This is a genomic window from Aquimarina penaris (assembly GCF_040786285.1).
Lineage (GTDB): Bacteria > Bacteroidota > Bacteroidia > Flavobacteriales > Flavobacteriaceae > Aquimarina.
The window spans coordinates 553,274-668,616 of sequence record NZ_JBFMKQ010000002.1 but is presented as its reverse complement, the minus strand read 5'-3'; the positions used below and the strand labels follow the sequence as shown (position 1 = coordinate 668,616).

General features: G+C 33.8%; 104 protein-coding genes and 3 tRNA genes (2 of these 107 running past the window's edge). 39 read left to right on the top strand and 68 right to left on the bottom strand.

Annotated features, from left to right (window positions below):
* The 5 genes from ABW637_RS12515 to ABW637_RS12495 all read left to right on the top strand — a co-directional run.
* Positions 1-478: the final stretch of a cytochrome P450 gene (locus tag ABW637_RS12515; protein ID WP_367585038.1), read on the top strand. It extends 725 nt beyond the left edge of the window; 478 of the gene's 1,203 nt are visible here — the last part of the coding sequence; the start codon falls outside the window, past its left edge; the stop codon is at positions 476-478.
* 155 nt (positions 479-633) lie between these two features.
* The gene (locus ABW637_RS12510) at positions 634-2,019 is read left to right on the top strand and encodes an MBOAT family O-acyltransferase (RefSeq protein WP_367585037.1); all 1,386 of its coding nucleotides are present in this window, start codon (positions 634-636) and stop codon (positions 2,017-2,019) included.
* A 36-nt stretch (positions 2,020-2,055) separates the two neighbouring features.
* A complete protein-coding gene (locus ABW637_RS12505; protein ID WP_367585036.1) occupies positions 2,056-3,012 on the top strand; it encodes a hypothetical protein in 957 nt (318 codons plus the stop codon).
* A 97-nt stretch (positions 3,013-3,109) separates the two neighbouring features.
* Positions 3,110-3,418, top strand: a complete 309-nt coding sequence (locus ABW637_RS12500; protein ID WP_367585035.1) for a DUF6122 family protein — start codon at positions 3,110-3,112, stop codon at positions 3,416-3,418.
* A 91-nt stretch (positions 3,419-3,509) separates the two neighbouring features.
* Complete coding sequence (locus tag ABW637_RS12495) at positions 3,510-4,274, top strand: M949_RS01915 family surface polysaccharide biosynthesis protein (RefSeq protein ID WP_367585034.1); 765 nt, start codon at positions 3,510-3,512, stop codon at positions 4,272-4,274.
* Positions 4,275-4,551: 277 nt separating this feature from the next.
* Here ABW637_RS12495 and ABW637_RS12490 read toward each other — a convergent pair whose 3' ends face one another.
* The 9 genes from ABW637_RS12490 to ABW637_RS12450 form a co-directional block, all read right to left on the bottom strand.
* Positions 4,552-5,781, bottom strand: a complete 1,230-nt coding sequence (locus ABW637_RS12490) for a tetratricopeptide repeat protein (protein ID WP_367585033.1) — start codon at positions 5,779-5,781, stop codon at positions 4,552-4,554.
* The gene (locus ABW637_RS12485) at positions 5,782-7,095 is read right to left on the bottom strand and encodes an AAA family ATPase (protein ID WP_367585032.1); all 1,314 of its coding nucleotides are present in this window, start codon (positions 7,093-7,095) and stop codon (positions 5,782-5,784) included.
* A 69-nt stretch (positions 7,096-7,164) separates the two neighbouring features.
* Positions 7,165-8,181 carry an endonuclease/exonuclease/phosphatase family protein gene (locus ABW637_RS12480; RefSeq protein ID WP_367585031.1) on the bottom strand — a complete coding sequence of 339 codons (1,017 nt, stop codon included), beginning with the start codon at positions 8,179-8,181 and terminating at the stop codon, positions 7,165-7,167.
* A 14-nt stretch (positions 8,182-8,195) separates the two neighbouring features.
* Positions 8,196-9,077 (bottom strand): rhomboid family intramembrane serine protease, encoded by an 882-nt coding sequence (locus tag ABW637_RS12475; protein ID WP_367585030.1) that lies wholly within the window; start codon positions 9,075-9,077, stop codon positions 8,196-8,198.
* 1 nt (position 9,078) lies between these two features.
* Complete coding sequence (locus tag ABW637_RS12470) at positions 9,079-9,831, bottom strand: rhomboid family intramembrane serine protease (RefSeq protein ID WP_367585029.1); 753 nt, start codon at positions 9,829-9,831, stop codon at positions 9,079-9,081.
* Positions 9,832-9,837: 6 nt separating this feature from the next.
* Positions 9,838-11,712, bottom strand: a complete 1,875-nt coding sequence (mutL, locus tag ABW637_RS12465) for a DNA mismatch repair endonuclease MutL (RefSeq protein ID WP_367585028.1) — start codon at positions 11,710-11,712, stop codon at positions 9,838-9,840.
* On the bottom strand, positions 11,713-12,000 hold the full coding sequence (locus tag ABW637_RS12460; protein ID WP_367585027.1) for a riboflavin synthase subunit beta: 288 nt from the start codon (positions 11,998-12,000) through the stop codon (positions 11,713-11,715).
* 274 nt (positions 12,001-12,274) lie between these two features.
* A complete protein-coding gene (gene ribH, locus ABW637_RS12455) occupies positions 12,275-12,781 on the bottom strand; it encodes a 6,7-dimethyl-8-ribityllumazine synthase (RefSeq protein WP_367585026.1) in 507 nt (168 codons plus the stop codon).
* Positions 12,782-12,864: 83 nt separating this feature from the next.
* Entirely contained in the window at positions 12,865-13,638 is a 774-nt protein-coding gene (locus ABW637_RS12450; RefSeq protein WP_367585025.1) for a tetratricopeptide repeat protein, read from the bottom strand.
* A gap of 136 nt (positions 13,639-13,774) precedes the next feature.
* Here ABW637_RS12450 and recF point away from each other — a divergent pair, with 136 nt between their 5' ends.
* The 3 genes from recF to ABW637_RS12435 are packed head-to-tail and all read left to right on the top strand — an operon-like array spanning position 13,775 to position 15,597.
* Entirely contained in the window at positions 13,775-14,878 is a 1,104-nt protein-coding gene (gene recF / locus ABW637_RS12445; RefSeq protein ID WP_367585024.1) for a DNA replication/repair protein RecF, read from the top strand.
* 6 nt (positions 14,879-14,884) lie between these two features.
* Positions 14,885-15,301, top strand: a complete 417-nt coding sequence (locus ABW637_RS12440) for a lipocalin family protein (protein ID WP_367585023.1) — start codon at positions 14,885-14,887, stop codon at positions 15,299-15,301.
* A complete protein-coding gene (locus tag ABW637_RS12435) occupies positions 15,301-15,597 on the top strand; it encodes a DciA family protein (protein WP_367585022.1) in 297 nt (98 codons plus the stop codon). Before ABW637_RS12440 ends, ABW637_RS12435 begins: the two co-directional genes overlap by 1 nt.
* Here the strand turns inward: ABW637_RS12435 and ABW637_RS12430 are convergent.
* The 4 genes from ABW637_RS12430 to ABW637_RS12415 all read right to left on the bottom strand — a co-directional run bounded on the left by ABW637_RS12430 (position 15,583) and on the right by ABW637_RS12415 (position 19,859).
* Positions 15,583-15,975, bottom strand: a complete 393-nt coding sequence (locus ABW637_RS12430) for an acyl-CoA thioesterase (RefSeq protein ID WP_367585021.1) — start codon at positions 15,973-15,975, stop codon at positions 15,583-15,585. The genes ABW637_RS12435 and ABW637_RS12430 overlap by 15 nt on opposite strands.
* 169 nt (positions 15,976-16,144) lie before the next feature.
* A complete protein-coding gene (locus ABW637_RS12425) occupies positions 16,145-17,290 on the bottom strand; it encodes a hypothetical protein (protein ID WP_367585020.1) in 1,146 nt (381 codons plus the stop codon).
* Between the two features lie 518 nt (positions 17,291-17,808).
* The gene (locus ABW637_RS12420) at positions 17,809-18,519 is read right to left on the bottom strand and encodes a hypothetical protein (protein ID WP_367585019.1); all 711 of its coding nucleotides are present in this window, start codon (positions 18,517-18,519) and stop codon (positions 17,809-17,811) included.
* Positions 18,520-18,689: 170 nt separating this feature from the next.
* Positions 18,690-19,859 (bottom strand): hypothetical protein, encoded by a 1,170-nt coding sequence (locus ABW637_RS12415; RefSeq protein ID WP_367585018.1) that lies wholly within the window; start codon positions 19,857-19,859, stop codon positions 18,690-18,692.
* 170 nt (positions 19,860-20,029) lie between these two features.
* On the opposite strand from ABW637_RS12415, the gene ABW637_RS12410 reads away from it, so the two are divergent.
* The 4 genes from ABW637_RS12410 to ABW637_RS12395 all read left to right on the top strand — a co-directional run bounded on the left by ABW637_RS12410 (position 20,030) and on the right by ABW637_RS12395 (position 24,589).
* On the top strand, positions 20,030-20,551 hold the full coding sequence (locus ABW637_RS12410) for an RNA polymerase sigma factor (RefSeq protein WP_367585017.1): 522 nt from the start codon (positions 20,030-20,032) through the stop codon (positions 20,549-20,551).
* An 89-nt stretch (positions 20,552-20,640) separates the two neighbouring features.
* A complete protein-coding gene (locus ABW637_RS12405) occupies positions 20,641-21,021 on the top strand; it encodes a four helix bundle protein (RefSeq protein WP_367585016.1) in 381 nt (126 codons plus the stop codon).
* A gap of 96 nt (positions 21,022-21,117) precedes the next feature.
* The gene (locus ABW637_RS12400) at positions 21,118-22,032 is read left to right on the top strand and encodes a FecR family protein (RefSeq protein WP_367585015.1); all 915 of its coding nucleotides are present in this window, start codon (positions 21,118-21,120) and stop codon (positions 22,030-22,032) included.
* Between the two features lie 4 nt (positions 22,033-22,036).
* On the top strand, positions 22,037-24,589 hold the full coding sequence (locus ABW637_RS12395; RefSeq protein ID WP_367585014.1) for a TonB-dependent receptor: 2,553 nt from the start codon (positions 22,037-22,039) through the stop codon (positions 24,587-24,589).
* Between the two features lie 55 nt (positions 24,590-24,644).
* Here ABW637_RS12395 and ABW637_RS12390 read toward each other — a convergent pair whose 3' ends face one another.
* Positions 24,645-25,064: a nucleoside-diphosphate kinase gene (locus tag ABW637_RS12390; protein ID WP_367585013.1), complete on the bottom strand. Its 420-nt coding sequence runs from the start codon at positions 25,062-25,064 to the stop codon at positions 24,645-24,647.
* Positions 25,065-25,219: 155 nt separating this feature from the next.
* Positions 25,220-26,251 carry an alkaline phosphatase D family protein gene (locus ABW637_RS12385; protein ID WP_367585012.1) on the bottom strand — a complete coding sequence of 344 codons (1,032 nt, stop codon included), beginning with the start codon at positions 26,249-26,251 and terminating at the stop codon, positions 25,220-25,222.
* A 78-nt stretch (positions 26,252-26,329) separates the two neighbouring features.
* On the opposite strand from ABW637_RS12385, the gene ABW637_RS12380 reads away from it, so the two are divergent.
* The 3 genes from ABW637_RS12380 to ABW637_RS12370 are packed head-to-tail and all read left to right on the top strand — an operon-like array spanning position 26,330 to position 29,084.
* Complete coding sequence (locus ABW637_RS12380) at positions 26,330-27,346, top strand: DHH family phosphoesterase (RefSeq protein ID WP_367585011.1); 1,017 nt, start codon at positions 26,330-26,332, stop codon at positions 27,344-27,346.
* A complete protein-coding gene (gldI, locus tag ABW637_RS12375; protein WP_367585010.1) occupies positions 27,343-27,900 on the top strand; it encodes a gliding motility-associated peptidyl-prolyl isomerase GldI in 558 nt (185 codons plus the stop codon). The genes ABW637_RS12380 and gldI overlap by 4 nt, the downstream gene beginning before the upstream one ends.
* Before the next feature lie 14 nt (positions 27,901-27,914).
* On the top strand, positions 27,915-29,084 hold the full coding sequence (locus tag ABW637_RS12370) for a peptidylprolyl isomerase (protein WP_367585009.1): 1,170 nt from the start codon (positions 27,915-27,917) through the stop codon (positions 29,082-29,084).
* Between the two features lie 118 nt (positions 29,085-29,202).
* Here the strand turns inward: ABW637_RS12370 and ABW637_RS12365 are convergent, their stop codons facing one another.
* The 8 genes from ABW637_RS12365 to ABW637_RS12330 form a co-directional block, all read right to left on the bottom strand.
* On the bottom strand, positions 29,203-29,505 hold the full coding sequence (locus tag ABW637_RS12365) for an ankyrin repeat domain-containing protein (protein ID WP_367585008.1): 303 nt from the start codon (positions 29,503-29,505) through the stop codon (positions 29,203-29,205).
* Between the two features lie 171 nt (positions 29,506-29,676).
* The gene (locus ABW637_RS12360) at positions 29,677-30,117 is read right to left on the bottom strand and encodes a hypothetical protein (protein ID WP_367585007.1); all 441 of its coding nucleotides are present in this window, start codon (positions 30,115-30,117) and stop codon (positions 29,677-29,679) included.
* The gene (locus tag ABW637_RS12355; RefSeq protein ID WP_367585006.1) at positions 30,107-30,343 is read right to left on the bottom strand and encodes a hypothetical protein; all 237 of its coding nucleotides are present in this window, start codon (positions 30,341-30,343) and stop codon (positions 30,107-30,109) included. The genes ABW637_RS12360 and ABW637_RS12355 overlap by 11 nt, the downstream gene beginning before the upstream one ends.
* A 195-nt stretch (positions 30,344-30,538) precedes the next feature.
* Positions 30,539-30,928 (bottom strand): hypothetical protein, encoded by a 390-nt coding sequence (locus tag ABW637_RS12350; RefSeq protein ID WP_367585005.1) that lies wholly within the window; start codon positions 30,926-30,928, stop codon positions 30,539-30,541.
* Positions 30,921-31,172, bottom strand: a complete 252-nt coding sequence (locus tag ABW637_RS12345; protein ID WP_367585004.1) for a DUF7660 family protein — start codon at positions 31,170-31,172, stop codon at positions 30,921-30,923. Before ABW637_RS12345 ends, ABW637_RS12350 begins: the two co-directional genes overlap by 8 nt.
* Positions 31,173-31,260: 88 nt before the next feature.
* Positions 31,261-31,548: a DUF3144 domain-containing protein gene (locus ABW637_RS12340; protein WP_367585003.1), complete on the bottom strand. Its 288-nt coding sequence runs from the start codon at positions 31,546-31,548 to the stop codon at positions 31,261-31,263.
* A 7-nt stretch (positions 31,549-31,555) separates the two neighbouring features.
* Positions 31,556-32,002 carry a hypothetical protein gene (locus ABW637_RS12335; protein WP_367585002.1) on the bottom strand — a complete coding sequence of 149 codons (447 nt, stop codon included), beginning with the start codon at positions 32,000-32,002 and terminating at the stop codon, positions 31,556-31,558.
* Between the two features lie 192 nt (positions 32,003-32,194).
* Positions 32,195-33,655, bottom strand: a complete 1,461-nt coding sequence (locus tag ABW637_RS12330; RefSeq protein ID WP_367585001.1) for an aminoacyl-histidine dipeptidase — start codon at positions 33,653-33,655, stop codon at positions 32,195-32,197.
* 100 nt (positions 33,656-33,755) lie between these two features.
* Between ABW637_RS12330 and ABW637_RS12325 the strand changes: the two genes are divergently transcribed.
* The 3 genes from ABW637_RS12325 (at position 33,756) to ABW637_RS12315 (ending at position 39,245) form a co-directional block, all read left to right on the top strand.
* Positions 33,756-34,835 (top strand): DUF3810 domain-containing protein, encoded by a 1,080-nt coding sequence (locus ABW637_RS12325; protein ID WP_367585000.1) that lies wholly within the window; start codon positions 33,756-33,758, stop codon positions 34,833-34,835.
* A 109-nt stretch (positions 34,836-34,944) separates the two neighbouring features.
* On the top strand, positions 34,945-37,938 hold the full coding sequence (locus tag ABW637_RS12320; protein ID WP_367584999.1) for an amidohydrolase family protein: 2,994 nt from the start codon (positions 34,945-34,947) through the stop codon (positions 37,936-37,938).
* A gap of 11 nt (positions 37,939-37,949) precedes the next feature.
* A complete protein-coding gene (locus ABW637_RS12315; RefSeq protein ID WP_367584998.1) occupies positions 37,950-39,245 on the top strand; it encodes an amidohydrolase family protein in 1,296 nt (431 codons plus the stop codon).
* Between the two features lie 66 nt (positions 39,246-39,311).
* Here ABW637_RS12315 and ABW637_RS12310 read toward each other — a convergent pair whose 3' ends face one another.
* From ABW637_RS12310 to tgt, 8 genes are all read right to left on the bottom strand, one after another.
* Entirely contained in the window at positions 39,312-40,433 is a 1,122-nt protein-coding gene (locus ABW637_RS12310) for a pyridoxal-phosphate-dependent aminotransferase family protein (protein ID WP_367584997.1), read from the bottom strand.
* A 261-nt stretch (positions 40,434-40,694) separates the two neighbouring features.
* A complete protein-coding gene (locus ABW637_RS12305) occupies positions 40,695-41,501 on the bottom strand; it encodes a hypothetical protein (protein ID WP_367584996.1) in 807 nt (268 codons plus the stop codon).
* A gap of 77 nt (positions 41,502-41,578) precedes the next feature.
* A complete protein-coding gene (locus ABW637_RS12300) occupies positions 41,579-42,901 on the bottom strand; it encodes an asparagine synthetase B (RefSeq protein ID WP_367584995.1) in 1,323 nt (440 codons plus the stop codon).
* Complete coding sequence (gene dnaB / locus ABW637_RS12295; RefSeq protein WP_367584994.1) at positions 42,879-44,423, bottom strand: replicative DNA helicase; 1,545 nt, start codon at positions 44,421-44,423, stop codon at positions 42,879-42,881. Before dnaB ends, ABW637_RS12300 begins: the two co-directional genes overlap by 23 nt.
* A 168-nt stretch (positions 44,424-44,591) precedes the next feature.
* A complete protein-coding gene (locus ABW637_RS12290; protein ID WP_367584993.1) occupies positions 44,592-45,545 on the bottom strand; it encodes an acetyl-CoA carboxylase carboxyltransferase subunit alpha in 954 nt (317 codons plus the stop codon).
* 52 nt (positions 45,546-45,597) lie between these two features.
* Positions 45,598-46,530 (bottom strand): DMT family transporter, encoded by a 933-nt coding sequence (locus ABW637_RS12285; RefSeq protein ID WP_367584992.1) that lies wholly within the window; start codon positions 46,528-46,530, stop codon positions 45,598-45,600.
* On the bottom strand, positions 46,517-47,587 hold the full coding sequence (locus ABW637_RS12280) for an LptF/LptG family permease (protein WP_367584991.1): 1,071 nt from the start codon (positions 47,585-47,587) through the stop codon (positions 46,517-46,519). Before ABW637_RS12280 ends, ABW637_RS12285 begins: the two co-directional genes overlap by 14 nt.
* 1 nt (position 47,588) lies before the next feature.
* Positions 47,589-48,719 carry a tRNA guanosine(34) transglycosylase Tgt gene (tgt, locus tag ABW637_RS12275; protein ID WP_367584990.1) on the bottom strand — a complete coding sequence of 377 codons (1,131 nt, stop codon included), beginning with the start codon at positions 48,717-48,719 and terminating at the stop codon, positions 47,589-47,591.
* 456 nt (positions 48,720-49,175) lie between these two features.
* Between tgt and ABW637_RS12270 the strand changes: the two genes are divergently transcribed.
* From ABW637_RS12270 to ABW637_RS12260, 3 genes are all read left to right on the top strand, one after another.
* Complete coding sequence (locus ABW637_RS12270; protein WP_367584989.1) at positions 49,176-50,021, top strand: transketolase; 846 nt, start codon at positions 49,176-49,178, stop codon at positions 50,019-50,021.
* A 21-nt stretch (positions 50,022-50,042) separates the two neighbouring features.
* Positions 50,043-50,996 (top strand): transketolase family protein, encoded by a 954-nt coding sequence (locus tag ABW637_RS12265; RefSeq protein ID WP_367584988.1) that lies wholly within the window; start codon positions 50,043-50,045, stop codon positions 50,994-50,996.
* Positions 50,997-51,160: 164 nt separating this feature from the next.
* Entirely contained in the window at positions 51,161-51,742 is a 582-nt protein-coding gene (locus ABW637_RS12260; protein WP_367584987.1) for an outer membrane beta-barrel protein, read from the top strand.
* Positions 51,743-51,803: 61 nt separating this feature from the next.
* Here ABW637_RS12260 and ABW637_RS12255 read toward each other — a convergent pair whose 3' ends face one another.
* Positions 51,804-52,769, bottom strand: coding sequence for an FKBP-type peptidyl-prolyl cis-trans isomerase (locus ABW637_RS12255; RefSeq protein WP_367584986.1), 966 nt, complete (start codon positions 52,767-52,769; stop codon positions 51,804-51,806).
* A 91-nt stretch (positions 52,770-52,860) separates the two neighbouring features.
* On the opposite strand from ABW637_RS12255, the gene ABW637_RS12250 reads away from it, so the two are divergent.
* Together ABW637_RS12250 and ABW637_RS12245 are read left to right on the top strand one after the other, a co-directional pair.
* Complete coding sequence (locus tag ABW637_RS12250; protein WP_367584985.1) at positions 52,861-53,259, top strand: RNA-binding S4 domain-containing protein; 399 nt, start codon at positions 52,861-52,863, stop codon at positions 53,257-53,259.
* Between the two features lie 103 nt (positions 53,260-53,362).
* The gene (locus ABW637_RS12245; protein ID WP_367584984.1) at positions 53,363-53,863 is read left to right on the top strand and encodes a phosphoribosyltransferase family protein; all 501 of its coding nucleotides are present in this window, start codon (positions 53,363-53,365) and stop codon (positions 53,861-53,863) included.
* On the opposite strand, the gene ABW637_RS12240 is transcribed toward ABW637_RS12245, so the two are convergent.
* Complete coding sequence (locus ABW637_RS12240; RefSeq protein WP_367584983.1) at positions 53,855-54,376, bottom strand: shikimate kinase; 522 nt, start codon at positions 54,374-54,376, stop codon at positions 53,855-53,857. The genes ABW637_RS12245 and ABW637_RS12240 overlap by 9 nt on opposite strands.
* A gap of 132 nt (positions 54,377-54,508) precedes the next feature.
* Here ABW637_RS12240 and ABW637_RS12235 point away from each other — a divergent pair.
* The 3 genes from ABW637_RS12235 to ABW637_RS12225 all read left to right on the top strand — a co-directional run bounded on the left by ABW637_RS12235 (position 54,509) and on the right by ABW637_RS12225 (position 54,985).
* Positions 54,509-54,581, top strand: a tRNA-Lys gene (locus ABW637_RS12235).
* 180 nt (positions 54,582-54,761) lie between these two features.
* Positions 54,762-54,834 (top strand) — tRNA-Lys (locus ABW637_RS12230).
* A 67-nt stretch (positions 54,835-54,901) separates the two neighbouring features.
* Positions 54,902-54,985 (top strand) — tRNA-Leu (locus tag ABW637_RS12225).
* Positions 54,986-55,095: 110 nt separating this feature from the next.
* Here the strand turns inward: ABW637_RS12225 and ABW637_RS12220 are convergent.
* The 6 genes from ABW637_RS12220 to ABW637_RS12195 form a co-directional block, all read right to left on the bottom strand.
* The gene (locus ABW637_RS12220) at positions 55,096-55,527 is read right to left on the bottom strand and encodes a hypothetical protein (RefSeq protein ID WP_367584982.1); all 432 of its coding nucleotides are present in this window, start codon (positions 55,525-55,527) and stop codon (positions 55,096-55,098) included.
* Between the two features lie 179 nt (positions 55,528-55,706).
* The gene (locus ABW637_RS12215; protein ID WP_367584981.1) at positions 55,707-56,435 is read right to left on the bottom strand and encodes a LytR/AlgR family response regulator transcription factor; all 729 of its coding nucleotides are present in this window, start codon (positions 56,433-56,435) and stop codon (positions 55,707-55,709) included.
* A gap of 1 nt (position 56,436) precedes the next feature.
* The gene (locus tag ABW637_RS12210; RefSeq protein ID WP_367584980.1) at positions 56,437-57,465 is read right to left on the bottom strand and encodes a sensor histidine kinase; all 1,029 of its coding nucleotides are present in this window, start codon (positions 57,463-57,465) and stop codon (positions 56,437-56,439) included.
* A gap of 31 nt (positions 57,466-57,496) precedes the next feature.
* Entirely contained in the window at positions 57,497-57,847 is a 351-nt protein-coding gene (locus tag ABW637_RS12205) for a DUF4907 domain-containing protein (protein WP_367584979.1), read from the bottom strand.
* 60 nt (positions 57,848-57,907) lie between these two features.
* Entirely contained in the window at positions 57,908-58,924 is a 1,017-nt protein-coding gene (locus ABW637_RS12200) for a Kelch repeat-containing protein (protein WP_367584978.1), read from the bottom strand.
* Positions 58,925-58,927: 3 nt separating this feature from the next.
* Positions 58,928-59,815 carry a DUF6268 family outer membrane beta-barrel protein gene (locus tag ABW637_RS12195; RefSeq protein WP_367584977.1) on the bottom strand — a complete coding sequence of 296 codons (888 nt, stop codon included), beginning with the start codon at positions 59,813-59,815 and terminating at the stop codon, positions 58,928-58,930.
* Between the two features lie 221 nt (positions 59,816-60,036).
* Here ABW637_RS12195 and ABW637_RS12190 point away from each other — a divergent pair, with 221 nt between their 5' ends.
* The 6 genes from ABW637_RS12190 to ABW637_RS12165 all read left to right on the top strand — a co-directional run bounded on the left by ABW637_RS12190 (position 60,037) and on the right by ABW637_RS12165 (position 66,630).
* On the top strand, positions 60,037-61,359 hold the full coding sequence (locus tag ABW637_RS12190; RefSeq protein WP_367584976.1) for a DUF4270 family protein: 1,323 nt from the start codon (positions 60,037-60,039) through the stop codon (positions 61,357-61,359).
* On the top strand, positions 61,352-62,593 hold the full coding sequence (gene bamG / locus ABW637_RS12185) for a BamG family beta-barrel-assembly machinery protein (protein WP_367584975.1): 1,242 nt from the start codon (positions 61,352-61,354) through the stop codon (positions 62,591-62,593). Before ABW637_RS12190 ends, bamG begins: the two co-directional genes overlap by 8 nt.
* 272 nt (positions 62,594-62,865) lie before the next feature.
* A complete protein-coding gene (locus ABW637_RS12180; protein WP_367584974.1) occupies positions 62,866-63,765 on the top strand; it encodes a MerR family transcriptional regulator in 900 nt (299 codons plus the stop codon).
* A gap of 21 nt (positions 63,766-63,786) precedes the next feature.
* Positions 63,787-65,280: a bifunctional phytoene desaturase/3,4-desaturase gene (crtID, locus tag ABW637_RS12175; RefSeq protein WP_367584973.1), complete on the top strand. Its 1,494-nt coding sequence runs from the start codon at positions 63,787-63,789 to the stop codon at positions 65,278-65,280.
* 34 nt (positions 65,281-65,314) lie between these two features.
* Positions 65,315-66,154, top strand: coding sequence for a phytoene/squalene synthase family protein (locus ABW637_RS12170; RefSeq protein WP_367584972.1), 840 nt, complete (start codon positions 65,315-65,317; stop codon positions 66,152-66,154).
* A 26-nt stretch (positions 66,155-66,180) separates the two neighbouring features.
* Positions 66,181-66,630, top strand: a complete 450-nt coding sequence (locus ABW637_RS12165) for a sterol desaturase family protein (protein WP_367584970.1) — start codon at positions 66,181-66,183, stop codon at positions 66,628-66,630.
* Between the two features lie 9 nt (positions 66,631-66,639).
* On the opposite strand, the gene ABW637_RS12160 is transcribed toward ABW637_RS12165, so the two are convergent.
* The 10 genes from ABW637_RS12160 to ABW637_RS12115 all read right to left on the bottom strand — a co-directional run bounded on the left by ABW637_RS12160 (position 66,640) and on the right by ABW637_RS12115 (position 80,647).
* The gene (locus ABW637_RS12160) at positions 66,640-67,200 is read right to left on the bottom strand and encodes a TlpA family protein disulfide reductase (protein ID WP_367584969.1); all 561 of its coding nucleotides are present in this window, start codon (positions 67,198-67,200) and stop codon (positions 66,640-66,642) included.
* Positions 67,201-67,300: 100 nt separating this feature from the next.
* Positions 67,301-68,206, bottom strand: a complete 906-nt coding sequence (locus ABW637_RS12155; protein WP_367584968.1) for an anti-sigma factor — start codon at positions 68,204-68,206, stop codon at positions 67,301-67,303.
* A 73-nt stretch (positions 68,207-68,279) separates the two neighbouring features.
* Complete coding sequence (locus ABW637_RS12150) at positions 68,280-68,948, bottom strand: Crp/Fnr family transcriptional regulator (protein WP_367584967.1); 669 nt, start codon at positions 68,946-68,948, stop codon at positions 68,280-68,282.
* Between the two features lie 135 nt (positions 68,949-69,083).
* The gene (locus ABW637_RS12145) at positions 69,084-71,351 is read right to left on the bottom strand and encodes an aconitate hydratase (RefSeq protein WP_367584966.1); all 2,268 of its coding nucleotides are present in this window, start codon (positions 71,349-71,351) and stop codon (positions 69,084-69,086) included.
* 316 nt (positions 71,352-71,667) lie between these two features.
* Entirely contained in the window at positions 71,668-74,445 is a 2,778-nt protein-coding gene (locus ABW637_RS12140; protein ID WP_367584965.1) for a bifunctional aconitate hydratase 2/2-methylisocitrate dehydratase, read from the bottom strand.
* Positions 74,446-74,821: 376 nt separating this feature from the next.
* Positions 74,822-75,247: a hypothetical protein gene (locus ABW637_RS12135; RefSeq protein ID WP_367584964.1), complete on the bottom strand. Its 426-nt coding sequence runs from the start codon at positions 75,245-75,247 to the stop codon at positions 74,822-74,824.
* 184 nt (positions 75,248-75,431) lie between these two features.
* On the bottom strand, positions 75,432-76,388 hold the full coding sequence (locus tag ABW637_RS12130) for an AAA family ATPase (RefSeq protein WP_367584963.1): 957 nt from the start codon (positions 76,386-76,388) through the stop codon (positions 75,432-75,434).
* 1 nt (position 76,389) lies between these two features.
* The gene (locus ABW637_RS12125; RefSeq protein WP_367584962.1) at positions 76,390-77,877 is read right to left on the bottom strand and encodes a peptidylprolyl isomerase; all 1,488 of its coding nucleotides are present in this window, start codon (positions 77,875-77,877) and stop codon (positions 76,390-76,392) included.
* Positions 77,840-78,688, bottom strand: a complete 849-nt coding sequence (locus ABW637_RS12120) for a peptidyl-prolyl cis-trans isomerase (protein WP_367584961.1) — start codon at positions 78,686-78,688, stop codon at positions 77,840-77,842. The genes ABW637_RS12125 and ABW637_RS12120 overlap by 38 nt, the downstream gene beginning before the upstream one ends.
* A complete protein-coding gene (locus ABW637_RS12115; protein WP_367584960.1) occupies positions 78,689-80,647 on the bottom strand; it encodes a peptidylprolyl isomerase in 1,959 nt (652 codons plus the stop codon).
* Positions 80,648-80,815: 168 nt separating this feature from the next.
* On the opposite strand from ABW637_RS12115, the gene ABW637_RS12110 reads away from it, so the two are divergent.
* The 3 genes from ABW637_RS12110 (at position 80,816) to ABW637_RS12100 (ending at position 82,128) form a co-directional block, all read left to right on the top strand.
* Entirely contained in the window at positions 80,816-81,268 is a 453-nt protein-coding gene (locus tag ABW637_RS12110; protein WP_367584959.1) for an SRPBCC family protein, read from the top strand.
* Positions 81,269-81,284: 16 nt separating this feature from the next.
* The gene (locus ABW637_RS12105; protein ID WP_367584958.1) at positions 81,285-81,524 is read left to right on the top strand and encodes a hypothetical protein; all 240 of its coding nucleotides are present in this window, start codon (positions 81,285-81,287) and stop codon (positions 81,522-81,524) included.
* 88 nt (positions 81,525-81,612) lie between these two features.
* Positions 81,613-82,128 (top strand): OmpH/Skp family outer membrane protein, encoded by a 516-nt coding sequence (locus ABW637_RS12100; protein WP_367584957.1) that lies wholly within the window; start codon positions 81,613-81,615, stop codon positions 82,126-82,128.
* A gap of 86 nt (positions 82,129-82,214) precedes the next feature.
* On the opposite strand, the gene guaB is transcribed toward ABW637_RS12100, so the two are convergent.
* A complete protein-coding gene (gene guaB, locus ABW637_RS12095) occupies positions 82,215-83,690 on the bottom strand; it encodes an IMP dehydrogenase (protein WP_367584956.1) in 1,476 nt (491 codons plus the stop codon).
* A 313-nt stretch (positions 83,691-84,003) separates the two neighbouring features.
* Between guaB and ABW637_RS12090 the strand changes: the two genes are divergently transcribed.
* From ABW637_RS12090 to ABW637_RS12075, 4 genes are all read left to right on the top strand, one after another.
* Positions 84,004-84,774 carry a phosphatase PAP2 family protein gene (locus tag ABW637_RS12090; protein ID WP_367584955.1) on the top strand — a complete coding sequence of 257 codons (771 nt, stop codon included), beginning with the start codon at positions 84,004-84,006 and terminating at the stop codon, positions 84,772-84,774.
* 234 nt (positions 84,775-85,008) lie between these two features.
* Positions 85,009-85,344, top strand: a complete 336-nt coding sequence (locus ABW637_RS12085) for a hypothetical protein (protein WP_367584954.1) — start codon at positions 85,009-85,011, stop codon at positions 85,342-85,344.
* A 477-nt stretch (positions 85,345-85,821) separates the two neighbouring features.
* Entirely contained in the window at positions 85,822-86,574 is a 753-nt protein-coding gene (locus ABW637_RS12080; protein ID WP_367584953.1) for a slipin family protein, read from the top strand.
* A 76-nt stretch (positions 86,575-86,650) separates the two neighbouring features.
* Positions 86,651-87,721: an acyloxyacyl hydrolase gene (locus ABW637_RS12075; RefSeq protein WP_367584952.1), complete on the top strand. Its 1,071-nt coding sequence runs from the start codon at positions 86,651-86,653 to the stop codon at positions 87,719-87,721.
* Between the two features lie 140 nt (positions 87,722-87,861).
* On the opposite strand, the gene ABW637_RS12070 is transcribed toward ABW637_RS12075, so the two are convergent.
* From ABW637_RS12070 to ABW637_RS11985, 18 genes are all read right to left on the bottom strand, one after another.
* Positions 87,862-88,992: a type II secretion system F family protein gene (locus ABW637_RS12070; RefSeq protein ID WP_367584951.1), complete on the bottom strand. Its 1,131-nt coding sequence runs from the start codon at positions 88,990-88,992 to the stop codon at positions 87,862-87,864.
* Between the two features lie 3 nt (positions 88,993-88,995).
* Positions 88,996-89,460 (bottom strand): PulJ/GspJ family protein, encoded by a 465-nt coding sequence (locus ABW637_RS12065; protein WP_367584950.1) that lies wholly within the window; start codon positions 89,458-89,460, stop codon positions 88,996-88,998.
* Positions 89,453-89,770 (bottom strand): hypothetical protein, encoded by a 318-nt coding sequence (locus ABW637_RS12060; RefSeq protein WP_367584949.1) that lies wholly within the window; start codon positions 89,768-89,770, stop codon positions 89,453-89,455. Before ABW637_RS12060 ends, ABW637_RS12065 begins: the two co-directional genes overlap by 8 nt.
* Positions 89,758-91,029 carry a hypothetical protein gene (locus tag ABW637_RS12055; RefSeq protein WP_367584948.1) on the bottom strand — a complete coding sequence of 424 codons (1,272 nt, stop codon included), beginning with the start codon at positions 91,027-91,029 and terminating at the stop codon, positions 89,758-89,760. The genes ABW637_RS12060 and ABW637_RS12055 overlap by 13 nt, the downstream gene beginning before the upstream one ends.
* Positions 91,026-91,493, bottom strand: coding sequence for a hypothetical protein (locus tag ABW637_RS12050; protein WP_367584947.1), 468 nt, complete (start codon positions 91,491-91,493; stop codon positions 91,026-91,028). The genes ABW637_RS12055 and ABW637_RS12050 overlap by 4 nt, the downstream gene beginning before the upstream one ends.
* A gap of 6 nt (positions 91,494-91,499) precedes the next feature.
* Positions 91,500-92,438, bottom strand: a complete 939-nt coding sequence (locus ABW637_RS12045) for a hypothetical protein (RefSeq protein ID WP_367584946.1) — start codon at positions 92,436-92,438, stop codon at positions 91,500-91,502.
* Between the two features lie 2 nt (positions 92,439-92,440).
* Positions 92,441-93,175: a hypothetical protein gene (locus ABW637_RS12040; protein WP_367584945.1), complete on the bottom strand. Its 735-nt coding sequence runs from the start codon at positions 93,173-93,175 to the stop codon at positions 92,441-92,443.
* A gap of 22 nt (positions 93,176-93,197) precedes the next feature.
* Complete coding sequence (locus ABW637_RS12035) at positions 93,198-93,716, bottom strand: hypothetical protein (RefSeq protein WP_367584944.1); 519 nt, start codon at positions 93,714-93,716, stop codon at positions 93,198-93,200.
* On the bottom strand, positions 93,700-94,914 hold the full coding sequence (locus ABW637_RS12030) for a PilN family protein (RefSeq protein WP_367584943.1): 1,215 nt from the start codon (positions 94,912-94,914) through the stop codon (positions 93,700-93,702). The genes ABW637_RS12035 and ABW637_RS12030 overlap by 17 nt, the downstream gene beginning before the upstream one ends.
* Positions 94,914-97,145: a type II secretion system protein GspD gene (locus tag ABW637_RS12025; protein WP_367584942.1), complete on the bottom strand. Its 2,232-nt coding sequence runs from the start codon at positions 97,143-97,145 to the stop codon at positions 94,914-94,916. Before ABW637_RS12025 ends, ABW637_RS12030 begins: the two co-directional genes overlap by 1 nt.
* 10 nt (positions 97,146-97,155) lie before the next feature.
* Positions 97,156-98,574 (bottom strand): GspE/PulE family protein, encoded by a 1,419-nt coding sequence (locus ABW637_RS12020; protein WP_367584941.1) that lies wholly within the window; start codon positions 98,572-98,574, stop codon positions 97,156-97,158.
* Positions 98,571-99,056, bottom strand: coding sequence for a prepilin peptidase (locus tag ABW637_RS12015; RefSeq protein WP_367584940.1), 486 nt, complete (start codon positions 99,054-99,056; stop codon positions 98,571-98,573). The genes ABW637_RS12020 and ABW637_RS12015 overlap by 4 nt, the downstream gene beginning before the upstream one ends.
* Positions 99,053-99,463 carry a prepilin-type N-terminal cleavage/methylation domain-containing protein gene (locus ABW637_RS12010; protein ID WP_367584939.1) on the bottom strand — a complete coding sequence of 137 codons (411 nt, stop codon included), beginning with the start codon at positions 99,461-99,463 and terminating at the stop codon, positions 99,053-99,055. The genes ABW637_RS12015 and ABW637_RS12010 overlap by 4 nt, the downstream gene beginning before the upstream one ends.
* Positions 99,464-100,391: 928 nt before the next feature.
* Positions 100,392-101,066, bottom strand: a complete 675-nt coding sequence (locus ABW637_RS12005; RefSeq protein ID WP_367584938.1) for a hypothetical protein — start codon at positions 101,064-101,066, stop codon at positions 100,392-100,394.
* Between the two features lie 7 nt (positions 101,067-101,073).
* Positions 101,074-106,956: a DUF6443 domain-containing protein gene (locus tag ABW637_RS12000; protein WP_367584937.1), complete on the bottom strand. Its 5,883-nt coding sequence runs from the start codon at positions 106,954-106,956 to the stop codon at positions 101,074-101,076.
* 15 nt (positions 106,957-106,971) lie between these two features.
* Positions 106,972-110,499, bottom strand: a complete 3,528-nt coding sequence (locus tag ABW637_RS11995) for a hypothetical protein (RefSeq protein WP_367584936.1) — start codon at positions 110,497-110,499, stop codon at positions 106,972-106,974.
* A 566-nt stretch (positions 110,500-111,065) separates the two neighbouring features.
* Positions 111,066-111,926 carry a CPBP family intramembrane glutamic endopeptidase gene (locus ABW637_RS11990; protein WP_367584935.1) on the bottom strand — a complete coding sequence of 287 codons (861 nt, stop codon included), beginning with the start codon at positions 111,924-111,926 and terminating at the stop codon, positions 111,066-111,068.
* 71 nt (positions 111,927-111,997) lie between these two features.
* Positions 111,998-115,343 carry the 3' end of a DUF6443 domain-containing protein gene (locus ABW637_RS11985; RefSeq protein WP_367584934.1) on the bottom strand. The gene runs 3,734 nt beyond the window's last position, so 3,346 of the gene's 7,080 nt are visible here — the last part of the coding sequence; the start codon falls outside the window, past its right edge; it ends in the stop codon at positions 111,998-112,000.

Here is a 115,343-nt window from a genome sequence, read left to right as displayed (position 1 = left end):
CAATCTAACTATGGCATTATTTGAAATCCTTAGTAATTCTAAATTGATAGATTATGTATTGAATACTGATAGCAAAGAATTAAATCTTTTGATCGAGGAACTATTTAGATTCTCTTCTCCTTTGCAATATACTGTGAGAGTTAATAAAGAACCATTAGAGTATGGTGAGATCACCATTTCGTCTAATTCAAAATTATATCTGTGTTTGGCCAGCGCAAATCGAGATCCTAATGTTTTTGAAAATCCAGATCAGATAATCCCTGATAGAAATCCAAATGAGCATCTAGCATTTGGAGGAGGAAATCACTTTTGTTTAGGAGCCCAGATAGCCAGACAAGAGATGAGATATTGTCTGAAACCAATGGTGAATTTTCTAAAAGATTATGAAATAGATGATAGGCAACAAATAAAATGGGCAAGACAGATTTTTATGCGAACTGTAGATACTCTACATCTAAAAAGTAGTATTTCGAAATAAACTTTTCAAATTGCTTTTGTTTTTAGATAATAACCCTATTCAATTAATATAATATCCTTACCTAATTACCGATCCAAAAAAGAAACATAGAAGATGCCAAACCATTTACCAAAAAATTCATTCGACATTAGTTCGATAAAATTAAAAAAAGCTAAATGGTAGAATTTAATTTATTATTATTATTTCTGTATATACTTTTTTCTATACTTTTAGTCTCTCTTTTTTCTAAGGAAAATCGATGGAAGGCTCTTGTTGTAACAAGTTTACTTTTTTACTATCTATTAGTAGGTTATACATTGTTATTCTTAGTTCTTCTATCTTTTATCATATATAAATTAAGTTTTGTAATACGTCATAATTTTTCCAAAACAAGAGTGTTATTATTCTTTATTTTAGTACCACTAATCATTTCGAAGATAACAAACACTGGTACTCATTTCGAAGATTATAGTTCAAAAAGCATTCAATTATTGGAATGGCTTAAGTGGTCATCTCTGTTTCAAATAATTGGTCTTTCTTATTTTACTTTTAATGGGATAAGTTACTTGATTGATATTAAGAGAAAATATATTGAACCCCAAAAGAATTTTTTTTTATTACTACTATATTTAATCTATTTTCCAGCTATATTTTCTGGACCACTACATCGAGCAAAATATCTTATTTCGCAATTCAAGAACATCTCTATTTCTAACCAAAGTATTTCAAAAGGTATGCGGCTAATACTATGGGGATTATTTAAAAGCTCAGTTATTGCTCAGAGAATATTTAACTTACTTGATATATTATTAAGTTCAGAAATTAGCGGATTCTATTACTTAATTTTAGGACTGCTTTTCTTTTTCTATCTCTATTGTAACTTCAGTTCATTTATTGATCTTTTTCAAGGTATTTCTCAAATTTTTAATATACAATTAAAAAATAATTTTCTCAATAGAGTCTATTTTTCTTCCTCTAGACAAGAATTCTGGAAAGGATGGCATATTACATTAAATCATTGGTTTCGTGATTATTTTTTCTTTGTCATAGCCAAATATGATAAAAAGCGAAAATATACCGATCTACTATTATTAACCACTTTTATATTAATCGCATTATGGCACGAACTTACGACAACTCTGTTTCTTTGGGGTATCCTAAATGGTTTGTGGATTATACTTGAAAAAAAAGTAGATTTAAAAAAATTCCATTATCCAAAATTCAGGAAAGTTACAGGCTATTTATATCATCTTTTTTTCTCTTGTGTTCTAGCGCTCATTTTCATTTCGCCAGATTTGATGTCTCTATTTGAAAAAGTATTTTTGAATCCATCATATATTCCAAAAGAGATTTTACAAAGACAGTTAATAAATATTGTAATCATCATAATTTCGTTTGTAATAATGGACTATCATTATAGTAAGGCGGGAAGCAAGAGATTTGATGATTATTTGCAAAATAGGCCTATTTTAAATCGGTGGTTTATTTATATTAAATTGACAATGATGACCTTGATATTCGGATTAAGTACCGGAGTTGATAATTATTATATCTTATTTTGATAAAAATTATTATATCTTATTTTGATAAAAATTATTATGAAAATAAAAGAAACAATTGTAAAATTAATTGCATTTGGAACTATTATCCTTTTAATAGCATTACTTATTAAAAAGGTATCTCCTCCAAACGTTGACAATTATTACGCTGCTATATCAGATAAAATATCTAATAACAAAGAACCTTCATATTATTTCATTGGTTCTAGCAGAGTACAGAAAAGTGTCAATCCAAAAATACTAAGGGATCATTTTAACAATAGCAATATACACAACACTGCAATTAGTAGTTCAACTTTTTTAAGCAATTGTATTTTAGCTGATTACCTAATACGAACTCAGGGGTCAAATGTACTTTTTATTGAGTTATCTCCAATAATTCCAGAGCTCCCAAAAGGATTAATAAAGTTCTCTAATGAAGCTAATATAAATATAACGGAAACTATTAAAGCTTTGACAAAGAAAGAAAACTTACGTCAAAAGACAATCATAAATCTAAATGCATTGAATAGTTACTTTTTCTTAAAAACTCCTTTAAAAGAGAGTATGAAAAGAATATTGAACCATAATAATGATAGTGAAAAAAGTAGTACAAAATTGATGGGTTTTATTTCTTTAAAAGGAAATAATTTTTATTCTACCACTCCTTTTATAACATATAAGGAGATTAACTATTCTTCAAAAAAGAATAAAAATCTGAAATCTTATCACAACTACATTAATTATTTATTGGAATTAAGTGAATTATATGACTCCAAAATAGTGTTCTTTTTGCCTGTTACATATTTAAAAGAAAAAGAAAAGGATATAGTAATTCCGTTATATAATTCGTTACCAGATAGTGTAAAAATAAGATACTCCAAGGGTTTTATTGAGAGTATTACCAATGCCAACTATTTATTAGATGGTAACCATTTTAATAATAAAGGAGCAACAAAATACACCAATCTACTTTGCCCTCTCTTAGAGGGTTATTTTACAACAACAAACAAATAATTAGCATTAATATCAATCACTAAATTGAAGCACTTATATTGCATAATTTTTCAATACATAACTTGATTTTAAAAAAGTACCTCGCAATAAGATTAACATGACTCGATCTATCATACACTACGGGCTTCATTTTATCATCCCTTTAATAATCGCTTTACTTTTTTATCCAAAACAATGGAAAAAAGTATACCTCACCTTTTTAGGAGCCATGCTTATAGACCTTGATCATTTGCTGGCTAATCCTATTTTTGATCCTAATCGATGCAGTATTGGTTTTCATCTTTTACATAGTTATTATGCAATCATAGTGTATGGTTTTATGTTATTTTTCCCAAAGATCAGAATTTTCGGAATTGCCCTGCTATGGCATATTATTACTGATCAAATAGACTGTTGGATGATGTAAAGTACGGTTACAAGTGTTTCTTTTATAAAATATTTTTTACATTTAGTAAAAAAACAAGCATTATTAACATCTTTTTTAAATCAATTTGATTATGACAAGATTTTTACTTTTAATCTTACTTTTAGCAATATGCGCTTGCAAAGAACAAGCACAAGAATCCAAACAAGTAACCAAACAAGAGGCAATTGTGACGGCACCAATAGAAAAATATGATGCCATACCCATGGATTCGAAAATAGCGAGTAAGCTTTCTAAAAAAGAGATTGCATCTATTTTTACAAGAAGAAAACAAAATCTATTAGGCATTTCAAATGCCCTCTATCAAGCATATTCTTATAAGGATGAATCGGGCGAATACTATCTATTATTAACTGATCACAGGAAGGCAATACATGAAGAAAAAGATACTTTATATGATAATATATACGCTTTAAATATAACGAACAAAAACAATCAGCTTAAAAAGAGATCTACAGTTACAGGTGAAATAGATGATGATTGGGAAACTTCTATTGGTTTTTGGAATCAATACTCAGAAATATCCGACCTTGATGGTGACGGTCTTGTAGACCTCATCTTAGTCTATGGTACTACAGGTCAAAATATGTATAAAGACGGTAGGGTAAAAATATTAGTTTACCATAACAAAAAAAGAGTATCGATCAAACATCAGAATAGTGATATCGATGGTGGTAGACATACCAAAATTAACAAAAAACTTTATGCTTTACCACTTAAAATACAAGATGCAGTAAAAGAAAAAATGAAGCTTATGAGTAAAAATGGTCACGCCATTTTTTCTAAGGGTTGGGAAAAAGAGATGGCAAATAAAGCCACTCGTTTAGCAGAAAAATAATACAATAAAAACAACATACTAATCTTGTAAAAGGTATATTAGGTTACTAATATCTTATCTTAAGAATATTATTTATCATCAAATCCTTGAGAAAGGGTCAAGAATTTATAGTTTAATTTGAATAAAACATATTTGCCAGATATTCTCTTACCAATTTTGGAATACCTTAATTTCTATAGGAAGTATTACTGCATTCAATTACTTTTCTATTGTCTAAAATAATCAACTGATTTTCAAACAAAAATAAATCGTAGCGAAGTCCAATCAGAAAGATCAATTAATTTTTCAATAAATTACCTATCCAAGTATAAGCCACCATTCCAATAACCGATATCGTACCAAGGAAAACTAAATCCGAATTTAAAAAAGGACCTAATACTCCCGCTAAAAGAACTACACTTCCTATTCCAAAACTTATTAATCTAGACATCCTATTTTGATATAAAGAACCTTTAGTTAGTGGTATAATTGCACATATTGAAGAAATTGCAATTAACAAGTAAACATCTAAATCGAACCAAAAAAACAAAATAATACAACTTAAAGAAAGTACTAAACAGGAAAAGAATATAATTCCAGAAGTTTTATCATTTTTGTCCAATAAATATTTCCCATAAGTATTAAATAGTAAAATCATATTAGATAACGGTCCTATAATCCATCCTCCAAGTGCAAACAGTAAATAAGGCACAATAATGAAAAACACTAGATAAGGATATTCCGAAAGCTGTACTGTTTTTATCAAAAATCTATACACCAAATAAATCCCAATTAAAAACATCCATTGATTCTTAGTTTTCATATTGGATATCCAGAATGCATATTTTAGATAGGCTCTATAAATAAAATTTTTAGCTTTTATAGCTTCCAACATTCCATCTTGAGCATATCTTGATGTAGGATCATTTTTAAGAGACTCTTTAAAATGGTCCATTGCTTCTTTATGTTTTCCTTGTTCTAATAGAACCCAACCAACATTAGCATGAGAAAAACTTCCTTCAGGGTCTTGATTTAGTGTATTACTTATTGTTTCTTGCGCTTCCTTTTGTCTTTTTAATTTTGTTAAAGTCTGAGCTCTAACATTAAGGCAAAGTACACTATTGGGATCAAGTTTTAAACCATCATCTGCACACGAAAGACTTTCCCGATAGTCCTTAGACTCTAAGAGCATTAACCCTTTATAGCCAAAATAATCAGGGTTATATGGATCTAATGATATAGCTTCATTAATAGCCTCCAAAGCTGCTGTTTTATTTTCATGATACCAAGCTATAGCAGAACGATTATAAAACAGTTCGTCTTCGTTAGGGTATTCAGAAATCAAAAGTTCATTTAATTCTTCAGCTTTTTTATAATCATTTAATTCAACATAACATCTAATTAACAGGCTCTTAGCAAAATAATTATTTGGCTCTTTTTGTAAACCTTCCTGTAATGAGTGTAATGCTTCTTTAAATTTTTTCACTTGAAAAAGTTGAAAACCTCTTTCAAAAAACAAACTCTCCATTTATTTCTTAATTTTTAGATAGGATAATATTTCGTCATATAATCCAGAATCATTAGCGTATAGTGCATAGTTTTTCGAAGTGGTAAACCATTCTGTAGTACTTGGCTTAACTTGTTTTATTGCTTTTAGAATATCTTTTGTTGATAAAGGTTTAGGTATTCCATCATCAAATGACTCCATTAATTTATTTTCAATAGCAACATCAATAGCGGCTTGGATATCTGCTCCAGAAAACCCTTTAGAGTTCTTTGCTAGAGCATTATAATCAATTTTATCAACAGGTTTTCCCTTAAGCATAATCTCATAAATAGAAGATTTTGCTTTAAAATCAGGCGGAGATACAAAAATAATACGATCAAACCTACCAGGTCTTCGAAAAGCAGGGTCTAAATGCCACGGGGTATTAGTAGCCCCAAGTACTAAAATACCTTCATTATCACTCTCTATTCCATCTAATTCTGCCAGAAATTGATTAATCACATTTCTACCAGCCGATTTGTTCATATCATTTCTATTAGCGCCTAATGCATCTATTTCATCGATAAAAATCACACACGGAGTATTCTTTCTGGCTGTTTCAAACACCTCATGTAAATTCTGTTCACTACTTCCTATCCACATATCTAATATGTCATTAATACCAATATTAATGAAATTAGCATTAATCTCTCCAGCTGTAGCCCTTGCCAAATGAGTCTTACCGCACCCTGGAGGCCCATAGAGCAATATCCCTCCTCCTATTTTCTTTCCGTAAGCCTTATATAAGTCTTTATGTTCTAATGGTTTTATAATCTTTAAAGAAATTTGATTCTTCACTTCATCCATACCACCGACATCTGTAAAATCAATTGTTGGTTTCTTTAGAAATTTCTTAGCATCCTCATCTACATAATCATTTTCTTTTTCTAATCCACTCATTAATCTAAGCTTATTATCAAAATACTCATTCGTATATAAACCATCTATATTTAGCAGTGCCTGATATGTCTCTTTTGCATCTAATAAATTATCTCCATCTAACTGACAATAGCAAAGAAGCTCTAAATATGAAATATTTCTACCATCTTCATTTAGTAATTCTTCCAAAATAATTTCAGCTGGTGATATTTTATTTAGTTTATAGTAGCAATTTGCCAACCCAAACCTGGCATCTTTACTATTGTTTTGGAGGTTTATAACTTCCAAATAATGTTTTTCTGAATTGATATAATCACTTTTATCAAAGTACAACTTTGCAATTCTAAGCCTCAAAGGAACATTATCTGGTGAAAAAGAAAGTGCTTCCAACAGATCATTAATAAGATCACTATTCATTGGGTTAACTATTTTAAGAAAATCTATATTATTATATTATACAATACTTATCAATATAAAAAAGCAAAACTAAAGCTTTATTCTAGAAAAAATTGGATAATGATCCGAGAAGTTTTTATAAAAATTCTCAAATTCAAAAACTTCAAAATCTTCGGCAACTAGAATGAAGTCTATTCTTACAGGAAACAGTTCAAACTCAAAAGTCTTACCAAAACCCCTACCCGCTTCTTTAAAAGCATCTATTAAACCTTCAGATTTTACTTTATTGTAGACATAAGAATACGCTGTATTATTAAAATCACCCATCACAATGTTTTTATATGGCGAGTTTTTCATATGGGCAATTAAAATCTCTATCTGCTCTTGTTGTTTTTCAAAAGAAATCTGAATACGGTTTAATAGCTTTTGAGAATCTGCTTTAGCTAATTGATTAGTAGTAGAGCTTATTTTATGGGATTGTAAATGCACATTATACACACGTACCGTATCCTTTTTAACAACCACGTCTGCAAAAATGATATTATTTGCAGTTCCTTTAAATCGCAAAGATCCTTTATCGATTATCGGAAATTTCGAAAATATAACTAATGCAAGCTCTCCGTTATCGTTATTAAAATCTTCATATTTATACGAGTAATGATTAAAATCTATATCTGGATTATTATAGTATTCTTGTGCACAAAATATATCTATCTCTTGTTCTTTTACTAATTTCGAAATATCCTGTGGTATAGATTCTGAATCAATCCACTCAAATCGATTAAAACTACGTACATTATAACTTAATAAAGAAACACTATCCTTTATATTGTCTGATGATTTTCCTTTCAACTTATATAATGACGAAACATGTGAAAATCCTAAAATCAGGATGGTAAGAGAAAGTATTAGTTTTTTATTTAACTGGACTGACCAATACAATAAAAACACAATGTTAATCACAATAAGAATGGGTACCGCCAAACTTAATACCGATAACAACGGAAACATTTTGGGAGAAACATAAGGCAATAAATACGATAGCAACAATGCAAAAGCTGCAATAGAATTAATAACAAAGATAATCTTGTTAACCAACGCCCTCATACTTATACCTATATCTATTCTTTACCTGCTTTAAACAAGAAATCTTTTTCTTCTTTGGTTAAACTATCATACCCGCTTTTACTTATTTTATCCAAAATAGCATCTATCTTAACTTGATTTGGACTTTTAGCAGAAGAAGGAGTAGTTTTTTTGGTAGCTCTTTTATGGGTTTTTGATTTATGTACAGTTTTTAAGGGGCTTTTTTTCTTGCGTGGTTTAAATAGATTCATCAAACCATCCATCATTTTTTCAAACCAGGCTCCAATATCATTTCCTTTTTTGAGCTGCACGGCATAGATATAACCAAACAAAGCACCACCCATATGCGCAATCAAACCACCCGCATTACCCGAAGTAGGAAGCTGAATTAAATCAGACAACACAACAAATAGTCCTATTTGCCATAGTTTAACGTTAAAAAATATTACTCTAACCTCTGCATTAGGAGTATATGTCGCTATAAAAATCACTATGGCTAAAACTGCCGCCGAAGCACCAATCAAATATCCTGATTTTCCACTTAGAACAGGTAGAAAATTATATCCCAATACAAATAACAAACCACCACATATAGCACCCAACAAATAGATGGTAAGAAATCTCTTTTCTGTAAACAAGTTCAATACAAATTGTCCAAACCAATATAACATTAGCATATTCCAGAAGATATGCCAAAAACCAAAATGTAAAAAACTATACGTTAAGATTCCCCAAAACTGTAGTATCAAAGCATCAAATGCCGCAGGCAAAACAAACCACTCCATCAACGCACCCGGGCTTGTTTTAAATATCCATGAGCCAAGGGTAGCAAATAAAAATAATATAGCATTAATTGCAATAAGCTTAATCACAATATTAGCTGTTTTAAACTGATATGATAGATTATTAGTAGTCATACTAGTACCAACGATGTTGATTAAACGAATTTTTTTTCCAGTACCACATAGTGATAAAGCCTATTATTGCTCCTCCAATATGCGCCCAATGCGCTATATTTGTTGTACCATATAAACTTTGACCTGTAATCCCTCCTATAAGATCCGGGACAAAATAAAAAGCCATTAAATATTTAGCCTTTATCGGAAAAGGAATAAACATTAAATATAATGATTGATTCCAGTATAACATTCCAAAAGCAGCAATAACCCCAGAGACTGCGCCAGAAGCCCCTACCATATGACTCATATACGCTCCATACATATCGTTAATAGTTATTTCTGTTGTATACTTTAAAACAGATGTACTATATCTTCCTGTTCTCATAAATTCTAAAATTTCATTTTTATCAAAACCTGCTTGTACAAAACTTTGATATCCAGGTTGAAATTCTAAATAATAAAACAATAACTGTAGACCTAATGCTCCAAACCCAGCAGAGAAGTAAAGAAAAAGAAACTTTTTTTGCCCTATTGAATGCTCTAATTGACTACCCATCATAAAAAGTAAAAACATATTAAACAATATATGATTTATACCCTCATGACTATGCATAAACATATAAGTAAAAACCTGCCAAAAATGGAAATTATCATTATATGGAAACCAAAATGCAAACAAATTAAATGCACTATTCCCTATGGTTAACGATCCTATGAAAAATATTACATTAGTAATCAATAAGACCTTTACTGTGTCTGTAATTCTCCCCATTTATATTTAAAATTTCTTATCGATCTCATCTACAGTTAACGTGATGAAAGTCGTCTTATTATCTGGTGTTACTGTAGGTTCTGTACAGGCAAAGAGGCTATTTGCCATATATTGTTGTTGTTCTTGAGCTAGTTCTACTCCGGTTCTTACTGCGATGCTTTTGGCAATTGATCTTGCTAATAGATCTGTTTGTGAGAAACCAGTGTCAGGAACTTCATTTTCGAGATCACTAAGTAATTGTTCTAATAAAGCCGAAACTTCTTTCTCAGACACCACCGAAGGTATCGCTTTAATTTCTATTTCTCCCAAAGCGAACTCTCCAAACATAAATCCCGTATTTTCTAATTGTTCTTTTACTGTTTCTAAAAGAGCTACTTCATTTTTAGAAAAAGAAAGAGTAAGAGGAAATAATAATTGCTGACTTACTGCACTGGCCATGGTAATATTACGCAGTAATTCTTCGTAAAGAATCCTTTGATGCGCTCGATTTTGGTTAATAATCACCATACCACTCTTAATGGTAGTTACAATATATTTTCTTCTAAGTTGATATGTCGTGTGATGTCCTACTTTTTTGTCTTCCGTTTCGAATAAAGAACCGGTTACTTCTTCGCTTTCAAACTCGACCGATGAAAATTCATTATCTGTTGATTTAGGGGAAGTCATTTCAGATTCTAGTCCAACATATAGGTTCTCCCAACTTCCTGCAGATTCTTTTTTAAAAGATGTATAGTTTTTACCCGAAGAAGAGCTTGTTTCTGATTTTTTATCTTCTTTGAACGGATTAAAATTTCGGTCAACTTCAATTTTAGGCACTTGCGCCATTTTGCTCTTATATTCATAAGGCGTATCCATCGAAGCATCTCTATTAAAATCTAAAACCGGAGACACATTAAACTGCCCTAGACTATGTTTTATGGTAGAACGCAGCATGGCATACAATGCATGCTCATCTTCGAACTTAATCTCAGTCTTTGTGGGATGTATATTAATATCTATAGATTTAGGATCTACATGTAAATAAATAAAATAACTTGGGTGTGCTTTATCTTTTAGTAATCCTTCAAAAGCTGCATTTACGGCATGATTTAGATAACCACTTTTAATAAACCTATCGTTTACAAAGAAAAATTGTTCTCCACGTGATCTTTTGGCATATTCGGGTTTACCCACAAAACCGCCAATGGTAACCAGATCCGTTTCTTCTTTAATCGGAACCAATTTTTCATTAGTTTTTCCTCCAAAAATATTTACAATACGTTGGCGATGATTAGCAATAGGCAGATTAAACACTTCGCTCCCATTATGATACATATCAAATCGTATAGCGGGATGTGCCATCGTAACACGATGAAATTCGTCTATAATATGGCGTAATTCTACTGCATTAGACTTTAAAAAATTTCTTCGTGCCGGAATATTATAGAATAAATTTTTAACACTTATAGAAGTTCCTTTAGGGGTTACACATACTTCTTGAGAGGTAACCTCACTCCCTTCTATTTTAATTTCGGTACCTACCTCGTCATTTTCTTGTTTAGTTTTAAGCTCTACATGTGCAATGGCAGCAATAGAAGCCAAAGCTTCTCCTCTAAAGCCCTTAGTATCTATTTGGAAAAGATCTTCTGCCGCCTTTATTTTTGAAGTAGCGTGGCGTTCAAAACTAAGTCTTGCGTCTGTAACACTCATTCCTACCCCATCATCGATAACCTGAATAAGTGTTTTACCCGCTTCTTTAACAATTAGCTTTATATAACTGGATTGGGCATCAATCGCATTTTCTAACAACTCCTTGACTACCGAAGCTGGTCTTTGAACCACTTCTCCCGCAGCAATTTGGTTGGCTACATGATCTGGTAATAGTTGAATGATATCAGACATTTATCGTCTTGCAGTAAATATGGATAAATCAAAATCTATGAGATATAAAAAAACCAAAAGTAGAATAAGAAAAATCCCTAAAACTCTTCGATTGATCTTTCTATCAGAATCCTGTTTTAGTTCTTCCCAAGCCGTCTTAAATTTGTCTTTAAAGTTGTTACTTCTTCCTATACTTCGGAATTTTTCGAACTTATTTTCTATCTGGTATGGGCTACCCTCTCCATTATCATCCCAATAACGAGGAGAATAACTAAATTTTTTATTTTTTCTTGTTTTAAATATTCCCATAATCGAATCAAATATACTTAAAATGCTCTGTAATCTAAAGCTTTTAGCATTACAATAACAATGAAAGTGATTTATAAATTTCAGTTTAGGGTTTCTCGTTTTGAAACTATAGATCAAATTGAAGAATCATAACAGCAAACCATTCTGAACTCATGAACATGTTTTCTGGCATTGAATTATACATTTCAAACTCATTACACTAAAACACATGGCATGTAGCACAAATAGTATACCATATCAAAAAAATAAGATTAAAAAAAACAAACCCCAGACACTATCCTTTGTAGAATTTAGCATCTTTTCGTAATTGTGCCATTTTAATAGCGGCAATAGCGGCTTCGGTTCCTTTATTACCATGTTTACCTCCAGAACGATCTATGGATTGCTGCATGGTGTTATCGGTTAACACACAAAAAATAACAGGAGTATCGGTATTTATATTCAAATCTTTAATTCCTTGAGTAACCCCTTCGCATACAAAATCGAAATGTTTAGTTTCTCCCTGGATAACACTACCAATTGCTATAACTGCGTCAAGCATCTCAAAAGATTCTTGCATCTTTTTACAACCGTAAATAAGTTCGAAACTACCCGGCACATTCCACCTAACAATATTTTCTTTTATAGCTCCACAGTCGATCAATGCATCAAATGCTCCCTGAAAAAGCCCTTGTGTAATGTTTTCATTCCATTCTGAAACAACAATCCCAAATCGAAAGTTTTTCGCATTTGGGATTGTAGCTTTATCGTATTGTGATAAATTTTTATTTTCTGTAGCCATTGTTTGAGTTATGATTTATAAGTTATGAGTTATGAGTTATATCTGTTTATAAAAACTCTCAACTCTTAACTCTTAACCCTAGACTATTTTTGCATTGCCTGAGCTTGACCAAGATGAACATCTACTTGATTAGCTTCAACACTTTTTGGGAATTCCTCTTTGATTCTCTCCAAATAAGAAATTGCCACTTCAGCTTTATTTAATGATATAGCAGTAATTGCTGATTTTAATAAAAACTTCGGTGTTGTAAAATCGTTCGTTTTTATTTTCGCAGCTTTTTCATAATACCCCAGTGCCTCTTCTACTTGGTCTAACTGAGAAAAAGCATCTCCAATACCTCCTAAAGCTAGAGGACCCAACATTTGATCATCGCTTTTAAAATTATCAAGGTATTCAATAGCTTCTTGATATTTATTCATATTAAGGTAAGAAAATCCAGCATAATAGTTTGCAAGATTTGCTGATTTTGTACCACCATAGTTTTCTATAATCTCTAAGAAACCATATTTACCTTCTCCTCCGTTAAGTGCTAATGTATATAAAGAATCACTAACAGATGTATTGCCATTTACAGCGTTATCAAAATATTGTTGAGCTTTAAACATCTCATTTGCTGCTTCTTGTTCTTTTGGTTCCTGGATGAATTTTTGAAAACCAAGATATCCTAATATAACAAGAGCTATAACTCCTACTGCACCAAGTATGTATTTTTGATTTGCCGCAACCCATTCTTCTGTTCTAGAAGCGCCTTCATCTAAGGTATTAAATACCTCAGCTGTTGTTGATCCATCTTCGATTTTCTCAACTTCTTCAGCTTTATTTTTAGGTTTGTGTCCTCGTTTCTTGTAAGTTGCCATAAGTTTTCTTTAATGAAGGGCAAAAATAAAATTTTTATTCATAATTAAAAGCACAAGTATTTATTATTTTTCAATAATTTGCACGGATTAATTACGAATTTTATTAAAGTTACGACTCCTTGACGATCAATGTTTTATGATTTTAAAATCTCTTTCTTTAATCAATTACAAAAATTTTGAATCCATCAATTTTGATTTTGATGATAAGATAAACTGCTTTGTTGGTAATAATGGAGTCGGAAAAACGAATGTTCTGGATGCCATTTATCACTTATCTTTTGGCAAGAGCTATTTTAATCCTATTACGAGTCAAAATATCAAGCATGATACAGATTTTTTTGTTATCGACGGCCTATATATAAAGGACAATCGTGAGGAAAAAATGATTGTAAGTGCAAAAAGAGGGCAAAAAAAGGTAATCAAACGCAATGGTAAAGCCTATGACACATTTAGTGAACATATTGGTTTTTTACCCCTAGTTATTATCTCACCTGCAGATCGGGATTTAATAACCGAAGGAAGTGATACACGACGTAAATTTATTGATGGTGTGATTTCGCAGAGTGATCAAAGTTACCTCTCTACATTATTAAAATATACCAAGATAGTATCACAGCGAAACTCATTATTAAAGTATTTTACCGCCAATACTACTTTTGACCCTACTACTCTCGAAATCTATAACCAGCAGCTTCATGAATATGGTAGCATTATTCATACTAAAAGAAAAGAGTTTCTTGAGGCTTTTATTCCCATATTTATAAATAGATATGATGCCATAAGTTCTGGAAAGGAGAAAGTTGCCCTTACGTATCAAAGTAAGTTATCAGAAACTAATCTATTAACCCTTCTTGAACAAAATCTCGCAAAAGATAGAATGCTTCAATATACCAGCGTAGGAGTACACAAGGATGATTTATCTTTTGAAATTGAAGGACATCCTATTAAAAAATTTGGAAGTCAAGGGCAACAAAAATCTTTTTTAATAGCACTTAAGCTCGCACAGTTTGATTTTATAAAAAGAAATAGTAATGTAAATCCTATACTTTTGCTTGATGATATTTTTGATAAACTCGATGAAAAACGAGTAGAGCATATTATAAAACTAGTAGATGATAAAACCTTTGGTCAACTTTTTATTAGTGATACGCACGCTGATCGAACAGAAGAAGTGGTCAAAAAGATCTCTCAGTCTTATAAAATTTTTAAGCTAGAAGACGGAAATCATGAGTCTAATTAATCAGCTATGAAAAAAGCACTATACTATACATTATTATTAATTACTATTGTTTCTTGTACAACACCAAATCCTGAAAACTATATCCAATATATAGATGGATATTGGGAGATCGAACGCGTTGTATTATCTGATGGAACCGAAAAAAAATACAACTTCAATCAAAGTATTGACTTTTTTGAAATTAAAGACTCTATAGGAATTCGTAAAAAAGTACAACCAAGACTAGACGGAAGTTTTATAACCACTAATGACAGTGAATTATTTACCTTAAAAATCGAAGATGATAGTCTTAGGATGTATTATAAAACCCCTCTTTCTAGTTGGAAAGAAACCATTATTTCTGCAAAAGAAAACCAGATCACCGTCAAAAATGAAGCTGGAAATGTGTATTTTTATAAATCATATCAAAAGATCCAATTATAATGTCTAAACGCCATCAAGAACAACAAAGTCTGGGAGATGTTTTAAAAGACTTCGTCTCTGACAATAACCTTCAAAAAGGTTTAGATAAAGTTGCTGTACGTGATGTGTGGGAAAAAGTAATGGGACCTGCAATTACTAAATACACCCAAAACATTAAACTTGACCGGGATACATTATTTGTTCAGCTTACCTCTTCTGTACTTAGAGAAGAGCTTAGCTATGGCAAAGAAAAAATTATTAGCAACCTTAATGAAGAGTTAGGTAAAGAATTGATTAAAAAATTAGTCCTTAGATAACCTATCTTTTACAAACTCAATTTTTGTTTTTCCGTGTGGCGTTGGCTTGCCTTTTTCGTCTAGATTAACCATTGTGATCGTCTCTACCTGTATGATCGTTTTGCGTGTGAGTTTATTTCGTACTTCGCATTTTAAGATCAACGATGTTTTGCCAAATTTTACTACATCCATACCGATCTCGATAATATCACCCTGAACTGCAGAGTTTACAAAATTTATTTCTGACATAAATTTTGTCACCACTCTTTTACTATCTAACTGTATAACGGCATACAAAGCTGCTTCTTCATCTATCCATTCTAATAACCTACCTCCGAATAAGGTTTCATTGGGGTTTAGATCTCCAGGTTTTACAATTTTTCTTGTATGGTATCTCATTGCGCTTTTGTTTGTCATAAAATTACCTAAAATAACGACTACAATTACCTATTTAGAATAGTTAAGAGAAGAATTATTAGTTTTAGAATTTCACCAAACAAATACTGATAAATCAAAAATATCAAAGATGATATTTTATTATTTTAAGAATCAAATTAACCTTTATCATCTATTGTGGAACATCTATTTGCACACAATATTTTGAAATATCTGTGCACCCAGAAATTTCGGTAAGAATACAAACCTCATTACTAGACCCGGGCTCAAACTGAAAAGTGAACATGTTATCACTACCCGGACCTCCATCAACTTCCCGAAACTCTCCATTGACTAACCATTGGTAGGTAACATCTTGGATCCCATCAAAATCTGCTGCAAATGTGTATGTACTTGTCATACCTTCTTGTTCTGCTATAAAAAACAACTCTGGGCAAACTGTTATTTCTTTGCATGCTTTGACTCCCAAAGGGCAATCTGGAGTTTCTGCTTTTACGCAAACCAGATGCGAACCAAAATCAAGTGTGCGGGTAATAGCATTTTCTCCTTCTATAAATGGAATCGTTTCTTCATCGATAATCCAGGATAATTCGTATTCTGGTTTAATTTCAAAATCTGCAACAAACCTATACATTGTATTAGACACCCTGGTACTATCAATACGCACAGGAGGACATCCAACACAAGCATCAATAATCTCATAAAGATCAAAATAGGTATCTACTTGTTCTAAAGTGCCATTTGGTCCTACCAATAGATTTAAAGGAAATCTAAAATTGGGTTGGTAATTTATATTTTGAGTATCGAAAAAAGTATCAAACGCCTGATCGGTATCTACAGAAAGCTCTGATGCAATACCATCAAGCACAACAACCGGATAATCAAAAGTGAAGCATTGTCTAAAGAGTCTTTCGAATTCTTCGCGCAGACTATCATACCCACATTCATTTAAAACATTTAACAAGGCCCGTTCATTTTCGACACTAATACTGTTATTCGCATTCTTAAACGTAATGTTTAAAGGGAATTGCAAACCCGTTATATTGAAGTTGGAACTTTGTGCAGAAACAGTACTTAACAAACCATTGTAATCTTCGATTATAATATTAGAATCATTGTTATACCCCAAAACAATTGGGTAATTAAATGTAAAACATTGCTGATCCTCGGTAGTAGCATCGGATTCTGAAGCTAAATTTTTAAGGAGAGACACTACTGCAGCGCTAGAGGTAATATTAAATTGACTAGTATCAGGAAAACCAACGGTATCATCACTCACGCAACTTACGATAAGTAATATCGTTGCTAGTGTTATCATCCATTTGTATATCATTGATGTTTTCAAAATACTATTTTCCTATTAAAATTGGTCCTAATATAAATATAACGAATGAAAGTTATACTACCCTACCCCTAAATTATGGTTGATAGTCCATAGTCGATAGTCGATAGTCGATAGTCGATAGTCGATAGTTGATAGTCGATAGTCGATAGTTGATAGTCGATAGTTGATAGTCGATAGTTGATAGTTGATGGTTGATAGTTGATAGTTGATAGTTGATAGTTGATAGTTGATGTAATATTATTATCTTCCTGTATCTATATATTTATTTCCTGTATAAATTTTATGTTTCCTGTATATATATTTTTATACTCTATATTATTTTTAATAAGTCCTGCATAATATTTTGTATTTCCTGTATTATGTTTTATATCTCCTGCATCACAGGGTTCTTATTAATTTATACAGGAATATTATAATTAAACACAGTAATACTATATTCTCTTACAGAGATCTAATTTTTATACACTAACTAAGTAAAAAGAAAAACTGCATTATCTTTTTTTCTTATAGTACTGATTAATATACCCTTTATACCGATCGGGAGTATCTTTGAAAACATACTTACCAGCTCTTGATAAGGCATCCATTGCCTCTTTAAGATGAAAATAGGCTCGATCTCTCCTATCTTTGGCGGTACTATTTTTTAGTGTTTCGGCATTAGCCTTAGCCAATAATGTTGCCATTTCTTTTGATAGCAAGTCTGCTTTCTGTAGCTTACTCATGTCAAAATTGATCGTTTTTAGTTCTTTAGTGTTACTTGTTCCTAACGTACTAAGACTGCTTAGATCTTGTATCATATCGGCTGTGCTCTTTCCTTTACGAATGGTTTTTAAAACACTTAAGATATCATTTTTACTGTGGTAGGCATATTTAAAATCGGTAAGCAACTCATTTCTTAGGGCAAAGGCCATTATCGATTTTTCTTTCCATTCTTTTTTAGCTTTCCCAGTACTTTTACGCTCTTTCTCCCATAGTGATTGTGCATATCGCAATGCGCCTGCACGAACAATAAGGTCTTCTCCGTACCTCATCCAATCAAAGTTGATACGTTCTACGAGTGTATCGGCATCTTGTTTAGACCACATATATCGATTTTCTGCTTCTTGTATTGCTGTATCTATGGGTAAATCTGGTTTTTTAATCACATCCCGAGGTAATGCTTTTAGTATTTCGAGTTTGGCCTGATAATGCTCCTTTGACATCTTTATTTCTTTTTTTGAAGAACCTAAAAATAATACAAAAGTTCTTTTCGAGACACTTTTCCTTCTTTTTACTACAGGCACAATAAAAATTCCCCGAAAGTAATGGCAATACTTCCGGGGAATCAACCTAATTAATCTAACCTAACTAACCTATTGTAAATATTTTAATTTTATCCTTGTGTGGGATCATCAATTTCGATAACCTTACAGAATGAAACCCCTGCAGGACAATCTGGTGTCTCAACCATCATACACACCTCGTATCTACCCGGTCCAAATTGATAGTAGAATGGATTATTATGAGGAAATTCTGGAGAACTACCAACATACTCACCATCGACAAACCACTCTATGGTTACATCATCGATTCCGTCAAATGCTCTAGGATAAAAATAGTATGCTAAATTGTCTCCATCTCTTTCGGGTTCGAAGAACAGGTCTGGGCAATCTCCCACACGAATTTCTTTACAGTATTTCACCCCTTCTGGACAATCAGGTGTAACTACTTTCAAGCACACTTCGTGCACACCATACTCAAATTGATATACTAAAACTCTGCTTCCTACTTGTGGATCATTAGGAGATTCTATAATTTCTCCGTTTACAAACCATAGTATTTCACTTACCTCATCAACACCTTCAATATTAGCTTCAAACACATATGTTCCGATTGTTCCAGGCTCCATTTCTTTATCAAAAGAAACCTCTGGGCAAACTAAATCAGATTCCTCTACTCTAATTTCTTTACAGTACGAAGTACCTTCTGGGCAATCTGGAGTTTCTGTTTTAATGCATACTTCGTATACACCTGGCTCGTTAAAATCCCAAATTAAATAGTTTCTTTCATCGGGAGCAGAATCTTCTACCAATTCTCCATTAATAAACCATCCATAAGAAACTTCTTCGATTCTCTCAAAATCTGCAATGAACTTATAGGTATTTGGTTTTTCATATTGTCTACTACTAAAGAATAAGTCTGGGCATGGGTCATTTTCATCTCGTTCAACAACAATATCCTTACACACTTCAACAGGGCAACTTTCATCGGCCACTTTTACACATATTGTGTATTCTCCATTTTCAAATTTATAATCCAAAATCTGACCTATAATCTCATTAAGGTTTCCAGTATCAACTTCTTCGCCATCAATAGTCCAAGTAAGTCTTACATCATCCAATCCGTTAAATTGGGTAATGAATCTATAAACAGCACTTCCGGGTTCATTCTCAATGGTTATATCAATCTCGGGACAATCTCCGAATTCTTCATTTATTTCACATGATGTAAATCCTAAAAGAAGGGTTAGAGTCGCTAAGAACCAAATGTTAAGTTTTTTCATGGTATAATTGTTTTAGGGTTATTTATCTTTTGTTAGAAGCTGTATTGCTCTACATAAATGAAACGCCTTTAAAAAAACATACCCTACCCCCCTTTTGCAGTTACGATCTTTTATTTTTTGATAGCTTAGAAAAAAAATCTAGATTTGATAACACAATTTATATACCCCAAATGTCTGACGATAAAAACTCTACATGTAACGAACAAGCTTTTGATCAGTTTTTCAAAAGTCACTCAAAACTTTTGAGAAATTATCTGTATTACAAGTTCGGAGATATGGATCTGGCAGAAGATATTGTTCAGGACTCCTTCATTAAATTATGGAATAATTGCGCTAAGGTATCTTTGGATAAAGCAAAGAGTTATGTGTATACTATTGCCACTAATTTGGGAATTAGTAATGCCCGTCATCAAAAAGTAAAATTTAAATATCAGGACTATATTATCCAACGTAAAAGCGATGTAAATCATGAATCCCCAGAATTTATTGCTCTGGAAAAAGAATACATGGAAAAGCTGAAAAATGCAATTGCCCAATTACCAGAGCGACAACGAGAAGTTTTCCTATTGAGTAGAATAGATAAAAAAACCTACAAAGAAATAGCAGAATTATCTAGTGTTTCTATAAAGGCTATAGAGAAATTAATGCATAAAGCATTATTGACACTTAGGAAGAAAATTGGGAATGTTTGATCAATTAGTGAACAGTATTTAGTCTCAGTTAGCAGTAATAATAGGAATAATGAATGAATTAAGTATGATGATTACAAAATTTAATCGATATGGATTTTAAAAACCTGTTAGCATATAAAAAATCATTTGATTTGGCGATGAAAATATTCGAAATAACTAAAAGCTTCCCTAAAGAAGAGAAATATTCTCTTACAGATCAAATTAGGAGATCGTCCAGAAGCGTATCAGCAAATATTTCAGAATCATATAGAAAACGACGTTATCCTAAGAACTTCATAAGTAAACTCTCAGATAGTGATGCAGAAAATGCTGAAACACAAACTTGGCTTGAATTTTCTTTAGCTTGTGGATATATAGATAAAAGTATTTTTGATCAACTTATATCTCAAAGCAAAGAAGTAGGAAGTTTAATAAATTATATGATCAACAATCCTAGTAAATTTGGAGTAGTAGAAGCAATAGAATATTAGTCAAAGAAATGACTGCACACTGAAACTGAAAACTGCCAACTAAAAAGAGGTAGGGTAATTAATAAGTAAAACGTTAACATTATATAGACAGGAGTTATGTTAGACGACAAAAAAGATGATATCTTCTTATCCAGATGGATTAACGGTGAGCTTTCAGAAGAAGAACTTCGAGAGTTTCAGTCTCATCCAGAATATGAGCATTATGAAAAAATAATGGCTGGCGCTGATGCCTTGGATCTAAAAAATTATGATGTAGATAAAGAACTTGTCTCTCTCAAATCAAAACGTAATGCTGGTGTAACTAAAAAATCAACTTCGACCATCAAATTATGGCCGTATGTTGCAGTTGCTGCATCAATAGCCGTTATTTTAGGACTGTTTTTGTTTAACTCTGACCAATCATTTAGCACAGATTACGGAGAACAACTTGCTGTATCATTACCAGATGGTTCAGAAATGATATTGAACGCAAAATCTGAAGCAATTTTTGATCAAAAGAATTGGGATACTAATAGATTGGTAACATTGGAAGGCGAAGCTTATTTCAAGGTAAAAAAAGGAAGCAAATTTACGGTAACAACAAAGAACGGAGACGTTTCTGTTCTTGGTACTCAATTTAATGTGCAGTCCCAAAATTCTTTCTTTGAAGTTCGTTGTTTTGAAGGTAAGGTTAGTGTGGTAAACAACAAAAACAAAGAAATCCTAACTGCCGGAAAAGCATTTCGAAATTTAGAAAGCCGCACATCAGAAAACTGGACTTTTGAGGCTCAACAGCCTTCTTGGCTTACTAATACAAGTTCATTTAGAAGTATACCCATCAAGTATGTATTTAAAGAACTTGAAGAACAATATAACGTAAAGATCAAATCGCCATCTATAGACCTCGAAACCATTTACACAGGAACTTTTCCTAATAATAATCAAGAGGTTGCTCTTAGAACAGTTTTTAGTACCTTAGGCATTACCTATAGCCTATCCCAAGATGGTAAGACCATCGTACTAGAAAAGTAAGAGTATGATCAGACTTTTATGTACATTTTATTTTTTATGTAGCATTACTGCTTTCTCGCAAGGAGGTACAAAAGTAATTGTTATAGAAAACCAACCTTTATCTGAAGCTATCCCAATTATAGAAGAATTTTATGCTATTAAGTTTTCCTACATTGATGCTGTGATCCAAAATAAAAAAGTCTCAACCACAATTAACTCTGCCCTTGCCTTAGAAAATTTGATTAGAGAATTACAACTCCAAACTTCATTAAAATTTAAACTTACAGGGAATAATTTTATTACGATTAGTGCTTTCAATAAAAAAGATACGATCTCTGTTTGTGGCTATATTCTAGACGAAGAACAAAAACCCCTTAAGAATATAAGAATATTCTTTAAGGGAATTAGAGTTAATACCACGACCGATGAAAATGGATATTTTGAGTATAAAAAAGTTCCCTATAATTCGGTGATCTTGATCAGTGCTCCAGGATTTAGACAACAAGTACTTCGTTCTGATATTTTTTTAACCAAAGAATGCATTAAAATCTACCTTATTCATGCCGAGGAGGAAGTTTTGGATGAAGTTTTTATAGAGGAGTATTTAGCAAAGGGAATTACCCAAAATAAAAAAATAACCCATATTAATTTAGAAGATGTCGAAGTTCTTCCGGGAAGAACCGAACCGGATATTTTGCAAAGTGTACAACTAACACCAGGAGTAAATAACCCATTTGAAACAGCTTCTGGTTTATTTGTAAGAGGAAGTACACCCCATCAAAATCTTGTATTGTGGAATGGAATCAAAACCTATCATCAGGGACATTTTTTTGGAATGTTATCTGCTTTTAATCCTTATGTTGCCAAAGAAGTTAATTTTTCGAAAAGCGGAGTTAGTGCCAAATACGGTGATCGAATTGCGGGCGTAATAGATATTAAATCCAATACTCAAATAGCAGAACGTTTTACTGGCGGAGCTGGTTTTAATATGATCAATGCAGATGCCGTAATGCAGGCCCCAATTATTAAAGACAGGGTTTCTCTTCAGGTATCTGGAAGAAGATCTTATACCGACTTTTTAGAAACATTTACATACAGACAGCTGGCAGACCGAGTTTTTCAAAACACCAAAATTACAGAGACCACGCAACTTAACGATGAGGATAATAATTTCTTCTACACAGATTATAATGCAAATTTAATTATTAAACCATCTCAAAACCATACCATAGAGGTGAATACTATTTACGGTAAAAATGATCTTGATTTTAGGCGAAGTAATGATATCGAATCTTTTAATGATGATCTAATCACAGAAAATGAAGGTTATAATTTTAAGTGGAATGCAACCTACAGCGATAAATTATCGATTCAAACCAGTGGATATTATGCAAAATACTTGTTAAACTACCAGTTCATTACTAGAAATTTGGGTAATCTCACCGAAATCGAAAGTAAAAAAAATAGTATTCGCGATTATGGTGCAGAATTGAGTATGAAATATAACATATCGACCTATCAAAGCCTCTTAGGTGGATATCAATTCTCTAACAATAATATTAGATATGCTTTTATCACAACTACACCAAGTTACGAATTGATTTTGGATCAGGATGATCGATTTTTAAATACTCATGCAGCATATGCAGAATATAAATACGAGAATCCCAAAAACTTCTATATCTCTGCAGGATTACGATTCAATCAGTATACAGAAATAGATGAATCTTTTATAGAACCCAGGGTTTTTATTCAAAAATACTTAACTAAAAATTGGGAAGTTAATACTAGTGGAGAATATCGAAGTCAAACCGTAAGCCAAATCCAGGAATCGATAATAAGTGACTTATCCCTTGAAAACCAGGTATGGACATTAGCAAATAATGAAGTTTTTCCTGTCATTACAAGTTACCAGTATACATTGGGAAGCAGTTTTAGAAAAAACAGATGGTATCTCGATATTGATAGTTACTTTAAACAAATTGATGGTATCACTACACTAACGGCAGGTTTTATTAACCCTATAGACAATACTTACCATACTGGACAAAGTAAAGTTTATGGTGTCGATTTTTTCTTAAAAAAGAGATTTAAAAAATATAAAACCTGGGTAAGCTACTCATATATCAATACGCGTAATACATTTGATGACATTAATAATAATGAATCGTTTCCTGGTAACTGGAACATCGAGCATACCGTAAAATGGTCTCAGTTTTATAAGATTAACAACTTTCAATTTTCATTAGGTTGGATATGGCACACCGGTAAAGCATTTACCAACATATCTGGAGTAGATGAAAGTGGTGACATTGTCGTTTTAGACTTTGGAGAAATAAATAGTAATACTTTACCTATATATCACCGATTGGATTTTTCTGCGATTTATGATTTTAAAATAGGATATAACCCCAATATTAAATACCGTATTGGTTTTTCTCTATTGAATCTTTATGATAGAAAAAACTTGTTAAACAAAGAGTTTAGAGTTACGAACTCCTTAGACAACCAATTTATAAGTTCTGATATCTTTTCATTAGGAATTACTCCTAATATAAGTTTTAGGGTATTTTGGTAATAAAAAAACCATCCTGTTTAGGATGGCTTACTATATTTTATAAAAATCGTTCTTTCTAGAACTGCTCTCTTCCAGAAAAATGAAAAGCTCCTTCGATAGCTGCATTGTCATCACTATCACTACCATGTACCGCATTTTCACTAATAGAAGTTGCAAATTTGTTACGAATAGTTCCTTCTGCCGCTTCTTCTGGATTCGTCGCTCCGATTAGCGTTCTAAAATCCTCTACTGCATTTTCTTTTTCTAAAATAGCTGCTACAATAGGACCGCTAGTCATATACTCAACTAATTCTCCGTAAAAAGGGCGTTCTTTATGAACCGCATAAAACTCTTTAGCATCATTGGTAGTAAGTTGCGTCAATTTCATCGCCACAATTCTAAAACCTGAAGCAGTGATTTGCTCAAGGATTGCCCCAATGTATCCCTTTCTTACCGCATCCGGTTTAAGCATTGTAAAAGTTCTGTTTGTTGCCATTGTATTTCTTTTTGTTGTCTACTTAATTAAGTAGAAGAATTTTTTAATTATTAATAAGGAATAATCCTTTTCTAAATTTTGCTGCAAAAATATGTATAAAAGCATCAAAAACAAGAATTATTTTTGATGCTTTTTTTTCTCCCAATCCAAAAATTTTAATTTTTAGGGTATTGTCGATTAAATTCTTGTAATATAATATTATTCTCTCCTCGAATTTGCATGGTGACTCTATATGTATCGAGATCAAATTTTAGTATACCAAAACTTGGTGTCGAAATTACTCTTCCAACTCTGTATCTATTAGATTCTCCCTTATAATCAGAATATGAATGCGTTAATCCGCTAGAAGTAAAATCAACTATAGGATACTTAAGTCCTTTAACTTTTGTCATCGAAAACTCAGAAATATGACGATCCCCGCTAAGTATGATCGCATTTCTAACAGCTTTGTTTACCAATAAGTTTTCAAGTCTATCAATCTCATGAGGAAAATTGCCCCAGGATTCAAAACCATGCTCTGATGACAAAAATTGAATGCTACTAACTATAATGATGAAATCAGAATAATTACTTTCTAGCTCCCTTTCTAACCATTTCCATTGTTTTTCGCCTAATAATGTTCCTTCATTATTTACATGAGGTTCATAACGTCTACCTTCGGTATTGCTTTCTTTTAATGGAGACCTAAAATATCGGGTATCTAAAACAATTATCTTTATATTTCCTTTTTCGGTATCAAATACTTCTGAAGTATACACACCTTCTTGTGATCTTTTAGGGTCATCTTTAGGAATCTCCAGAAAATCTAAGAACAACCGTTGACTTTCCTTTTTCATCCCCCACTCTGCTCCAGCATCATTCTTACCATAATCATGATCATCCCAAGTCGCCATAATTGGTACGGTTTCTTTTAATCTTTTATAGTCTACATTATTATTCTGTATTCGATAATCATTTTCAATCTTATTAATATCTTCAGAATCCGCATAAATATTATCACCTCCCCAGATAAATACATTAGGATTCATCTTTAAAATATCATTCCAAAAAGGCTGGGGTTCGGTTGGTTTATTACAGCTACCAAAAGCGATCACAAAATCAGAAGTATCTATGTTCTCTTTTGTCTGACCAAAACACAGCTGAACAAAACATATAACTACAGCAATAATGATCTTTTCAATTTTCATATGTATATAATTAAGAGTCTGACAAAATTAATTGTTCTAATATTACTAAAATATTATTTATTGTATATTCGCTGACCTATGAATGATAAAGATATACATGAAATAAAAGAGTTATTGCGTTCTTCTAAAAATATTGTGATCACTACACATAAAAACCCTGATGGAGACGCAATTGGTTCAACGTTAGCATTACACCAATACCTCTCTGCATTAGGTTTTAATTCTACGGTAATAACTCCAAATGAATACCCTCAGTTTTTAAAATGGATCCCTGGAGAAGATTCTATACTTAAATTTGATAACGGTAATAAAACTGCTATTTCTGAGATTGAGAAAGCTGATCTTATCTTTACTTTAGATTTTAACCATTTATCCAGAAGTGGAGAGATGGAAAGTGCATTAGCAAAATCTGAAGCTACCTTTATTATGATCGATCATCATCAACAACCAGATACTTATGCTAAGTATGTGTATAGCGATACAGCCATGTGTTCTACCTGCCAGATGATTTATCATTTTATTGAAAAAATGAACGACATCGACAAAATCACCCCAGAGATTGCAACGTGTATTTATGTGGGCATCATGACAGACACGGGGTCTTTTAGATTTAGATCCACTACCAGTACCACTCACCGTGTTGTAGCAGATCTTATTGATAAGGGTGCAGATAATACTGGTATTCACGAACGTATTTATGACTCTAATACATTATCTAGACTTAGATTAAAAGGGATCGCGTTAAATAACTTAAAAGTGCTTCCCGAATATAAAACTGCCTACATCACAATGTCTCAAAAAGAGTTGGATCAAAATAGTTTTAAAAAGGGAGATACAGAAGGTTTTGTTAATTTAGGATTATCAATAGTAGGAATCAAATTTGCTGTCATTTTTATTGAAAACAAAGGTGAAGGAATTATAAAAATTTCGTTACGTTCTAAAGGAGATTTTTCTGTTAATGAATTCTCGAGAAATCACTTTGAAGGAGGTGGTCATCATAACGCAGCTGGTGGGAAAAGTAATCTTTCCTTATCTGATACCGTTGATAAATTTATTAGTATCTTACCGCCGTATAAAAATGCCCTAAACCAATGAGAATAATCCTTTACACATTATGTCTTATTTTTCTATTTCCTTCTTGTAAAGCTCCTGAGGCCAGAAAACCTATAACCATCAAATCAGGATCTTTTATAAGTGATAGCCAATCTATTAATCGCAATAAAGAACTAGCAGCCAAAGAGGAAGCTATAATCCAGAAAATTATTAATAGGGATACACTACATAATTATGTAACATCAGAAGGGGGATTTTGGTACTACTACAATAAAAAAGATACACTTTCTGATAGAACACCCAAGTTTGGAGATATTGTAAACTTTAATTACAATGTAAAAGATCTCAATGGAGATATGATATACTCACAACAAGAGTTGGATACTATTACCTATTATATTGATAAAGAAGAATTATTTTTAGGACTTCGAGAAGGTTTAAAGCTTATGAAAGAAGGTGAAATGGTCACTTTTCTTTTTCCTTCATATCAAGCCTATGGATATTATGGCGACAATAATAAGATTGGAACAAATATTCCGTTAATAACAGAAGTAACTTTACATAAAATCACAAAAGAATCAACAACAGAAAATTAAATTATTAATACACAATGAAAAAACTAAGTCTTTTATTTTTAGCTCTAATCACAATAACAATTAGTAGTTGTAATGAAAAATATCCTGATCTACAAGAAGGTATTTATGCAGAAATCGTAACAAACAAAGGAACTGCAGTTGCAAAATTATATCATAATCTTGCCCCAATGACAGTCGCCAATTTTGTATCATTGGCAGAGGGTACTAATACCATGGTTGATAGTACTTATAAAGGAAAAAAATATTATAACGGAATTATAGTTCATAGAGTGATCAAAGATTTTATGATCCAAACAGGTGATCCATTAGGTACAGGTACTGGTGATCCAGGATACAAATTCCCAGATGAAATTGTAGATTCACTTACACACAAATCTAAAGGGATTCTATCTATGGCAAATTCTGGCCCTGGTACTAATGGTAGTCAATTTTTTATTACTCTAAAAGAAACTCCATGGCTAAACGGGAAGCACACTGTGTTTGGAGAAATTGTTATCGGCCAAGATGTTGTTGACAGTATAGGAGTAGTTAAAACTGGCCCTAGAGATAAGCCAGAAAACGAAATAAAAATGCTTGAAGTAAATATCATTCGTAAAGGTTCTGATGCCAAGGCTTTTGATACTGAAACTGCTTTTACTGGTAAATTAAAAGCTCTTGAAGAAGAAAAAGAAGAAAAAGAGCGATTAGAAAAAGAAAGAAGCGAAGCTATGGCTGCAAAATTTAAGGAACTAAGAGCTAAAGCTAAAAAATTGGATAGCGGATTAGAAGTAGTATTCGTTACAGAAGGAAGTGGAGAAAAACCAAAAACAACCGATACTGTAAATGTAAACTATGCTGGGTATTTTGCAGATGGGAAAGCTTTTGACACAAACATTGCCGAAAAAGCTAAAGAACTTGGTATTTATAATGAGCGTAGAGCGGCACACCCAAAAGGTTATGCTCCAATGCCAATGCCATATTCTCCAGATGCTCAAATGATCCCTGGTTTTAAAGAAGGTGCACAACAAATGAAAGTTGGTGATAAAACTATACTATACATTCCTGCTCATCTTGCCTACGGAGAAAGAGGAGCTGGACCAATCCCGCCAAATACTGATCTTATCTTCGAACTTGAAATTGTTGATATACAGGATCCTAATAGCGCTCCTAAAGGACATTCAAAAGATGATGGTCATGGCCACTAGAAGTGTAAGTGTGTAAATAAAACAAAAAGCATCTCAATATTGAGATGCTTTTTGTTTTTACATTCTATTTTATGACAATTAATGATATAAGGTTCTACGAATATTTCAAGCTATTTTCTTATTCAGGTTGATTTATATAAGCATTCAATAAATCAATTGCTTCTTGATTATTCAGTTTTTTTGCTATAGAGATAGATGTTTCTCCCTCCATAACTTCTCTAATCGTTGGATCTCCGCCATTTTCTAGTAGTAATTTTGTTATTTTCAAATGGTTAAACCTAATACTTTCTACTAAGGGTAAAGCCATAAATTCTGGATGTTGATAATTTGGGTCCATTCCTTTTTCAAGATAGAATTTCACTAATTCAAAATCACCCTCTTGGGTAGCTTTAAACATAGATTTCCAATCTCCTCCTGACATAATATTATTTTTATTAATAATTTTATTCTTCTTTTATATAACATCTAATATTTGCCGTAACTGAGTAAAATATTACCTTGTTTTTGGGTTTTTCTTCATATTAGTTGCAACTTTTCTTTTGTGGGTCTAAAATCTATCCAATAAATACTCCACAATTAATTATACATGTTGTTAGCGGCAGTTATTCTTTATCGTTTCCAGTGCTTTTGGAAATCTGGCGGTCATAAAGTCTAGATGCTCATCAAGGACATCTATTTCAACTGTAAGTGTATTGTAGTCGGTTCCTTCGGTAAGTGCATAAATTTCTGCAGCGCCCGACCATTTTTTAGTTTCATCATCAATGGGTTGTTCCTTTCCTTTAACCACGTTTCCGATATGCTTAAATATTATAATTTTATTTGGAATATGTGTTTCGATGATGCTGTAGATACCACTTTGATCTGGAGAAAGGAACAATACTTTACTACCTTCTTTCCAATTCTCGGTAATGGCATAAGAGCCTTCAAAGAATACACTGGTCCAATCGCGATAAGAATTCTCGTTCCAGAGTGCTTCCCAAATCTTGGTTTTTCCAGCCTTAATATCAATTGAAAATTGTAATCTATTGATCATTACTTTGTTTTTTTAACCATTCTGTTTGAGATTCAACTCTATGTAGTATTTCTTCATCTGAATCACCATATATATCTCGAAGTTGATATTTGGGGTTCATACAATCTTCTTCTTCAAGAAACTCATTGATTTTAAGATTAAAAATAGCTTGACCAAATCTTTGGTCAGGGTACTTATTAAGGAATGTAGAAATATATTCCACAATTTTTTTATGTTCTTTCTTCATTTTCTGGCAATTGTAGTTAACGTTTAATATATGTGTCGTAGCAGAGCAAAATGTTACCAAGCCATCGACATTATCGTGCATTGGTTGCTAACTTTTCCTTTTTGCAAGCATTGCGCCTAACCAAAAATACAAAGACCTTTCGATTGATCACTTTGCTGCTATGCTCACATATATAGTGTTATCCACTTTTTATTTTTAGGTTGGATTACTCATTAAACCTACAATTTCTATTACTTCACATTCTCCCGTTCTAATTCCTTCTATAAAGTAACCTTTAGTTCCGATTTTTATTCGATCTTGATGATAAGCTCTTAATTTGTTATTAATGATCCACATCCTTGCAATTCCCTGATTCAAAACTACTCCAGATTCGATTAATCCACCATTTTTATTTTCAAATTCAGGCCAAATAATGAAATATCCGTCTATATCGTGGTTTTCACTTTCGTACCAAAAGTCAGATCTTATTCCTTGAAATGGTAAGGATTTTCTTCCTCCCTCATCAGTTGAATAAAAATGATATTTAACTTTGAAGTCCTCAGGATGACTCAACCTTTTTTGATATGGAATATGTTTCTCATTCATATACAACAGTTCCACATAATATATCAGCAAAAATTCTCCAAGTTGGAGTTTCCGGATCCAGATTTGGTTTTATATTTTTATAATATCCATCAACATCCTCCGAATATCTTTGCATTGCCTCTAAAAATAATTCAAGATTATTATTTTCCCAGTTTTGTCCGTTGTTTTTATAATCTTCTAATAATAGCTTTAAGAATTCTGAGAAACTTTTTCTATCATTAACTTCTATTGATGAATATGTCATTCTTATAATTGTGGGTAACGTTAAATATAACAAACGTTGCTGACCTAAAGGGCAGCTATGTTTTGTTATATAGTGTTGTGCATTCGTTTTATTTTTCAGGTTTCATATAATCATCAAAATTGTTAATGTAATCGTCAAGATTTTCTTCAAGCATTTTTCGATATTCATTGACAAAATAGTCTAGAGTTTCTTTTTTAGCAGATTTCATCTCTTCTCCGCTGTTCCATCCACAGGCGCTTATCCATGAGTTAAATCGAGTTAATCCATACATCATTGAGGCACTCACTTTTCCTCTACTTTCAGTTTTTAATTGATCATTCGATAAGTTAATATGTTCATCTGCTCGATTATAAAAATGTTTGTCAACTTCGTCCATTCAAAAATTATTTTTGTTTTATATAACCATCCTTTTTCATCAACTCATACGCTTTGTCTATATCCTGTTTGGATTTCGGACTGTCTAAATAATATGGCAAATCCGTTTTTCCTTCGGTTAGTTTTATCATTTCACCATCTTCTATTAAGTCTTCGATCATTAGGATTATATCTTTGTCTAACGTTGAAGGAACTTGTCCACGACTATACTTATTTGCTATCCATATAATGTATTCTTCAATAGTTTTTTGCCCGTCAGCATCAAGATAAATTTGTTGAGGCCATTCATCCATAGTTATTACTCTTGGAGATTTGTTGTCGAATAGATGAATCATCTCTTCATTAAGCCAGTCCCATTGTAATGTCCGAACAAAATATTTGTTTTTTTCAGCATAACCAGTTAGAAATTCAAAATTTGGTAGCACTTTAGGTTTCTTTTTAAAAATTCCAAACATTATTAAGAGTTTAATGATGCACAACAATGACATAATAACAATTACTATTACTACCGTTAGTAATTATTTACAAATGTTTAAAATTATATATTTCTTCTCGAGAATTTATAATCCTGATCGTATTTTTTAAGACCTCACAGGTTTTACTTCGACAAGCTCAGCAACCCACCTGTGAGGTCTATGTATTTAAAATTACTTCTTCGGAATCTCTTTTAAAATCTCCAGAACGAAATTCCAATATTTCTGTGCAGAAGATATGCTGGCACGCTCATCGGGTGAATGCGCTCCCAAAATCGTTGGACCAAACGAGATCATATCCATATCGGGATAATTCTGTCCTAAAATACCACATTCTAATCCTGCATGACAAGCGGCAACATGTGCTTTTTCTCCGTTTAGTTTTTGGTATAATTCATCCAACACTTTTAGGATAGATGAATTCATATTAGGTGCCCAACCCGGATAATCTCCACTGGTAGTCACCTCACATCCTGTGAGTTCAAAAGTGGCTCTTAGTTTATTTACCAAATCCATTTTTGAAGACTCTACACTACTACGCGTAAGGCATTCGATAGTAATTTCACCACTACCAATAGTCACTTTGGCAATGTTATTTGATGTTTCTACCAAATCAGGAATCGATGCACTCATGGTATACACACCATTATGAGCTGCGTATAAGGCTTTTAGAATCCCTTCTTGCACTCCTAAATCCATAACATGGGTTGGGAGATTTGCTTTGACAACTTCAATTTCGAGATTTGAATCTACGATAGAAAGTTCTTTCTTCACGGTGTTAGACAATTCACCAATTTCAAACTCGAATGCTTCAGCTTGGATTTCATCTATTACTACCATAGCAAAACTTTCTCTTGGTATTGCATTTCTAAGGCTTCCTCCTCTAATTTCGTTTACTCGCATTCCAAAATTTTCGAATCCGTCAAACAATAATCGATTCATAATTTTATTAGCGTTACCTAATCCCTTATGAATATCCATTCCAGAATGTCCTCCGTTAAGCCCTGTAACCGAAATGGTGTACGCAACCTTTCCTTCGGGAACATCTTCTTCTTTATACGTTCGGTTAGCAGTAACATCTATTCCTCCTGCACATCCCACTCCTATTTCGTCATCTTCTTCGGTATCCAGATTTAATAAAATATCTCCTTGCAACCAACCGCCCTCGAGTCCCATAGCACCGGTCATGCCTGTTTCTTCATCAATGGTAAACAAGGCTTCAATTGCGGGATGCTGAATCTCTTTCGATTCCAAAATTGCCATAATAGTTGCTACTCCTAAGCCATTATCTGCACCTAATGTGGTTCCATTCGCTCGTACCCAATCACCATCAACATACATTTCTATCCCTTGGGTATCAAAATCGAACTTCGTATCGGCATTTTTTTGATGTACCATATCCAGGTGAGATTGCATTACTACCGTTTTTCGATCCTCCATCCCTGGTGTAGCTGGTTTTCTGATCAGAACATTACCAACTTTATCTATTTCGGTAGTCAACCCAAGAGATTCTCCAAAATCTTTCATAAATGCAATAACGCGCTCTTCTTTTTTTGAAGGTCTTGGTACTGCATTAAGGTCCGCAAATTTATTCCAAACGGCTTTAGGTTCTAGATTTCTTATTTCTGAATTCATATGTGTATCGTATTTTCGCAAATGTAGTATATTATGATAACCTTAAATACAATGAAATATTAAATGTTGTAGTTTTGTCAATGTAATTTATATGTATTTCATGCAATCCAGAACAAAACTATTTCTTACCCTACTATTACCCGTTCAAATTATACTGATCAAGATTATTTCTTTTTTTCCAGAATTTATTGAGCGCTTTTATAGTAATGGTATTTTTGTCTATACCTCTAAAGTATTACGTTATGTTTTTGGATGGCTTCCGTTTTCTTTTGGAGATCTTTTGTATAGTGTTTTAATCATTATGCTACTGCGCTTTTTAATTAAAAAAGTATTCAGAAAAGATATTATTTGGAAAAATGTATTGATTGATATGGGAGCTACTTTATCAATCGTTTATGCTAGTTTTCATATCCTATGGGGAATGAATTATTATAGGATGCCGCTGCATGAAATATTGAAAATTGACGATGAATATACCGAATCAGAGCTGATTTCGGTCTCAAAAAAGTTAATTGCGCATGCAAATTCTTTACATCAAAAACTTGAACCTAATGATTCACTAGCCATTCAGATTCCTTATTCTAAAGAAGAAGTGTTCGAAAAAACGATTCCTGCCTACGAACAATTAAACGGGATGTTTCCTACGCTTAGATACCACCCAAAAAGTATTAAAAAATCTTTATTAAGCATACCCTTAACCTACATGGGGTTTAGCGGGTACTTAAACCCTATTACCAACGAAGCTCAGGTAAACGGGCTCATTCTTAACTACAAAACCCCTACAACAAGTTGTCATGAAGAAGCCCATCAGTTGGGGTTTGCAAAAGAGAATGAAGCCAATTTTATAGCCGCACTTACTACTATGAATTATAATGATCTATATTTTAATTATAGTGGAGCCACTTTTGCTCTCAAATTTTGTCTGAATGACCTTTACTTGCGTAATGAGGAAAAAGCAATTTGTCTAGTAGAAGAATTACGCCCAGGTGTACGAGCAAATTATCGCGAAGTAAATGAATTCTGGGAATCATATGAAAACCCTTTAGAACCTATTTTTAAAGGCACGTATGATAAATACCTAAAAGCCAACAATCAACCCGATGGTATGGATACCTATAGTTATGTTGTAGCACTATTAGTAAACTATTATAAAGTAAATCCAATCGCCCACATAGAATAACTTTTTAATCTAGTAAGCATCAACTAGCTGTTAAATTATTATTAATTAACAAGCTCTTTCTTGATCAACCGCTATCTTTAAATCTGATTCAAACACATTACACAATCAGATGAAAAAATTACTTATATCACTCACGGTGATATGTGGCTGTTTTACTTCGTATGCTCAAGAATACTTTCCTAAAAACGACGGAGTTAAAACTACAGAGACTAATTACACCGTATTTAAAAATGCAACGATCCATACCAATCCAAATTCTGAAATCAAAAATGGAATTTTGGTTATCCAAAAAGGTAAAATTATCGAGGTAGGCACTTCAGTTTCTATCCCCGATAATAGCATCATTATCGACCTTAAAGGAAAACATATTTATGCTTCTTTTATTGATCCGTTTACCAATTTTGGAATTAAAAAGCCAAAAAAACAAGGGGGTAGTATTTTTAGCCCCGGTGCACAACCGCAGTGGACAGCTTCTAGAGAGGGGCATTACTGGAATGATCATATTCGTCCTGAAACAAATTCGTTAACTCATTTTAAATATGATGATAAAAAAGCTACCGAATATATAAAACAAGGATTTGGGGTATTAAATACCCATATGCCAGACGGAATCATTAGAGGAATAGGAGTCTTAGTAGCATTAAATAATCATGGTACTAAAGGTGAACGATTACTAAGTGATGCGTCTGCACAATTTTTATCCTTCACAAAAAGTAACGCAAGTAAACAAGTATACCCTACATCCTTAATGGGAGCTATGGCATTACTAAGGCAAGTGTATCATGATGCAACATGGTATAACTCTGGTAATGCGGATAATAAAGACTTGTCCTTAGAAGCTATTAATAGAAACAAAAATCTTCTACAAATTTTTGAAGCCGGAAGTCGTATTCATGGTTTTAGAGCCGATAAAATTGGAGATCAATTTGGGATCCAATACACTCTTGTAGGTGGTGGTGACGAGTATGCAAGGATTGATAAGGTAAAGGCCACCAATGCTAATTATATTATTCCGCTAGACTTTCCTGATGCCTATGATGTAACAGATCCATATACAACTTCCTTGGTAAGTCTTGGAGATATGCGCCACTGGAATCAAGCTCCTGCTAACCCTTCGGTATTGGCAAAAAATGGAGTTTCTTTTGCATTAACAACACATAAGCTTAAGAAAATAACAGACTTTAATACCCGAGTACTAAAAGCTATCGAGTATGGATTGGACAAGAAAACTGCTCTAGAAGCTTTGACCACAATTCCTGCAAAAATCCTAGGAAAAAGCAATCTTTTGGGTAGTATCAAAAAAGGAGCATATGCCAATTTTTTGATTACAAAAGATGAGTTGTTTTCAAAAGAGAATATTATATACGAAAACTGGGTTCAGGGTCAAAAAAATATAGTTAACGATATGACTGTTACGGATATCAATGGTACATACGCGCTTACTGTAGCAGGAAAAACGTATGATCTTTCAATTTCTGGTAAACCCGCTAAACCTAAAGCTACTATAAAGCTTGGTGAAACAAAATTAGGTACTAAAATTAATTACCAAGACGATTGGGTATCCATAACTTTTACTGATGCAGATACTACCAAAACCAAATACACTCGAATTGTAACTGCTTTAGGAGATACTCCAAATTTTTGGAGTGGTAAAGCCATTCTGCCAAATGGATCTGAAACTAGTTTTACCGCTGAAAAGAAACCAAAAAATACTTCAGATAAAAAAGAAGATAAAAAACCTTCTGACAAAAAAGAAAAACCCGAGCTGCTACCAATAACATACCCTAATATTGCCTATGGAAGCACAAATCTACCTACTTCTGAAAATATTGTATTTAAAAATGCTACAGTATGGACCAATGAGTCTGATGGGATCTTAACTGAAACTGATGTATTAGTAAAAAACGGAAAGATTGCTGCCGTAGGTAAAAACCTTAATGCCGGAAATGCTAAAGTTATAGACGCAACAGGAAAACACATTACTGCGGGGATCATCGATGAGCATTCTCATATTGCAACTGCTGCAGTTAATGAAGCAGGGCATAACTCTACCGCAGAAGTAACTATCGAAGATGTAGTTAATCCCGATGATATCAATATATATCGTAATCTGGCAGGAGGTGTAACTTCGATACAAATTCTTCATGGCTCTGCTAACCCTATTGGAGGACGCTCGGCGATTATAAAATTAAAGTGGGGTAACAATGCCGATGATCTAATCTATACCAACTCTCCAAAGTTTATCAAGTTTGCACTTGGTGAAAACGTAAAACAAAGTAATTGGGGAAGTAAAACAAGATTCCCTCAAACCAGAATGGGAGTCGAACAGGTATATACAGATTACTTCAATAGGGCAAGAGAATACGACAAGCTTAAAAAAAGTGGTCAACCCTACCGTAAGGACACAGAGATGGAAACATTAGTAGAAATCCTAAATGGCCAACGGTATATAAGTTGCCACTCCTACGTACAAAGTGAGATTAATATGCTCATGAAAGTTGCGGAGAAATTCAATTTCAGAATAAACACTTTCACTCATATCCTTGAGGGATATAAAGTTGCAGATAAAATGGCAGCTCATGGTGTTGGTGGTTCTACATTCTCAGATTGGTGGGCCTATAAGTTCGAAGTTAATGATGCTATCCCTTATAATGCAGCAATTATGCATAAACAAGGTGTTGTGACTGCAATTAATAGTGACGACCCAGAAATGTCACGTCGCCTTAATCAAGAAGCGGCAAAGTCGATAAAATATGGTGGTGTTTCTGAAGAAGAGGCATTAAAGTTTGTCACCTTAAACCCAGCCAAACTACTACATATCGATAATCGAGTAGGAAGTATCAAAGTGGGCAAGGATGCAGATTTAGTAGTATGGACAGACCATCCTCTTTCTGTATATGCTAAAGCCGAAAAAACAATTATTGAAGGTGCTATCTATTTTGATCTCGAAAAGGATAAAGCCATGAGAACATCCATCGCATCAGAGAAAAACAAGCTTTCTACCATGATGTTAAAGGCCAAAAACAACGGTTTAAAAACGCAACCTCCAAAGAAAAAAGAGCAACAACACTTTGAATGTGAAACTATAGAAACGATTAATTAAGAAAACGAAACATGAAAAATATATTATTCATAGTAACATTGTTTATTTTTTTCTTCGGAAAAACAATGGCACAGCAAACTCCGGCAAAAGCGCAAAGTGAAGCCATAACGATTACTGGTGCTACAGCCCATATTGGTAATGGAGACGTTGTTGAAAATAGCATTATCATTTTTGAGAACGGAAAAATAACAGAGATAGGTTCTTCAGGAAGTACTACACCAAAAGGAAAGGTAATAGATGCCTCTGGAAAACATGTTTATCCGGGTTTTATTGCTCCTAATTCTACTCTAGGCTTGGTAGAGATTGCTGCTGTGAGAGCAAGTAGTGATGATGTCGAATTAGGGAGCTATAATCCTCATATTCGAAGTATTATTGCCTATAATGCAGAAAGTAAAATCGTAGAAAGTATGCGCCCAAATGGTGTTTTAATGGCACAGGTTACCCCTAGAGGCGGAAGAATTTCAGGAACCTCATCTATTGTGCAATTAGATGCCTGGAATTGGGAAGATGCAACCATAAAATTAGATGATGGAGTACATATCAACTGGCCAGACAGCTATACAAGAGGGCGTTGGTGGCTTGGAGAAGAACCAGGCTTGAAACCTAATAAAGACTATGCAAAACAAACCAAAGAATTAAAAGAATTTATACTTGAAGCAAAAGCTTCTTTAAAGGCAAAAGATATATCTAATAAAAACCTTCCTCATTATGCAATGAAAGGAGTTTTTGATGGTTCAAAGACGTTATTTATTCATGTTAGTGCCGAAAAAGCGATCCTTGAAGTTTTATCGTTTGGTAAAGAGTATGGTGTACAAAAAATAGTAATTGTTGGAGGTGATGAGGCTTATAAAGTAGCTTTACAATTAAAACAAAACAATGTACATGTTTTATTAAAAAGAACACATACAACGCCTAATTATGAGGATGATGATTATGATCAACCTTATAAAAATGCAAAATTATTAATCGATGCTGGTGTACTGGTTGCCTTACAGAATAGTGGTGGTATGGAACGTGCCAATGCACGTAATCTTCCTTTTCAGGCAGGAACGGTAGCAGCACATGGATTAGATAAAGAAAAAGCACTACAATTGATTACTGGTAATAGTGCTAAGATTCTGGGTATCGATACTATAACCGGAACTCTGGAAAAGGGTAAAGACGCAACCTTATTTATTAGTATTGGTGATGCTTTAGATATGCGCACGAATCAATTAGAAAAGGCATTTATCCAGGGAAGAGAAATTAGTCTTGAAAGCCATCAAACCAAGCTTTGGAAACGATATAGTAATAAATATGGACAGTAGAAAAAATATAAAACCTCACAGGCTATTAAGATCTGTGAGGTTTTAATTTCAATTTTTTGTATGTATTCAATTTTTGAACTCTTTTATATCTTCAAGTGCGCTAATTAGCATATTTACATGATTTAGCGTACAACTTTCTCCCATAATACCGATTCTCCATATTTTACCGGCAAAAGCTCCTAAACCACCACCTACTTCTATATTATAATCATTAAGCAATTTTGATCGAATGAGCGATTCATCGTTTCCTTCTGGTAGGAAAACCGAATTTAAGTTTGGTAAACGATATTGCTCTTCAACCAAATACCTAAACCCTAACTGTTCTAATTTAGTTTTAAGTACTTGATGTACATCTTGATGTCTTTTCCATCGATTTTCGAGACCTTCTTCTAAAACAATTCGTAATGACTCTCTCAAAGCATATACCGAAGACACTGGCGCTGTATGGTGATAAGCACGTTTAGCTCCACCCCAATAATTTTTGACCAAGCTAAGATCTAAAAACCAGCTTTGCACTTTGGTTTTTCTATTTTCTAATACTTTTAAGGCTCTATCAGAAAAGCTAACAGGGGACAATCCAGGAGGAGCACTTAAACATTTTTGAGTCCCTGTATAAATTGCATCTATGTCCCAATCATCAACTCTAAGCTCCATACCGCAATATGAGGTTACCGCATCCACCATTAATAATCCTCCTGCATCATGAACCAAATCACTAATCTCTTTCAACGGTTGTAAGGCACCCGTGGAAGTCTCTGCATGTACCAGAGCTACAAGTTTTGGTTTTGGACACTTATCCAGTACTTTTTTTATATCATCTGGAGATACTACAGTTCCCCATTCTTTTTCGATTTTATGTACTGTGGCCCCGCAACGTTCTGTAATATCGGCCATCCTACCTCCAAAAACACCATTAATACATATAATAGCTTCATCTCCTGGTTCCAAAAGATTCACCAAACAAGTTTCCATACCTGCGCTTCCGGGCGCTGATACCACAAAGGTGAGATGGTTTTTAGTAATAAAAGTTTCTTGTATCATTTCTTTTACCTCATCCATTATCGTTACAAATTCGGGATCTAAATGACCAATTAAAGGAGTAGACATGGCTTTAAGTACTCGTGGATGTGCATCAGATGGGCCAGGACCCATTAAAATTCTATTACTTGTGTTGAGCTCTTTATACATATGGAAATTTTTGTATGATTAACTATATCGTTTTCGTAAAATTAGAAAATTTTAAACGTGTAGATTTTTAACCCCTACCCTTTTCATTTAAAAAACGACTCAAAATTGATGATTTTATAATCAAAATCAGAAATCAACTTTACATATTATGATTTCCTGAAAAAAGCCCTCTTATTTTTATCAAAAAAAGTTTTGGCTTTGCTAATAAAAAACCCTGACAATATAATGTATTGTCAGGGCTTATACTTGTACTTTTACTTTTTATAGAGTTTCCTTTTCAGTTACAGGTTTCTTAAATAATGAAGGCAAAGGTTTTTCTTTGCTAGCACTTGAATTAACAAAATTCCGTTCACTTTTAACATCGCCTACTTCACCATCTTTGTATTCCCTCCATTTAAGAGTTTTGGGAAGCAATAATCCATTAACATCGTTCCAGTCTGAATATTCAATAAGACTTATTCGTTCACTACTTTCTTTGCTAAAAAATGTAACTGTATATCCTAAAAATTTCATCTTCTTAGAAGTTTCATCATAATAAATGAAATAATTATCTTTCGGAGAATCTCCTACTCCATCACCATACGAAATTTTATATCCTGGATATGAGACATCTTCCATTTTAAGAGCATCAACTTTTTGATAAGAAATTCCATCATCTCCTAAAACAAAGGGCATGGCATAAAAATAAAACATTAGGTTATGATAAAATCTAGGGTTCCCTTTAAAATATGTTGAATCTTGCTCTAACCATGCTTCTTTACCATCAAAACCTAAAGTAAATTTATCGGTTTCAATACGTGCATGACGAGTTTTAAGGTCTGTTATATGCTTTTCATTTCCTTCGGGATTGGTCATTTCGAAAATTAAGGTATTCATTTGATCAAAAGCCTGGATCCCTCCGTGAGCTTTAAAAACTGAAGCGATATCTTCTGGAAAATCTTTAGATCGATCTAGAACTACAGCTTCTTTTGGTGTTTCTGAGGTAATAGTTTCTTTTTCTGATTTTGTTTCCTGTTTACAGGATGCAATAACAATAAGTAAAACGAATAGTGCGAGTAATCTTTTCATGAGTAAGGATAGTATAGTTATAAGTTACTTTTAAAAGTGAAATAGTCAGGTATACTAATACGTCCTTACAAGAAAAATCAAGTTTTTTGCTTTTTCTTTTTTGCGGCAGGAAAGAGCACGTTATTTAAAATTAAACGATAGCCGGGTGAATTGGGATGAAGCTCTAATTCGGTTTTAGGATCTCCCACTCTATGTGTGTAATCTTCAGGATCATGTCCTCCGTAAAAGGTAAAGAATCCCTTACCTTTAATACCATGTATGTATCTTGCTTCACCATTGGTTTTATTCTCCCCCAACGTAAGAACATTAGATCTGATTTCGTTAGGGTTATATGCCGTTGTTTGTCCCATAAATCCTTTAACCAATGCCGTATGATTTTGACATAACATTGTAGGGATAGGATCCCATTTAGCAGAGAAATCCATTAAAGTAAAGTAATCTGTTGTTTTAGAAATCCGACGATTTCTTGTCATATCAATAGAAGAGAATTCATATACATTTGGGCTTCTCTCTAATGTAAAATTTTTAAATGCAAAAGTCTGACTATAATCTATTTTAGATTGATACCCTGGTTCGCTAGGATCACCATCAAACATGGGTTCACAAATATCCACACCTTGTGCAGCTAAAGCGATCTCAAAACTATCGGTTGCACTGCACATAGCAAACATAAACCCTCCTCCAACGACATAATCTCTAATTTTTAATGCCACTGCAAGTTTTTCTTGAGAAACCTTCTGATAGCCCAGGGATTTTGCAAGCTTTTCGGCTTCAGCTTTTTCTTTTATATACCATGGCGCAGCTCTATAAGAAGCATAAAATTTACCATATTGACCAGTAAAATCTTCATGATGCAAATGCAACCAATCATACAAAATCAAATTATCTTCTAGTACCTCTCTATCATAAACAGTTTCATAAGGAATCTCGGCAAAAGTAAGTACCATAGTCACCGCATCATCCCATGGTTGATTTCCTTTTGGAGAATATACTGCTATTTTAGGAGCTTTTTCTAAAATCACAGCTTCCATATTCTGTGATGGACTACTAATTTCTTCAAGAATTTCCTCGGTTTCGGCATTACTTATTACTTCATAAGAAACTCCTCGAATGGTGCATTCTTTACGGATATTTTCGGTATCAGGTAAAAGAAAAGATCCTCCTCGATAATTAAGTAACCATTTAACTTTAAGGTCTTTGCTTAACGTCCAATAAGTTATGCCATACGCTTTTAAATGATTCTGCTGCCCATCTGCGTCCATAGGAATGAGTACGTAAGACGCATAGGATTGAAATGTAAATAAGAAAATTAAAACACATACAAAATGGTAAGCAAGTTTTTTGGATATATACGCTTGCTTAGCTATTAATTTTGTTTTAGAAGGGCACTTCGTCGTCATCACTAGAATCATTTATACTACTCCCAAAAGCTTCATCTGCACTAGGAAGATGGCTTGTATTAAATGGATCTTCTTCTTCTCCTTCATTCATTTTTGAATGAAACTCAAAAGGAGTACTAAAGTCATCTAAGTTATCAAATTTACCTAAGTGACCAATAAACTTTAACCTTATATTGTCTAAACCACCATTACGATGCTTTGCAACGATGAATTCTCCTTGACCTTGAGTAGGCGATCTTTCTTCGTCATCCCACTCGTCAATTTTATAGTATTCTGGTCTATAAATAAAGGATACAATATCTGCATCCTGCTCGATAGCCCCAGATTCACGAAGGTCACTAAGTAAGGGCCTTTTACTACCTCCACGAGTTTCAACAGCACGCGATAACTGTGATAATGCAATTACGGGAACACTTAATTCTTTTGCTAATGCTTTAAGGTTACGAGAAATAGTAGAAATTTCCTGTTCACGATTTCCATTTTTACCAGTTCCTCCTGCAGTCATTAATTGTAAATAATCAATAACAATCATTCTTATCCCATGTTGAGAAGCAAGACGACGTGCTTTTGCTCTTAAGTCAAAAATTGATAATGACGGAGTATCATCTATAAATAAGGGTGCCTTTTCGAGATCTTTAACCTTTACGTTAAGCTGCTCCCATTCGTGTTTTTCTAGCTTACCGGTACGTAGTTTTTCTGAAGAAAGCCCAGTTTCTGAAGAAATCAAACGTGTAATTAACTGCACAGAAGACATCTCTAAAGAAAAGAAAGCTACAGGGATATTTTGCCCAACGGCCATATTTCTTGCCATAGACAAGGTTAACGCTGTTTTACCCATACCCGGACGGGCAGCCACAATGATTAAATCACTTGGCTGCCACCCCGAGGTCAATCTATCCAATTTATCAAAACCTGATGGTATTCCACTTAAACCTTCCTTGTTTGATATTTCTTGTATTTTTTTCTTCGCCTGAATTACTAAGTTCTGGGCTGTTTCTGTAGATCTTTTAATATTACCCTGGGTAACCTCATATAATCTGGATTCTGCCATATCCAGCAAATCAAAAACATCAGTAGTTTCGTCATATGACTCTTCAATGATTTCGTTTGAAATCTTAATCAAACTACGTTGAATATATTTTTGAAGAATAATACGGGCATGAAACTCAATATGGGCAGAAGATGCCACTTTTTGGGTTAGCTGTATCAAATAATAGTCTCCTCCGGCGAGTTCAAGCCTAGAATCCTTCTTAAGTTGGCTTGAAACCGTTAATAAGTCTATTGGTTCGGAGTTTTCGAAGAGTTTATATATTGCTTCAAAGATGTATTGATGTGCTTCTCTATAGAAAACATCAGGGTTAAGGATATCAATAATTTCATCAACCCCTTTCTTATCAATCATCATTGCCCCAAGCACAACTTCCTCTAAATCAACTGCTTGAGGGGGTATTTTCCCTTTCTCAAGCGATATTACGTTCCCCCGACCGTAACTTATTTGTTGAGATTGCTGTACTTTTTCCATAACCACGAATGTAAAAAAATTGTAAAGAGATGTACCTACATACAAAGATACGAATGTTCACCGGTCTTCAACAAATGAACTGTTAATAAGTAATTTTTATTGTTAATAAGCATAAAAAAATCTGAAGTTCAAAACTTCAGATTTAGGTACTAAGTGATTTTTTGGGGGTTAATCTTTAAAGACTCCCATATTTGCATATTTATCCATACGTTTTTCTATCAAATCGTCTGGTGATAAGTTTTTTAATTCTTCGAAAGATGTTAAAATATTATCTCGAACTGTTTTGAATGTAGTTTCACGATCGCTATGAGCACCACCAAGCGGTTCTTTTACAATTTCATCAATAAGTTTTTGCTTCTTCATATCCTTTGCGGTAAGTTTCAGCGCTTCGGCAGCCTGCTCTTTAAACTCCCAGCTACGCCAAAGAATTGATGAGCATGATTCTGGCGAGATTACAGAATACCAAGTATTTTCTAACATTAATACTTTATCACCTACTCCTATTCCTAAGGCTCCTCCACTAGCTCCTTCGCCAATGATTACAACAATAATAGGGACTTTTAGGCGGGTCATTTCTAAAATATTTCTTGCTATTGCTTCTCCCTGCCCTCTTTCTTCAGCTTCAAATCCAGGATATGCACCAGGTGTGTCAATAAAACTTACCACAGGAATATTAAACTTCTCTGCGCTTTTCATTAAACGAAGTGCTTTGCGATATCCTTCTGGATTCGCCATCCCGAAATTACGATATTGCCTGGTCTTCGTATTATATCCTTTTTGTTGACCGATAAACATAAAGCTTTGATTCCCGATTTTTCCTAAACCTCCAATCATTGCTTTATCATCTTTTACAGTTCGGTCTCCATGTAATTCTAAGAACGATTCTCCGCAGATCGCATCGATATAATCTAATGTATACGGCCTTGAAGGGTGCCTTGATAGCTGTACTCGCTGCCAAGGAGTAAGGTTCTTGTATATTTCTTTTTTGGTCTCTTTGAGTTTTTTTTCGATTTGCTTACAGGTATCTGTTACATCAACTTCGCTTTCTTCACCAATGGCGCAAGCTTTCTCGAATTGTTCTTCAAGCTCTTTTATAGGGAGTTCAAATTCTAAATATTCCATAATCAAGAATATAATTTATATTAACTAGGGTTAGCCGACAAATATAAAAACTTTACTTCGTAATGTTACCTAAAGTTGACTGTCTTTTTCTTTTTTTAGCATTTTTGAATATTCCATTTAGTATTACCGTGCAAAATATAAGAACTGCACCATAGTAAAATTGAGGGTTCATTTTTTCTGAATCACCAAAAATTAAAAATGCTAATGCTATGCCATATACGGGTTCTAAGTTAACTGTGAGCATAACTGTATAAGGACTCAAATACTTCATTACATGCACCGAACCTATAAAAGCATAGGCAGTACACACTGAAGCTAATATTAACATATATATCCAATCTGTAATAGATAATTGGAAAAAGGAAATTGTAAATCCTTCGAATTCTTTTCCAAAAAAAGTACTAATCATTAGATATATAGTGATTACTGCTACACCACATAACAATTCATAAAAAGAAATCATTGATGCATTATACTGTTGAGCTATCTTACCATTAATCAGTGAAAATATTGCAGATAAAAATGCAGAACATAAAGCATAAATAATACCCAACACATAATCTCCTTCGACATTGAAAATGATGTACAACCCACAAATTACCAACATTCCGAATAGTAGTTCATACCAAATTAGCCTCCTCTTGTAAAAAATTGGCTCTAAAATTGAAGTAAAGAATGCTCCTGTAGATAGCATCGCAAGTGTTATAGAAACATTAGAAACTTTGATGGCTGCAAAAAATGTTATCCAATGCAACGCAATAATAACACCTGCTATAAAAAGTGTGAAAAATAGTTTTCTAGAAACCGTAAGGGATATTCTTTTCGCTTTAATATATAAATAAATAAACCCTGAAGCCAAAAGCATTCTATACCAAACCAACGGGATTGCCTCTACAGATATCAATTCTCCTAATATGGCGGTAAAACCCCATACGAATATGATAAAATGCAAATGCAGATAATTCTGAAGTTTAGCGCTTAGCATTGAACAATAGATAAATAGCTAAAATCCCAAAAGATAAGTTAGGAAACCAAACCGCTACTATTGGCGGAAAATCAGACTGATTTGCCAGTGTACCTAATACTTTGTCGAAAAAAATAAAAACAAACGCTAATGAAATACCCACTGCCAGATTGACTCCCATACCTCCTCTCCTTTTCATAGAAGACACCGCCACACCAATTACGGTAAGGATGAATGCAGATATTGGAATACTCCAACGTTTATACGCTACTACCTTATATCGATTGATATCTGAAGATCCTCTTTTGCTTTCTTTTTCGATAAATTCACTCAACTGGGTGTAATTAAGCGTCTCTGCTACATAAGTCACGGGAGTAAATTCATCAATATTAAAAGGCAACATAGTATCTTTTTTTGGAGCCCTCTCTATAATATCTCTATCATCTAACACTTTTCGTTTTACATAATCACGTAATTCGTATATACTATCTTTAAATGTGATTCTTCTAGCCGAAATTTTGGTATCTAAAGCGTTACCGTTAAAATATTCTAAGGTAAAATTAGTGGCAGACTTTTCTAATGGCTTAAAATTATTAGCATATAAAAAAATACTATCATTAACCTGGCGATATACATTACTGGTTTCTTGCACTTTTCTTCCTTTCTTAAGGTAAGAATATTTAAACTCATTAAATCCCTGACTTGCTTTAGGAGCCAAAAACAATCCCATAGCCAGCGCTCCCACACATATAATAACAGCTCCAATCATGTACGGTCTTAAGAATCTCCAAAAAGAAACTCCCGAACTTAAAAATGCAATAATTTCAGTTTTATTCGCAAGTTTTGAAGTAAACCATATTACAGATAGAAATACAAATAGAGGAAACAATAAATTAGCAAAATACACTGTAAAATCCAGATAATATCCTACTACCGCATTTACAGGGACCTTATGCTCGAGCATATTATCGATCTTTTCAGAAAGATCTACAATAATCCCAATAGGAATAAAAAGTAAGATCATTGTGAAAAATGTACCTAAATATCTTTTAAGTATGTACCAATCTAATATCTTCAAATTACAATCTTTTATCCATTTGTTTAACCATCATATTCTTCCAAGTATAAAAATCTCCAGCTAAGATATGCTTTCTGGCTTCTCTAACCAACCACATATAAAATCCTAAATTATGTATCGTGGCTATTTGTTTTCCTAATAACTCATTCACCGAAAAAAGATGTTTTAAATATGCCTTAGAATATTCGGTATCTACATAAGTAATTCCCATTTCATCAATAGGCGAAAAATCGTCTTCCCACTTTTTATTCTTCATGTTGATGGTTCCATGGGCCGTAAATAACATTCCATTACGTGCATTACGAGTAGGCATAACGCAATCAAACATATCTACTCCTAAAGCAATATTTTCTAAAATATTAATCGGTGTACCCACTCCCATAAGATAACGTGGTTTATCTTCTGGCAAAATATCAGTAACCACTTCGGTCATTGCATACATTTCTTCTGCTGGTTCCCCTACAGATAGTCCTCCAATTGCATTCCCAACGGCACCTGCATTTGCAATATATTCTGCAGATTGCTTTCTAAGGTCTTTATAGGTGCTTCCTTGTACTATTGGAAAAAAAGCCTGATCATATCCATATTTAACCGGAATTTTTTCTAAATGTTGCATACACCTATCTAACCATCTGTGAGTCATGTGCATACTACGCTTTGCATAATTATAATCACAGGGGTATGGTGTACATTCATCAAATGCCATAATAATATCGGCTCCAATAGTTCGTTGTATTTCCATTACATTTTCTGGAGTAAATACATGGTACGAACCATCAATATGGGATTTAAATTTTACTCCTTCTTCTTTAATTTTTCGATTAGCAGATAACGAATACACCTGATAACCGCCACTGTCGGTAAGAATATTACGATCCCAGTTCATGAATTTATGCAACCCTCCTGCTTTTTCTAAAATCGGAGTTTGTGGTCTTAAATATAGATGATACGTATTTCCCAATATAATATCAGGATTAATATCATTTTTTAGTTCTCTTTGATGGACTCCTTTTACGGTACCAACAGTACCTACTGGCATAAAAATTGGAGTTTCAATAACACCATGATCCGTACTTATTTTTCCTGCTCTTGCTTTACTTTGTGGATCTTTGGATAAAAGGTCGAATTGCATAATTTACATTTGATAGAGCGCAAAGATAACTAACAAATTTAAGTTAGAGCTTAATGTCTATTCTTTTTACTTCCCTTGTGAGTAAGCTAGCATTTGAGCAATTGAGTATTTAAATATTCTTTTAGTGACTCACTTTATTACCTCAACATTGTTTAGTATATATTGATATGTTTAGCATCCACTTTGATAACGATATAATATAATACCTCTATAGATAAATCTCAAATTCTAATAGACTCACATACTCAAAAACTTCAATTCTATATTTCAAACATTTTAATAATCTAATAATGTTCTTGCCCTAATTTTAGGTATTCACCTAATGTAAAAAACATAGATTTTCGAAAACTTTTCGTTATTAACATCCGTTTCTTAATTAAAAGCTGCTTATACATTTTGCCACCGTATTCAAAACCTGTATTTTTGGGGCTTTATTATCAAGAAATCAGCATTATAATGCCAAAAACAAAACAATTAGAGGATTTTGCAACGCAAGTTCGTAGAGACATTCTACGACAAGTCCACAAGGTTAATTCTGGTCATCCAGGAGGTTCGTTAGGATGTACAGAATTTTTTGTCGCCCTATATCAAGAAATTTTAGAACGAAAAGGTGATTTTGACATGAATGGTATTGGAGAAGATCTTTTCTTCCTATCCAATGGCCATATTTCACCTGTTTACTACAGTGTATTAGCAAGAAGTGGATATTTTCCTGTTGAGGAACTAAATACTTTTAGATTAATCAACAGTAGACTGCAGGGCCACCCTACTACCCATGAAGGTTTACCAGGTGTACGAATTGCTTCTGGATCTTTAGGACAAGGTATGTCTGTAGCTATTGGAGCTGCCCAAGCTAAAAAATTAAATAATGACGAACACCTTGTATATAGTTTACATGGTGATGGAGAATTACAGGAAGGGCAAAATTGGGAAGCAATTATGTATGCTGCTGGTAAAAAAGTAGATAATCTTATTGCTACCATAGATCTTAACGGACAACAAATCGATGGATCAACAGATGATGTTCTTCCTATGGGAAGTTTAAAATCTAAATTCGAAGCTTTTGGTTGGGATGTTATGGAAATAAAAGAAGGAAATTCTATTACAGCTGTAATAGAAGGTCTTAATGAAGCAAAAAACAGAACTGGTAAAGGAAAACCTGTTTGCGTACTGCTACATACCGTAATGGGACATGGTGTAGATTTTATGATGCATACGCACGCATGGCATGGTAAAGCTCCTAATGATGAACAACTCGAAATTGGTTTAGCTCAAAATCCTGAAACCTTAGGGGATTATTAATTTACCAAATTAAAAAAGAAAATGAAAAAATATATAGATACAGGAAAAAAGGATACTCGTTCTGGTTTTGGAGCTGGTTTGGAAGAATTAGGTAAAACCAATGAAAATGTAGTAGCCTTATGTGCCGATTTAATTGGTTCATTAAAAATGGATGCCTTTATAGCCAATCATCCGGAGCGATTTTTCCAGATAGGTATTGCTGAAGCAAACATGATGGGTATTGCCGCAGGATTAACCATAGGCGGTAAAATTCCGTTTACCGGAACGTTTGCCAACTTTTCAACGGGACGTGTGTATGATCAGATTCGTCAGTCTATTGCATATAGCGATAAAAATGTAAAAATCTGTGCATCACATGCCGGCTTAACCCTAGGTGAAGATGGAGCTACACACCAAATCCTGGAGGATATAGGTTTGATGAAAATGCTACCTGGAATGACTGTAATCAATACTTGTGATTACAATCAAACTAAAGCAGCTACAATTGCAATCGCAGAACATCATGGACCTGTTTATTTAAGATTTGGAAGACCAAAAGTAGCTAATTTCACTGCTGAAGATCAAAAATTTGAAATTGGAAAAGCAGTATTATTACAAGAAGGTACCGATGTAACTATTGTGGCCACCGGTCATTTAGTATGGGAAGCACTACGCGCTGCTGAAGCCTTATTTGAAAATGGGATTAGCGCCGAAGTAATCAACATACATACTATAAAACCTCTTGATGATGAAGCAATCCTAAACTCTGTAAAGAAAACAGGTTGTATCGTAACTGCCGAAGAACATAACTTCTTAGGAGGTTTAGGAGAAAGTGTTGCTAGAGTTTTAGCTACCAATCACCCAACTCCACAAGAATTTATTGCAACTAAAGATACTTTTGGAGAAAGCGGAACGCCAGATCAGCTTATGGAGAAATATGGCCTTAATGCTGAAGCTATTATCAATGCAGTACAAAATGTAATGAAAAGAAAATAGTATACTTTATTTTAATATTTCAAAGCCTACTGAATAGAATTCAGTAGGCTTTTTATTTTTTTTAAGATTTTGAAAAGAATAAAAAATGACCGCAAACGTTTTTACAAGACTAGCCTATATACCAAAATCAACTATTTTTTTATTAATCTTTAATTTTTTTTACAATGAAAAACGTATTCATATTTCTAGTTCTTTTTGGTTCATTTACTGCATTTTCGCAAGAGAACAAAATTACTTTTGGAGTAAAAGCCGGTTTAAACTACGGGGATAATGGTCGAATTGAAGGAACTGATATTATAGAGTTAAGCGCAGATGATCGGGTAGGATATCATTTAGGAGTTTTCTTAAGAGGAAAACTTACCGATAACATATATCTAAAACCAGAACTACAATACACCGTAAATAATAGTACATATAAACTTGCTGGTGTAGATCTAGATTATAATATAAAAAAATTAGACCTACCCATTTTAGTAGGAATATCTGTTTTAGGTCCAATACATGTATTTGGTGGACCTGCTTTACAGTACATAGTAGAAAATGACCTTGAAAATGTAAGACTAGGAGATGTTAAAAACGAATTTACGGTTGGATTACAATTTGGAGCAGGAATACAATTAGAGCGTATTAATTTGGATATTCGCTATGAACGTGGTATCAGTAAAAATCGTGCCGAATCGAATACAGGAATCAGAGTAGACTCAAGACCAAACCAGCTTATTTTGGGCTTAGCTGTAGACTTATAATATAGTATTCTAAACAAAAAAACTCCGGTACGTGTACCGGAGTTTTTCATTAATTAATTTTTTAATTTTTCACCTCTCTATCATCAGGGTCTAAATGGTTTTGTATACCGTCTCCATCATCATCATAAAAAGTAATTTCGTCGGGTGTTGTAATACTATCATTTTTGATAATAGTTATAGTTATCTCATCTCTTGTTAATATACCATCATTATCATCATCAACATCCAAATAATTAGCTGCCGCATCACCATCTGTATTATCATCTTGCACTACACCATCTCCATCTAAGTCTTCTAAATAAGTAGGTAATCCATCTCTGTCATGATCAGATTGATTTACTTTATACAACTGTATATTAAAAATCAAAGGCGCATACGTAGGAATTGAACTTCCCGAAGGAGGAGTAGCAAAATAACCAAGACCTGAAGGCATAAATACAATAAGATGCCCAAAACCGCTAGCCGTAAAAGTACCATCCACCATATCAAAATCAATACTAGAAGCCTCGCCAAAACCAGGCATAGCCTCTCTAAATCCAGGCACCACATTCGTTAAATCAAACCAAACAGGAGTAACGGCACTATCAAATACATTAAAATCCTCATAAAGCAACTCTCCTCTATACGTTACTAATGTAGAATCAGCAAAAGTAGGTGTTCGTTTATCTATTCTTCCCTCATTGATATTTAAAATATATAATTTATACTTTACATCCTCTAAGGTAACTTCTTTTGTTATCAATTTCCCAGACTCCATTATAGACTGTTCTCCACTATTATCTCCAGCTATAGTATCCAGACTTGCAGTTTGATAATCGATAACGGTATCATTATTTAAATCTACATCTACAGGAGTAAAGAAATGTGTATTAAGATAATCTACTAACTGAGCATCATCTGTTACTTGTTGCTCTGCTCTATCACGTATAGGATCACCTACTAAAGGATTACCATCATCATCATTATTACAAGCATATAAAGCTACAGTTAAGAGTATAGCTGTAAAAATATATTTTTTCACATTCATTATGATTACTTTTTTGAAGGCGCAAGATACAATTTTCTTGTACTTTTGTTGAACAATTTTTTAATATAAAAACGCATTTTAACCATTTTCTATGCGAGTTGATAAATATTTATGGTGTATACGTTACTTCAAAACACGAAGTATAGCAACAAAATCATGTAAAGAAGGTAAAGTTCGTGTAAATGGCGACCTCATAAAACCTTCTCGAGAAATTTATCCAATGGATAAAATTACAGTACGTAAAAATCAAATTAACTATGAACTTGTTGTACTAGATACACCTGATAATAGAATTGGAGCAAAACTTGTTGATATATATCGTAAAGACACTACTCCAAAAGAATCGTTGCAAAAATTGGGTCTTTTAAAATATTCAAAGGATTATTATCGCAAAAAGGGTACAGGAAGACCCACCAAAAAAGATCGTAGAGATATTGATAATTGGTATGACGAAAAGCCAAAAGAAGAACATGACGATAGCGAAGAATGAAATTACTCGAGTTATCCCTTATAATTAAACAAACCTAATTATAAGTAACAAACTCTTTTATATATTTGAAATATCCTAAAATCGCTTAAAAAGCAATTACAATATGCAAACCGATATCAATATTATCCTCACACACGAACAAATACAACATAAAATAAAGCGTATAGCCTACCAGATATACGAAACCAATGTTGATGAAAAAGAAATTGTAATAGCGGGAATAGCAGAAAATGGATATATTCTTGCTCAACGTTTAAAAAATATTCTAGAAAAAATTTCTGGTATTGAGGTTACATTATGTAAGGTTACCATGAACAAAAAATCACCTCAGGATACCGTTAAAACCTCAATAGATGCATCAGAATACAAAAACAAATCCTTAGTCCTTACTGATGATGTACTAAATTCTGGAACAGCACTAATTTATGGGGTAAACCATTTTTTAAATGTCCCCTTGACTAGATTTAAAACCGTTGTCTTAGTAAACAGAAATCATAAAAAGTATCCTATTAAAGCTGATTTTAAGGGGATTTCATTATCTACCTCTTTGCACGAGCACGTTGAAGTAAAATTCGGAGATGAAGATCTCGCAATTTTAAAATAGTAAAGAAATAACTTCTTTAGTTATTTGATCTGCATTCTTTAGATCTGTGGCTATTTTATAATCTGCTTGATTATAATAAAATGACCTCTCAAATACATGTTTTCGAATAAAATCTTTAAGTTCATCTTCAGTACTAAGATGTGTTATTAATGGTCGCTTAGCTCGTTCTTTAAACAATCTTTTTGTCAACTCATCTAGTGATGTACGTAAATAAATACTTTTGGTATTTTCTTTCTCTTGTATAATTTCTAGGTTACCAGCAAAACATGGGGTACCTCCTCCTAATGAAATTACAGCATCATTATAAGTGTTCAATACCTCGTTTAAATACTTAGATTCTTTTTTTCTAAAATATATTTCTCCTTTATCTTTAAAAATATTTTCGATTGATTTTTTTTCTTGGTTTTCTATATAATCATCTAAATCAAGGTAGTCTAATTTTATTTTTTTTGCCAAGTCTCTGCCTATCAAGGATTTTCCGCTCCCCATATACCCCATTAAAACTATATTCATGCTGCTAAAATTAAGTAGATATTACTCAAAAGAAATACCATTTTAAATAAAACGCAAATTTATATCAATTTCTTCTTGAAAAATAAATTAATGATAGTATATTTGCACCCGCATTGAAGGAAAAAAATGCATGACCTGGTAGCTCAGTTGGTAGAGCATCTCCCTTTTAAGGAGAGGGTCCTGGGTTCGAGCCCCAGCCCGGTCACAATTAATGGAATAATGATTTAATAAATGATTAATATTCTATTAGAAGTTGTGAAGTGATTATGGCGAGAAGTTTGTCCTGAGCCCAGTCGAAGGAAGCCCCAGCCCGGTCACTAAAGCAAATAATATAAAGTTATTTGTAGGTTCTTTTAAAATATATTTTGATAATACAATTATCAATGACCTGGTAGCTCAGTTGGTAGAGCATCTCCCTTTTAAGGAGAGGGTCCTGGGTTCGAGCCCCAGCCCGGTCACTAAAAAGTATCGTAATCTCTACGGTACTTTTTTAGTTTTATACTATATTGTAGTATTGTTTATACTGCCCAGGTGCTGGAACTGGTAGACAGGCATGGTTGAGGGCCATGTGTCCATTAGGGCGTGCGGGTTCGACTCCCGCTCTGGGCACTTCTTTTCTTCGGGTTACATTGTACTTATATTATGCGTAGCGAGATCTATACCAACATCATAATAGCGTAGTTAGTTTTAGAATAAAACTACTATGAATTATTTAATGATTATTGTGCACAACTTTTTATAGACTCATAAAAAACATGATATTCTGCTGCCGGAATAACTTTACCTTTTTTGCTAAGCACGATTGGCTTACTATCATCATAATTTCTTATAGACAACAAGTTCTCGGCATATCCTTTATAAACAATTTCGAAATGACTTTGATCTTTAATTCTTAGCTCATCGACCTTAAATTGAAAAGTACCTTCGGTATCTGTATATGCACTCATACAATCTCCTTCATCCAGATATAACTTTATCGCTGCATATGCGATTTTTTTCTTTTTCTCCCCAACTATAGTACCTTGGATAGTTCTTAACTCATGCGACACTGTAAAATTCTCTTCTGCCTCGTTTCCATTTTTAGTGTTTTCTCCAAACTTACAGGAAACTAACACTACCAGAGTTATACAAAAAATAATTACTTTTTTCATTTCCTTCTTTTAACAATTACAAATAATTTATAGCTATCAAAGTATTCCAATAACTTTTTAACATATAGAGTTCATTGTTAAATATACAAAAAATACAACTTTTCATTAAAAAGAAGCTTTCCTTTTAATGACAAAGCCGAAACGAAAGAAGTTTTATTTCAAAAAAAAGATTTTTAATACTACATCCCTATCCTCTTCATGAAATCATTTTTATAACTATCCCCTATTGGGATTCTAACACCATCAATAATAATCTTGCTACGCTGAATAGAATTAATACTACGGATATTTACAATATACGACCTATGAACTCTTAAAAATTGATCTTCAGGTAATTTAGACTGAATATCTTTAAAAGTCATTAAGGTGAGAATGGGTTTCTCTTCTGCTATATAGATTTTAAGATAATCCTTTAGACCTTGTACGTATTTAATATCTTCTAATTTAATCTTTATGGTATCATAATCAGATTTAATAAAAACAAATTCATCGGCCCCAGAAACAATTGTAAGATCAGGAAGAGACTCTTGTGAAGAAGGTTTGTTTACTTTTTTAAGTTCATAAATCTCTTTAGCGCGATTTACAGCTTTTACGAACCTTGGAAAAGGAATCGGTTTTACTAAATAATCTACTGCATTAATTTCAAATCCTTCTAAGGCATATTGAGAATAAGCGGTAGTAAAGATAAAAAGGGGTTTATGATCTAATGTTTTAATAAAATCAATACCATTGATCTGTGGCATTTCTATATCAGAAAACACTAAATCGACATTAGCATCACTTAAAAATGGTATTGCTTCTAAGGGATTAATAAAGGTTCCTACAATTTCTAAAGTACCTATATCCTCGCAATATGACTTTATTATGCCAAGTGCCAATGGTTCATCATCAATAATTATACACCTCATATTACGTAAGCGTTAAGGTTAAGTTTACCACATATCGATTATTTTCTTCTTGTATCTCTAGTGTATGTAAATCGGGATACAAGAGCTTTAATCGATTTTTGATGTTGGTCAAACCTACACCAGAATTGTCTATATTCTTTCTATATACTCCGATAACATTACTAACACAAAAAACAAGAGTGTCTTTGACTACTTGAATCTTTATATCAATATCGGTTACTCCTTTAAAATCTGTTCCATATTTAAATGCATTCTCTATAAAAGAAATAAGTAGTAGTGGGTATATTTTTTTCTTTTCGTAGTCACCTTTTATCGACAATTTAACATCTTCACTATTAGATAACCTAAGCCTCTGCAGTGAAACATAGTTTTTAATATATTCTGTTTCTTTGATTAAAGGTACGATTTCCTGATTTGCCTCATACAACATATAACGCATCAATTCTGATAGCGTTAACACTGCTTCAGATGCATCATTTGACTTAGTTCGAACCAAAGAATACACACTATTTAACGAATTGAAAAGGAAATGAGGATTCAATTGTGCTTTTAAGAACTGAAGTTCAGTCTTTGTGCGTTGCGCATCGGTAGCCTTTGATAACTTCTCTCTTTTATAAAAATCTACCATTAGACGAAAGAATCCCCCTAAAAGAAAAAATGCTAACGAAAAAATCCCTCTTATCAGATTTCTAAGGTTTTTAACCGGCGGAAACCCCTCTTCCAACTCAGCTATATAATTCATTTTATCCGAAAGGTATATTATCGGAAAATTATTAGCGATAAAATTAAACAACAATAAAACCGCAATGGATGTAACAACATATGTTATGATTCTCTTTTTTAGCAATAATTGTGGGGCTAAAAAAGAATAGTTGGCATAAAACATTAATGGGTTAAACAGAATTTGTAACAGAAAAACCGGATGAATACTACCAATTTGAACAAGTGTGACTCCTATCGGAAAAGACATCAAACAAACCCAAGAGATAATATGAATCCATATTTCTTTAATACGAAATGTTCTTTTCAAATCCTTCTTCTTTTATGGATATACAATATAACTATTTTTTAAAATCAATGTTACAACTATCCAGGTCTGCCAGAGATATGTACGGTAAGATTTTACGCTCTAATTTATTCACTACTAACAGGGCTATTTTTTTTGCATCTGTATTTGATACAAAAAACTGTTTTCCTGATGTACCGGGTATATTTTCTTGTTTAATCAATATACTATTGCCTTTATAAATTTCATAATACCACCCTTGATGATCAGAAAGCTCTTTTACCTTTACCCAATAATACTTAGAATAATAATTAGATTTCTTTTCTCTTTTTAAGAAATAGCTTCCGATTATAGAACCAAATGCTATAGTTCCAAAAACCAACATATAGCCTAACGTTATTTTCATATTCTTCATTTTATTTTATTGATTTAGGTTTAAGAGCTCACTGATATGAACAAAAAACAATCAATCATCATCGTTTTCTTCTTCGAAAGGAAAGAATTCCCAGTTATCATCTAAATACAAGTTTCCACTTCTTCCAAGGGCAACGAATGCTCTTGTTCCGTTATAGAAAGTAATAGCGTCTTGTCTTGTAACACCCTCAAAAGAAGTTTTTTCATCCCAGTTATCATTCGTTGGATCATATTCCCAAACCGTTGCGGTGATTCCATTACCTGTTTCACCAGAGACCAGATACCCCTTATTACCAATACTAAATCCAATGGCATTACTTCTTGTTAGATCATAATCATCGGTATCCAAATCTGTAAGAGGACTCCAAACTTCTGTAGTGGTGTTAAAAACCCAAAAATCGTCTTGGTTTAAACCATTCGAACTACCAGTCCCCATATACACATTATCACCAATTGCAAATACAGTAGCTTCTCTTCTTTTATTTCCTCCAAATCCTATTAATTCTACCCAAGTATCGGTTGGCGGTGAATACTTCCAGAAATCCTTCCTATCATTATCGCCATCAAAACCAGTACCTACATATCCATCAGTCTCAGAATTAAAAGCCACAGCGCCACGTCTTGGGGTTCCAGCAAAACGAGCAATTGAATCCCAACTATTAGTAGATATATTATATTTATAAAAATCTCCCAATTCATTATCACCATCAAAACCTAAGCCCACATAACCATTGCTATCGGCTGCAAAAGCAACAGCAGCACTTCTGGCATTTCCCGAAAAATTTGCTAATTGACTCCAAAAGTTACCTTCTAAATCATATGCCCAAAAATCGGCCAGGTAATCATCCCCATCAAAACCGGTGCCCATATACCCTTTATTGCCGATGGTAAAAGATATTGCGCTGCTTCTTGGGGTTCCATCGAAAACTGAACTCTCTACCCAATTACCCAATTTGTCATCATCGTCATCATCTCCAGAACACCCAACGATTAAAAGAATAACCAGGGTTGATAAAATGAGCTTATATTCTATTGTTAAAGACTGTTTTAATTTATTTCTTATTTTCATTATTTATTTGTTTAAATTATACTTTAATCCCATGGATATGAATGGCGAACTACTGGCTCCAAAATCATATATTTCATTATTTCCATTGTCTAATATTTTTAGTTGATTCCAGAGGGAATACCCCATTTTAATAACAGTTGTCCAATTGGGCTGAATCCTGTACTTGTATTTTAGAGCCATATCTAAAGAATTGTATTGTAGTTTGGTATTTTGCAAAGAACCTAGCTCAGGAAAATCTACTCCAGAAGAAACATTGCCAAAAAAACCATTAATATTAGCCTCGGCAGATACTTTATGCCTATCATCACGATGGTAACTTATCATAGCCCTCGGAACCCCTAAAATGTAACTCCATCGTGCATTTATTTTTTTTCTGAATAGAATTACTGGTATAACCTGAGGTTTACCAAAGTAAGGGCCATACCCAACACCAAAAGCTAGTGAAGCTTGTTTGTTTTTATCCCCCCAACTTTTTGACAAGGTTGCCATGGAACTTAGAATAAGATCTTCTTCGCTTAGACTTTCACTCAAACTAGATGATATGGTAGGAGAAAACATCAAATTTGCAGACCAGGATGCAGTTATAGCATACTTATAGTGTATCCTTAATCTTATATCATGTATATTTTCATAGGCCGAAGCATCCAATCCAATAGAGGCAGTATTAAACATAAAATCGTATGCATTGTATGATACACCAAAACCTATTGTTTGGCTTTCGTTTAACCGCTTATCAAAATTAAAATTCACAGTATATTTTTCGACACTGGTTTCTCCAACGTTAGGCATTAAGCCATATTCAAACCCTACAATTTCCTTACTCGGGTTTTGGCTCCATAATACGTTGGCTGCTCCTATTACCAGAACAATATGTCTAAAGTGATACTGCATGTAAAATTTTTCACCAAAAGTATTGTAGGAGTATAACCGAAGAAAAAAAAATATACAGAGATCAAAACTATATGGACAAATCCTTTTTTTTTATCTACCAACCAAAAAAAGCACCCTTAGTCGAAGAAAAACAAGGGTTAGTCTATACATTTTGTTCGTAAGTATAATATAGTTTCAGAAGGATGACATGTCTATTTCTTTTGTTTTAGAAATTAGTCAATATGAGATTTTTATTATTTATACTCTGTGTTTCAACAATGTTCATTTCTTGTTCTGAACAGGAAGACATACCTACTCTCGAAGTAGGACAAGATTTCACTAACTCGAATGTTAGAATATTATCTATAGACACTTTTGCTGTAGAATTATCCACCTACAAATTTGATAGTATTGTTACTTCTTCAACAAATCGAATTTTGATAGGTCAATATAAAGATGAAATATTTGATACTATCAAGGCGAGTAGTTTTATGGAACTTACAGCATTAGATTATTCCATTTCAGACGAGGCCGAATTAGACAGCATTGCATTGATTCTTAACTACGATGGTTATTTTTACAGCGACACACTTAAAGTATCTTCTATAAATGTTCATCTATTAAAAGATGAAGTACGACCCGATGATGATGTATTTTATAATACCAGTACGATACCCTATGAAGAAAACTTTATTGCAACCAAAAACTTCTCCCCTAAACCTAAAAAAGAAGACTCTATACACATTACTATACCCAACTCTATAGGGTTACCCCTATTCGAAAAAATGCAGTCGGGAGAAATAAATGACACCGATGAATTGCGAAATGAATTTAAAGGTCTGGCATTACTTCCTGGTAAAACAGATGACTCTTCAATTATTGGGTTTACGGTTGATAACGCTAAAACATATTTCAGGTTTTTTTATAGAACACCAGGAGAATTTGAAGACGACGAGCAAACATTTGACTTGGTCATAAGCTCTTTAGAATCATTTCCTACATACTTCAATAATATTCAAAGCAATACTAAAGGGACTCTATTTGAAAGTCTTACCGATCAAGAAATCAACTTGTCTTCTCAAGATCAAGAAGCCAATAACAGAAGTTATATACAGGCAGGGTCTGGTTTAATAACAAGGATTCAATTTCCAACAATTAAAAATATCTTTGAAATTCCTGGTACCGGGACTATTTTGGATGCCACACTAAGAATCAAACCTCCTCCACAAGAGTTTAATGATCTTCTTCCTATAAGAGACTCTCTTCTTGTAAATAAGATCGATCAAAATAACATCCTCGGAAATCAATTGTTTAATGGTCTTGGCGATGTATTTGCAATTATTAACCAAAGTGATAAAGAATTCAATGAAATTGTATATGAAATCCCTATAGGCGTGTATCTAGAAGAAGAACTATCTGAAGCCCCCGAAATTGATGATGCCATTGTAATTTTTCCAAAAAACTACAACAACACCGTAGATCGAATCATATTAGAAGGAGAAAACAGTAAGGATTTTGAAGCACAGTTAATTATTACTTATGCGATATATGATGAAAATGAATAGATACCTAAAAACGTTATTAGTCTTTGTATGTACAACTACTTTATATTCTCAAACCAATAACCTCACTGGATCTCCTTATTCTTTATTCGGACTTGGAGTTCAATCAAACTCTAATATTGGAAAAAACAGTGCATTGGGTAACGGCGGAATTGCCCTCGAAAGCAAAAACCAAATTAATAACTACAATCCAGCTTCTTTTTCTGCAATTCCTGAGAAAGCTTTTCTACTAGATATTGGTTTTTTAGGAGAGTTAAATAAAATCACAAATAACAATAAAGATGAACTCCGACTAGCCACTAATTTTTCAAATTTGGCCTTTGCATTTAGCTTAAATGATAGATCTGGTCTAGGGTTATCTATAGTTCCTTTTACAGACGTTGGTTATGCCTTAATTGGTATTGAAAGCAACGTTGAAGGATCGCAAGGTGAATTTATTAGTAATATTTTTGGATCAGGAGGGTTAAGTGACTTAAGACTAAATTATGGCTACCAACTTTATGATAACTTTAGCTTAGGCCTTAGAACTTCATTTCTATTTGGGTCTATTAAAGAAACTGAAAATATTCTGATTGGAGATGCTTTTTTAAATATTGAAGAAGAAAATTATTACAACGGTTTTCGGTTTGGTATTGGATTTCAATATCAAATCAACTCTAAATACTCTTTAGGATTCACTACAGATCTACCTACATCCTTACGTGGTTCTCAAGATCGATTTGTAACCAAAAGCTTGGATTTCATTACCACCGAAACTGAAGATGAAGAGGGAGTTAACATACCTGATTTTAAACTACCGCTAGACATTGGTTTTGGACTAGCTTTAAAACCTTTTAATGGCATCACATTAAATATCGACTATAGAAGAAGTCTCTGGGGACAAACAGACCAAAGAGATGATATAGGAGAATTCGTAGACCAATCTGTTATAAGTCTTGGTGCACAATATCGCGCAAGAGAGAAAGGATTAAAGTATTGGCAAAATATAGAGTTTAGAGCTGGGTTTAATTATGATTCTGGATACTTAAAAGTGAACAATGAAGTAATTGATAATTATAGTATTACAACAGGAGTTGGCTTCCCAATAAACCGAAGAGGTACTTCGATGCTTAATATATCGTACACTACGGGGCAAAGAGGAGCAGTCGAAGGTATTCTCATACAAGAAAACTTCAACCTAATAAATATTAACCTAAGCCTAAAAGATATTTGGTTTAAGAAAATAAAGTTTAATTAAAATAATTATGTCTTAGTACTGAATTTTATTCATTAGAACTCCACCAATACATACGGTAGATAATTACCAACGACTAGCACATTAAGTATACAAAATTGTAATACTATTACTTTTCGAATTCTATTCATGATCCTTTACCTTAAAACAAACTTTACATCCATTTATATTAAATAAATCTTATTATTTTAACAAAAAGTGCTATTATTTTAACAAAAAATGAAAAAGTAAATAAATTCTTTTACCTAGTTTTGTTTAACAATTTTATAATAATAGTGAACAATATTCAACAAACTTTCAGTATTAAAGATCTTGAAAATCTATGTGGCGTTAAGGCTCACACCATACGAATATGGGAAAAAAGATACAATTTACTTTCTCCTAATCGCACAGAGACGAATATCAGGACGTATAATTTAAAAAGCCTTCAAAAGTTATTGAATGTTACCTATCTCGTTAATAGTGGTTATAAAATATCAAGAATATCTAAACTTGATGAAGAAGAAATAAATGAATATGTAAGAAGTATTGTATCTGATAATAGTACCAAAAATCAAGCAATAAATTCTTTTAAAATTTCTATGCTTAATTATGATTTAGAGCTTTTCCTTGGTACTTATGAGCAATTAGAAAAGAAGAGAAATTTTAGACAGATATTTATTGATGTTTTTATTCCTCTCCTTAAAGAAATCGGATTATTATGGCAAACAGACACCATTAGTCCTTCTCATGAACATTTTATTTCTAATCTTATTAAGCAGAAATTACTTCTTAACATAGAAAAACTGCAGTATTCTAATCCTACAAAAAAAGACAAAGCATTTATTCTTTATTTACCCGAAAATGAAATACATGAATTAGGGTTGCTTTATATAAATTACGAGATATTACTACATGGATACAAAGCGATTTATTTAGGCGCTAGCATACCACTGGATAGTCTACCCAACATGCTTGCATTTCATAAAAACACGGTATTTGTATCTTATTTTACGATAAGACCAGAAAAAGATAACATCTCTAAGTATGTTGAAGATTTTAATAGAATAGTCTGTAATGATCGTGTAAGTGAATTTTGGATGTTAGGTAAACAAATTACTAATGTTACCGAAAGTAGCGCACCAAATCATCGCTATTTTAATTCTATAAGCTCTTTATTATCCGAGCTTCAATAATAAATTACAATCTATATAGACATGTCTAAAAAGATAGCAATAATTGGTTCTGGATTTTCGTCTTTATCTGCTTCTTGTTATTTAGCACAATTAGGACATGATGTAACGATTTTTGAGAAAAACTCAACTATTGGCGGAAGAGCAAGACAATTAAAAAAAGAAGGGTTTACATTTGATATTGGCCCTTCTTGGTATTGGATGCCGGATGTGTTTGAAAGTTTTTTTAATGATTTTAATACATCTGTTTCCGATTATTACACTCTAGAGAAACTAAATCCAGCATATAAAGTCTTTTTTAAAGACAATGAAAGTATCCTCATTGAAGACACCTTGGAAAAAATATACCAAGCATTTGAAAATGAAGAGAAAGGGAGTTCTGATAAGCTAAAAAAATTCATAACAACTGCCCAGAATAATTACGACATAGCGATAAAAAGTCTAGTCTACAGACCGGGAGTGTCTCCTTTAGAATTAGTAACAAAAGAGACTTTACAGCGTATAGGCCAGTTTTTTAGTACTATTTCGAAAGAAGTTAGAAAAGAATTTAGAAATGAAAAGCTCATACAAATACTTGAGTTTCCAGTACTATTTTTAGGAGCAAAACCAAGTGACACACCTGCTTTTTATAGTTTTATGAACTACGCAGATTTTGGATTGGGAACCTGGCACCCAAAAGACGGAATGTATCAAGTAATACTTGGTATGGAAAAATTAGCTAAGTCACTTGGTGTAAAAATTCAAACTAACGCGACCGTAGAAAAAATAGTCGTTAAAAACCAGAAAGCTACAGGCATTAAAGTAAACTCAGAGGAGATTGATGCCGATATTGTATTGTGCGGAGCAGATTACCATCATGGAGAAACATTATTAGATCCAAAACATCGTCAATACTCCGAAAAATATTGGGCCAGTAGGACTTTTGCTCCATCATCTCTACTTTTTTATGTAGGATTTAATAAAAAATTAAAAAACGTAAATCACCACAATCTATTTTTTGATACGGATTTTGATGTTCATGCAAGAGATATTTATGATGATCCCAAGTGGCCAGAAAAACCACTTTTTTATGCAAATTTCACTTCATTAACAGATCCTGGTACGGCTCCAGAAGGAAATGAGAATGGTTTTTTCCTAATTCCTTTAGCTCCAGGCATAGAAGATAACAACGAACTAAGAGAGGTCTATTTTGATAAAATTATTACGCGTTTCGAAAACCTTACCCATCAAAATGTTAAAAATAATATTATCTTTAAAGAAAGCTTCTGCGTGAAAGATTTCGTAGAAGAATATAATTCGTATAAAGGAAATGCATATGGAATGGCTAATACCTTGCTACAAACTGCATTTTTAAGACCTAAGCTGAAAAGTAAAAAAGTGACGAATTTATTCTTTACAGGGCAACTTACAGTTCCTGGTCCGGGAGTGCCTCCTTCTTTAATTTCTGGAAAACTAGTAGCAGGACTAATTGAAGCTCAATATACTGAAACAAAAGAATTGAAACTCTTAACCACATAAACCAAACACAATAAATCTTAAACCTCATCCCTCTATGAAAGCAATTTTTGATACAGTATCCCACAGTTGTAGTAAAGTTGTTACTAACTCGTACAGTACATCTTTTTCATTAGCATCAAAAATGTTGTCTCATTCGATAAGACAAGACATATATAACATCTATGGGTTTGTACGTTTTGCAGATGAAATTGTAGACACTTTTCATGATTATAATAAAGAGGTGCTTTTTAACGACTTCGAAGTTGAAATGTATAAAGCGATTAAAGATAAAATAAGCCTAAACCCCATTCTCAATTCTTTTCAAGAAACGGTTCATCAATACAATATTCAACCCGATTTATACGAAGCCTTCATGAAAAGCATGCGTTTAGACTTGCATAAAACAAAATATTTAACAGATCAAGAGTACAAAGAATATATATACGGATCTGCAGATGTAGTAGGTCTAATGTGCTTAAAGGTATTTGTAAAAGGAGATGAAGAAAAATATAATGAATTAAAACAAAGTGCCATGCGTCTGGGCTCTGCTTTTCAAAAGGTTAACTTTTTAAGAGATCTTAAGGCTGATTATGAAGACTTAGACAGAACCTATTTTCCAAATACAGATCTAAAACAATTAGATGAACCATCAAAATTGAGAATTATTAATGAAATTGAAGAAGATTTTGAAAAAGGTCTTCAAGGTATTCTTAAACTTCCTGTAGAAGCAAAATTTGGTGTATATACAGCATTTATATATTATAAAAAACTACTAAAAAAACTCAAAAAAACACCTTCTTTAGAAATAAAGAATACACGTATACGAGTTCCGAATTACCAAAAATTTGGTTTGTTAGCTAAATCTTATTTTGACTATAGATTAAATCTAATTTAACCGTATTTTTGTACAAAACTATACTTGTGAAAATTATAATACAGATATTAGTCTTTCTTTCTGCTTTTGCTATTATGGAATTTATGGCGTGGTTTACTCATAAATATGTAATGCATGGGTTTCTATGGTCCTTACACAAAGATCATCACCATAAAGATCATGACAGTTGGTGGGAACGCAATGATTTTTTCTTTATATTTTATGCCATAGTAAGTATGTCTTGTATATTTTTTCATGATTCTGAGACCTTTTGGATCGGTAGAGCAATAGGATTAGGGATTTTAGCCTATGGTATAGCTTACTTTGTAGTACACGATATTTTTATTCATCAACGCTTTAAGTTGTTTAGAAATGCAAATAACTGGTATGCAAAAGGCGTGAGAAGAGCACATAAGATACATCACAAAAATATTGGCAAACAAAAAGGAGAATGCTTTGGAATGTTAGTAGTACCTTTTAAATATTTTAAAAAGTAAATTTATAACCTATTCTGCCAATAATTTTTCTATAGTTTCTCTCACTTTAGAAGTATTCCAATCTGCAGCACCTACCTTATGAATTACTATATTTCCTTTCTTATCCAGTATATAAGTACCAGGAATAGGCTTATGAGTGAAAGGTTTTGGATGTGGCGATAATGATCGATAAATAGGGTAATAATATTTTTTATCCTTCATAAACTTATTTAGTTCTGGATCATCATCTTCGGTTAAAAACACAAAAACTACTTTATCTTTATAATCATTATATAACTTTTGTAATGAAGGCATTTCTGCAATACAAGGTGGGCACCATGTAGCCCAATAATTAAGTAAAACCACTTTATCTTTGGCAGTATCAAAATTCATTGATTCTGTATTTACTCCGTGTAGTTTCCAGTCATAGGATTCTACTTGCACTCTTTCTTCTACAGCAACTAAATCAGGGCTAAAAGAAAAAATTCGTGTTAAAAATATTTGCATCATCCCTCTGGTATTAGGAATAAAAAACAATACCAATATGATGACAAAAATTAAGTTTGATATTTTTTTTCTATTAAATTTCATTTATAAAAAATTTGAATTCTGAAAAATCATAACAAATCTATGAATTAATAAAGCGCAATCAATGATTGCGCTTTAAAAACTAACAAAATAAAACTTAGAACTATCTAGATACACTTCCGGCTGGAAAGGCATCTGTTTTTAGTTCAAAATCATAACTTGTAGGTGCTGTATCCATACCTGCTGTACCAACTAAAGGTTTTAATACAAATGGTGCCGGCGAATCATCTGGATCTGGCTCTACAGAAATCACTACCATTCTATTTCTAACATCTAAAGGAAAAGTAACTCCTTCTGGTGCATTTCTAAAGAAATCTTCACCTGGCAATGGAGGACCATCAAAAGTAGTTTCACTAAAACCATTAGGGTCACCTGCATTATCATCTCTCATATCAAAAGATGTAAATGTGCCGGTAGAAATAGGTCCATTATCGGTTACAACCCAACCTTCGTATTTCCATCCTGTAAGTGCGGGGAGCGTTAAATTAGGTGCCGGAGGCATTCCTGGTGTACCAAACCACACCCCATTCTCATCATTACCATTATTCATTGCCCCACCAGGTACATCTTCGTCTGTTGGTGCTCTTAAAAAGAAAGTTCCTGCTGCATTACTAAAGTCTCCCACAGGCCCTAAACCTACAGTTGCTGTATTTCCAGTTCCAAACTCACCTCTAAGTAATTTTGTTTCTGCTGGCATTAATGCCGCCTCTCCTGTTTCACCTGCTGGCTCTATTGTAAGTACGAAAGCAGTAGCCGTTTGCAACGTTGTTCTATCTACAGAAAATGTTTGAGGAAATGCTACACTCGTAAAAGTACCTGTACTTACAGGAAGATCTTGATTGGGTACAATAACCCAACCTTCATATACAAAATTACTTCCTAAAGCTTCAAGCCCAGTAAGGTTTAAAGTTAAGTTTGAAACATTAGAAACTCCAGAGTCGTCATCATCACTACAAGAGACTGCAATAAATCCTATTGCAAAAACCCCTATAATTAATTTTTTAAACATTGCTTTTATTTTTATGATTATTATATCATAAAAGTATTTACATCCAACTTTTTAAAATGTTAGATGGCTAACATTAGGCAACATTTTTTAATCTAATTTCTTTTCTATTAAAATCAATGATATTAGAATCCTTTAGTTCATTAAGGATAATATTTAAGGTAGGTCTTGATGTTCCGATTAAATTAGCAATATCTTTTTGAGTATATGGGTGCTCTATGACCATATCCCCAGTATCAGGACAGCAATGTCCATAATCCTCTTTAAGTTCGTTTAAAAACTCTAGTAGTCTTGTTTTTGTATCTTTAAAAAGTAATAACTGAAGCCTTCTTTCTAAACGCCTAAAGCGCAAACCAATAAACTTATAAATCCTAAGGCTAAAAGATCGATTATCGCGCATAAGTCCATGCATAGTTTCTACCCCTATAGGACATATTGAAGTAACATTCTCTAATGATTGTGCAAACTCTGTTCTTTTATTTTCACCCAATATGGCTTTTTCGCCAAAAATTTCTCCTCTGGTCAATATAGCCTTTACGATCTCATGTCCATCTTCGGCATAATATCCAATTTTCACTTTTCCTTTCTCAATAAGGTATACTTTATTGGCATAATCTTCTTCAAAATAAATGTAATCGTTTTTTCTGTAAGCATCGAAATCGTGATCTTTTTTATACTTTTTAAATTTATGAGGACATAATACTTTAAAAAGATTAGCATCCTCAAAAAACCAGATAGTACTCATGATGATTGTGTTTAGATGTTAGCTTACCCAATTAGAACGTAAAACACGGACAAACCTTACAGTATAACACACAAAAAAACTTCCAAAATTTACTTTGGAAGTTTTTTATAATAAATCCTTGTATTTCAGTTCTACTTAAGCATTTTGCTTTTTGATTAGATTTAGCGCCGAACCTTCTTTAAACCATTCGATTTGAGAATCATTATAGGTATGATTCAGTTTAATAGAATCTTTTGATCCATCGACATGAACTACTTCTAATGTAAGCTGTTTATTAGGCGCAAACTCATTAAGATCAGTAAAGTTGAATGTATCATCTTCTTGTATAAGGTCATAATCAGATTCATTTACAAATGTTAACCCTAACATTCCTTGTTTCTTAAGGTTGGTTTCGTGTATACGTGCAAATGATTTTACAATTACTGCAACAACACCTAAATGTCTTGGCTCCATTGCTGCATGCTCACGAGAAGATCCTTCACCGTAATTATGATCTCCTACAACTATCGTAGACACGCCAGCAGCTTTATATGCTCTTGCTGTATCAGGTACACCACCAAACTCTCCTGTTAATTGGTTTTTAACAAAGTTTGTTTTTTTACCAAATGCATTAACAGCTCCTATTAAACAGTTATTAGATATATTATCGAGGTGACCACGGTAACGCAACCATGGACCAGCCATAGAAATATGATCTGTAGTACATTTGCCAAAAGCTTTGATTAAAAGTTTTGCTCCATTTATTTCGTTACCAATTGGCTCAAAAGGTGTTAATAATTGTAATCTTTCAGAAGTTGGACTTACTTTCACTTCTACACTACTACCGTCTTCTACAGGAGCTAAATATCCATTATCTTTTACTTCAAAGCCTTTTGGAGGCAATTCCCATCCTGTCGGTTCATCAAACATTACTTCTTGTCCTTCTTCATTAAGTAATTTATCAGTTAATGGATTGAAGTCTAAACGACCAGAAACTGCAATTGCAGCAGTTAATTCTGGTGATGCTACAAAGGCGTGTGTATTAGGATTTCCATCTGCACGCTTAGCAAAGTTTCTATTAAATGAGTGAACAATACTATTTTTTGGTGCATTTTTAGGGTCGCTGTATCTTGCCCATTGTCCAATGCATGGACCACATGCGTTGGTAAAGATCTTAGCATCTAGTTTTTCGAATATCCCCAATATACCATCTCTTTCGGCAGTATATCGTACTTGTTCAGAACCAGGGTTAATTCCTAATTCTGCTTTCATTTTTAAACCTTTATCTATAGCTTGCTGTGCAATCGAAGACGCTCTTGATAAATCTTCGTAAGATGAGTTTGTACAAGAACCTATTAGTCCCCATTCTACTTGTAGTGGCCAATCATTAGCTTTTGCTTTTTCAGTCATCGTAGCACCAACTTCTGTTGATAAATCAGGAGTAAAAGGTCCATTTAATAATGGTCCCAACTCAGATAGATTAATTTCGATTACTTGGTCGAAATATTGCTCTGGATTTGCATATACCTCAGGATCTGCAGTTAGATGTTCTTTTACCTGGTTTGCAGCATCGGCTACGTCTGCTCTTTCTGTAGCCCTTAAATAACGTTCCATAGATTCATCATAACCAAATGTAGATGTAGTAGCACCAATTTCGGCACCCATATTACAAATTGTACCTTTTCCTGTACATGACATTGATGTTGCTCCAGGTCCAAAATATTCTACGATAGCACCAGTTCCTCCTTTTACAGTAAGAATTTCTGCTACTTTTAAAATCACATCCTTAGGCGCTGTCCAACCCGATAATTTACCGGTTAATTTTACGCCAATTAGCTTAGGAAATTTTAATTCCCAAGCCATACCAGCCATTACATCAACGGCATCGGCTCCACCAACACCTATAGCTACCATTCCTAAACCACCTGCATTAACTGTATGCGAGTCTGTACCAATCATCATACCTCCTGGGAAAGCATAGTTTTCTAGTACAACTTGGTGAATAATACCTGCTCCTGGTTTCCAGAATCCGATACCATATTTATCAGACACCGATTCTAAGAAGTTAAATACTTCACTACTAACATCGTTAGCCTTTTTTAAATCTGTCGCCGCACCTTCTTTAGCTTGAATTAAGTGATCACAATGTACCGTTGTAGGTACTGCAACCTTATTTTTTCCTGCCTGCATAAATTGCAGCAGTGCCATTTGTGCTGTTGCATCCTGACAAGCGATACGGTCTGGTGCAAAATCAACATAATCCTTTCCTCTGGTATAGGCTTTATTTGCCTTACCATCCCAAAGGTGTGAATACAAAATTTTCTCTGCTAGTGTTAAAGGTTTACCCGTAATTTCACGTGCAGCATTTACACGATCAGCTACCTGACTGTAGACCTTTTTAATCATATCGATATCGAATGCCATAAGACTTTTATATATTTCTGTTATTTTATTTTAAGAATTCTAAGATACGAAATTATAGAACCACTACGAAAAGAGCTCAAAGAATATAGAACGATTATAAAAAGGACTTTATTAAACTAAAAATGAATAGTTTACAAACTAAAATGGTGGTCACAAAAACGAAATAAAAGTGATCAATTTTAAATCTGACCAATTAAACCAACTATTGCTTAGTCGAAAGTTTATTACGAAAACCGAAACACCCCTTATTGAAGTCACAAAAAAAGCCTTAGTACAACTAATACTAAGGCTTTTAAGCTATTATAAATATCTTTGATTATACAACCAACTGTTTTTGAGATGGTTTAAATTTTGTTAATACAATACCATCAACTGCGGCTTCATATTCTTCCATAGTAGGAGTTCTGCCTAAAATTGTAGACAACACTACAACCGGGGTAGATGACAATAAAGATTCTCCTTTTTTCTCACCAGAATCCTTTACGACTCTTCCTTGAAATAAACGAGTTGAAGTAGCCATTACCGTATCTCCCGGCTCTGCTTTTTCTTGGTTACCCATACATAAGTTACACCCTGGGCGCTCTAAATATAGCATGTTTTCGTATTTAGTACGTGCTAACCCTTTTGGCGCATTATCATCAAATTCAAAACCTGAGTATTTTTGCAATACTTCCCAGTCTCCTTCTTCTTTTAACTCATCAACAATATTATATGTCGGTGGTGCAACAACTAAAGGGGCTTTGAATTCTACTCTACCTTGTTGAGCTTCTATATTCTTCAACATTTGAGCTAAAATTTTCATATCGCCCTTATGCACCATACAAGATCCTACAAAACCTAAGTCTACTTTTTTAGTTCCACCATAAAAAGATAATGGTCTAATAGTATCATGGGTGTAACGTTTAGATACATCATCATTGTTCACATCTGGATCAGCAATCATTGGTTCAGCAATCTTATCTAAATCAATTACCACCTCTGCATGATATTTGGCATTAGCATCAGGTCTTAACGCTGGTTTTATTCCAGTTTTTATTTCTGTAATTCTAGCATTCGCCTTATCCACTAAACCTTTAAGCATTTGCACTTCGTTATCCATACCCTTCTCGATCATGATTTGGATACGATCTCTTGCAATCTCTAAAGACTCAATTAATGTATCATCCTCAGAAATACAGATAGAAGCTTTGGCTTTCATTTCGGCTGTCCAATCGGTAAATGTAAAGGCCTGATCAGAAGTAAGTGTTCCAATATGAACTTCAATAATTCTTCCTTGGAATACATTTTCACCACCAAACTGCTTTAACATTTGTTGCTGTGTTGCATGAACCACATCACGGAAGTCCATGTAACTTTTCATATCGCCTTTAAACGTTACTTTTACTGACTGCGGAATTGGCATCGTAGCTTCACCAGTAGCTAATGCTAAGGCAACCGTTCCTGAATCAGCACCAAAAGCAACTCCTTTTGACATACGAGTGTGAGAGTCACCACCAATAATGATATCCCAATCACCTACTGTAATATCATTTAATACTTTATGAATAACGTCGGTCATTGCGTGGTACTCCCCTTTAGGGTCACGTGCTGTAATTAATCCGAAGTCATTCATAAACTTCATTAATCTAGGAATATTAGCCTTAGACTTATCATCCCATACTGAAGCTGTGTGACATCCTGATTGGTAACCTGCATCAACAATTGGAGAAATAACAGTAGCCGCCATCATCTCTAATTCTTGAGAAGTCATTAATCCTGTAGTATCTTGAGAACCTACTATATTTACTTCAACACGAACATCAGAACCTGCATGTAATGTTTTACCTGGTGTAGTACCTACAGCATTTTTGTTGAATATTTTTTCTACTGCTGTCAACCCTTGTTCTTCAATAGAAATTTCTTTTGAAGTTGCATATACTTGAGGTACATCGATCCCTAGAGTTTTGGCAGCAAATGTTTGTAATTTTTTACCAAAAACAACAGCGTAAGATCCACCAGCTTTAATAAACTCCATTTTTTGAGGAGTTAGAGCCGCTGAAATATCTTTTAATTCTTTATCTCCGTTATAAAGTTTTTTAGTCTTTGTATTAATAGTAAGTACTGTACCTGTATCAACAGAATATTCTTGTTTTAACATTGGTTCACCATCCTTGTCAACAACAGTATTACCTTCTGCATCTTTTTGCTTTACCCAGTTTTTAAGGTCAATTCCAATACCTCCTGTTACACCTACGGTAGTTAAAAAGATTGGAGATATTCCGTTAGTACCTGCAATTACCGGAGCTATATTAATGAACGGCACATATGGGCTAGATGAAATACCCGTCCATAATGCTACATTATTTACTCCCGACATTCTTGAAGAGCCCACTCCCATGGTTCCTTTTTCGGCAATTAACATCACACGCTTATCCGGGTGTTGTTCTTTTAAATCCAACACTTCTTTTTGCATGTCTTTGTTATGCTCAAAAATACATTGGCCGTGTAATTCACGATCTGATCTAGAGTGTGCATCTGCACCTGGAGACAATAAATCTGTCGAAATATCACCTACACCAGCGATGTAAGTTACGACTTCTATTTTTTCATCAATTTCTGGTAATTTGGTAAAGAACTCTGCCTGAGCGTAGCTTTCAATAATATCTTTAGCTATGGTACTTCCTGCTTTATAGGCTTGTTCCAAACGTTCTGTATCTGCTTCATAAAGAAAAACTTGAGTTTTTAGAACCTTAGCCGCTTCTTGGGAAACAGCTCCATAATCCCCTAAAACTAAATCTAATAACACTTCTACTGAAGGACCACCTTTCATATGAGATAATTGCTCAAATGCAAAAGCAGATGAAATCTCTTCAACAACAGATTCACCTAGAATAATTTCTTTTAAAAATTCAGCTTTTACACCAGCGGCACTTGTTGTACCCGGTAAAGTGTTATAAATAAAAAAGTGAAGAGAATCCTTTCGATGTGCGTTATCTTTATCTTTAATTTGCGAAATAATTTCGCTTAATAACTCCGCTCCATCAATTGGTTTAGGGTGTAATCCTTGAGATTTTCTTTCTTCGATCTCCTTGATGTAATCCTTATAAGTGTTCATATGCTATATAATAGAATTCTTTCAATGTTAAATGTGTACACAACACATCAATTTCTTTTTCTCGTCTGCATAAATTGCGACAACTATATCCATGTAATTGTATCATGAAAAGCCTTGCGAAAATACGAATTTTATTAAATGAATAGTCCTATTCAGATGTTTTTGCATTTTTCAAAAAATTCGGGTGTTCATTTATACAAATCGATAAATTAGATTTGCAAATTCTACAAAATCAATAAAAAAATATATAAGAAAATGACACCTTATTATTCTGATTTACGAAAACGTTATAGTAAATCTTTATAAATATGGATAAAAAAACAAAAAAGTGAAGCCATAAGGCTTCACTTTACATAAACTTATTTCAAGTTTAGTATTAATGTTTCATTTTTTTACGACTTCCTTTTCTTTTTTTCAATTGTTCATATTGCTCCATCTGAGCTTCTGATAAAGTCGATTTAAATTTTTCCTTTTCCTCCTTCATTGTTTCTCTATGCTTTCTTGACATTGCACGTTGTTCTTCACTAAAGGTCGGCATCAATGCTTTTCTCCTTTCCCTTTTGGAAAGATCTTTATTAGCTACTATAGCTAACTGCTCTTCTGAGAACGTCGTTTTCATAGTCTCCTTATGCTCTTCTCTTAATTGTTTTTGATTCTCAAATTGCATCTTTTGATCCTCGGAAAGGCTTTGTACAAATTCTTTTTTTTGTTCCTTATGATCAGCATGATCTGAATTTGATTGAGCTGATAAGGATAAAGCTCCAGTAAACAATATTATAACAACCATTAAAACACTTTTCATTCTTTTCCTTTTCTTTATTATTAAACAATTTGTTCAATAACTAAGACTGTAAAGATTAAATAAGGTTTAATCAAAATCTAAAAAAAGGTGTATAGGAAGTTTTTGAAAAGCTTTAGTTCTTTTGCCTATCAATAAAAATTATTTAATTGCTTTTGGATGAGCAGAAAAAACTTATTCAATAGTTTTAAAACAAACTATTAATTACATCTTCTACACTAACGCCTTCGGCTTCGGCTTTGTAGTTTTTGATAATACGATGGCGTAAAATACCCATCGCTACAGACTGAACATCTTCGATATCCGGAGAAAATTTTCCTTTAATTGCTGCATTTGCCTTTGCCGCAAGAATTAGATTTTGAGATGCTCTCGGTCCAGCTCCCCAATCAATATAGTTTTTAACTAATTCTGTAGCTGTTTCACCATTAGGTCTTGTTTTTCCGACCATTTCTACTGCATATTCTATAACATTATCTGCCACTGGAATACGACGTACTAGGTGTTGAAAATCAATAATTTCTTGAGCTGTAAACAATGCATTAATAGTTTGACTAGTATCTCCTGTTGTGCTCTTCACCACTTCTACCTCTTCTTGAAAGCTTGGGTATTTTAACTCAATAGCAAACATGAATCTGTCTAACTGTGCTTCTGGTAGAGGATATGTTCCTTCTTGCTCTATTGGGTTTTGTGTAGCAAGAACAAAGTATGGCAAATCAAGTTCATAATGGTGCCCAGCAACGGTTACGGCACGTTCTTGCATTGCTTCTAATAATGCAGCTTGTGTTTTTGGCGGAGTTCGATTAATTTCATCTGCAAGAATAATATTAGAAAACACCGGGCCCTTAATGAATTTAAAATGTCTGGTTTCGTCGAGAATTTCACTCCCTAATATATCACTTGGCATAAGATCGGGAGTAAATTGAATGCGCTTAAAATCCAAACCTAGTGCTTTCGAAATTGTATTAACCATTAACGTCTTGGCTAATCCTGGAACACCTATTAGTAAGGCATGACCACCAGAAAAAACAGAAATAAGTATCTGGTCTATAACGGCTTCCTGACCAATAATTACTTTGGAAATTTCTTTTTTGAGTTCGGAATGTTTTTCTACTAGTTTTTTTACAGCTGCTACGTCGTCTGACATATTATTTCTCTTTTTTTAACCAGTTACCACTATAACTACAGTCTCTGTAATCTCCGTTAACTTTGATATAAGTATCCATTATTTTTTCACTCTGCCACTTACGAATAGCATCAATCTGTTTTTTCCTAAGAGCCAATTCCTGAATCTTAAGATAATCTTTTGAATAGTCAGCTATATGCTCATCATAGCGATTAAGCACAGTAATCAATTTGAACTTTTTTCGACCTTGACGATCTTGATCAGGAATAACCAAAGAAACTTCGTTAGTCTTTAATTTGGATACTTGATCGTACAATATAGGATCAATTTTGGTAAGTTCAAAATGTGTATCTCCTGTAGTTGGATTTATTAATTGCCCTCCATCTTCTCTAGTTTCTTTTTCATCACTAAACTTTCTTGCAGCTTCAGTAAATTTAACGGATCCTGAAACGATACTTGAACGCAGAGAGTCTATTAATTTCTTTGCTATATCTACCGTTTCTCTAGTTACTTCGGGGGTAAGCAATATATGTCTTACATCAATCTCTTCTCCTCTAATTTTATCTACTTTTACAATATGCCAACCAAAATCTGTTTTGAAAGGCTCGCTTACTTCACCTTCTTGTAAACTAAAAGCCACATCTTTAAACTCTTTTGCAAAATTGGTTTGTCGATCAAGTGTATATTTCCCACCAGTGGATTTAGAACCTGGGTCTTGAGAATATAAAACTGCTTTAGTAGCAAAGCTGCTACCTTTCTCAACAATATCCTCTCTAAATTGTTTTAATCGATCAATTACTTTTTGTTCTTCCTCTTCTGGGATTTCTGGTTCGATAACAATTTGAGCCAATTCTACCTCGGTTCCAAAAAGTGGTCTATCCTTTTCTGGGATTTCTTCAAAAAACTCCCTAATTTCTTCAGGTGTAATTTCTATATCTTCGATGATTTTTGATCTCATTTGTTCGGATAAGCGATTTGATTTATTGATTTCAAAAAGTTCTTTCTTAAAATCATCAACATTATCCTTTTTATAGAATTTTAGTACTTTTTCTATGGTACCCAATTCATTAGTCATATAATTTAATTGCTGATCTACCATTGAGTTAACCTCGGCATCTCTAACCTCAATACTATCCTGCACCGCGTGATGAGCATATAGTTTATTTTCAAACAAGCTTCCTGCAAGCTCACAACGGCTAACATCTGAAGCAGATACTCCTTCACTTATCAATTGTTGATAAGCAATATCAATATCGCTATCTAAAATAACATGTTCTCCTATTACCGCCGCAACACCATCTACTTTCATTCTTTGAAATGGCTTAGGAGGCTCAATTGTTGTTTTTAAAGAGTCTATTGCTGCACTAAGTGTATCATTAGCTATAATTGTATCCTTTACTTCATCTTCAATGATTTCTTGGGCAACAAGTTTTGCACTACTAAAAGTAAGTAGGGTACATAGTACCGAAATCTTAATTGTAAACTTCAAATTGTTTGTTCTCAACTGCATCTTTTGTGATATCTTTTTCTATTTTTTTTACCAGTTCCAGCTTTCTTTTATTTAATATAATTTGTCTTATGATAGGCTTAATATATTCTAACGGAGCTTCTTCTTTCCGCTTTAAAACATCTTTCATTTTTATCATAAAAACACCTGTGGAATCTCTAAGCTGCATATATTTTCCACTTCGTAAAATTTTTGACTTATCTTGTTTTTTAAGAATTGGTATTTTATTCAATATTTGATCTAATTTTATCCAAGTAGAGTCATTTAACGAATAGGCAACACATTGTTGTTTTTTACCTTCTAATTCTTCTACATCTTCTTCATTAAAACGATTTAATTGTCGCTGTGTTGCAACAATATCATTGTAATCAGGTGGCAAATGTAAGTAACGTAACTTTACTAACTCCTCATTAAGATTAAAATTTTCTATATTTTCTTCATAATATGACTTTATATCAGGCTCGGTGATCTCCATATTAATAGATTTATTAATCACGGCATTCTTATATGCATTAACATATAAGGTACTTTTATAATTATTTACCAACTCATCAAACTCTTTAAGTTCTTGTTCTGTAAGATTTCGTTTGGCTTGATCTATAAATAACTGACGTGTGGCCCAAGTATTAATATAATTAGTAACGATAGTGACACTATCTGTTGTTGGTGTGTTCTTGGGTATTAAATCTTTAATATCATCCTTATATAGATAAGTGTCATTTACCCTGGCAATAGCTTCTTTATCAATTCGATTTCTAAAATTTTGACAAGAAATAGTAAGAACTGATAAAATTATTAATATGTAATACTTCATTTATTTAGACAATTCTTTTTTAACCTTATTTAAAGTTTTTTTATTAATTTCTACCTTGTATTTGGTCTTAAGTTCACTAAGCCACTTGGTCTCTATATACCCCTGAAAATCATTGATTACCTCACCTCTCACCTCTTCAAAAGTTTTAATTCTGGAAGGTAAGATTTCTTTAACCATAATCAAAGTAATATAGTTTTCTTCTTTTGAAGTAAGGATGTTTCCTTTTTCGGCAGAAAAGCCTTTTGGAAATTTACTTTCACCTTTCACTAATTCATCTTCAGAAAAAATAACTAGAACTGTATCTTCTATATTTACTTCTTTTTTTATTTGGGCTATTGATTTTTGCTTCTCTAGTAACTCTCTCACCTTATCTATGGCCTCCTGCTTTGATGAAGAAGCTTTAAGTATTTTGTAGGTTTCATTCTGAGAATATTTATTCTTATTAGATTCATAAAACTTTTGAAGTCCTATAGCATCTGTTTTTGAAGTATTCCATACCTTGGATTCCATGAGGTCAAAAAGTAAAAGTCCATCCCGATACTCTGCAATTATGTTTGCAAAATCCTGGTTATCTTCTTCTAGATGTATTTCATAATAACTAAGTAGTGTAGCAGATTCAAATTGATTATATGCGTCTTCTACAAATAAAGAAACATCTGTATAGTTTCTAGCCCTAGACTGTTCCTTTTTTATAAACTCGGCAAAGTTTTCATAGGTAAATACTTCTTTTTTAAGACGAAATAGCTCTTTTTTTAGTTGTTTATCATCCTTTGGGATTTCCCAAACTTCTTTTAGAATCGAATTTGGGATACGTTCTTTAAAATATTTTAGAGCCTCTTCATTTCGACGAACCGAATACTTTTCTTTTAGTGAGTTGATAAAGGATGTTGTAACTAATTTTGATCGGCTATCTTTTTTTACCTGACTTGTTAGTTTTTCTTTTTGTTCTTTAAACGTTTTATTTGGGTATTTTTCTATTAGCTTTATGATATGCCAACCATATCGAGTTTTCAAAGGAGCAGATAGTTGGTCTTTGTTTTGTAGATTAAAGGCTGCTTTTTCAAACGTATCAGAATTAAGTGCTCCCTGACCGAATCTTTTAATTTTTCCTCCATCAATTGCGGTACTGGGATCATCACTATATTGTTTCGCTAAAGAACTAAAAGAAGCCCCTTGTTTGAGTTGCTGGTTTATCTCTTTGATTCTTTCTTCTGCTTGCTCAGTTGTTCTAGTATCATTAATAGCAACCATAATATGTGCAACACTAACTTCTCCTAATTTTTTCTCTCTTTTATTAACTTTGACTATATGATAGCCAAACTGAGTCCTGAAGGGTTCAGAAAGTTCTCCAACCTTAGTCTTATAAGCAGCATTTTCAAAAGGATAAACCATTCTAAAAACAGAAAACCACCCGAGGTTTCCTTCATTTTTGGTTACAGAAGGGTCTTGACTGTACATTTTTGCAACAGATTCAAAAGATTCTCCATTTAAGATTTTACTTCTAGCCTCAGAAATTTTCTGATATGCTACGGCAGTATCTTTTGCAGACGCATTAGGTTTTATAGTAACCAGGATATGACTGGCATTAATTCTTTCCTGCGATCGGTCATATGCTTCCTTTATTAATGCTTCAGAGGTTTGAGTATCTGTAAGATATCCTTTTGCTAATTGTTCTCTATACCCTTTTAACTCCTTTAAATAGGCATCTTTTTTATCTAATCCGAGGGTTTTAGATTCTTTTAACTTCAATTTGTAATTAATAAACAAATTGAGATATTCGTCTATATCTTTCTTAGAATCATCCTTAACTAAATCAATATTTTTAAGATACACCCTCTTAAACTCAGATGTGTACACTGGTGATTTATCAATTGAAAGCAATACTTCTTTCTGTTCTTGCGCATTGGCAAGTGTAAAAAAAATAACCCCTAAAAAAAATATCAATGATTTTTTGTGCATAATTTTTATGATAAAGTCCCTAAACCGGACAAAAATAACAATATTAAGATGTTTTACAAGTCCCTTTTCTAACGAACTAAACAACATGTATAGTATTAGCTTTTAAAATTTTATTGATCTGTGTATATTGTATATATTGTTAGAGCCTAACAAACAAAAAATCACACAATGGAATATACACTAGACATCGAAATTAAATCACCTAGAAAAGAGGTTGTTGCAAAAATGGATAGCGAAGAAAACCTAAAACATTGGCAAAAAGGTTTTGTAAGCATGGAACACTTAAGTGGGGAAAAGGGAAAAACCGGAGCTACATCAAAATTAACGTATAAAATGGGTAAAAGGGAATTTGAGATGATTGAAACCATTACTATGTTGGATTTACCTGATGCAATACATCTCACCTTTGATGCCAAGAATGTGTATAATATTCAGGAAAATTACTTTGAAGAATTACCTAATGGAAATACAAAATGGGTCTCTAAAAATGAATTTAGGTTTAATGGTTTTATGAAGATCATGGGGTTTTTTATGCCTGGTGCTTTTAAAAAGCAATCTCTAAGCTATATGAAAGATTTTAAAGCATTCGCCGAAGAAGGTAAAAGCGTATTAGAAAATTAAAATTCGTATAACAAAAATGGAAAGACAGTTAAAATTAATTTGGGATTTTAAAGGACCTGCGGCAAGCAAGACGGCACAACATCACGAAATTCATCTCAAAGAATATATTTCTATAGAAAAATTATCACTCAATATTACTGGCTATCAAGACGTAAATGAGGTGCACAGTATAGCATATATGGTAGTCACAGATTCTGAAATGAAACCTGTAAGAGACGCCTTAAAACCACATCGTGGTGCACTCTATGAAGAATAAGTGCTCAAAAAAATGAGTAATGGCACAGATATTGACTAAGACCTTATATATTTGCAAAAATTTAAAAATCAGTAAATAAAAAATTATAATGAAGAAGATAATAGTATCAATTTTAGTTTTAGTAACAAGTTTACAGTTAAGTGCTCAATCAAAAACTGGAACAATTGACACCGAGTACATCCTTTCAAAAATGCCAGAATTAACTAAAGTTCAGGAAGATTTAAAAGCCTACAATACTAAACTTGAAGGCGATTTAAAAGTAAAAGTAGATGATTATCAAGCTAAAGTAAAAGAGTACCAGGAAAAAGTAGCTTCTTTTACAGATCCTATGAAAAAAACAAAACAAGAAGAAATCATTGGTCTTGAAAATGATATTGCAAAATTTCGTCAAAATGGTTCACAATTGGTACAAATAGAACAAAACAGATTATTACAACCACTATATCAAAAAATTGGTAAAGCACTAGAAGAAGTTGCTAAGGCCGAAAAATACACTCAGGTATTTACAATAACCACAAGTGGTTTGGCATATGTTGACCCTAATTTTGACTTAACGAAAACAGTTATGACTAAATTAGGAATAAAAATTGAAGAAGGTAAGTAATCAATAACTTATTGCAACAATAAACCCCACATAGTATCTACTATGTGGGGTTTATTATTTTCGGTAGTCAACAGACTAACCAATACTTATCGTCTACTATAATTCGGAGCTTCCTTAGTAATAGTAACATTATGAGGGTGACTTTCATGAATACCGCTGGCCGTAATCTTTACAAAACGGGCATTTTCTTTAAGTGTAGCAATATTTTTTGCTCCACAATACCCCATTCCTGCACGTAATCCACCAATAAACTGATGTATACTCTCTATTAAATCTCCTTTATAAGGCACTCTTCCTACAATACCTTCGGGTACTAATTTTTTGATATCATCTTCTACATCCTGAAAATATCTATCTTTAGAACCTTTTTTCATGGCTTCTACAGATCCCATACCTCTATAACTCTTAAATTTACGACCTTCATAAATAATAGTCTCACCAGGAGATTCTTTAGTTCCTGCCAACAAAGACCCAAGCATTACAGTATCTGCACCAGCAGCTAGAGCTTTAGGAATATCTCCAGTGTATCTAATTCCTCCATCTGCAATTACGGGAACACCAGAACCTTTTATTGCATTAGCCACTTCTAGTACAGCAGAAAACTGAGGAAATCCTACACCTGCCACTACTCGAGTGGTACAAATTGATCCTGGACCGATACCCACTTTAACAGCATCAGCTCCAGCCTCTACCAAATATCTTGCAGCATCAGCTGTGGCAATATTACCAACTACTACTTCTAATGTTGGATATTTCTTTTTTACTTCTTTTAAAATAGTAACAACTCCTTTTGTGTGCCCATGTGCGGTATCAATCACTATAGCATCAACTCCAGAACCAACCAACGCCTCTGCTCGATCTATTGCATCACCGGTAACTCCAATAGCAGCAGCTACACGAAGACGACCTAACTTATCCTTATTTGCCATTGGTTTCAAGGTAAGCTTAGTGATATCTCTAAACGTAATTAATCCGACCAGTGTATTATCCTTATCTACTACAGGCAGTTTTTCTATCTTGTTTTCCTGAAGAATTACCTCGGCTTGTTGTAATGAAGTCCCCTCTCCTACTGTAACCAAATTTTTACTAGTCATTACTTCAGAAATAGGACGCTCGTCATTTTTCTCAAAACGAAGATCTCTGTTGGTTACAATGCCTATCAACTTATCACCATCATCTACAATAGGAATACCGCCAATACTATGTTCGCGCATATTATTTTTTGCATCAACCACCTTAGCATCTCTTGGCAGTGTAACAGGATCGATAATCATACCGCTCTCTGCTCGTTTCACTTTACGCACTTTAATGGCTTGCTCCTCGATAGTCATATTTTTGTGCAAAACACCTATACCTCCTTCTTGAGCCATAGCAATTGCCATACGACTTTCTGTAACTGTATCCATCGCCGCAGAGACAATAGGAACATTAAGTGTAATATTTTTTGTGAATTTAGTCTGTATACTTACCTCTCTAGGTAACACTTCAGAAAATGAAGGGACTAAAAGGACGTCGTCATAGGTTAAACCTTCTCCAACGATTTTGGACTCATGTGCTGTCATGGCAATTAAAATTTAATTGCGTGCAAATATACACCTTTTTTAAAGAATACTTTAGTGATATGATTTTATTTTGATAACGATTATTAATCTTGAAGAGTATACCCGCATGCAGAGAGTAACACTCTTATTTTATTAAGAAAAACTACGGAAAAACCTTTAAGAGATAATGTAAAATCTCTTGAATTTCGGTTTTTCATAACAATTGTTAATTATTTATTAACAAAACATGAAATTTTAACAATATTTTAATAATTACACGTTATATTTCATAATTAGTAGCCCCAAACTACTATAACCCCAAAATATAAGTGCTATGAGAATACTACTCTGTCTGGTATTGATATGTTTTCATTTCAATACCGTTAAGGCCCAATATACCGAGGCTCCAGATACTAATCGTCAATTCATCAAATTTGAAACAAAAGAATTTAAACCCGAAAAAAGTTCATTAACCAAAAGAATTATCCCGGTAACCTTAATTACTGCCGGAATTCTGCTATCAACAAGTAATTTTGAAAAATCTCTTCAAAAAAACATTAGAAATGCAGTAGGTAATGATTTTTATTCTGGAATTGATGATTATACAAGATATGCACCCGTGGTTGAGATGTATGCAGCAGATATTTTAGGAGTACCATCAAAAAATCATTGGTTTGATCAAACCAAAAATCTTATACTATCATCTATAATAAGTAATGGAGTATCAACACTTTTAAAGAAAGAAGTTCATAAATATAGGCCTGGTGGCTCTGATCATGCTAACTCATTCCCATCTGGTCACACCACTACAGCCTTTACTACAGCGTCCGTTTTATTTGAAGAATTCAAAAATACTAGTCCTATTTTGGCGTATAGCGGGTATGCATTTGCAGTGACTACGGCCAGTCTGCGATTGGCAAATAATATGCATTACCTTTCTGATGTTCTTGTTGGTGCAGGAATAGGAATATTGGCAACAAAGCTAGTATACCAACTTGATCATCTAATAGCTTGGAATCCGTTTAAAAAAATGAATGGAATTGCTTTTGCTCCGCAGTATAGTGATGATAGTGGATTAGGGTTTTATTTTTCCAAAACTTTATAACTAAATTCTCTATCATTTTCTAGGTTTAATATACAATGCCAGGTGTCTTGCCATTCATTAGCTATACCTGGTTTTTAACTTCTAAAACTACAAATTACACATTAAAAAGGGGAAATACCCCCTTGAAAAATTGCGTGTTTTCCCTCTTTTATGGCAACATAGTATGCTTTACATTTGATACTAACAATACACCAAAAGTAAACAACCAAACAACAACCATAAAAACCAATAATAATGGTTATTACATACCAAATAGCTACGTACAATATTTTAATCGTTAGTGATTATGCTCAAGGAGGTGGCTACCAAACAGGCTACGTACATTTGTATGGAAAAAAATCAAAATACCTTGGATACTTAGGTATTATCAAAGATGGTAATGTATTACCTCAAAACACTCAGCACAGTAACGGAATTTTGAATATATATTTACATGAACCAGGATTGCAAACTATCCTAAACACCCTTAGAAATCAAAGTCCTATTTCAATTCAATTTGATACCAGTTTAAAGTGGGGAGCACTGGTAATAGGCAATCAGTCGGCAAGTAAGAATGAACTTGCTGCATAATAGATCAAAAGATCTGAAAATGTCGATGTTATTTTGACTCTCATTTAGCACATGGGCCAGTCGAAAACGAGAGGACAAAAAAATTAAATTGTGAAAAAAGGTAATTGGTTCACAATCGACAACAGTGGAAGTATGCTAAATCAATAATAACTACACATTTTCAGGTCTCTTTGATTTTTTTTCAATTAAAAAAGTAATTTCAGATACATTATCCTCTTGTATCCCGCACTACCTATATGCAATAGTCATATTGTTAAGCTTTTCATTTCATTTTAATACTTCTTTTGTTATCACTTCTAATTTTCGTAACTTTAGTAGGATCTTCAATAACAAGAATAGAAGCTCCCCTTCTTCTTTTTAATGTTATCATTTTGATAAAAATTGAGCTATCTCTTTATTGATCTTTATACTTATTATGCTATGATAAGATCAAGTTTAAATAGATCTTAACGCATAAACATTTTAATTACATTAATTATGAATCCGCAAGTATTGATTGGCGTTCTCATTGGAGTATTCTTTTTAGCAGGTATACGAATTGTATTTGAATACAAAAGAGCTTTAAAATTCAGATTCGGAAAATACATAAAAACACTAAATCCTGGTTTTAGATGGATTATTCCGATAGTCGAAACTATACAAATTGTTGATATTAGAGTTATTACAATTAACATTCTATCTCAGGAGGTTATGACTGAAGATAATGTTCCTTGTAGCATAGACGGGGTTGTCTTTTTTAGAATCAACAATCCAGAAAAGGCAGTATTAGAAGTAGAAGAATATAAGTTTGCCATTTCACAATTATCACAAGCCGCTTTGAGAGATGTTTGTGGTAAGGTTGAATTAGATATTATTTTATCTAAAAGAGAAGAAATGGGAAAGAATATCAAAAATATTGTTGAATTAGAAACTAAAGAATGGGGGATTGAAATTATTGATGTAAAAATTAAGGATATCCAACTACCCGAGAATATGAAAAGAATGATGGCTAATCAAGCTGAAGCCGAGCGATCGCGTAGAGCGAGAATTATTCTTGCCTTGGCAGAAGAACAAGCTGCCGGTAAACTATTAGAAGCAGGTAAGCTTATCGACCAATCTCCGTCTGCTATAAAATTACGACTTTACCAAACCTTATCTAATATTGCAGCCGAAAAGAATTCTACTATACTCTTCCCTTTTCCTGAAGAAGTATTACCAACGAATACAAAAAGAGCAAAGAAAAAAAAATAGTACTTGTATAGTACAAAAATTAAACTAAAAGCAACTTAATTTCGAATATCGTGTAGAGTACCGTAACTTTATATGGATGTCAAAAATTGCTATATTTTTAATAATTGGTTTATCATATACTATAAATGCACAGGTCAATCCAAGATTTTATAGTGTGAAATCTCATTATGGTTTTATCATAGCTCATACACCAGATTTAAAACCAATTTCACAAACCAACCCTTATGGACTTCAATTAGAAATAAGCAAGTTACGAACAAGTGATAAAGCTTGGAAAACCTGTTTTTGCTATGGTAGGACTGGGTTTGCTTTCACTTATTTCAATTATGCAAATCGAGTGCTTGGTAGTTCTTACAACCTCATTTACTTTGTAGAACCTTATTTTACGTATCAAGGTCCATTAAAGTTTTCTCTTAGAGGTTCTATTGGTGCTACCTATCTGGATACTATTTTTGACGAAGAATCTAATCCGGATAATTTACTCTTTAGTACGCACTTCAGTTTTTATCTGGCATTATCCCTTAACCTTAACTACCACATCAATGATAAATACACCATTAACCTCTCTGCCAACTATAATCATATTTCTAACGGAGGGCAGAAACAACCAAATAAAGGGATGAATTTTCCGACCTTGTCTATTGGTGTAGATCGAATTATAGACCATACTAAACTGCGCCCAAAACCTAACGAATTAAAACAATATAGCCGCTCATGGGGATATTACCTTGGATCATTTGCTAGTCTAAGATCTGCTGATCGGGAAGCAGAATCTACCAATCATCCTTTAATTGGTATTATGGGAGGTGCTCTAAAACCTCTTTCGGGTATTAATGGATTTAATCTTGGTGTAGAGCTTTGGTATGATTGGTCTGATGAAAAAATAGCACAACAACGGTTCATAAATGATTCTGCTTTTTCTTCAGCATTTACTGCAGGTCATCATTTCTCGGTAGGCAATTTTTATTTCTTACAGCAATTTGGGATATATATAACCCGACCAGAAAATATCCAGGAAAATTGGATGTACCAGCGATATTCATTTTGGTATCGTATTGCAAATCGATGGACGATAGGCGCATCATTAATTGCCTACGGGCGTACAGCCGACCATATGGATGGTAGATTAATCTATGTAATTAAGTAAACAGAGGCTTAAAATATAAAACGGAGGTCATTATTCATTCCCTCCGTTTTAAAAATGTTTACGTCTCGTTATGATAAATGCAATTATAACGAAGTCGCAAATATAGTTTTTTATAAAACAATAACAAGTTTTTCTATTTTCTACCCTATAACACTACTCAATCTAAACATTGGCAGGTACATTGCGATCAAAATAACACCCACAATAATGCCCACAAATATGGTTAATAAAGGATTAAGCACATTAGAGATCACTTGGGATTGATGCTTTACCTGTTGATTATATTGTTCATTTAACTTCTGGAAAATAAATTCTGTTTGATTGGTTTCTTCGGCTACACGAACCATAGCAATCATTTTTTTATCAAAAATAGGGCTCTCATCAAAAGCAGTGCTTAATGTGCCTCCTGATAAGATAGAACGCTTTGCTTGGTGCAACCCCTCCTGTAGCGGATAAAAATTTATCATATTTTTTACCAGATCTATACTCTCTACCATTGGGACTTTTGCTGAAGTTAACAATGAAATAGCTTGTGTAAATTGCGCCATATAGATCCTTCTGAAGTAATTACCCAAAATAGGAAGCTTTAGTTGAAGATTACCCATAATTTTACGATACCATTGTTTTTTCGAAACAAAAATAACCCCAACAACTCCAATGATCAATGCAATCAAAAGTAACCAACCATGATTACTCATAAAATCTGAAAAGCTAATAATTCCCTTTGTAATGCCGGGAAGTTCTACATTATTTTGTTTAAAAATATCAACAAACATTGGTACCACATATTTTAACATAAAAATGATAACTATCAATGCAGTACACATTACAATTATGGGGTAGGTTAGCGATGATACAATCTCTCTTCGTAGTTCGTTTTTACGTTTATAAAATTCACTAAGCTCTATGGTAATTTGTGCTAATTGCCCTGTTTGCTCTCCTATCTTTATCGCATAATACTCATAATCTGTAAAATTAGGATCTTTCTTGAGTATTTCAGAAAATGAACTACCATCAACCAATTGCGACAGCATAGATGTCATTAGTTTTTGATCCTTTTCTTTTTTTTGAGTTTCGGCCAATAATTCTAATCCACTTCTAAGATCAATACCCGATTTTAGAAGCACATTAAGCTCTGCATACCATTGCTCTTTCTTTTTAGCAGAAAAAGCACTTCCGAATACCGTAATCTCTTTAGTTAATATCTCAGAGACATCAAAAGAGTTATCCCTTTGAGGCTGCTTTTTAGTGTTTGAAATCTTTATTCCCATGCTTTAAAAGTGTATGGTTGGATCATTATATTTAAATACAAACAAATGCTGAGATGCTTTGGTTTTATCAAAGGTCAATTTTATAGCATCAATAGTTCCTGAATGTACCGATTTTCCTTCAAAATAAAACACCTTATCTTTTACTTTTAAAGAGTACGTCTCTATATTTGTCACAATACTATCTGTATAGAATCGATATATTCTTTCTCCTATCGGAGAAGACACCTTTATTATATTTTCTCTTGAATCCCAAGTAGCTACCTGAAATGTATTAAAATCAATAGTCAATGCCGTTTCTAGAGATTGTATTTGTGTTTTGTGATCATAATTGCTCCCAATGCTACGCATATTACTTTGTACAATCCCTAATACCGTAAACGCAAGACCCGCCACGATAGTAGAAATTACTATAACCACCATGATTTCGGTAAGGGTAAATGCTTTTATTTTTCGAGCAATTTTACTCATGTATCCTCAACTTTTTTTCAAGTTCAACACCTTCTTTACTGTACAAAAGAACTGCTTTATTTCCTTCACTAGTAATCATAATCTCCCAACCTTCGAAATCTTCGGCATAAGGTAATTTTATAGTACGATGAATCGAAAGGTACTCTAATTCTTTAACTCTATTCTCTATTGCACTTTGATCCCTTTTTATTTGATTGGCAAACACATTATTAAAGCTTAAACTCGCAATCATAAATACGATAATGATTAATACGGAAGCCGTAAGCACCTCTATTAGAGTGGCTGCTTGTATTTTTTTTAGTACAACCATTTTGCTATACTATTTTTTGAATTCCTGAAAGGTAAGCCAGCATAATCTTTAACAGGATTAATCAATACTTTACCGTTATAAATATGATTTAAATATACCGATCCCGATTGTCTTGCAATACACTGCCGTGTATACATAGAACCACGAATGGTGCCTTGAAAATCAACATTCCCTTCGCAATATACCTCTCCCACGATTTCTGTCTTAGGAGCTATCATTACATGTGTTTTAATACGATTATCAGGAGATTTTTTATTCTTTAAATACACTATTGCTCCTTCAATTATGGTACCCGAGCCTATATTAAAATCAGGTTTAGCATTTTGCAATTGATTGTTTTGAGTAGTAGTATGAAGTACATTTTGATCTAAAAGTACTGCTGCTGATGGATACGATAAGTAACATCCTTTTCCTATTTCAATAGTTTTAGTTGCAATACTTTGGAAATTCCCTTTTACCCCATCTTGTATTATAATTCTGGGTGCAATTAATACAACATCTTGTAATTGTGCCCTTGTTCCTACAACAATTTTAGTTTGTGATTGGATTATAATATTACCCGCTATTTTTTCATTTTCCAAAAAGATGGGATCGCTATCATATAGAAGTTGAACAGATTTATGGAATGAATTTTTGATCTCTTTCTCTAATGTAATAGAAATACCTTTATCAATAGAAGAACCGCTAGTTACGCTTTTCAAATAGTCTATCCACCCTTGTTCTAATTTGGGTAATGATTCTGCACTTTCGATAGCTCTACCATAGTATAGATTATTACCTTGATAATATGTACCCGAAATATTACCAGCCTTTACTCCTTGTTTAGGCAAATAACTATTCCCTTCTAAGCGTGTATTACCAACAACTACTAATGGAGAATTAGTATTAACCAGATATAAATTAGGAGTTTTATCGGTTCGTTTTGATCCCGTAAATGCTATTCTTTCGGCTTTACGATTATGTGTAATCACACCGGCATATGTCTTTAGCCATGTCCCGTGATAACTGGTAGCATGTTTAATGACTTTAGGCCCTACCTCAGAAACAATCGTATCACTAACTACAGTAGTCTTCTCTAGTGTATCAAATATTAATGTATTTGATTGTTCAAAAGCTTGTATTAGTTCTTGCGATTTGATTTTAAAAAAGGATTGTACATGGGTAAGCAATAAAAAAGCACCTAATAGTAACGCCACCAACACCGAGATCAGTATGGCAAATTGCATGGCTTGCGCTTTTATTTTTGAAAAAACTTTCAATTAACAATTTTAAAATCTTTGATCTTACCTTTATATTTCATTCGTACTGAACTTGACTTACCTTTCACCAGTGTTACTTCAGAAATAGTTTGTCTGGCTTTCATAAGCTGGTCGGCTCCATCAATTTGAATTAAGTAGATAGCATTTGCATTACCTTGTCCAGACACTACGCCTTTATACGTAATAGAAGGCCATACCAAAGGTGGTTTTTTTATTTTTGGTTTAGAAACAATTACTTTCTTTTTAGGTTTATAAGCGGTGCCCAAAAACGGATCTCTTTCTATTGCGCCAATGCTAAACTTATCTCGTTCTTTTACCTCAACAGGAGCCACATTAACTTCTGCTGCTTTAGTAATCTCGGGATCTTCATCTGAAAACGCTCCTATCACCTGAAAAATAATTGCACCCCAAATAAACGCAACTACTGGTAATAAGACATATAATGCTTTTTTTCCCTTTAGCATATTTACTTAGTTTATTGAAAAACGAGATACATCACTAGGATCACTCTCATTACCTGCTTGATCAAATGCTTTTAGGAACCAATAATAGGTAGTACTAGCCTCTAGAGTAATCTCTGTTGGCGAGGTTACCTGATCTTTGGTTACTAATTCTGTAAGTGCAACATCTTTGTATACATAAATACTATCGATCTCTGTTGTTCCTGCAACGGCTTCTCTGGTCCAGCTAAATGATACAGCTGTATCATTTAGTGTAGCATCACTAGCTGGTGCAGTGGCTACTGGCTTATTAGGTGCATTGCTATCAATTGTTAATGTTCTGGTTGTAAATAACGTACTTTGCGTATTATTTTCTGCACGCACCTGCCATTTGGTAACCCCTTCTGGGAAGACAAACGAAATAGAAGTTGTGGTGGTAGTTTCTTCTTCAATAACCTGATTGGTTGCATCCAATAGTTGCACACGATACACAGTGGCATCAGTTATAGATTGCCATTGTAACTCTATAGTTCCAGAATTGGTGATTTCATTATCTTGTGGAGATATTAATATTACTTCACTAGAGGAGAAGTCTTCGCTTTCTAAAACACTAAATCTCGCAAAAGTATACGGCGTAGAAGAACCTGAATTCTGAGCTCTTACTCTCCATTGATACTGATTTTTTAACAAACTAGTGGTAAAACTAGTCGTTGTCACAGTAGTGTCTAATACCACCTGAGACGCATTTTCAAAATCTGGTTGAGCTACCTGCAGTTGATAATTGGTAGCCAGTAATACTGGTTCCCAGCTAAATGTTATTGATGTATTTCGTACTATAGTACTATCTGCGGGAGCTATAAGTGCAATCGTCTTATCGGTTAAATCTTCTTCAAGAAGTACTTCTTCACAACTAAACAGTGTAAAAAAAGATACCAATAGTATAGCCGTATATATAGATAATTTCTTCATCATTATAATTTAAAATAATTCATTTTCTCCATAGCCTTTTGAGCATCTCGGTAAGCGTTCTTCGAGCAAGATGATTTTTCATCTATGATATTTGATAGTGTTATTTGCTTTCTATCATTCTCACTCCAGCAGAAAAAAGAGAGTTCATATCCAAAAACTGTAGCTTCACCAAAATTGATTGTTTTATATGTCCTCCCTGCATTTACCAATGATAATTGATATTGTTTATATCCTCCGGTATTTAGAAACACAACTTCTGCACCAGTAATTTCCTGTATAACGGCTTTAGGTAATGCCAAAGATACCGAAGTAACTATGGTCGCCCTTTTTTGACCTTTTAGATAAGATATTGTTTGTGCATTGTAGCCCTTTTGTAACTCGGTTATGGCCGCTACGCGATCCAATAATTCTAATGTTACAAACCTTGGTTTGTTATCTAGGGAATCTACATAGGCGATCCCTTGTTTGTTTTCTTTAGATACTTTTTGGTATGCTTCAAAAGTTGTGGTTGTAAAATCTACAGCCGCTACTCCTACCCTTATTTTTTGCTTATACACTGGTAGTGCAGATACTTTAAAATCTGAGCTAAGCACATCATTTTTTTGTGAACCTATAATCCCTAAGGCAAAAGGATTTGTGGTAGAGGTATGCATGCTAGTCGTATTGACTTTAATACTATGGCATCCTATACAACCCAATGCTAATAGTAGTGCTATACCGTATACTTTATACTTCATAATATCTTGTATTCTATTTATATTAATTCAATCGTTGCAACAAAACTCTACATTGTAAATATCTTGCTCCCGTTCTAAAATTTTTCTTTTTTTCAAAATCTACCTGAACAATATTACCAAAACTATACTGCTGTTCTAACGTATAGATAACCCCTATCAATGCTTTGTAATCTCCTTGTAACCTGAAATCATAGGTCGTTGTTCCTTTTTTAGACACTTCATCTACAAATTGGTGAGGCTCTTCAAAAGCAATAACTTTTACATTGGTTGTATCTGATAATGTATTCAATGTTTTTAGCAGGTTATGCTGTAATGAACTTCCTTCAACATTATTCTTTGCTAAAATTATATCTAACTGCTGTTCTTTTTTTGATAGTGCTGCTAATTGAATAGGTGCAGCCTGGTATTGTTCTTTTTGATTTTCTAGTATATCAAGCTCATCACTTATAGCAAATGTTTTGGCAAAACTATAGTGATATGCTATAAAAAGCACACATAAAAGACCTGCAACCAGCAGTATGTTTTTAGTTCGTTGTTCCATTTGATTTGATTGTAAGCATTACTTCGAAATCAGATGTGTTTCTTTTATCCAATCCATATTGTACTATCGTCACTGTTTCTACAAATGATAATCCTTCTACTCTTCGTAACCAATTCGTAAACTCTTCTTTATCAATAGATTTTCCAGTTACAGAAACAACATTTGCCCTAAGATCAATGGTTTTATCCTTACGGATAGGTTTTTCTAAAGGTTGATATGCAAAAGAGGTTAATACTACTGTACTAGGCAGTGCTTGTATAATCTGATCGATATAATACGAGCTTTTAGAGAACCCGGTCGTTAGTATACTTTGTACTAGAGCTTCTTTTGTGTTTACATCAGCCTGTTTGCTTTTAATTTGTTCTTGCTGTGTTGTAAACACTTGTAACTCCTCCTGAAGACCTTGCCAGCTTTTATATTTGGCATTAAAAACAAAAAAGTTAATTAGCAACGCTATTAAAAGGAATCCAACACCAATCTGAAGAACATTTTTAAAGAAAAGAGATTCTTTATAGTTCTTCTTCAATTCCTGATTCTTGGATGCTATATTTCCAGAAATTACATCTGTACTTAAAAATTCATCTAATGCTATTGCCAAAGGCAACGTATGTGTTGACGAAAAATTAAGTCCTTCAATAGTGTACTGCTCAACAGAAGTCTTATTATTCTTTGTTATCGAAGTCACTTCGTTGTTTGCAAAACGTACTTCAGTCGTATTACTATGTAATGTATTTCCTTCTGCATATACTGATAAAGCGGCCATCTTTAATCCTCCTAAATGAACGCCAGTAATTTTGATGCCTGCCTTTTGGTATTCTTGGATTAATGACTCTACATATTGTGTTCTACATACCGAGATAAAGGACCTATCTGTAGTACGAAGTATCTGATAATAAAAATCATTGAGATTCAGGTTCGGAAAAGCTTCTGCAAGAATCTCTACGTCTGTATTTGTATTTGATACTTCTTTGGATAAAATCTGGTCATCGGTAATCACAAGGCATACCGATTTACCTGTTTTAACCACTTCTCCTAACTCATCAGGATGGTTAACAGTAAAGGTTTGATCTATATCCAGTTCTCCTTTCTTCTGAACCAGTTCAAGGCCAAAAATAACAGATTCGCTCTCTTGTTTAGTATGCTCAAGAGTGAATACCGTTTTTTTAAAAGGTAGATATGAAGTTAGCGATTCCAGCATTAATAAAATACAGTTGGTTTTATAATAACATTCAATTTTTTCTTAGAATCTTCTCTTACTCTTTTACTAAACAACCATTTGATAATAGGGATGCGTGATAAAAGAGGAACTCCGGATCCAGAATCATTCTTCACTTTCTGTTCTATCCCACCCAGGATGGCCACATCATTCGCTCTCATTCTCATAATTGAAGAAAATCTACGACTGTTAATATCTGGCGGTGCATCTTCGGCAATACGTTCTCCACTAAAATTAGACTGAATCACTTGTATATCCAACGTAATCTGGCCATCACCCGACACAAAAGGTTTAAACTCTAATGCAAGTTCTGCATCAATCGGCAGATAATTTACTACTTCTGAGGTTTGCGGGTTTTGCGAACCAAAGATATTCTGGCTGGTTACTGCATAATAGGTGGTTTGTCCACTCGACAAATATGCTTTATGCCCATTAAGTGTACTTAACTTAGGTGTTGATAATATTTTTACATTACCATTAGTTTCCATGGCTTTGATATCCATATAAAAATTAGGGACAACATTACCTAAGTTTAATGATCCAAAACCATCAAACCCACCAATCACTCTATTTACGGTTTCGGCACCAAGAGTGATACTCGTATTAGGAAACACTCTTCCTTCGGTCGTAACAGGCTCTTTACCTAACCCAAACTCTACTCCTGTTTCAACGGTAGCAGAACGATTAACCTCTAGAATCATCACTTCAATCAATATTAACGGAACCGGTTTATCTATATATTTGACAAAGTTTTTAAATTTTTCTACCCGAGTACCAGGACCACTAACTACGAAACTATTAAGTTCTGTATCTATTTTTACATCCAGGCCTTCAGTAATTGAAGCAGGAAAAACATCTGAAATAGAGCCTCCCTGTCCGTTACTACCACTAGAATTAGAGCTACCACTATTTCTAATAGATGATCCTCGTTGATTCCTATTATTGATTCCGCCTTGGTTTAGTCCCTGATTAAATCCTTGATTTGCGCCTCCGCCAAAGAAATTTGTTCCTCCCGTGGTAAAATTATTATTTCCAAAACTGTTCCCGTAAGAAGTAGACGGATTGGCATCTCCTAACATCGCAATAGATCGATGCATCATTTGTACCAGTTCGATCTTTTTTAATGCCAACTGATCCTCTGTACCAAAGTAATATACATTACCTTCTCGTTTAAAGGTAAATGCTCCAGATGAAGATGCTGCATTACTTTGAGGATTCTGCTGTCCGTTTACATTATTACCAACATTTTGATTCGATACAGGAGCGCGATTAGCCGTAATATTGCTTTCAAAAATTTTAACCAATAGATTATCAAAAGAAATAGATTCGGTTTTTACGGTGACTTTTCCTGCATTCTCTAAAGGTGAAGCAGTAAAAATATCCAACTTCAAGTCTTCGGTTAAGGTATAAATCACATCGGCTACTGGTGTATTGTTTAGATCTACCGAAACCATTCTCGCCACAGTATCTAGTACTTTATACGAAAAATTGGGGCGCCTAGAGCGAGATCTTCTTGATCCGGTGCCAGAGCTTCCAGGCTGCGGAAAAGCATCGAATTCATAAAACCCATCTTTGGTTTTATTAAAATCCATATTATTGGCTTCGGCCAATTTCTTCATTGCAATATCAAAAGATACATTGCTGATAAACAAGTTTAGGTTCTTATTACTTAACTCTGGTGTAAATAGTAAATTCTTCCCCGAAGCCTCGGTTATTTTTCTAAACACCTTTGGCAAAGGATCGTTACTTAAATCGGTAGATAACGTAGACGCCAGCACATCATATTGTACTACAATTTCTTTTTCTACGGGTGCTGCCACCGGAGCATTATAGAGTTTTACTGATAGTATATTTCCTGTAAATTCAATATCAAGATTATATTCTTTTGCCAAAAACACTAACAAATCCTGGACAGTAACATCATTAAATCCGTTAACCACCGTAATGTTATTAAGATCATTAGCCAGATTAATATTAATCTTATGCACCTGGGATACCGCTCGTAAAAAATTAAGCAACGAGGTGTTAGAGATATTCACATTCACTTTTTCGGTAAGTCCCGGAATATCTACATTAAGTAATTGCAACTTGTTTTCGATAGTTGCAATTCGGGTATTATCCTGAGCTCCTGTCTGGAAAGTATCTTGCGCCATTACTTGTATCCCAATAACCAGAGCAATACCTATAATACTTATTTTTTGTTTTATATTCATTTGTTTATTTTCAATTATCCGCTAACAAAGCATACACTTCATCCACCGAGGTTTCCCCTTCTATAATCATTCGTATGGCGTTATGCTGTAGCGTTTTTATCTTTCTTTCTTCTATATACTCATTTATTTGCAACTCGTTATGTCGTATTGCCGTTTCGAGTTCTTTGGTAATGGGCAGTATTTCATAAATTGCCTTACGACCTAAATATCCGGTATGATAACAACGGTCGCATCCTACTGCTACATAATGTTGTTGCATCTCTTCGGTAATCTCAAAATCCTGCGGAAAATCCTTGACTTCGGTTTTTTTCTGTGTCTTGCAATGTGGGCATAACTTTCTCACCAAACGCTGAGCAATACTCATCGTGATAGTAGTCGCTAACAAAAATGCCGGCACCCTCATATCAATCAATCTTGAAATCGTTGCCCAGGCCGAATTGGTATGTATTGTTGATAATACTAAATGCCCTGTTAGTGCTGCTTTAATTGCCATAGCCGCAGTACGATCATCACGAATCTCTCCTACCATAATAATATCGGGATCCTGACGTAAAAATGTTCGCAATGCCGCCGGAAAATCAAATTCGATATCCTCTCTAAGTTGCACCTGATTAACACCTTCGAGGGTATATTCTATAGGGTCTTCTATCGTTAGGATATTAGAAACTTCTTCATTCAGTTCTTTTAATGTGGCATAAAGTGTTGTCGTTTTACCCGATCCGGTTGGTCCCGAAATCAAAAGAATACCTTGCTTCTTTCTGGTTGCATCACGATATACCTTCAATTCTTCATCGGTAAATCCTAATTCCTCTAACGAGACTTCTTGAGTATTACGATTTAATAATCGCAGTACAATTTTTTCTCCGTACAAGGTAGGCATGGTCGACACCCTAATATCAAATTCATCATTACCTTCTTTAAAAGTAATACGCCCATCTTGTGCCAGTCGTTTTTGTGAAATATCTAAACCCGATTGTATTTTGATTTGATTTACCAATTGCGGATACTCTGTATTGGCAATCGTATACTGTTCTTTTAATTTACCGTCTAAGCGGAAACGTACTCTACAAAACTTATCGTAAGGTTCCATATGAATATCACTACTCCCAAAATCCTTTGCAGTAGTAATTAGCTTTTGTAAAAAACGATCTTCGTACTCTAGTTTTTCACTCGCAGAAGTTGTAGTTTTCCTATAGTTATAGGTTAAATACGATTGTATATTTTCTGTAGTTTCGGAAATGATCAAAACATCACATCCCAAAATTATAGTCAATTCTTTTTGAAGCGTATCGATATCAACCGCATCTGTTTTTAGATGGAGCGCATTCTCTTCTTTTGCCACGGGCACCACTCTATAATGAAACGCTTGATTTGATGTAATCAATTGTTTAAGATGTACTGGTATTTCGTATGTAGAGGTACTGCTCATATTAGATACAGAGTTAACGCGTTCGTTATCCAGTTTGTTATAAAGACCATTCCCAAAAACACTGCCATATACCCCGCTAACGGAACGGTATTATATTTTGCTTTCTTTTTGATGACCAACCACACTAATAGTGAAAAAATCAATGAAAACACAAATAGAATTACAAACGTTACCGTTGGAAAACCTACAGCTAGTGCTATAAAAAACAGTAGATCTCCCCAGCCAAATACTTCTTTAAAGAAAGATTTTTTCAATCGTATTAACGTATATAAATACAATAACCCCATGATCACAATAAGTACAGCTATATTCATTAAGATAGCATACAAAAAAGTAATATGCGTGGTATTCTGATAATGTAAAAATCCAAATAAACCAATAAGTACAGGGAATATAAACCCATATACCTCTCGATCTTTAAGATCTTGATATACAATTACTGCAAGGGTGCAGATCGTAAGTATTTTGATGAATAGTATCAATCCTTCGTAATTTGCTTTGGGCTACCATTTTCATCGATCTCCCATACATTAAACACCCCATCTCCATCAAAATCAACTACAGCAGTAGCTCTTGCCTTAAAATTAGATACTGTAGCTTCTAATATTTCATATGCATAGTTAGCAGTCCCTCCGGTTTTTACCGTTTTCGGAGCTTCGTAATTGATTTCTGTAAAATCGATAGAGTATTTAGAATTAAGATATCGATACTGCGTTTGCATATTGCTAATCGTTTTTAGCTGTATTTTTGCCTCTTGCGCCTTGGTTTGCGCAATTAATGGTAAAAAGTTAGGTAGTGCAATCAATAGTAGAATCCCAATAATTGCCAGTACCAGGAGCATCTCTTGTAGGTTAAAAGCCTTTACCTTGCTTAGTTGTATTTTTCTCATAGTCATCTTATCGTCAAAAAGGGCCTCAAAAATATGATTTTTAAGGGAATATGAAGTGTCATAAATTATAATTATAAAAATTAAGGCCATTATTCTTAATATGCTTCATCATTCTATGTAGTATCATGATTCATTTTTTAAGTTTAATAACAGAAATATATTCTTAATGTAATTCTATAGGTATATGTTACTTCTATGGTAAAATGTTACCCCTAAAACCTAATATTTTTTTATACCGGTTTAGTTTTTTGTAAACTACAATAGTACGACCTAGTAGTTTCATTTTTTGAGACTGAGAGATTTTTAACAAAAAGTTTTTGAACAACCGAGTACATTAGTATTTACATTCTTCGCTATATACATAAATATCTGATGAATATGAATATATATTATCTAAATGAAGCCATGTAGTGTATAAACGTAGCGTAGTGCAGTATGAATGTACATTTCCTTAACGAAAGTGTTCTGCGTCTTGCGGCAAGGTTTTTTCACTGTAACGAAACCTTCCTGCGTCACGCAGCAAGGTTTCGTCGTATTGAGAAAACGCCCTGCGTCACGCAGGAAGGTTTCGTCATAGTGATGAAAGGTCCCTTCATGACGCAGCACTATTTTGTGGTATTCGAAACCATAAAAAACTTAGTAATCATACCTGCTATCTTTACTTTTGGCGACCTTAACAATCCCGACCAATGCATTGCGTACTCGCCGCGCAGTATAACCAGGTTATAGAAAACCGTTCTAATAACAATACAACCGATGACCCCTCTACAGAGGGATAACGTATGTGTAGTACCCCATAAAACAAAAGGCAGCAACCTTATCTAAAAGTTGCTGCCTGATTTATACTATATTTTAACAATTACCTCTTGGGTTTAACATGGAAATCAACGGGAATACTGGTTCTTATCATTTTTTCATGAACAACATTTTAGTTTGTTAGAGGCATACTATTATCTCCTCTACCTAAAACTGTTATTTCATTTTCTTTAATATCAAGTTTATAAGATATCACATTGATGTCTTTTAAAAAATAATAGTCATAACCATCTTTATGATTTTTATCTAAACTATTACTTCTATAGCGACCTATCGACAATGTTTCTGTCCACTTAAAAGGTACTTTGTATTTCTCCCAAACTCCATCAATATATACTACTTCATAAACTCTCTTAGGAACTTTATCACCTATTACTTTTATTATTGTTTTCTCTTTTTTATGGAATATCTTATTTTCATTAAGCTGAGAGATTTTTATACTATTATCCTTTAAGAATTTTCTCAAACCAAAATTAGTAAACTCTATACTTTTCTGTGATTCTGTTAAAGTTAACGGTAAGTATAAAAAACTATTTTTTGGAACACCTAAAGCTTCTATAGTTTCTTTTAAACTAGAAGATATTGACTTAAGTGGTGCAAAAAAATACGATTTAGGGTTATCTATTGGTATGTTAATTGTTCCATCATTAGAAACAATATCTTCTTTTAAAGAAGTTTGAATAAACAAATAACCTTGTACTCTAACTGTTTCTTGTTCAGTATTATTTACTTGTGCGCAAGAAAATAATGATTGAATAATGAATAATAATAAAATGGTTTTTTTCATTTAGTGATTAATTTGTTGATTTAAGTCTACCTGAAGAACCTGGATCAATTGCCTGATTAACTTGCTTATTTTCTTTGTCAGAAAGGTAGTTAGAATTTATAGAACCAGGAACCATATTTACTCTTCCCATTATTGCACGAATACCATTTTTACTGACAGAAGGATTACTGTAATTAAAAGTTCCATCACCTGAACCTCCTATTGTTCCTGAAGGGATGTTATTAGTGATTTTAGTACTCTGCATAGTAGAACCTGGGTCTCCATGACTTCCTCCAATATTATGACCTATTTCGTGAATAAAAGTTCCTTTAATAATGTCACTTTCTCTCCCTCCTGGGTAAGCTTCTAAAGTATTAGCAATTTTTTCCTCATTCAATGTTATTCTATGCCTAGTTGCTGCGCCTAAATCATCGCCCTTTGAATCACCTCCAATAGTAACCACATTTCCAAAACTAGCCGTTGCACCATCTGATGTCTCAACATAATCATTAGTTGCAAGTTCACTAGCTTGTTCTGCACTTTCAGCTTTCGTTACTCCAATATTGAATTTAACATAAACTTTATTTCCATCTCCATCTTTAATAGTATGAGCTTTACCTTTGCTGTTATAAGCATCCGCAGCTGATTGAAGTCCCTCAGCTTGCTTATCACTTAAACCATGATGATAATAATTTGCAGTTACAACATAAGGATCTTTTTTAGTTCCTGAACCAGATACTACCCCATCTTTTCCGTCGGGGTCTATAACTAATGCTGGATTATTAAAAGCATAATTATAGGGGGTAGCCCAAGGATAACTATATGAATGTGGATCTATCTGCATAAATCTACCAATTGCAGGATCATACATTCTTGCTCCATAATCATAAGTGTTTAATCCTAATTCTTCTTGAAGTTCTTTGCCGTTGTACTTAAATTTCTGTGCTGTAGAGTTTCCTAAAGAAGACACAGAGCCATTATATCCTTTTTGTTTTAATCCAAATGGAAAGTAATTCGACTCCTCGATGATCTCGGATTGTTCTATAATCCCGTTGTTATCAGCATCTGTATAGGAGAGTCGAACGTTGCCTAAATGATCTTTAAATTGATAGACATACTTATACCCATCTGCTTCTTTCTCTACATATCCTTCTGCATGGTTAAAGAACTCAAGATTTCCATTCTTATAGACATAATTACCAGCATACTCAGTTGTTACAGAACCTCCCTCTGTGACGATCTTTTTCAATTTCGCTCCAGTGGCATCATAAATATAGCTAATATTTCCGGTACCTTCGGTATTTGAGATCGCAACTGTTGTTGGTAGGTTTAAATGATTATAGGTAATACCCGTGATGCCTTTGTTACGATCGATCGTCATATTACCATTAACATCGTATACAAAGTCGTCATTGGTATTGGTGCCATCTTTAAAACCATAGGATTTATTGCCACCATCTGTAACGCTTAGTAGTTTATTCCCGTTATCATACGTATAGGATAGTGCATCCATACTACCAAAACTCGATCCACCTTGATAGCCATTTCTATTTAGAGAGATGATGTTCCCCATTTTATCATAGGTCACTCCTAGCAGGTTATAACTTCCGTTACTACAAAATCCATCTGTAATTCGGTTAAGATGATCATAACTATACGAATAAGATCGCTTTGTATTATCATTGGCTGTCTTCCAGATCGTCTCGCTTATATTACCATTATATAAAGCATCAGCTCTGTAGGTGTTTTCGGTTACGTTATTATAATTAATCCCAAAGGCAAAGAGATCGTTACCAAGGGTATTGGCATCGTTGATACCTCTAAGCCATCCACGCACGTTATAGGTGTAATCTACGGTTTGCAATCCATTGCTGCCACTGAGCGGAGTCGAAATGCCTCCAACATTTTTACTAATTAGTTGTCCTAACTCATCATAAACGTTGGCTGCAATTAATTCTTCTGTTTGATTGTTGATCTTTTGAGTTTGAGTAAGTACTCTACCCATATGATCGTACTCAAATTTGTCTATCGTGATCAAAGGCGTACTTCCATTTTTAACATGTGATGTTCTAGTTTCTAAAACCCTACCCGTAAAGTCTAATTTGATCTCTGTCTTATCAATAGTACTTAAATAATGATTTCTGCTTCCTGTCCAGATTGCTCTTCCTTTGATATCATAAGCGGTAACTGTAGTAATCCAATTATTAGTTCCTAATATTCTTACTTTAGTTCCTGTAGGTAAACTTTTTACATTATTTGATGTTGCTACTTCATATATACTACCTGGCTTATCCATACCATGAAGATCAAAATTGTAATCATCATAATAATTGATGGTTAATACCTCACCCGTAGTAACTTTAGGATAACCGCCATCATCATAATACATAGAAACTCCTCCTATGGTTGTTGCATTTTGACGTGTTACCCAAAGATCATTACCATATGCAGTAGCTTCTGTTTGTATTACTGAACGGTCTCTGTTGTCTGCTAACTTACCCGTATAAGCCACTCTACCAAAAGTATCATACTTGGTAAACAACCAGACACCTTGCGCCTTTAACAATGCATCTTGCGTCATCACCGGTTGGTCTAACTTATTATACACAATATACTCCCATCCTTTACCTGGGATTTTCTTTTCAATCAGTCTGTTTCTACCATCATAATGATATTGGTAACAGAGTTCGACAAGCTCATTGTTTGATACTCCGTCATTAGTAGTTACTTTTGGTGGTAGTACGTAGGTAAGATTCCCAAAATCATCATATACATAATAAGTATCATGCGGTACATTGTTATTGTATGTTCTTTTAAGGATGGCTTGCCCGGCCTTATTCTTATACTCCTTAACTGTATGATTGTCTCCATCTACCGTTGTCCAGTTTTCATCTTTGGTGATGCCTACCGTAAGTTGATTAGGAGCATAAAAACCATCCTTTACCAAAGTAGGAACTTCTGTATTTGCAAGGTCTGCAAAGTTCACTTTAAAACGTACTACCTCATTGGTCTCATTGGTATCCCAACCAAACTTGATGGTATGATCATCATCACTAGTAGGATTGGCTTTCCAAGCCTTACCTGGTGCACCTTGTTCTAACACACGGTTTAAAGGAGATGGTTCAAAGACACTCTCACTATAGGCATTTACATCTTCTGGCAACATTCCTGCAAAATCATCTGCATATTTGGCCTGGTAATAACTATTGATATTATTGACCATATCCACCGTTTTATAACTTCCCTTTGGGGTGTTTTGTCTTTCAAATGGAAGATATGATTTTGCCTGTCTGCCATATTGGTCATATTCGATATGAGTTACAATGTCCTGGGAGTTTTTCTGATGACCCTGGATAAGATCTGTCATAGAATTTTCGTAGCCATCTAATTTCTGTACAATAGGGTTCCAAAAGAATTGATTGGTATTGACATCGGTACTGTAATATAAATAACTCCTGAATCTGGAATTTGTAGTGTTATCCCTCCATTTAAAATCATTTCCGGCTAGCACTTTATTCCCATTACTATCATAAACACCACTAATCCCTGAGTCTTCTGATCCGTGTTGATATGGATGGATTATTCCCACCAGTAAGTACCAGGTATCTAACTCAGGTAAGTCACCATACCAAAAATATGGATTATTATTTGCCGTTCCGTTTAGATTATTTACATTTTGTGTGCCGTGATAGGTACTTCCATCATTTGATCCTGTTCGTTTTACCCACACGGTATAGCGATAGCCAAGGTTTTTATCTACATTGAAGTAATCCGTATTCCAACCACCATCAGCATCGTTGCTAACATCATTGCCACATTTCCATAGCAAAGACAATTTTCCTTCTGGATCTACATCGTTTACTCTATTATTTTCTGAAGTTTTCCCGTTTTGATTAAAGAAACCTGTACTTCCTTGACCAGTAGACCAATCCATAGTAAGCTCATTAGAACTAATGCCATGAGATGCTCCCGGACTAGCTTTAATAGCCACTTGCTGTTTTGGTCGTCCCAATCCATCATAATAGGTAACCCCTTCAATAACATCTTCTTCTTTGTTAATTTCACTGAGAGAAGTTATTTCTTTCTGAAATGTCTGAGTAAACACATAGTTCTCTGTATCACTTAGGTTTACCAGTTGATCCAATTGGTCTTCACAACCCTTTACTGTCCCAGGTATCGTGGCACATTGATCACCTTTATTGGCTACATAACCCAATGGCTGAGTACACTGTATTTTGGTCACATTAGCATCTCCAAAACCATCATTATCCGTATCTGCATACCAAATGGTAGTAGGGTGTATTGCAGAGTTGCTATCATTACAATCACTCGCATTAGTAACGTACCCTGATGGTTTGACACTGCGATACGTTTTTATACTTGGATTACCATGGGTATCCCCATCGACATCCTGGTAAAAATTTCTTGGAGCGATATTGGTGATCAAATTAGTGCCATCATTATAATCATCATCATTACGTACATATCCTGAAGGCTGTGTACAATTTTTGGTGGTCACACTCTTGTTCCCCCAACTATCTCCATCAGCATCACGATACCAAACCGTATTAGGGTTTAGCGAAGCATCTGTATCATTACAGTCACTACCATTGGCAACATATCCAAATGGTCTGGCACTTTGATATCTCTTATCATTGGGGTTTCCAAACGTATCGTTATCACTATCTCTATAAAAGTTCTTGGGTGCAATATTGGTAATTAAATTATTTCCATCATTATAATCATCATCATTGTATACATAACCCGAGGGCCTTGTGCATTGTTTTTTGGTACTGTTCTTATTTCCCCAACTATCGCCATCGGCATCTCGGTACCATATCGTATTAGGATTCAAAGAAGGATTCCAATCTGCACAATCACTGGCATTAGTGACATAGCCACTAGGTTTGGTGCTCTGATATTTTTTATCGCTTGGGTTTCCAAAACCATCGCCATCGGCATCTCTATAAAAATTCCTGGGTGCAATGTTGGTAATTAAGTTATTCCCATCATTATAATCATCATCATTGCGTACATATCCCGATGGTTGTGTACATTGTTTTTTGGTCACACTCTTGTTTCCCCAACTATCCCCATCAGCATCACGATACCATATTGTATTGGGGTGTAACGAACCATTGCCATCATTACAATCGGTATTGTTGGTTACATACCCACTTGGGCGAACACTGCGATAGGTTTTGTTGTTTGGGTTTCCAAAACCATCCCCATCGGCATCTCTATAAAACCATTTGGGAGGGATATTAGTAATCAATGCATTATTATCATCATAGTCACTATAACTACTCAAATAACCTGAAGGTTTGTAACATGCGGTTTTGGTTGTCCAGCGGTGGCCATGACCATCCCCATCGGCATCTCGATACCATGTTTTGACAAGGGTTACATTGGCATCACTATCATTACAATCTCCTCCTGAAGCAACATAACCTGATGGTTTACTACATGCCGTAGTACTTACACTACTATTACCACGGCCATCACCATCGGCATCTCGATACCAAGGGCGAGATATCGTAACTGAGGCGTTATTGTCATTACAATCATTATTATTAGCTACAAACCCAGAAGGAGAACTACACGCTTTTCTTCCCAAAGTACCTCCGTATCCATCGCCATCAGCATCTATATAATACCATCTGGGTAGACTACTATTATTATCATTACAATCCCCGGCATTACTCACATAGCCCGAGGGTTTGTTTACAGCGCACTTCATGTTACTTCCGTTACCCAGGCCATCTCCATCGGCATCGCGATACCAGGGTTTTGAATTTGGTTCTACATCGGCACAAGGGTTTCCTCCAGGACCTGAAGGTCCCAGTTGTGCATATCCTAACATAGAGAACATCCCTATTATAATTACGAAACTATATTTTATAAAATTCATCTTGGTCAGTCTTTGTTAGTTTTGGTCTTTGTAGTGGTAGGTGTTCTTGGACAACAGATGCTGGTCCTGATCTTTTACCTCGATTAAACGATTTAGATCATCATACTGGTAATACATCGTATACCCTCTGGCATCAGTCATACTGGTTGCTCCTATCCCAGGATCGTAGGTATAACAATTCATCTCAGAATTCGTAAAAAACGAATGTGTTCTCAACGCATCAAATAAAGTATGCATCTCTGCTTCCTGTGTTTTGGAATTCTCTGTATTAGAAACCGTTTTGATTTGATTGATCAGATCGCTTACCGCGACCGGCATATCGGTATAGGTAGCATTGCTAATTCTGGCAATAGGAATTTGGTTTTTATACCCCCAGATATAAATGGTATGACTCCCTTTGGCCTGAGATACTTCCAGAGGATTACCCTGGGTATCATACCTATGAATAATCATACGATCTTCATAAGGTTCTTCAGTCAGACCACTACCAGCTGGTAAAGCTCCTTTATACGTCTGGATCTTTTTTGGAAGGATTTTATTACCCGCCAATGACGTATAAATTGTCTGTTTCGTGGCCAGTTTCTTACCATTTTTATACTGTTCTGTCTTGATGACTTCTCCTAATCGATTGGCCGCAATCAAATTGTTATTTATTGCACTACCGGAATCTTTAGGATAAAAGAACTTTGTCTTTTGAGATTGTCCATTACTTTGCTGGGTAACAACCTCTCTTAATAGATAGTCAACTGCCGGATCGTACGTATAGTTGGTCGTTTTGACAACTTCCTCTCCATCAAATTTTTCGATGGTGGTCTCTACCGTTGGTGCGGTGATTTCACCTGACACAACAACATTTGTCAATTCTAATTGTGCATAATTATTATATAACACAAAGGCATAAATACTGGACTCTAATTCTGTTTGATCTGCACACATTGAAGTTCCTTGAGTAGGGCTTGTGGGTGTATTAAATAAGTTACAGAATGAAGGTTCCATACGGCCATATCTATATTTTCCATCCCCTTCATTGTATTCTACTCCGACCCGGTGTTGAACCAAATCACTTTTTGTATATACCACCAAATTTCTATTCAAGAAATTCTCTTTCCTTAAGTAGTTATCAGTACTTTTTTCGAGCAATGTATCATTGGTCTTACTAATTACCATTTCATTTGATGTACTTCCTGAAATAGTCCCTCCATAAAAATCACGTTGATAAGGATATCCGTTGCGCGTAATGACTCCCTCTCTCTTAGGGTTGAATGTATATTTTGTGTATCCATTCGCATTTCCTTCATTATCTACTTTATACTCTTTTACACTAGCATAAGTAACTGCCGGCCCTGAAGAAGAGTTTGGAGATGTCGCATTTCTATGCAATTGGGATACCTCCTTACCATACTCCTCAAGACTTTTGTATGTTTTTACTGTTTTAACTTGAGAGAATACTGGTCTATACTGTACAATAGAAGTACTCCTGTTGTCATCGTCTGTGTAACCAAATATGCGAGTACCCGCTAGTTTTCCTTCTGCGGAAAAATCTTTAATGCTGTAAATGCGAGCTCCTGCACCAATAGGTACTGTTCTTCTAACGAGAGTAGAAGTCTCCCTATACATCCAAAGTTGTGAAGTCGCCGTTTGGTCCGCATCACTTAACACCAAGGCTTTATATATTCCTGGCTGCAATACGATGTTTTCAGTAAAATTTGCCTCGGATTTTGTCCAATGATTGGGTTGTGAAATAAAATCACAATAGGTTTTATAAGTATCTTCTCCTGAAAAACCATAGAGCGGCCCCTGGATAATCGCTTGATCCAAATTTCCGAGCTTAGCAATCGAAGCGCTTAAAATATTCGTGCCTTTAATGGTATACCCGTTACTTGAGCTTTCAGGAATCATGAACATTATTACTTTGGCCTTAGGAAATCCGGTTTCTAAAAACACATCATCGCAGATATTACCATCAGCTCTTCTGAACATACTTTCGTCTACCGCATCGTTTGGATAAATGATCGTGTTAAGAAATGTCTCTGTATCATCCTGTAGCACATGAGTATCTGCTTTATGACCTTCATATGTAAAAGTGGTATATCCTTTGGTTGGATATGTTATTTTGTTCAGCAATCCTATTTGCGCATATGAAAAGTTTGGACGTCGGTTTGCTCCCCCAAAATTATTATCATCATGTATATAACTTGGATATAATACAGTATTGCCAAGAGCTCCATTAAAATATCCATATGCATCCTGTGCTAAGGATAATCTTGAAGGGATCTCCTCCGGACTGTTATACTCAAACGCATATTGATTGGCTGTGCTGGTCGTACTCTTTCCTCTAAAAGTTAACTTATCCAGCTTTAAACGTTTGTCAAAAACATTAGTACTGGCTACATCTCCAAAATATGTGTATTCAAAATCTACCTTTTGTATTTGATTACCCAAATAATCTGTGATTTTGATATTGTCTAGCTTCTTTGATCGACCATCAGTATCTGCTCGATCTCCCAACGTATTACTTACAATCACATCATTGTTATACTTGATGCGCGTTAAAAACTGTTGCTTGATCGAATACGGTAAAGAGCCTCCTGAGATTTTTTCCGGATTAGGGTAGTTGGTTTGATTAGGCTTAATTTCATTAACCGCAAACGTAGCATGATAACCTACTGGTTCCTGAATCCAGAAACCAAAAGTGGTATACTCGAATTCGTACACATCCTTTTTGTTTGGAGACTCGATTCTTGTCAATACCCAAGAAGAATGATGTTTATTGATAATACTACCTGTAGATCCTTGATCTACAGGGTCTGCACGCATAATGGTGGATTCTGCAACCTCAAAAAAGTATTTGGCGCCATCTTCTCCGGTAACTACCCAGCTATTAACAGAATTATTGGCGCCATGAGTTTTCTGAACCTTAATTCGGGGGTTATTAACTGTTTTCGGGGTCAGATTATCATGAATATCCAAGGCAATCATTTCATTTAACCCCATGGCATTAAGCCTGTAATAATCGCTTTGGGTATCAATCAAGTTTTTACTTATATCTTCAATAAAAAGAAAGTAATCATGAACTTCTTGCTCCGTATCAAATGCAATAGTATTGACATGTTGCATATAATGTAATGCCTTTGCTCTTATAGCTGGATTGTATAAGGTTTGGTAATTACCCGCGACTTCATAAAAATCATCCGGTAGGCCATTTACATTTCTGGAGATTCTTCCCCCTACATTCAAATTCCATCCCAATCCAACCTGGGTGGCCATTTGGTCTACACGAATACCTGAGGCATCATAAGTAAGAGTGATGGGTAAGCTCATTTCTTTACCCTGATGGGTATAGATAGGTATACTCGTATCGGTGGCACCTGTATATAATCGTACAGGAGTATTCCCATATTTGGTAAAGGCCTCTGCCTCTGGTGAGTTAGGAATCGAGGCTATTCGTTGTAATTCTTTGCTGTAATCAAATCCGGTTCCTTCTTGAGAGAAACCCATAGCAATACAGCATAAAAGTGCCATAGAACAAATAAATTTATTCATAAGTAAATAGTTAGTTTATTAGTATTCAATTTTTCCCAGAGCAGACCTACCGTTAAAATCCTAATTACACAGTAGGACCAATAGGGGTTTTTCTCCTGTTCGTTAACTTTTTAATAACAATCTTAAACATTCCTAAGTATTGTTTTCTTTATTTCTTATGCAATGATAAAACCTACCAGTCTCATTTCTTGCTACTGGGAGATTCTTAAATGTTAAAATTTAAGATTTTAGTCTTCGAGCTAATGAATCTGAAAATTCGAGTGTCTTCTAGATAGACCAAAGTGAAGCAACCTACTACCATAAAAAGGTTACTTCGTCGCATACTCCTGATATAACGTTGTTGTTTGTTGTTATACAGTAACGAAACCGTCCTGTACTCTGAGCATAGAAAACCGTACATGTAATAATGCAGCCAATGATGACGCCTCTATCGATGAATAACGTATTTGTAGTACTTCATAAAACAAAAGGCACAACTATCAAAAAGTTGTGCCTTTATTTGTTTGCTTACTCATATGCAGCACGGATTACAAATCCGAGCTATCGGACTTAAGCCTTTACTAATCTTATTTAACAAATATTGAATATATAGAAGGCTTAACGTTTCCCAATTGATTCAAATATCCTGATTTTGAATTATTTATTTTGATTATTTGATTAAATAACCTAAGCATCAAATAGAAAATTGTGCTAAAACAAATTATAATAATCATCCAATAGAAAAAGCCGAAATCTAATATTTTCAACAATTCCCAATACACATCACGGTTTGCATCAACGATAAACCATATCATATTACTGAAGACATGAAATAATAGACTATATATGAAACCAAATCGAATATATAATAAACAAGAGACAAATCCGAAACCCAAAAAAGTTATTAATATGACACTATTTATCTCATTAAAATTAACATGAATTGATGCAAAAAAGAAACTAGATAAAATTATAGCTATAATCAAATGGCTTCTAGAGAAAAAACCTAACATAATTTTTCTAAAGAGTAATTCTTCAAAAACTGGAGTTAAAATTACTATATTTAAAAAAGTAGCAACTAAACTGAGAAAACTTCTTGACGACATGCCAATTGATTCAGGAATTTCTTTTTTATCTAAAATTAAATCTATTCTCAAAAACGGCTCTTTAATTATAAAAAAAATAATAGCGCAAAAAACTACCATAGGTAAAATTCTAATATTAATATCGATTTTGTTATTATCTACAAAAAAGGTTTTTCTTATGAACCATATTAATATGCTAATAAAAAGCATATTCAATATAGAATCAATAAATAAAAAATAATCTGGATTAATGTTAATGAATTCTTCTCTTAGAAAGATGAATTTCAACAGTTTTTGAAATCCATAATGTAAAGCAAAATATATCACTAAAGTTAAAATGGACTTTAAAAGGCTTTTAATCATATCTAAGCGTTTAATTTAAAGACGATAACCAAATTTAATAAATATAGTATCATAAGAGCTTTGACTTAATATTAGTTATCTATTTCTTTCATTCTGTTCAATCTCTGGTTATTCAAAGCTTTCATGCTATCAACATCCCTCTTTTTCTTCTTGACCATATTGTCAGAGTTCATTTCAATTATTCCATGTCTTAGAGAATTTCCTATTTCACTAAGCGCTCCAGCATAAATAGGATCACCTGGATGACTTTCGTACGCTTTTGCTGACTTGTTCTGTGTATTACGATTAATTGCGGTTTCTTTAACCTTTACCAAAGAATCAATATCTTTGTTTGCCTTATCTATTGATTTTCTAGTATCATTTATATCCCCTGCTAATTCTCTCCGTTCACTTATATTTTCTTGAGCAACAGATTCTTTGTCTAAAACTTTATCAATACTTACGATGTCTCCTTCATTTAAATTTAATTCTTTAAAGCCAGAATCATTAATATCACTTAGGTTTTCAACATTACTAAACTTTGTGGGGTTAGATTCAACTATATCAAAATAATTTGCTTCAACGTTGAATTCTCCTGTTGAATTTAAATCTTCAGCTATTTGACTCGGCCCTTGCCCTGCTTCAACCTCATAAGCTACTATTTTTCCATTTTTATCTTTTATCGGACCTTCTTCAAAACCTAATGGAGCCATTCCATCAGGGTCAATAAAATAAATAGGACTATCAAAAGCATAATTATAGGGACTATGCCTTCTCATCTGCTCTGCCAAAGGATCAAGGTTCGTCCATCTACCCAATGCAGGGTCATAGTTTCTAGCAGTAATATCAATCCACCCCAAACCTAATTCGTCTTGTTCTTCTTTATTACCAAAACCATACGTGTGATTTCTCCCTCGCAAGATATCAGTATACCCCTTATGCGTTAACCCAAAAGGATAGTAATTCTTCTCCTGTACAATCTCACTTTGAGTGATAGCACCGTCCATATTTTTATCAGAATAAGATAACCTCACATTATCCAGATGATCCTTAAAATGATAGACATACTTATACCCATCAGCTTCTTTTTCTACAATCCCTTCTGGATGGTTAAAGAACTCAAGATTGCCATTTTTGTATACATAATTACCAGCATACTCAGTTGTTACAGAACTTCCCTCTGTGACGATCTTTTTCAATTTCGCTCCAGTGGCATCATAAATATAAGAAATAGTTCCTGTTCCTTCGGTATTAGAGATAGCCACTGTTGTTGGTAGATTTAAATGATTATAGGTAATACCCGTGATGCCTTTGTTACGATCGATCGTCATATTACCGTTGGCGTCATAGTCAAAATCATCATTAGTATTGGTACCGTCTTTAAATCCAAAAGTAGCATTACCATCATCAATTACCGTTAAGAGTTTATTTCCATCATCATAATCATAATCTAAGATATCCATATTAGTATAAATTGATACGTTCTGGAAACCATTTCGGGTGAGAGACATAATGTTCCCCATCTTATCATAAGATACATTAGAAAGGTCGTAGTTGCCATCATTACTTAATCCACTGGTAATTCTATTTAATGCATCATAGGTATAGTCATAACTTCTAGTTACATTGTCATTAGCCGTTTGCCAGGTGGTTTTAGAGATATTACCGTTGTATAATGGTATAGTACCTGCATTATAATCAATCCCAAAAGCAAACAGATCATTTCCGAGGGTAGTAATATCGTTGATCCCTTTTAACCAACCACGTACATTGTATTTGTAGTTTACGGTTTGTAATGGAGAGATTGCTTCACTAGCGTTCGCAATGACGGTACCTCCAACTTTTTTACTAATCAATTGTCCTAGTTCATCATAAACATTAGCCGCAATTTGCTCGTTATCCTGGTTATTGATCTTTTGAGTTTGAGAAAGCACTCTACCCATATGATCATACTCAAATTTGTCTACCGTGACAATTGGTGCATTGCTGTCTTTGGTATGCGTGGTTTTGGTTTCGAATACCTTACCTACAAAGTCCAGTTTGGTTTCTACAACATCTGTTGTATTTAAATACCAGTTCTTGCTAGCTGCATAAATGGGCCTTCCTTTCTTGTCATACCATGTTGCTGATTTAATCCATTGATCAGTACCTAAAACCTTTACTAAACTTATGGTAGGTAACGACTTGGTTTGTGTAGATACTTCTTGACCAAAAATGGTAACTGGTGGTGCACTTAATCCCCACAAACTAACCTCGTAATCGTCATAGTAACTGATGGTAAGAACCTCACTATTATCAACATTTACATAACCATTTTTAGTATAATACACTGTGGTGCCACCAATGTTTCTTGCCAAACTGCGCTTTACCCAATGTGCACCATTATGCGCTATAGCCTCGTCTTGTATTGTTTTTCGATCGCGATTATCTGTAATTTTACCGGTATAGGCTACTCTTCCAAAAACATCGTATTTAGTAAACAACCATTCGTTGTTTGCTTTTTGATTAGGGTCTTGAGTGAGTATTGGTTGATCTACTCTATTATATACTATAGACTCCCAAGTGCTCGCGTCTCCCTTACCCGGGATTTTCTTTTCGATTAATCTATTTCTGTAATCGTATCTATACTGATAACACAGTTCGGTAAGCTCATTGTTTGAGACCCCATCTGCTATAGTTACTTTTGGAGGGATTACGTAGGTAAGGTTCCCAAAGTCGTCATATACATAATAGGTATCATGCGCTATATTTTCATTATAAGCTCTTTTTAATACAACTCTACCAAGTTTGTCTTTATACTCCTTAGTTGTATGATCATTTGGATGCGCCTGACTAGACTGCCAGTTCTCATCTTTGGTAATCGTAACGTATAATCGACCTGCAACATAATCGGTAGTACTTTTTACCAACTGTGGTTTTTCGATATCATTATTTTCAAAAGTCACGTAAAAATGGGCTACTTCGCCTGCTGTGTTCGTTTTCCAATCTAATTTAATCGTATGATCTGCATTGCTGTTTGGGTCCGCTTTCCAGGATTTTCCCGGCGCCCCTTGCTTTAACACGCGGTTTAAAGGAGATGGTTCAAAAATACTTTCGCTATAAGCATTGATCTCGTTGAGATCTGTAATGCCAGGAAAATCCTCTGGATACGTATTCTTATAATACCCATTAATTTGGTTCTCGACATCAACAGCTTGATAACTCCCGTAAGCTTTATCATACTCAAAGGGCAAGTATTCTTTGCCTTGTCTGCCGTATTCATCATACGCTATATGAACTGTTATATCTTTTTCATCTTTTGACGCTCTGATTGCGTTCTGTTGCATAGGTCTTCCGATACCATCAAAATAGGTAATACTTTCTATCACATCTTTGTTATACTGTATCTGTTGTGTTGAAGTCACAGGTTTTTGAAACGATTGCGTGAAGATGTAATTT

Coding starts and splice junctions, on each gene's coding strand:
- ABW637_RS12285 (WP_367584992.1), bottom strand. CDS start 46,530: ATGCTAAGCGCTAAACTTCAGAATTATCTGCATTTGCATTTTATCATA.
- ABW637_RS12205 (WP_367584979.1), bottom strand. CDS start 57,847: ATGAAAATAACGTTAGGCTATATGTTGGTTTTTGGAACTATAGCATTT.
- ABW637_RS12130 (WP_367584963.1), bottom strand. CDS start 76,388: ATGTCAGACGACGTAGCAGCTGTAAAAAAACTAGTAGAAAAACATTCC.
- ABW637_RS12415 (WP_367585018.1), bottom strand. CDS start 19,859: ATGAAAAAACTTAACATTTGGTTCTTAGCGACTCTAACCCTTCTTTTA.
- ABW637_RS12270 (WP_367584989.1), top strand. CDS start 49,176: ATGCCAAAAACAAAACAATTAGAGGATTTTGCAACGCAAGTTCGTAGA.
- ABW637_RS12380 (WP_367585011.1), top strand. CDS start 26,330: ATGAATGATAAAGATATACATGAAATAAAAGAGTTATTGCGTTCTTCT.
- ABW637_RS12105 (WP_367584958.1), top strand. CDS start 81,285: ATGGAAAGACAGTTAAAATTAATTTGGGATTTTAAAGGACCTGCGGCA.
- ABW637_RS12220 (WP_367584982.1), bottom strand. CDS start 55,527: ATGAAAAAAGTAATTATTTTTTGTATAACTCTGGTAGTGTTAGTTTCC.
- ABW637_RS12090 (WP_367584955.1), top strand. CDS start 84,004: ATGAGAATACTACTCTGTCTGGTATTGATATGTTTTCATTTCAATACC.
- ABW637_RS12405 (WP_367585016.1), top strand. CDS start 20,641: ATGGATTTTAAAAACCTGTTAGCATATAAAAAATCATTTGATTTGGCG.
- ABW637_RS12025 (WP_367584942.1), bottom strand. CDS start 97,145: ATGAATATAAAACAAAAAATAAGTATTATAGGTATTGCTCTGGTTATT.
- ABW637_RS12160 (WP_367584969.1), bottom strand. CDS start 67,200: ATGAAATTTAATAGAAAAAAAATATCAAACTTAATTTTTGTCATCATA.
- guaB (WP_367584956.1), bottom strand. CDS start 83,690: ATGACAGCACATGAGTCCAAAATCGTTGGAGAAGGTTTAACCTATGAC.
- ABW637_RS12395 (WP_367585014.1), top strand. CDS start 22,037: ATGATCAGACTTTTATGTACATTTTATTTTTTATGTAGCATTACTGCT.
- ABW637_RS12050 (WP_367584947.1), bottom strand. CDS start 91,493: ATGCTAAAGGGAAAAAAAGCATTATATGTCTTATTACCAGTAGTTGCG.
- ABW637_RS12190 (WP_367584976.1), top strand. CDS start 60,037: ATGAGATTTTTATTATTTATACTCTGTGTTTCAACAATGTTCATTTCT.
- ABW637_RS12315 (WP_367584998.1), top strand. CDS start 37,950: ATGAAAAATATATTATTCATAGTAACATTGTTTATTTTTTTCTTCGGA.
- ABW637_RS12430 (WP_367585021.1), bottom strand. CDS start 15,975: ATGAGATACCATACAAGAAAAATTGTAAAACCTGGAGATCTAAACCCC.
- ABW637_RS12480 (WP_367585031.1), bottom strand. CDS start 8,181: ATGAGGGCGTTGGTTAACAAGATTATCTTTGTTATTAATTCTATTGCA.
- ABW637_RS12020 (WP_367584941.1), bottom strand. CDS start 98,574: ATGAGCAGTACCTCTACATACGAAATACCAGTACATCTTAAACAATTG.
- ABW637_RS12495 (WP_367585034.1), top strand. CDS start 3,510: ATGACAAGATTTTTACTTTTAATCTTACTTTTAGCAATATGCGCTTGC.
- ABW637_RS12150 (WP_367584967.1), bottom strand. CDS start 68,948: ATGAGTACTATCTGGTTTTTTGAGGATGCTAATCTTTTTAAAGTATTA.
- gldI (WP_367585010.1), top strand. CDS start 27,343: ATGAGAATAATCCTTTACACATTATGTCTTATTTTTCTATTTCCTTCT.
- ABW637_RS12340 (WP_367585003.1), bottom strand. CDS start 31,548: ATGGACGAAGTTGACAAACATTTTTATAATCGAGCAGATGAACATATT.
- ABW637_RS12310 (WP_367584997.1), bottom strand. CDS start 40,433: ATGTATAAAGAGCTCAACACAAGTAATAGAATTTTAATGGGTCCTGGC.
- ABW637_RS12350 (WP_367585005.1), bottom strand. CDS start 30,928: ATGAATGAGAAACATATTCCATATCAAAAAAGGTTGAGTCATCCTGAG.
- ABW637_RS12085 (WP_367584954.1), top strand. CDS start 85,009: ATGGTTATTACATACCAAATAGCTACGTACAATATTTTAATCGTTAGT.
- ABW637_RS12460 (WP_367585027.1), bottom strand. CDS start 12,000: ATGGGAATATTTAAAACAAGAAAAAATAAAAAATTTAGTTATTCTCCT.
- ABW637_RS12100 (WP_367584957.1), top strand. CDS start 81,613: ATGAAGAAGATAATAGTATCAATTTTAGTTTTAGTAACAAGTTTACAG.
- ABW637_RS12475 (WP_367585030.1), bottom strand. CDS start 9,077: ATGACTACTAATAATCTATCATATCAGTTTAAAACAGCTAATATTGTG.
- ABW637_RS12420 (WP_367585019.1), bottom strand. CDS start 18,519: ATGTCAAAGGAGCATTATCAGGCCAAACTCGAAATACTAAAAGCATTA.
- ABW637_RS12330 (WP_367585001.1), bottom strand. CDS start 33,655: ATGAATTCAGAAATAAGAAATCTAGAACCTAAAGCCGTTTGGAATAAA.
- ABW637_RS12345 (WP_367585004.1), bottom strand. CDS start 31,172: ATGACATATTCATCAATAGAAGTTAATGATAGAAAAAGTTTCTCAGAA.
- ABW637_RS12035 (WP_367584944.1), bottom strand. CDS start 93,716: ATGGAACAACGAACTAAAAACATACTGCTGGTTGCAGGTCTTTTATGT.
- ABW637_RS12240 (WP_367584983.1), bottom strand. CDS start 54,376: ATGAATATAGTTTTAATGGGGTATATGGGGAGCGGAAAATCCTTGATA.
- ABW637_RS12080 (WP_367584953.1), top strand. CDS start 85,822: ATGAATCCGCAAGTATTGATTGGCGTTCTCATTGGAGTATTCTTTTTA.
- ABW637_RS12005 (WP_367584938.1), bottom strand. CDS start 101,066: ATGAAAAAAACCATTTTATTATTATTCATTATTCAATCATTATTTTCT.
- ABW637_RS12510 (WP_367585037.1), top strand. CDS start 634: ATGGTAGAATTTAATTTATTATTATTATTTCTGTATATACTTTTTTCT.
- ABW637_RS12125 (WP_367584962.1), bottom strand. CDS start 77,877: ATGCAGTTGAGAACAAACAATTTGAAGTTTACAATTAAGATTTCGGTA.
- ABW637_RS12290 (WP_367584993.1), bottom strand. CDS start 45,545: ATGGAATATTTAGAATTTGAACTCCCTATAAAAGAGCTTGAAGAACAA.
- ABW637_RS12010 (WP_367584939.1), bottom strand. CDS start 99,463: ATGAGAAAAATACAACTAAGCAAGGTAAAGGCTTTTAACCTACAAGAG.
- mutL (WP_367585028.1), bottom strand. CDS start 11,712: ATGTCTGATATCATTCAACTATTACCAGATCATGTAGCCAACCAAATT.
- ABW637_RS12355 (WP_367585006.1), bottom strand. CDS start 30,343: ATGAAGAAAGAACATAAAAAAATTGTGGAATATATTTCTACATTCCTT.
- tgt (WP_367584990.1), bottom strand. CDS start 48,719: ATGCAATTCGACCTTTTATCCAAAGATCCACAAAGTAAAGCAAGAGCA.
- ABW637_RS12365 (WP_367585008.1), bottom strand. CDS start 29,505: ATGTCAGGAGGAGATTGGAAATCTATGTTTAAAGCTACCCAAGAGGGT.
- ABW637_RS12360 (WP_367585007.1), bottom strand. CDS start 30,117: ATGATCAATAGATTACAATTTTCAATTGATATTAAGGCTGGAAAAACC.
- ABW637_RS12305 (WP_367584996.1), bottom strand. CDS start 41,501: ATGAAAAGATTACTCGCACTATTCGTTTTACTTATTGTTATTGCATCC.
- ABW637_RS12325 (WP_367585000.1), top strand. CDS start 33,756: ATGCAATCCAGAACAAAACTATTTCTTACCCTACTATTACCCGTTCAA.
- dnaB (WP_367584994.1), bottom strand. CDS start 44,423: ATGGAAAAAGTACAGCAATCTCAACAAATAAGTTACGGTCGGGGGAAC.
- ABW637_RS12400 (WP_367585015.1), top strand. CDS start 21,118: ATGTTAGACGACAAAAAAGATGATATCTTCTTATCCAGATGGATTAAC.
- ABW637_RS12245 (WP_367584984.1), top strand. CDS start 53,363: ATGCAAACCGATATCAATATTATCCTCACACACGAACAAATACAACAT.
- ABW637_RS12505 (WP_367585036.1), top strand. CDS start 2,056: ATGAAAATAAAAGAAACAATTGTAAAATTAATTGCATTTGGAACTATT.
- ABW637_RS12335 (WP_367585002.1), bottom strand. CDS start 32,002: ATGTTTGGAATTTTTAAAAAGAAACCTAAAGTGCTACCAAATTTTGAA.
- ABW637_RS12250 (WP_367584985.1), top strand. CDS start 52,861: ATGCGAGTTGATAAATATTTATGGTGTATACGTTACTTCAAAACACGA.
- ABW637_RS11990 (WP_367584935.1), bottom strand. CDS start 111,926: ATGATTAAAAGCCTTTTAAAGTCCATTTTAACTTTAGTGATATATTTT.
- ABW637_RS12260 (WP_367584987.1), top strand. CDS start 51,161: ATGAAAAACGTATTCATATTTCTAGTTCTTTTTGGTTCATTTACTGCA.
- ABW637_RS12000 (WP_367584937.1), bottom strand. CDS start 106,956: ATGAATTTTATAAAATATAGTTTCGTAATTATAATAGGGATGTTCTCT.
- ABW637_RS12255 (WP_367584986.1), bottom strand. CDS start 52,769: ATGAATGTGAAAAAATATATTTTTACAGCTATACTCTTAACTGTAGCT.
- ABW637_RS12450 (WP_367585025.1), bottom strand. CDS start 13,638: ATGGCAACTTACAAGAAACGAGGACACAAACCTAAAAATAAAGCTGAA.
- ABW637_RS12490 (WP_367585033.1), bottom strand. CDS start 5,781: ATGGAGAGTTTGTTTTTTGAAAGAGGTTTTCAACTTTTTCAAGTGAAA.
- ABW637_RS12065 (WP_367584950.1), bottom strand. CDS start 89,460: ATGAGTAAAATTGCTCGAAAAATAAAAGCATTTACCCTTACCGAAATC.
- ABW637_RS12425 (WP_367585020.1), bottom strand. CDS start 17,290: ATGATAACACTAGCAACGATATTACTTATCGTAAGTTGCGTGAGTGAT.
- bamG (WP_367584975.1), top strand. CDS start 61,352: ATGAATAGATACCTAAAAACGTTATTAGTCTTTGTATGTACAACTACT.
- recF (WP_367585024.1), top strand. CDS start 13,775: ATGATTTTAAAATCTCTTTCTTTAATCAATTACAAAAATTTTGAATCC.
- ABW637_RS12500 (WP_367585035.1), top strand. CDS start 3,110: ATGACTCGATCTATCATACACTACGGGCTTCATTTTATCATCCCTTTA.
- ABW637_RS12300 (WP_367584995.1), bottom strand. CDS start 42,901: ATGACGACGAAGTGCCCTTCTAAAACAAAATTAATAGCTAAGCAAGCG.
- ABW637_RS12115 (WP_367584960.1), bottom strand. CDS start 80,647: ATGCACAAAAAATCATTGATATTTTTTTTAGGGGTTATTTTTTTTACA.
- ABW637_RS12320 (WP_367584999.1), top strand. CDS start 34,945: ATGAAAAAATTACTTATATCACTCACGGTGATATGTGGCTGTTTTACT.
- ABW637_RS12470 (WP_367585029.1), bottom strand. CDS start 9,831: ATGGGGAGAATTACAGACACAGTAAAGGTCTTATTGATTACTAATGTA.
- ABW637_RS12060 (WP_367584949.1), bottom strand. CDS start 89,770: ATGGTTGTACTAAAAAAAATACAAGCAGCCACTCTAATAGAGGTGCTT.
- ABW637_RS12410 (WP_367585017.1), top strand. CDS start 20,030: ATGTCTGACGATAAAAACTCTACATGTAACGAACAAGCTTTTGATCAG.
- ABW637_RS12195 (WP_367584977.1), bottom strand. CDS start 59,815: ATGCAGTATCACTTTAGACATATTGTTCTGGTAATAGGAGCAGCCAAC.
- ABW637_RS12045 (WP_367584946.1), bottom strand. CDS start 92,438: ATGAAGAAATTATCTATATATACGGCTATACTATTGGTATCTTTTTTT.
- ABW637_RS12370 (WP_367585009.1), top strand. CDS start 27,915: ATGAAAAAACTAAGTCTTTTATTTTTAGCTCTAATCACAATAACAATT.
- ABW637_RS12040 (WP_367584945.1), bottom strand. CDS start 93,175: ATGAAGTATAAAGTATACGGTATAGCACTACTATTAGCATTGGGTTGT.
- crtID (WP_367584973.1), top strand. CDS start 63,787: ATGTCTAAAAAGATAGCAATAATTGGTTCTGGATTTTCGTCTTTATCT.
- ABW637_RS12155 (WP_367584968.1), bottom strand. CDS start 68,206: ATGTTTAAAAAATTAATTATAGGGGTTTTTGCAATAGGATTTATTGCA.
- ABW637_RS12385 (WP_367585012.1), bottom strand. CDS start 26,251: ATGAAAATTGAAAAGATCATTATTGCTGTAGTTATATGTTTTGTTCAG.
- ABW637_RS12485 (WP_367585032.1), bottom strand. CDS start 7,095: ATGAATAGTGATCTTATTAATGATCTGTTGGAAGCACTTTCTTTTTCA.
- ABW637_RS12110 (WP_367584959.1), top strand. CDS start 80,816: ATGGAATATACACTAGACATCGAAATTAAATCACCTAGAAAAGAGGTT.
- ABW637_RS12070 (WP_367584951.1), bottom strand. CDS start 88,992: ATGGGAATAAAGATTTCAAACACTAAAAAGCAGCCTCAAAGGGATAAC.
- ABW637_RS12075 (WP_367584952.1), top strand. CDS start 86,651: ATGTCAAAAATTGCTATATTTTTAATAATTGGTTTATCATATACTATA.
- ABW637_RS12200 (WP_367584978.1), bottom strand. CDS start 58,924: ATGAAAATAAGAAATAAATTAAAACAGTCTTTAACAATAGAATATAAG.
- ABW637_RS12215 (WP_367584981.1), bottom strand. CDS start 56,435: ATGAGGTGTATAATTATTGATGATGAACCATTGGCACTTGGCATAATA.
- ABW637_RS12030 (WP_367584943.1), bottom strand. CDS start 94,914: ATGCTGGAATCGCTAACTTCATATCTACCTTTTAAAAAAACGGTATTC.
- ABW637_RS12170 (WP_367584972.1), top strand. CDS start 65,315: ATGAAAGCAATTTTTGATACAGTATCCCACAGTTGTAGTAAAGTTGTT.
- ABW637_RS12440 (WP_367585023.1), top strand. CDS start 14,885: ATGAAAAAAGCACTATACTATACATTATTATTAATTACTATTGTTTCT.
- ABW637_RS12120 (WP_367584961.1), bottom strand. CDS start 78,688: ATGAAGTATTACATATTAATAATTTTATCAGTTCTTACTATTTCTTGT.
- ABW637_RS12435 (WP_367585022.1), top strand. CDS start 15,301: ATGTCTAAACGCCATCAAGAACAACAAAGTCTGGGAGATGTTTTAAAA.
- ribH (WP_367585026.1), bottom strand. CDS start 12,781: ATGGCTACAGAAAATAAAAATTTATCACAATACGATAAAGCTACAATC.
- ABW637_RS11995 (WP_367584936.1), bottom strand. CDS start 110,499: ATGAATAAATTTATTTGTTCTATGGCACTTTTATGCTGTATTGCTATG.
- ABW637_RS12140 (WP_367584965.1), bottom strand. CDS start 74,445: ATGAACACTTATAAGGATTACATCAAGGAGATCGAAGAAAGAAAATCT.
- ABW637_RS12265 (WP_367584988.1), top strand. CDS start 50,043: ATGAAAAAATATATAGATACAGGAAAAAAGGATACTCGTTCTGGTTTT.
- ABW637_RS12145 (WP_367584966.1), bottom strand. CDS start 71,351: ATGGCATTCGATATCGATATGATTAAAAAGGTCTACAGTCAGGTAGCT.
- ABW637_RS12390 (WP_367585013.1), bottom strand. CDS start 25,064: ATGGCAACAAACAGAACTTTTACAATGCTTAAACCGGATGCGGTAAGA.
- ABW637_RS12135 (WP_367584964.1), bottom strand. CDS start 75,247: ATGAAAAGTGTTTTAATGGTTGTTATAATATTGTTTACTGGAGCTTTA.